At 65.3% G+C, this 87840-nt stretch carries 73 protein-coding genes and 5 pseudogenes; 33 read left to right on the top strand and 45 right to left on the bottom strand.

What is annotated here, in order from left to right; genetic code table 11:
* From EYW47_RS41830 to EYW47_RS15355, 6 genes and pseudogenes are all read right to left on the bottom strand, one after another.
* Positions 1-186 (bottom strand): annotated as a pseudogene (locus EYW47_RS41830) (FAD-dependent oxidoreductase); the annotation flags it as partial.
* Complete coding sequence (locus EYW47_RS15340) at positions 183-1088, bottom strand: HpcH/HpaI aldolase/citrate lyase family protein (RefSeq protein ID WP_133195670.1); 906 nt, start codon at positions 1086-1088, stop codon at positions 183-185. The gene EYW47_RS15340 and the pseudogene EYW47_RS41830, both read right to left, overlap by 4 nt.
* Positions 1078-1371 (bottom strand): annotated as a pseudogene (locus EYW47_RS40900) (electron transfer flavoprotein subunit alpha/FixB family protein); the annotation flags it as partial. The pseudogene EYW47_RS40900 and the gene EYW47_RS15340, both read right to left, overlap by 11 nt.
* Before the next feature lie 21 nt (positions 1372-1392).
* Positions 1393-1542: pseudogene (locus EYW47_RS42670) on the bottom strand (electron transfer flavoprotein subunit beta/FixA family protein); the annotation flags it as partial.
* Positions 1543-1839: 297 nt separating this feature from the next.
* The gene (locus tag EYW47_RS15350; RefSeq protein ID WP_205710076.1) at positions 1840-2430 is read right to left on the bottom strand and encodes a class I SAM-dependent methyltransferase; all 591 of its coding nucleotides are present in this window, start codon (positions 2428-2430) and stop codon (positions 1840-1842) included.
* 70 nt (positions 2431-2500) lie between these two features.
* Positions 2501-2875, bottom strand: a complete 375-nt coding sequence (locus tag EYW47_RS15355; RefSeq protein ID WP_133195672.1) for a VOC family protein — start codon at positions 2873-2875, stop codon at positions 2501-2503.
* A 233-nt stretch (positions 2876-3108) separates the two neighbouring features.
* On the opposite strand from EYW47_RS15355, the gene EYW47_RS15360 reads away from it, so the two are divergent.
* Positions 3109-3768, top strand: coding sequence for an FMN-dependent NADH-azoreductase (locus EYW47_RS15360; protein WP_133195673.1), 660 nt, complete (start codon positions 3109-3111; stop codon positions 3766-3768).
* 71 nt (positions 3769-3839) lie between these two features.
* Here EYW47_RS15360 and EYW47_RS15365 read toward each other — a convergent pair whose 3' ends face one another.
* The 8 genes from EYW47_RS15365 to EYW47_RS15400 form a co-directional block, all read right to left on the bottom strand.
* On the bottom strand, positions 3840-5561 hold the full coding sequence (locus EYW47_RS15365; RefSeq protein ID WP_133195674.1) for a class I adenylate-forming enzyme family protein: 1722 nt from the start codon (positions 5559-5561) through the stop codon (positions 3840-3842).
* A gap of 235 nt (positions 5562-5796) precedes the next feature.
* A complete protein-coding gene (locus EYW47_RS15370) occupies positions 5797-7146 on the bottom strand; it encodes a serine hydrolase domain-containing protein (protein ID WP_240763707.1) in 1350 nt (449 codons plus the stop codon).
* Positions 7147-7184: 38 nt separating this feature from the next.
* The gene (locus EYW47_RS15375) at positions 7185-7499 is read right to left on the bottom strand and encodes a BON domain-containing protein (protein WP_240763723.1); all 315 of its coding nucleotides are present in this window, start codon (positions 7497-7499) and stop codon (positions 7185-7187) included.
* Between the two features lie 86 nt (positions 7500-7585).
* Positions 7586-8647, bottom strand: a complete 1062-nt coding sequence (locus EYW47_RS15380; protein ID WP_133195676.1) for a porin — start codon at positions 8645-8647, stop codon at positions 7586-7588.
* An 84-nt stretch (positions 8648-8731) separates the two neighbouring features.
* Positions 8732-10048 (bottom strand): MFS transporter, encoded by a 1317-nt coding sequence (locus EYW47_RS15385; protein ID WP_240763708.1) that lies wholly within the window; start codon positions 10046-10048, stop codon positions 8732-8734.
* Between the two features lie 36 nt (positions 10049-10084).
* Entirely contained in the window at positions 10085-11191 is a 1107-nt protein-coding gene (locus EYW47_RS15390) for a CaiB/BaiF CoA transferase family protein (protein WP_133195677.1), read from the bottom strand.
* Positions 11192-11223: 32 nt separating this feature from the next.
* Complete coding sequence (locus tag EYW47_RS15395) at positions 11224-12405, bottom strand: acyl-CoA dehydrogenase family protein (protein WP_133195678.1); 1182 nt, start codon at positions 12403-12405, stop codon at positions 11224-11226.
* A 16-nt stretch (positions 12406-12421) separates the two neighbouring features.
* Positions 12422-13975 (bottom strand): AMP-binding protein, encoded by a 1554-nt coding sequence (locus tag EYW47_RS15400; protein WP_133195679.1) that lies wholly within the window; start codon positions 13973-13975, stop codon positions 12422-12424.
* Positions 13976-14076: 101 nt separating this feature from the next.
* On the opposite strand from EYW47_RS15400, the gene EYW47_RS15405 reads away from it, so the two are divergent.
* A complete protein-coding gene (locus EYW47_RS15405; protein ID WP_133195806.1) occupies positions 14077-14967 on the top strand; it encodes a LysR family transcriptional regulator in 891 nt (296 codons plus the stop codon).
* 43 nt (positions 14968-15010) lie between these two features.
* On the opposite strand, the gene EYW47_RS15410 is transcribed toward EYW47_RS15405, so the two are convergent.
* Together EYW47_RS15410 and EYW47_RS15415 are read right to left on the bottom strand one after the other, a co-directional pair.
* Positions 15011-15499 carry an NUDIX domain-containing protein gene (locus EYW47_RS15410; RefSeq protein WP_133195680.1) on the bottom strand — a complete coding sequence of 163 codons (489 nt, stop codon included), beginning with the start codon at positions 15497-15499 and terminating at the stop codon, positions 15011-15013.
* A gap of 72 nt (positions 15500-15571) precedes the next feature.
* On the bottom strand, positions 15572-16570 hold the full coding sequence (locus EYW47_RS15415; protein ID WP_133195681.1) for a LysR family transcriptional regulator: 999 nt from the start codon (positions 16568-16570) through the stop codon (positions 15572-15574).
* Positions 16571-16841: 271 nt separating this feature from the next.
* Here EYW47_RS15415 and EYW47_RS15420 point away from each other — a divergent pair, with 271 nt between their 5' ends.
* The 3 genes from EYW47_RS15420 to EYW47_RS15430 are packed head-to-tail and all read left to right on the top strand — an operon-like array spanning position 16842 to position 22783.
* Positions 16842-18611 (top strand): AMP-binding protein, encoded by a 1770-nt coding sequence (locus tag EYW47_RS15420; RefSeq protein ID WP_133195682.1) that lies wholly within the window; start codon positions 16842-16844, stop codon positions 18609-18611.
* The gene (locus EYW47_RS15425; protein WP_240763709.1) at positions 18608-21913 is read left to right on the top strand and encodes an acetyl-CoA carboxylase family protein; all 3306 of its coding nucleotides are present in this window, start codon (positions 18608-18610) and stop codon (positions 21911-21913) included. The genes EYW47_RS15420 and EYW47_RS15425 overlap by 4 nt, the downstream gene beginning before the upstream one ends.
* A 36-nt stretch (positions 21914-21949) precedes the next feature.
* On the top strand, positions 21950-22783 hold the full coding sequence (locus EYW47_RS15430) for a crotonase/enoyl-CoA hydratase family protein (RefSeq protein ID WP_240763710.1): 834 nt from the start codon (positions 21950-21952) through the stop codon (positions 22781-22783).
* Between the two features lie 69 nt (positions 22784-22852).
* On the opposite strand, the gene EYW47_RS15435 is transcribed toward EYW47_RS15430, so the two are convergent.
* The 5 genes from EYW47_RS15435 to EYW47_RS15455 form a co-directional block, all read right to left on the bottom strand.
* Positions 22853-24097, bottom strand: a complete 1245-nt coding sequence (locus tag EYW47_RS15435; protein WP_133195683.1) for a DUF3734 domain-containing protein — start codon at positions 24095-24097, stop codon at positions 22853-22855.
* 18 nt (positions 24098-24115) lie between these two features.
* Positions 24116-24898 carry a 3-hydroxybutyrate dehydrogenase gene (locus EYW47_RS15440; RefSeq protein ID WP_133195684.1) on the bottom strand — a complete coding sequence of 261 codons (783 nt, stop codon included), beginning with the start codon at positions 24896-24898 and terminating at the stop codon, positions 24116-24118.
* Positions 24899-24926: 28 nt separating this feature from the next.
* Positions 24927-25715, bottom strand: coding sequence for an acetoacetate decarboxylase (locus tag EYW47_RS15445; RefSeq protein ID WP_133195685.1), 789 nt, complete (start codon positions 25713-25715; stop codon positions 24927-24929).
* 557 nt (positions 25716-26272) lie between these two features.
* Complete coding sequence (locus EYW47_RS15450) at positions 26273-26794, bottom strand: pyridoxamine 5'-phosphate oxidase family protein (protein WP_133195686.1); 522 nt, start codon at positions 26792-26794, stop codon at positions 26273-26275.
* 32 nt (positions 26795-26826) lie between these two features.
* Entirely contained in the window at positions 26827-27666 is an 840-nt protein-coding gene (locus EYW47_RS15455; protein ID WP_133195687.1) for an intradiol ring-cleavage dioxygenase, read from the bottom strand.
* A gap of 268 nt (positions 27667-27934) precedes the next feature.
* Between EYW47_RS15455 and EYW47_RS15460 the strand changes: the two genes are divergently transcribed.
* On the top strand, positions 27935-28399 hold the full coding sequence (locus EYW47_RS15460) for an SET domain-containing protein (RefSeq protein ID WP_133195688.1): 465 nt from the start codon (positions 27935-27937) through the stop codon (positions 28397-28399).
* Between the two features lie 219 nt (positions 28400-28618).
* On the opposite strand, the gene EYW47_RS15465 is transcribed toward EYW47_RS15460, so the two are convergent.
* A complete protein-coding gene (locus tag EYW47_RS15465; protein ID WP_133195689.1) occupies positions 28619-29998 on the bottom strand; it encodes a replication initiation protein in 1380 nt (459 codons plus the stop codon).
* A gap of 1343 nt (positions 29999-31341) precedes the next feature.
* Between EYW47_RS15465 and EYW47_RS15470 the strand changes: the two genes are divergently transcribed.
* Together EYW47_RS15470 and EYW47_RS15475 are read left to right on the top strand one after the other, a co-directional pair.
* Positions 31342-32550 (top strand): AAA family ATPase, encoded by a 1209-nt coding sequence (locus EYW47_RS15470; RefSeq protein ID WP_133195690.1) that lies wholly within the window; start codon positions 31342-31344, stop codon positions 32548-32550.
* Positions 32547-33548 (top strand): ParB/RepB/Spo0J family partition protein, encoded by a 1002-nt coding sequence (locus EYW47_RS15475; RefSeq protein WP_133195691.1) that lies wholly within the window; start codon positions 32547-32549, stop codon positions 33546-33548. The genes EYW47_RS15470 and EYW47_RS15475 overlap by 4 nt, the downstream gene beginning before the upstream one ends.
* Positions 33549-36912: 3364 nt before the next feature.
* Here EYW47_RS15475 and EYW47_RS15480 read toward each other — a convergent pair.
* The 3 genes from EYW47_RS15480 to EYW47_RS15490 form a co-directional block, all read right to left on the bottom strand.
* A complete protein-coding gene (locus tag EYW47_RS15480) occupies positions 36913-37503 on the bottom strand; it encodes a flavin reductase family protein (protein WP_133195692.1) in 591 nt (196 codons plus the stop codon).
* 99 nt (positions 37504-37602) lie between these two features.
* Complete coding sequence (gene zapE, locus EYW47_RS15485; protein WP_133195693.1) at positions 37603-38691, bottom strand: cell division protein ZapE; 1089 nt, start codon at positions 38689-38691, stop codon at positions 37603-37605.
* Positions 38692-38873: 182 nt separating this feature from the next.
* A complete protein-coding gene (locus tag EYW47_RS15490) occupies positions 38874-39806 on the bottom strand; it encodes a LysR family transcriptional regulator (RefSeq protein ID WP_133195694.1) in 933 nt (310 codons plus the stop codon).
* Positions 39807-40045: 239 nt separating this feature from the next.
* Here EYW47_RS15490 and EYW47_RS15495 point away from each other — a divergent pair, with 239 nt between their 5' ends.
* From EYW47_RS15495 to EYW47_RS15520, 6 genes are all read left to right on the top strand, one after another.
* Positions 40046-40819: a putative hydro-lyase gene (locus EYW47_RS15495; RefSeq protein WP_133195695.1), complete on the top strand. Its 774-nt coding sequence runs from the start codon at positions 40046-40048 to the stop codon at positions 40817-40819.
* A gap of 51 nt (positions 40820-40870) precedes the next feature.
* Complete coding sequence (locus EYW47_RS15500; protein WP_133195696.1) at positions 40871-42196, top strand: MFS transporter; 1326 nt, start codon at positions 40871-40873, stop codon at positions 42194-42196.
* 97 nt (positions 42197-42293) lie between these two features.
* Positions 42294-45926 (top strand): hydantoinase B/oxoprolinase family protein, encoded by a 3633-nt coding sequence (locus EYW47_RS15505; protein ID WP_133195697.1) that lies wholly within the window; start codon positions 42294-42296, stop codon positions 45924-45926.
* 173 nt (positions 45927-46099) lie between these two features.
* Positions 46100-46447 carry a hypothetical protein gene (locus tag EYW47_RS15510; protein WP_133195698.1) on the top strand — a complete coding sequence of 116 codons (348 nt, stop codon included), beginning with the start codon at positions 46100-46102 and terminating at the stop codon, positions 46445-46447.
* Between the two features lie 182 nt (positions 46448-46629).
* Positions 46630-47079: a hypothetical protein gene (locus EYW47_RS15515; protein ID WP_133195699.1), complete on the top strand. Its 450-nt coding sequence runs from the start codon at positions 46630-46632 to the stop codon at positions 47077-47079.
* 93 nt (positions 47080-47172) lie between these two features.
* Positions 47173-49284 (top strand): phosphocholine-specific phospholipase C, encoded by a 2112-nt coding sequence (locus tag EYW47_RS15520; RefSeq protein ID WP_133195700.1) that lies wholly within the window; start codon positions 47173-47175, stop codon positions 49282-49284.
* Between the two features lie 52 nt (positions 49285-49336).
* Here the strand turns inward: EYW47_RS15520 and yiiM are convergent, their stop codons facing one another.
* A complete protein-coding gene (yiiM, locus tag EYW47_RS15525) occupies positions 49337-50038 on the bottom strand; it encodes a 6-hydroxyaminopurine reductase (RefSeq protein WP_205710077.1) in 702 nt (233 codons plus the stop codon).
* 106 nt (positions 50039-50144) lie between these two features.
* Positions 50145-51020, bottom strand: a complete 876-nt coding sequence (locus EYW47_RS15530; protein ID WP_133195702.1) for a LysR family transcriptional regulator — start codon at positions 51018-51020, stop codon at positions 50145-50147.
* A 129-nt stretch (positions 51021-51149) separates the two neighbouring features.
* Here EYW47_RS15530 and EYW47_RS15535 point away from each other — a divergent pair, with 129 nt between their 5' ends.
* Positions 51150-51575, top strand: coding sequence for a VOC family protein (locus EYW47_RS15535; protein WP_028219857.1), 426 nt, complete (start codon positions 51150-51152; stop codon positions 51573-51575).
* A 39-nt stretch (positions 51576-51614) separates the two neighbouring features.
* Here EYW47_RS15535 and EYW47_RS15540 read toward each other — a convergent pair whose 3' ends face one another.
* The gene (locus EYW47_RS15540) at positions 51615-52469 is read right to left on the bottom strand and encodes an alpha/beta fold hydrolase (protein WP_133195703.1); all 855 of its coding nucleotides are present in this window, start codon (positions 52467-52469) and stop codon (positions 51615-51617) included.
* Between the two features lie 847 nt (positions 52470-53316).
* Here EYW47_RS15540 and EYW47_RS15550 point away from each other — a divergent pair.
* Genes EYW47_RS15550 through EYW47_RS15565 form a run of 4 tightly spaced genes read left to right on the top strand, consistent with a single transcriptional unit; the run spans position 53317 to position 54887 of the window.
* Positions 53317-53664 (top strand): hypothetical protein, encoded by a 348-nt coding sequence (locus tag EYW47_RS15550; RefSeq protein ID WP_205710084.1) that lies wholly within the window; start codon positions 53317-53319, stop codon positions 53662-53664.
* Positions 53665-53668: 4 nt separating this feature from the next.
* Entirely contained in the window at positions 53669-54004 is a 336-nt protein-coding gene (locus tag EYW47_RS15555; protein ID WP_133195706.1) for a hypothetical protein, read from the top strand.
* Between the two features lie 35 nt (positions 54005-54039).
* Positions 54040-54516 carry a lytic transglycosylase domain-containing protein gene (locus EYW47_RS15560; protein WP_165976576.1) on the top strand — a complete coding sequence of 159 codons (477 nt, stop codon included), beginning with the start codon at positions 54040-54042 and terminating at the stop codon, positions 54514-54516.
* Complete coding sequence (locus tag EYW47_RS15565) at positions 54513-54887, top strand: AMP-binding enzyme (RefSeq protein WP_133195708.1); 375 nt, start codon at positions 54513-54515, stop codon at positions 54885-54887. The genes EYW47_RS15560 and EYW47_RS15565 overlap by 4 nt, the downstream gene beginning before the upstream one ends.
* Positions 54888-54990: 103 nt before the next feature.
* Here EYW47_RS15565 and EYW47_RS15570 read toward each other — a convergent pair whose 3' ends face one another.
* From EYW47_RS15570 to EYW47_RS15590, 5 genes and pseudogenes are all read right to left on the bottom strand, one after another.
* The gene (locus tag EYW47_RS15570) at positions 54991-55302 is read right to left on the bottom strand and encodes a high-potential iron-sulfur protein (protein ID WP_133195709.1); all 312 of its coding nucleotides are present in this window, start codon (positions 55300-55302) and stop codon (positions 54991-54993) included.
* A gap of 373 nt (positions 55303-55675) precedes the next feature.
* Positions 55676-56389 (bottom strand): annotated as a pseudogene (locus EYW47_RS15575) (GNAT family N-acetyltransferase); the annotation flags it as partial.
* Between the two features lie 224 nt (positions 56390-56613).
* A complete protein-coding gene (locus EYW47_RS15580) occupies positions 56614-56874 on the bottom strand; it encodes a pentapeptide MXKDX repeat protein (protein ID WP_133195711.1) in 261 nt (86 codons plus the stop codon).
* Between the two features lie 63 nt (positions 56875-56937).
* A complete protein-coding gene (locus tag EYW47_RS15585; RefSeq protein ID WP_133195712.1) occupies positions 56938-57723 on the bottom strand; it encodes a molybdopterin-dependent oxidoreductase in 786 nt (261 codons plus the stop codon).
* Positions 57724-57754: 31 nt separating this feature from the next.
* Positions 57755-58393, bottom strand: coding sequence for a cytochrome b/b6 domain-containing protein (locus tag EYW47_RS15590; RefSeq protein WP_133195713.1), 639 nt, complete (start codon positions 58391-58393; stop codon positions 57755-57757).
* 480 nt (positions 58394-58873) lie between these two features.
* On the opposite strand from EYW47_RS15590, the gene EYW47_RS15595 reads away from it, so the two are divergent.
* The 3 genes from EYW47_RS15595 to EYW47_RS15605 all read left to right on the top strand — a co-directional run bounded on the left by EYW47_RS15595 (position 58874) and on the right by EYW47_RS15605 (position 61159).
* Positions 58874-59419 (top strand): sigma-70 family RNA polymerase sigma factor, encoded by a 546-nt coding sequence (locus tag EYW47_RS15595; RefSeq protein WP_133195808.1) that lies wholly within the window; start codon positions 58874-58876, stop codon positions 59417-59419.
* Positions 59416-60057, top strand: a complete 642-nt coding sequence (locus EYW47_RS15600; RefSeq protein WP_133195714.1) for a DUF1109 domain-containing protein — start codon at positions 59416-59418, stop codon at positions 60055-60057. The genes EYW47_RS15595 and EYW47_RS15600 overlap by 4 nt, the downstream gene beginning before the upstream one ends.
* Positions 60058-60475: 418 nt before the next feature.
* Positions 60476-61159 (top strand): response regulator transcription factor, encoded by a 684-nt coding sequence (locus EYW47_RS15605; protein WP_133195715.1) that lies wholly within the window; start codon positions 60476-60478, stop codon positions 61157-61159.
* Between the two features lie 60 nt (positions 61160-61219).
* Here the strand turns inward: EYW47_RS15605 and EYW47_RS15610 are convergent, their stop codons facing one another.
* The 5 genes from EYW47_RS15610 to EYW47_RS15630 form a co-directional block, all read right to left on the bottom strand.
* The gene (locus EYW47_RS15610) at positions 61220-61987 is read right to left on the bottom strand and encodes a response regulator transcription factor (protein ID WP_133195716.1); all 768 of its coding nucleotides are present in this window, start codon (positions 61985-61987) and stop codon (positions 61220-61222) included.
* Positions 61941-62831 carry a DUF2971 domain-containing protein gene (locus tag EYW47_RS15615; RefSeq protein ID WP_133195717.1) on the bottom strand — a complete coding sequence of 297 codons (891 nt, stop codon included), beginning with the start codon at positions 62829-62831 and terminating at the stop codon, positions 61941-61943. Before EYW47_RS15615 ends, EYW47_RS15610 begins: the two co-directional genes overlap by 47 nt.
* Positions 62832-63310: 479 nt before the next feature.
* Positions 63311-64489 (bottom strand): CaiB/BaiF CoA transferase family protein, encoded by a 1179-nt coding sequence (locus tag EYW47_RS15620; RefSeq protein WP_133195718.1) that lies wholly within the window; start codon positions 64487-64489, stop codon positions 63311-63313.
* A 19-nt stretch (positions 64490-64508) separates the two neighbouring features.
* Positions 64509-65669, bottom strand: a complete 1161-nt coding sequence (locus EYW47_RS15625; protein WP_133195719.1) for an acyl-CoA dehydrogenase family protein — start codon at positions 65667-65669, stop codon at positions 64509-64511.
* Between the two features lie 66 nt (positions 65670-65735).
* On the bottom strand, positions 65736-66581 hold the full coding sequence (locus tag EYW47_RS15630; protein ID WP_133195720.1) for an HTD2 family dehydratase: 846 nt from the start codon (positions 66579-66581) through the stop codon (positions 65736-65738).
* A gap of 154 nt (positions 66582-66735) precedes the next feature.
* On the opposite strand from EYW47_RS15630, the gene EYW47_RS15635 reads away from it, so the two are divergent.
* Complete coding sequence (locus tag EYW47_RS15635) at positions 66736-67680, top strand: LysR substrate-binding domain-containing protein (RefSeq protein WP_133195721.1); 945 nt, start codon at positions 66736-66738, stop codon at positions 67678-67680.
* A gap of 85 nt (positions 67681-67765) precedes the next feature.
* On the opposite strand, the gene EYW47_RS15640 is transcribed toward EYW47_RS15635, so the two are convergent.
* Positions 67766-68203 (bottom strand): PRC-barrel domain-containing protein, encoded by a 438-nt coding sequence (locus EYW47_RS15640; protein ID WP_133195722.1) that lies wholly within the window; start codon positions 68201-68203, stop codon positions 67766-67768.
* A gap of 154 nt (positions 68204-68357) precedes the next feature.
* Here EYW47_RS15640 and EYW47_RS15645 point away from each other — a divergent pair, with 154 nt between their 5' ends.
* A complete protein-coding gene (locus EYW47_RS15645; protein ID WP_240763712.1) occupies positions 68358-68651 on the top strand; it encodes a putative quinol monooxygenase in 294 nt (97 codons plus the stop codon).
* Between the two features lie 93 nt (positions 68652-68744).
* Here the strand turns inward: EYW47_RS15645 and EYW47_RS15650 are convergent, their stop codons facing one another.
* Positions 68745-69809 carry a glycosyltransferase family 2 protein gene (locus tag EYW47_RS15650; protein ID WP_133195724.1) on the bottom strand — a complete coding sequence of 355 codons (1065 nt, stop codon included), beginning with the start codon at positions 69807-69809 and terminating at the stop codon, positions 68745-68747.
* A gap of 623 nt (positions 69810-70432) precedes the next feature.
* On the opposite strand from EYW47_RS15650, the pseudogene EYW47_RS15655 reads away from it, so the two are divergent.
* Together EYW47_RS15655 and EYW47_RS15660 are read left to right on the top strand one after the other, a co-directional pair.
* Positions 70433-71584 (top strand): annotated as a pseudogene (locus tag EYW47_RS15655) (cysteine desulfurase family protein); the annotation flags it as partial.
* 29 nt (positions 71585-71613) lie between these two features.
* Complete coding sequence (locus tag EYW47_RS15660; protein WP_133195726.1) at positions 71614-72348, top strand: copper homeostasis protein CutC; 735 nt, start codon at positions 71614-71616, stop codon at positions 72346-72348.
* A 20-nt stretch (positions 72349-72368) separates the two neighbouring features.
* Here the strand turns inward: EYW47_RS15660 and EYW47_RS15665 are convergent, their stop codons facing one another.
* The gene (locus EYW47_RS15665; RefSeq protein ID WP_133195727.1) at positions 72369-73034 is read right to left on the bottom strand and encodes a DUF2278 family protein; all 666 of its coding nucleotides are present in this window, start codon (positions 73032-73034) and stop codon (positions 72369-72371) included.
* Positions 73035-73155: 121 nt separating this feature from the next.
* Positions 73156-73686, bottom strand: coding sequence for a DUF1697 domain-containing protein (locus EYW47_RS15670; RefSeq protein WP_133195728.1), 531 nt, complete (start codon positions 73684-73686; stop codon positions 73156-73158).
* A gap of 274 nt (positions 73687-73960) precedes the next feature.
* Between EYW47_RS15670 and EYW47_RS15675 the strand changes: the two genes are divergently transcribed.
* Positions 73961-74452 carry a flavodoxin family protein gene (locus EYW47_RS15675; protein ID WP_133195729.1) on the top strand — a complete coding sequence of 164 codons (492 nt, stop codon included), beginning with the start codon at positions 73961-73963 and terminating at the stop codon, positions 74450-74452.
* A gap of 109 nt (positions 74453-74561) precedes the next feature.
* Positions 74562-75302, top strand: coding sequence for a peptidoglycan DD-metalloendopeptidase family protein (locus EYW47_RS15680; RefSeq protein WP_240763713.1), 741 nt, complete (start codon positions 74562-74564; stop codon positions 75300-75302).
* 171 nt (positions 75303-75473) lie between these two features.
* Here EYW47_RS15680 and EYW47_RS15685 read toward each other — a convergent pair whose 3' ends face one another.
* Together EYW47_RS15685 and EYW47_RS15690 are read right to left on the bottom strand one after the other, a co-directional pair.
* Positions 75474-77141 (bottom strand): alkaline phosphatase family protein, encoded by a 1668-nt coding sequence (locus tag EYW47_RS15685; protein WP_133195731.1) that lies wholly within the window; start codon positions 77139-77141, stop codon positions 75474-75476.
* A gap of 213 nt (positions 77142-77354) precedes the next feature.
* On the bottom strand, positions 77355-78767 hold the full coding sequence (locus EYW47_RS15690; protein WP_133195732.1) for a sensor domain-containing diguanylate cyclase: 1413 nt from the start codon (positions 78765-78767) through the stop codon (positions 77355-77357).
* 337 nt (positions 78768-79104) lie between these two features.
* Between EYW47_RS15690 and EYW47_RS15695 the strand changes: the two genes are divergently transcribed.
* The 4 genes from EYW47_RS15695 to EYW47_RS15710 all read left to right on the top strand — a co-directional run bounded on the left by EYW47_RS15695 (position 79105) and on the right by EYW47_RS15710 (position 85442).
* Positions 79105-81087 (top strand): protease modulator HflK, encoded by a 1983-nt coding sequence (locus EYW47_RS15695; RefSeq protein ID WP_133195733.1) that lies wholly within the window; start codon positions 79105-79107, stop codon positions 81085-81087.
* Between the two features lie 97 nt (positions 81088-81184).
* Complete coding sequence (hflC, locus tag EYW47_RS15700; protein WP_133195734.1) at positions 81185-82234, top strand: protease modulator HflC; 1050 nt, start codon at positions 81185-81187, stop codon at positions 82232-82234.
* Positions 82231-83265, top strand: coding sequence for an SPFH domain-containing protein (locus tag EYW47_RS15705; protein WP_133195735.1), 1035 nt, complete (start codon positions 82231-82233; stop codon positions 83263-83265). The genes hflC and EYW47_RS15705 overlap by 4 nt, the downstream gene beginning before the upstream one ends.
* On the top strand, positions 83262-85442 hold the full coding sequence (locus EYW47_RS15710) for a heavy metal translocating P-type ATPase (protein ID WP_133195736.1): 2181 nt from the start codon (positions 83262-83264) through the stop codon (positions 85440-85442). Before EYW47_RS15705 ends, EYW47_RS15710 begins: the two co-directional genes overlap by 4 nt.
* Before the next feature lie 74 nt (positions 85443-85516).
* Here the strand turns inward: EYW47_RS15710 and EYW47_RS15715 are convergent, their stop codons facing one another.
* Positions 85517-86293 carry a hypothetical protein gene (locus EYW47_RS15715; protein ID WP_133195737.1) on the bottom strand — a complete coding sequence of 259 codons (777 nt, stop codon included), beginning with the start codon at positions 86291-86293 and terminating at the stop codon, positions 85517-85519.
* 139 nt (positions 86294-86432) lie between these two features.
* On the opposite strand from EYW47_RS15715, the gene gcvA reads away from it, so the two are divergent.
* Positions 86433-87389, top strand: a complete 957-nt coding sequence (gene gcvA / locus EYW47_RS15720) for a transcriptional regulator GcvA (protein ID WP_133195738.1) — start codon at positions 86433-86435, stop codon at positions 87387-87389.
* Positions 87390-87840: the final 451 nt, after the last annotated feature.

Here is an 87840-nt window from a genome sequence, read left to right on the forward strand (position 1 = left end):
AATGTGCGCTCAAATCTCCGAGCCTTTCTCCAGCACGCAAACGCCGATCTCGACGCCTTTCTCTACTGCCAGCTGCTTCAGGCGGGTCGCCGCGGACAGGCCCGCCGGGCCGCCGCCTACGATCACCACGTCGTATTCCATCGACTCGCGTGGGCCGTATTGCTCCAAAAGACCTGCAGGGGTCATCCGGCCACCACCCCGGGAATTTCAGCGTGTTGTTTGAGCGTCGCCGCCAGCGCGATAATCCGTTGCGCACGCAATATCACAGGGCGGTCGACCATCTTGCCGTCGACTGTGATCGCGCCCACGCCGGCCTTGCTTGCCGCATCGGCCACGCGCGCCGCCCAGGCGAGCTCCTGCTCGCTCGGCCGATAGCAGCGGTGCACGGCCTCGATCTGCTTCGGATGGATGCAGAGCTTCGCGCCAAAGCCAAGCCGCTTGCCGTTCAGCGCGTCGCCCTCGATGCGCGCGAGATCGTGGATATCGGGTGTGACGCCGTCGACGGGTGTCTCGATGCCGGCCACGCGCGAGATGAGCGCGAGTTGGGTGCGATAGGGATTGAGCGGCTCGCCGTCGACGGGCATGTCCATTTCGGCGATGAAATCGAGCGTGCCGAACATCAGGCGCTTCACGAAAGGCGCCCTGGCGATGGCCATCGCGTTCCACATGCCCTGTGCGCTCTCGATCAGCGGATAGACCGGCACGCGCCGCCGCGCGATGGCGACGACCGACGTGACATCCTCGGCGCACTCGGCCTTTGGCAGCACGATGCCCGCTACGCCATCGAGCGCGCCGAGCCTCGCGTCCTGCTCGAACCACGGCGTGGCGCGCCCATTGATGCGCACCAGCACAGGGTGGCAGCGCGACACCCAGCTCGCGATGGCCTCGCGCGCGGCTTCCTTCGCCGAGGCCTCGACAGCATCTTCGAGATCGACGATGACCGCGTCCGCGCCGCTGGACAGCGCCCGTTCGAAACGCTCGGGACGGCTGCCCGGCACGAACAGGTACGACTGCGGCGAGAACGCCGCCTGCGCGGCGTTCTCGCACAAGGGCGCAAAGCTCTGCACGACGCGCAAGTCAGAGGCCATGCTCGAGCTCCGGCACGACCGTGAACAGATCGCCCACGAGGCCGTAATCGGCCACGCTGAAGATCGGCGCTTCTTCATCCTTGTTGATCGCCACGATCACCTTCGAGTCCTTCATGCCCGCGAGGTGCTGGATCGCGCCCGAGATGCCCACCGCGATATACAACTGCGGCGCGACGATCTTGCCGGTCTGGCCGACCTGGTAATCGTTGGGCACATAGCCCGCGTCCACTGCCGCGCGCGAGGCGCCCAGTGCGGCGTTGAGCTTGTCGGCGAGCGGCTGCAGGTCTTCATTCGATTCGATCAGCACGGCGCGATCCGCGCCGATCGCCAGCGCCGTACGCAGCGTTTCCTGCGCTTGCGCCACACCGGCGGACACGGCAATGACTTCCGTCGCCACGCCCGCTTCTTTCAATCGCACGGCTTCTTCCACGGCGAGTTCATCGAACGGTTTCATCGAGAACTTCACGTTGGCGATATCCACGCCCGTGCCATCCGACTTCACGCGAACTTTCACGTTGTAATCGACCACACGCTTAACCGGCACCACGATCTTCACTTTCGTCCCCTCAACTGTTTCATGCGAGCTACTTGAGAACGCATTACACGTGGGATCGCGGCGAACGACAACTATCGATTAACTCTGCCCGTCATAGTCCACGCCTATTGGTCGGTGAATGAGTGCCTGGGCCGCGGCGGCGCGGGCGGCCTGCGAGAGTGCAATTGCACACTGCGCAGGTGTCGATTTACGCCGCTAATTGCGCCGCGCGACTATCCGGTGAACACGCTTGCCGGACGACGCATTGATCGCCTCGCGGTCGAACACGATGGTGGCGCCGTTCAAGCCGTCCCGCACGATGTCGGCGTCGAACGACGCATAGAGTCGTCCCGCACCATCGCGCAGACTTTCGCCATCCGAAACGCGCCACGATAGATAGAGCACGCCGCCCGGCTTGAGAATATCGACGAGACGCGCGCACGCAACGCTTATCTGCGGCACGGGCAGATGCATGATGACCGTCTCGCACAGCGCGTTGTCGAATGCGCCGCGCGACACGCCATCGAGTTCGGGTAGCGCAGCCGCCATGAACCGGAGATGCGGGTAATGCGCCGCTGCCTGTGCCAGCAATCCCGCAGACGCGTCGTAGCCCACCGCAGGGTAGCCGTTGGCATCGAGCCATGCCACGTCGCGGCCCGCGCCGCAGCCGATGTCGACCGTCACGCCGCCGTGCACGAAGTACCGCCCGAGCAGTGCATACATGTCGTCGGGCGCGGGCTGCGCGCGCCATTCTTCGGCGTAGCGGCTCGCCGCGTCCGTATAGGTGTCGACGGTGGGTTTATCCACGTGTGTCTCCGTAAATCGCCGCGCCCGCATGCGGGCAACGCCCGCTTATGGACGTCGCTCGATGGAATGCTCAGGCAGCGGGTTCGTGGCAAACCACTTCGATATTGTGTCCGTCCGGACCCGTCACGAAAGCCGCATAGTAGTTCGCGTGGTAGTGCGGGCGCAGACCCGGCGCACCATTGTCCTTGCCACCCGCTTCCAGAGCCGCGCGATAGAAAGCTTCGACCTGCTGACGATTTTCAGCTGTGAATGCCAGGTGAAGATGCGCGGGTTTCTCATGCGTCTGGTACAGGCACAGTGAAGCCTTACCTTTTGGGCTAAGCTCGACACCGTACGTCGGAGGCCCCTCCGAGACAATAGCTACGCCGAGCGGCTCCAATGCCTTGAGGAAGAATGCTTTGCTCGCTGCATAGTCGCTGACTCCGAATTTGACGTGGTCAAACATATGTTCTCCCAAAGTGTGTGTGGCTTGCCCGGAGCGCGAGCGTGGACTGGGGCTTGAGCCCGCACGCCAGACCATTGCTCAGACGAAAGCGAAGCAATGCACCATTTTTTAGCATCGCCGATTGTTCTATCGCAGCAACGATTCGTTGTCGACATATGGCTTTTTCGGGCGGTCACAAGAAAACACAATGCCTCCACTTGCGCAACATTGCGCGCACCAGACCCGGAGCTGCCATGACCTCGATTCTGCAATTCTTGCGCGACATTGTGCGCCCAAGTCCCCAAAAAGCCGCCGTCACCACGATTCTGCAAATCAATTCCGCCGCCCGCTCGCAAGGCGCGCAGTCGACGCTGCTCGTCAACGAATTGACGGACAAGCTGCGAAACTCGAAGCCCGGCGCAAAGGTTCTAAAGCGCAACCTGCAAGCCGATCCGCTTCCGCACCTCGACGACGCCGTGCTCGGCGCGTTCTTCACGCCGGCCGAGCAGCGCACGCCGGAGCAGCAGGCCATCGCCGCACGCAGCGAAGCGCTGATCGCCGAACTGCAGGTTGCGGACATTATCGTGATCGGCGCGCCGATGTATAACTTCGGCATCTCGTCGCAGCTCAAGACGTACTTTGACTGGATCGCACGCGCGGGCATCACCTTCCAGTACACGGCGAACGGTCCCGAAGGCCTCGTGAAGGGCAAGAAGGTGTTCGTGGTTTCGGCGCGCGGCGGCGTGTATCAAGGCACGCCTAACGACAGCCAGACGCCGTACCTGACGTCGTTCCTCGGCTTCCTCGGCATGACCGATGTGAACTTCATCTACGCCGAAGGCCTGAATATGGGTCCGGAAGCAGCCAGCGCAGCGCTCGCGAGCGCACGCGAGACAATTGCCGCCGCCGCGTAAGTCCACTTCGGCGCGCCGCGCCGGCCTCATCTGCTGCACGCGCGGATTTCTGAGTAGCGCGCTCCCCCGCGCTACTCACGCAACGCGCGCCGCAAAATCTTGCCCGTCACGGTCTTCGGCAATTCGTCGATGATCGCGACGATGCGCGGATACTTGTACGCCGCCATGCGCTGCTTGCAATACGCGACAAGTTCCTCAGGCGTGGCGCTCGTCTGCGGCTTGAGGCTCACTACGGCCTTCACCGTTTCACCGCGATAGCTGTCCGGCACGCCCACCACTGCGGCCTCGCGCACGGCGGGATGCGTGTACAGCACGTCTTCCACTTCGCGCGGCCAGACCTTGTAGCCACCCGCGTTGATCATGTCCTTCTTGCGATCGACGAGGTAGAACCAGCCGCTCGCGTCCATGAAGCCCACGTCGCCGGTGCGAAAGTGATCGTCGACGATCGCCTTCGCGCTCTCCTGCGGCTTGTTCCAGTAGCCCGGCACGACCATCGGCCCGCGCGAAATGATCTCGCCCACCGCGCCCGGTGGCAGCGGCCGCCCTTCGTCGTCACCGATATACGACTCCACGTTGAACACCGGCACGCCGATCGACAGCGTGCCCGACGCGGAGTCGACGCTCGCCTCGCGGCCAGGCGGCACCATGTGGGTGGGCGAACTCGTTTCCGTGAGACCGTAGCCGTTGTGGATGTAGTGGCCAAAGCGCGTGCGAAACGCCTCGATCACGTTGGGGGGAATGGGTGCGCCGCCCGAATAGATGCGCCGCAGCGAGGCGAAGTACGCGCGCGTGGCCTGCGGATGATTCATCAGCGCGATGAAGGCCGTGATGGCGCCGATCGTGAATTCGGGCTTGTGCTCCGCGATGGCGTCGAGCATCACGCCCGGCTCGAAGCGGAACGCGAGCACGAGCGGCGCCGCACAGATGAACGCGGCGGCGATATGGCCCACGAGACCCGTGATGTGAAAGAGCGGCGCGAGGCCGAGAATGGGCGCACCCTCGCGCAAGCCGATCCAGTCGCGGTACACCTGTGCATTGAACGCGACGTTGCCGTGCGTGTTCATCGCGCCCTTGGGCACGCCCGTGGTGCCCGAGGTGTAGACGAGCATGGCGACGTCGTCGCTGCGCAATTCGACGGCGGGTGGCTTGCGCGAGCGACAGGCGGCGATTACGGTGCTGAGGTCTTCGGCGTCGGGTTGGTTCGCCGTTGCCGCCATGGCCGCCGTCGCGTTCGAACGCGTCATGCCCGCGAAAAGCCGTTCGTCGTCGCGGCTCTGATAGTCGAGCGCCGAGGTGGTCATCACGATCGGCTTGACGCTCAGCTCGCCACTTGCGGCGCGTTCGGTCGCGAGGCGTGCCTCTTCGGCGAGCAAAGGCCGCACCACCTCCTCATGCAGCGATGCATGGCAGACCAGCGCACGCGCGCCGGAATCCGCCAGCAGCACGCGCAACTCGCGCGCGCGGTTCATCGGATTGATGGGCACCGCAATCGCCCCGATCTTCCACGCCGCCACGAGCGCAATGACGAACTGCGGCGCGTTCTGCAGATAGATAGCGATGCGATCGCCGCGCGCGCAGCCGCGTTCGAGCCATGCGCAGGCCAGCGCGTCGGATTGGGCATCGAGCTCGGCATAGGTGAGCACGCCGTCGAAATAGAGCAGCGCTGCGCGCTGCGGCGCTCGCTCGACCGCGGCGCGAAACAGGCTCAGCGCGTCGGCGTAGTGCTGCGAGATGGTTGCTGTATGGCCGGGCGCATAGTGCGCCAGCCATGGTTTGCTTTCATAGGGCGTCATGTGCGTTCCGGCAGTCACGCCCCCCGTGCGCTCGCGATGCAATGTGTGGATGAACAGAGCGCACACCCGGGCGAGAGAATAAATTGCACGAGCGTGCGCAAAAAAGCAACCGGAAAATCTGGCGAATGAGGGGCGATGATTCGCGGTGCATATGCACGCCGTCACCCGGGCGCACCGTCCCGGTCGGGACGAGCGGCACATATCGACACCGACGATATGCCCCGCCGTCGCGTCATCACGGCTTTCGGGCTTCGAGCGTCTGCGCGATTGCCAGCATGGCCCCGTGCAATGCATCCGCGGTTTCCAGCGGCGTGTGCGTGACCGCACCGCCCGAGGCGCTCGTCGGGCGCTGCGCCTGGTCAGGCTCGGACGAGAACTTGACGATCGTGAGGCGTGCGCGTGGATCGACGAGAATGGCCTGACCGAAGCGGCCACCGGCAGCGACCGATCCATCGCCGTCGTTGAGCTGGTACCAGTAGTCGTGGTAGCTGTAGCCGGGGCGGCCGGGCGCAAGATTGCCACGCGCGAATGCCGCCGCGTTCTGCGTCGGTTTCAACGCAAGGCGAGTCGCTGCCGCTGGAAACGGTGCGATGTCACCCGCCTCACTCCTGCGCACCATCTCGCCGAAGCGTGCCGCGTCGCGCAGCGTGGTGTTCAAGCCGCCGCTGGCCATCTCCGTGCCCGTGCGATCCACGACGACGTCGCCGTCATCGCTAGCGATCTTTTGCCAGATCATGCGTGCAACCCGCTTGCTCCACGATTCGCCGGTGACGCGCCTTATCGCCCAGGCCACGGCCTCCGGCGAGCCATTCTGGTAGTACCACACGCGCCCGTTGTCCGCTTCGGGGGCTTTCTGAGCCACCTTGAGGAAGCCATAGATGCTGTCGGGGGTGCCACCTGGCCGCGGCACGATGCCGATGGCGCCAAAGAGACCCAGATCGGGCGGCAGGGCCGCGGGGTAGCGAATGGCCACCTCCATGTCGAGATTCTGCTGCAGTGTCGCGTCGCCGAACGGCGTCCCCGCCAGCTCCGGCACGTAGGTCGAGAGCGGCGCGTCCGGGTCGAGCTTTCCCTCGGCGATCAACTGCGCTGCGACCAGTCCCGTCACCGATTTCGTCATCGACGCCCACGCATGCGTCTGATGTGGACCATAGCCATCGAAATAGCGCTCCATCACAATGCGCCCGTCGCGAACGACGATGAAGCCATCGGTGCGCGTGCGGCGCAGATAGTCCGCGAGCGTGAGCGTGGTGCCGTCTACCGTGAATTGCACCGCGTCGGGATCGAGCTTCGGACCATCGGGCAAGGGCAACGGGTCGCGCGCACGGTCTACATTGGCAGTGGGGATCAGCATGCGCGTGTTGCGCAACGACCAGCGAAGGTAGGGATAGCGCAGCGAATTTGCGCGGTTGGTGAGCGCGCCGTCGGGCGGCGGAAAGCCCTGCATGACGCTCGCTTCGGCGTCGGCGAGCGTGCCGGCGGTTTGCGCGCGCACTGCTATGGGCAGTGCCAGGCTCGCGCACATCAATGCGGTGACAAGAAACGCGTGGGTCGATCGGGTTACAGGATCGTTGCGTCGATTCATGACAGTGTGTTCCTCGAAATCGGTGTGGCCCGCGTCGTCTACAGCGACGCCCCGGAGACACGAATGCGGTTCTCTACGTGAATGACGCCGTCCACCTGCCTCGCTGCGTCGCCGGCAAGCGGAATCTGCTCGCTGTCGGATACGGATCCGGAGAGCGTAATCTGGCCGTCGCGCGCCTTCACGAGAATGCGCGCGGCATTCAGCCCACGAGTGCGCGCCAGCCTGCTGGCAACGCGATGCGCGAGCTTCCGGTCGGTGGCTTTTGCCGACGACGGTGCGCTCGCGGCCGCCACGCTGCCCGTTGCCGCGCCCTGAGTTTGTGCGAAGGCGTGAGTCGTGAGCGTAAGGAGCATGGCCACGACAACCGTTCGCGTAATTCGATATGAGGCGTTCATGATGTTCAATGAGTCCATCAAAAGGGAAAAGAGAGAGGCGGGGCCTAGAAACGCGTCATGACGCCAAGCGACACGCCGGTCGTCGATCGCGTACCGGCTGCCGTGCCGAGCGCGGCGATATTCGACGGATCGAAGCGGTACGCACCCGAAAAGCCGTTGTAGTCGGCTTCGGCATAGAGTTCGGTGCGCTTCGACAGAAGGTATTCGGCGATCGCGTAGGTGGTGATCTTGTGGCCGCTCGCGGACTGCGCATTGCGGAGGTGGCTGGCGATGTCGTCGTAGAACGCCGCCGTGAACTGCAGCGACGCTGCCGGAACCAATACGACACCGCCACCCGGAATATGGTCGCGCCGGTTCGGCGCGGCGGCATTCGCCGCCGTCACCTCGAGGTCCGCGTAGCTCAGATAGAGGCGCGCGGGCCCGACCTGCAAGGAGCCGCCGGTCTGAAATGTCTGCGCCCACTGCGTTGCGGTGGCGTTCCAGGTCTTCTGGTACGAAGCGCCGCCGAACGCCGGCCCCCACTGATACATCGCCGCACCAGAATAGTTGGTGCCTGCCCGGGTGTTGCCTGCAACGCCGCCTGGCGAGTAGCTCGCACCGAAGCGAAAGCCGCCGGCCTGGCCGAGATATTTGATGGTGTTGTTGAACCGCGAATCGAGCGTGAAGTAGTTCGCGTCGAACACCACACCAGGCTCGATCGCGAGCGACTGACCCTGGCCGCCGGCCGGATCGATCAGAATCGAGAAGTCTTCGTTGGCGTTGAGCTGCCGGCCGAACGTGAGCCGGCCGAAATCGCCTTTGAGCCCTACGAACGCCGCTTGCGAGAATAGCGTCCCTGCATTCTTCAACGCACCGGTGCCGCTATTGAAAGCGCCTTCGAGCTTGAAGATCGCCTGAAGGTCGCCGCCCAGATCCTCCTTGCCGAAGAAGCCGAACTGGTTGCCGGCGACGATGTTGTTGTTGAAGCCAACGGTAGCGCCACCCTTTTGCCCATTCGTCCAGCGCATGCCGCCTCCAATGTCACCATACAGCGTGACAGTCGATTGCGCGTAAGACGTGAGCGGAAGCACGCCGCCGATCAGGGTGGCCATCAAAATCCTTTTCATGTGTCTCCTTGATAGTTCTATATTTTATTTGCATTGCTAATTATTTATGGAGCGACACCTCACGAAGCGATACATCGATCGCGGCTAACCGGGATCGGCGAGCGTCTGATTCACCCCCGTGTCCGACGTCGAGCCCGCGAGCCTGATGGACGATCGCTGCGGGTCCAGACAGAACGCGCAGAGCGCGCCGCAGCCGAGTAATACGAAGCCGCACACGGAGCATGCGGTTTCAAATCCCTGCGCCGTCGAGCCTCCGGCCTGGTCGATGAGCATGCCCGTGACGACCGGCGCCGCGAGACCCGCGAGCGACGAGAATCCGTTGCTCAGCGCGAGGATGCCGCCTCGTTGCGAATCGGGTGTCACCTCGCCGAGCATCGCGGGTCCGACCGAGTACGTCACGAGCGTCATGCCGCTGCCGAGCGTGAGCAGCACGAACTTCGCGAGCGGCGGCAGGCCGGGCAGTGCGAGCGCCGAGATCAGCATCCCAGCGACGGCGAGCGTTGCCGCAACGAAAGCCCCTCGACCGAGCCTTGACGGCACGCCACGCGCCAGCAGCCGCTGCGAGAGCGCCGCAAGCCCGAGGCTCAGCGGTGCCGTGATCGCGACGAACAAGGCGAACATGCGTCCGGCGGCATGCGCCTCGTAGCCCATGCCGAGCTGCAGCCACGTCGGAATCCAGGTCAGCGTCATGGCGAGAATCCAGTTCGCAGCAAAGTGCCCGGCAAAGGTGCCGAGCACGGTCCGGTCGGTCAGCAACAGGGCATACGGGACGCGTGCCCGGCGCGCAGCAGGCGCACGCGTGGTCAGGGCGCCTTCCGCACCGAAGGCAAGCCAGGCAACACACCAGAGCGCGCCAAGCGCGGCCAGCACGAGGAAGTTCGCGCGCCAGCCCCAGTGCGCGCTGACGACCGGTATGCCGAGTCCCGCCACGAGCAGCCCGAGCGCGCTTCCCTGGTGGAGCACGGCAACCGGCAGATTGCGCTTCGCATCGGGAAACCACTTGTAGAGCGCATGCACCGCGACTGGCGAGGCGGGCCCTTCGCTCGCGCCAAGCAGCACGCGGCAGGCGAGGATGCTCCAGATCGATCCGGCAAGCAGCATCGGCAATTGCAGTGCGGTCCACGCCGCGGCCATTGCGAGCAGCAGCCATTTCGTCGATGCCCGGTTTGCCATCAGACCGCCGAGCACCGCTGAAATCGAGAACAGCCAGTTCAGGCTGCCGCCGATCACGCCGAACTGCGTCGACGTGAGATGAAGCTCCCGCATCATCGGTACCGAGACGAGTCCCAGTACCACCTTGTCCAGGAAATTCACGAGCATCATCAGGGCGAGCATGGCCGCGATGGACCATGCGCGAACCGGGCTGTACGAGGGGTCGTCGATTTTCGCCGTATCTGTCACCGTATCTGTCTCCGTGGTTGTCGTTCTGGTCGTACCTTATCTTTCGTGCTCGCCGAGCATCGGGACGTTGTCGTCGCCGTCGGGCAGCCCGAGTGAGAACTTCACCGGAAAGCGGCATGCGACCGTCTGGTCGGCGGCGATCTCGCGCACCATCCCGCGCGCCTGCACATGAGGGTCCTCGAACAGTTCGTGTGCGTCGAGCACGGGCGACACGGGCAGGTCGAAACGCTGCAGCGTCGCGATCCATTGCGCGAGCGGACGCGTCGCAAAGATGCGAGCGAGCAGCGTGTTGACCTCCTGCTTGTGCCGCTGCCGCCCGGCGCGCGTTGCGAAGCGTTCGTCCATCAGCGCGGGAAAGTCGGCGCCGATCGCCTCGCACAGATTCAGCCAGAACTTGTTCTCGAGAATGCCGAGCGCGAGATGCCGGCCATCGCGTGTCTCGAAGAGATCGTTCTCCGGCATCACGCCCGGGGAGTCCAGCGGATGGTCGACGTACTCGCGCGACGCCCACGCGGCGGGTGTGGTCCATGCCATCACGCAGTCGTGGATCGAGACGTCCAGATGCTGGCCGCGCCCGCTCGCTCGGGCGCTCAGAATGGCCGCGGTGAGCGCGAGCGCGGCATGGCTCGACGCCGCATAGTCGGCGATCCGGATGCGCGGCCGCGTCACGCGGTCGTTGACCTGAACCGGAACCGACCAGAAGCCGCCCAGCGCCAGGTAGTTCAGGTCGTGGCCCGGCGCGTGCGCATAGGGGCCGGTCTGCCCGAAGCCCGAGATTGAGCACATGACGAGGCGCGGGTTCACCGCGGCGAGCGCCGCATAGTCGAGCCCGAGCCGCGCCATGACGCCGGGCCGGAAGCCCTCGACCAGCGCATCGGCTTCGCGAATCAGTTCGATGAACGCTTGCTTGCCGGCCGGTGTTTTCAGGTCGAGCGCCACCGAGCGCTTGCCGCGATTGAGCTGCGCGAACAGTACGGGGCTGAGCGTGCGTGTGGGGTCGCCGGCACCCGGGGGTTCGACCTTGACGACGTCGGCGCCGAGTTGCTTGAGCAGCGACGTCGCGTGGGGTCCCGGCAGTAGCTGGCTCACGTCGACAATCGTGACGTCTTTCAGGCAGGACCACTGCGGTTTCGTTTGCGCCATGGCTTGAGTCTCCTTATGCAGGTGTTGCCGGTTCAGCTCGTTGCCTGGGCGGGCTCGAGGATGGCGCGGGCGATCGTGTTGCGCTGGATTTCGCTCGTGCCGGTGAAGATGCGGAACATGCGCAGCTTGCGGAACGTCTGCTCGATCGGGTGGTGGCGCGTGACACCCACGTTGCCGTGGATCTGCACAGCCTTGTCGGCCACTTCGAAACAACGCTCCGAGACGAACAGCTTGCAGGCCGCCGCCTTGGCGCGCAGATCGGCGCCGGCATCGGCCAGCATCGCGGTCTGGGCAATCATGCTCTCGCAGGCCCAGAGCGCGGCGGCCATGTCGGCGAGCATGTGCTGGATCGCCTGGAAGCGCGCGATCGGGCCGCCGAACTGGCGGCGCGCGCGGGCGTAGTCCAGCGAGGCCTCGTAGGCCGACGTCGCGAGCCCGAGCATCGTCGGGCAATGCAGCAGGCGGTTCACGTTGATGCGCGACATGCCGAGCCGGAAGCCGTTGCCCTTGCCGCCGAATACGTTCGCAAGCGGCACGCGCACGCTGTCGAAGCGAATATCCGCGTCGATGTGCTGGCCCGACATCGGCACGTAGCGCTGCTCGACCGTCACACCGGGCAGGTCGAGGTCGACGAGCACGGCGGTGATCTCGGGCGGGCTCGTGCTTGTGTCGGTCACGCACATCAGAATCGCAAAGTCGGCGAACGGCGCGCCGCTGATGTAATGCTTCACGCCATTGATCACGAGTGCGTCGCCATCCAGGACGGCCGTGGTCGAGATGCTCTGCGCATCGGAGCCCGAATGCGGTTCGGTCAACGCGAAGCAGGTCGACTTCTCGCCGCGAATGACCGGCTTGAAATACCGCTCGAGCTGTTCGGGCGTCGCGTATTTCAGCATGTTGCCCACGCGCGGCGGGCCGCCCAGGTCGCCCAGCACATGCGGGGCGAGCGCCGATCCTGAAGCGGCGAGGTCCGCCTTGAGCGCGCATTGCTCGAGGATCGAGAGCCCCTTGCCGCCAAGCGCAACCGGCAGGCAGGCCGCGTAGTAGCCGAGTTCGGCCGAGCGCCGCCACACCCGCTGCAGCGTCTCTTTCGGCCAGACGTCCTCGCTGCCGAGACCGAGCTCGCGTTCCATCGGCAGCAGTTCGTCGGCGACGAAGCGGCGGATGCCTTCGCGCGTTTCCATCAACGCGGGCCCGTTCAGGTGGTCGAACATAAGTTCTCCTGTGAATTCAGTTGACGCGCCGCGCGGCGCCTTGCCAGTACTGCTCGCGCACGAGCTTGCGGGCAATCTTGCCGCTCGCGTTCTTGGGCAGGCCAGCGACGAAGGCGACCGAGCGTGGCAGCTTGTAGTCGGCGAGCTGCGTGCGGCAGTGCGCGGCGAGCACCTCGGCCGTCGCCTCGCGCCCCGGCTTGAGCACGACCACGGCCTTGACGGCTTCGCCCCACTTGTCGTCGGGCACGCCGATCACGCAGGCTTCGAGCACGTCCGGGTGACGGTAGAGCGTCGCTTCGACCTCGGTCGGATAGACGTTGAAGCCGCCCGAAATGATCATGTCCTTGCGGCGATCGACCAGATAGATGAAGCCCTCTTCGTCGACGCGCGCGAGGTCGCCGGTGCGCAGCCAGCCATCGACGAGCGCCTCGGCCGTCAGCTCGGGCGCGCCCCAGTAGCCGTGGAAGACGTCGTCGCCGCGAATCACGATTTCACCGATCGTCTCGCCGCTCACCTCGCGACCCTGTTCGTCGACGACACAGACCTCGGTTTCGCCGAGAGGCCGTCCGCACGAAGCGAGCCGCGCGAGACGATTCGCGAGCGCGTCGGCGTGATCGGCAATGGACAGGCGCGTCACGCCCGAAGTCGATTCGCTCGCGCCATAGCCTTGCGAGAGCACCGGGCCAATGCGCGCCCACGCTTCTTCGATGCGCGCTGGCGCCATCGGGGCCGCGCCGTAGCCGAGCATCTTCAGGCTGCGCAGGTCGGCGTGGTCGAGCGCGGATTCGCCAAGCAGCATGTTGATCATGGCCGGCACCATGAAGGCATGCGTGATGGACAGGCGCGAGATATCGGCGATAAAGCGGGCCGGCTCGAACGTATCGAAGAGCACGAGCGTCGCGCCGTTGAACAGATAGGGCTGCATGAGCATGCCCGAGGCGTGCGTGACCGGGCCGATCAGCGCGAGGCGGTCGCCCGGGCGCGCCGGGCGGTCCATGCCGAGGACGATCTTGCGCAGCGACGCGAGGCGGTTGCCGTAGGTCTGCATGGCCGCCTTGATGCGTCCGGTCGACCCCGACGAAAAGTGCAGCACGGCCAGGTCGTCCGCGTGCGGGCGATAGTCGGGCGCGTGCGGACTCGCGCGTTCGATCAGCGTCTCGTAGCTGGCATACCCGGGGGCGTCGCCCATGATCGAGATGAACGTCTCGATCGAGGCGAAACCGGCGGTTTCCCGCGCGTAGGCGGTATACCCCGGGCCCGCGATCAGGACGCGCGGCGTGCAGTTCTCGACGACATCGGCGGCCTCATGCGCGGTGAAGCGCGGGTTCAGCGCAGCCTTGACGAGCCCGGCCTTGTACAGTGCGCATTCGATTTCGACCAGCTCCGTGCAGTTGCGTGATTGCACGGCGACGCGGTCGCCTTTTGCGAGGCCCAGTCCCAGCAGCGCGTTGGCGAGGCGCGTCGAGCGCTCGTCGAGTTGGCGAAAGCTCAGATGCCGGTCGTGGTGGATGACCGCCGTGCGGTCGCCCCAATAGCGCGCGGCGCGGCGCAGAAAGTAGGCAAAGCTCAATGCAGTGTCTCCTGGTTCATCGGTCTGACCGTAGTCTGTAAGATGTGAGGCATCACCTCAATGCCGTACCTGGCATAGGTGCATAACCAATGGGAATGACCTTGGAAACACGCGACCTCGACTATCTACTGGCCGTGCAGGAGCACGGTGGCATCGGCAAGGCAGCGGAGGCGCTCGGCATGAGCCAGCCGGCGCTCACGAAGGCGCTGCGGCGCGTGGAAGAGCAGGCCGGCTTGCCGCTCTTCGAACGCACCGTGAATGGCGTCACGCCGACGCCCGCCGGCACGCTCTTTCTTGCACGCGCGCGGCGTATCGCGCTTGAATACGACGACGCGCTAAAGGAGATGGAAGCGCTGCGCAGCGGCGAGCAGGGCTTGCTGCGGATCGGCTATTCGCCGACCGTGCCGGGCTCGCTCGTGCTCGGCGCGTGCCAGCAGCTGATGACCGAGCGGCCCGCGGCGAAGCTGCGGTTGCGCCGGCGGCTCGCGCGTGATCTCGGCGCACTGCTGTTCGCGGGCGAGCTGGACCTGATCGTCGCGCCACAGCTTGACAGCGCCGATGGCACCTGCGAGTTCGTCGAGCTCTTTCACGACAGCCTCGTCGTGCTGGCCGACGAGGGTCATCGGCTGCATCGCAAGCGTGGCCTCACGCTGGCCGACCTCGCCGACGAGCAGTGGCTGCTGCCCGCGCCGCACATACGGATTCGTCAGCAGGTCGACGAGGCGTTCCGGCAGCGCGGCCTCGCGGGGCCGAAGCTGCGCGTCGAGACGGACTTCGGGAGCAACTCGCTGCTTCACCTGCTGCGCGGCACGACGATGCTCTGCGTGGCCGGAACCGAGTCGCTGGGGGCGCTGCGGGGCTTGCGCGCATTGCGGCTGGGCACCGAGCAACTCGACCTGCGCCGGCAAGTGGGCATGACGTACCGGGCTGGCGCCTGGCTATCACCGCTTGCTCAGCGCCTGATCGCGGTGTTGCGGGAGCGGATGACATGAGGGTGGTGGAACGTCGGGACGCAGCGAAAGAAAGGTAGCGTTGCTAACCGCCGCGATCTCCACCGAGATACGCAGCAACCGCGTCCGTGACCGCGAGGCCGCCCAACTCCTCCGGCGATGCCAGACGCGCGGCAACAATCTCGCGATTATCAAGCCGCAGCTCAGGCAGGCAATCGAGGTGCAGCTCAAAGAAATGCACGCGGTCCCTGCGCCCGTCCCAGATCCCAAAGGTGCTGCCCGCGGCGACCAATGTGTACGACGAGAGACCAATCTCCTCATCCATTTCGCGCCGCGCCGCCGCATCCGGCGCCTCACCGGGCCGGACACTCCCACCGGGAAAATTCCACTCGGCCCGGTACGACGACTTCAACAGCAACAGCGCCTGCCCGACGTAGATTGCGACTAGCGCACCCTCATGGCGAGGCCGTCGAAGTCGCCACCAGACGCGAGCAAGCGGGAATGCAAGACGAAGCGCCACGCGCCAGACAGCGTTGATAAGCATGGCCAGCCGCGTTCGCTCAAGACTCGGCATGAGCTCTCCCCTTTCGTTTCGTGATCAAAGTATCTTCCGGCTCATACGCGTTCATGTGACAAACCACGTTGTTCAATCCGCGGCACCGCGCGCCGCGGACTCCCCATCGCCCGCCCCGGTCCGATCGACATCCGGACTCCGAACCAACGCACTGCCGCCCCGCGCACACGCTTGCCTCACCCGCTCGCGCAGCCACCGGTTGCCGGGCTCGTTGCCGGTACGCTCGTGCCAATAGAGATTCAGGCTCACGGGCGGCAGATCGAGCGGCATCGGCAGGACGCGGTTGCCGAGCGGCGCATTGATGAGCCGCGCATAGCGTTCCACCATCGTCAGCAGCAGATCGCTCTGCGCGGCCACGAGGCTTGCCGCCAGGTAGTGCTGGCAGCGGTGCACCACGTTGCGCGAAAGCCCCACGCGCTCGAGCGCGAGATCCTCCACCGAGATGCCGCGCCGCCGCGACGTGACCGCGATGTGCTGCGCGTCGAGGTAGCGCTGCGCCGTGAGCTCGCCGCGGAACTGCGGCCCCACCACCACGCACAGGGGCTCGCTCAGGAGCTGGCATTGGTTCAGCTCCGCGTCGGCGGGCCGGGCGATCTCGATGGCCAGATCGATCTGCCCCGCCGCCATTTCGAGCTTGAGCTCGGCCCAGCGCACGCCGCCGCTGCGCACCCGTGCCAGCGGCGCACGCGCGCGCAGATCGGCGACGATGGCGGGCAGCAGCATCGGCTCCAGTTGCTCGGGCATGCTCAGCGTGAAGCAGCGGGCGTCGCGGTCGGGATCGAATTCGCGCAGGCGCCCCACGCTGTCCTGCAGCAGGCCGAGCGCTTCGGTAATCGCGGGGGCGAGCCGCCGCGCCTCGGGCGTGGGCGCCACGCCGCGGCCCTCGCGCACGAACAGCGGGTCGCCGATCTGCTCGCGCAGGCGCGCGAGCGCATGGCTGATCGCCGACTGGCTCAGGTGCAGGATGGCCGCCGCGCGCGTGAGATTGCGTTCGCGGTAAACCGCCTCGAATACCCGGAAGAGGTTCAGATCGATGCGGTCCGCAGCGGGCCATTCATGCTGTCTGTTCATGTCGCCTGCCCTGGTCCTGGTCGTAGCTGGTCGTGTCTCGTGGGGCCGCCGGTGTCCTCGCGCTTTGCCTCGTTGCGTAAAGGCTCGCAGGCACGGCATCGCACCGGCGGGCGGGGCAAACGCGGGGAAAAGCCGGCCCAATCGGCGCGCCACCCCAATCATGCACATTATTCATGGTTTGCAATGAAAAACCATCAGTTCCAGCCCGCGTGCGCGCCCCTTTAAGATGCCCGGGCAGCCTTTGAACGCCGGTGAAACCGCGAGACATCCGATGAGCGAACGCGAGTATCTGGACAACCTGCAGCGCCTCTGGGCGCAGGCGTGGCCCGCGCACGCGCCGCGCGAGCCGCAGTATCCGCTCGGGCAGCGGCCCTTGACGGCGTATCTGCGCGAATGGGCGCGCCGCGCGCCCGAGCGCCCCGCCCTGCACTTCTACGGCCGCACGCTGAGCTACGGCGAGCTCGACGCCTTGAGCGAGCGCTGCGCCGCGCTGCTCGCGGCGCTCGGCGTCAAGCCCGGCGACCGCGTGGCCGTCTTCATGCCGAACTGCCCGCAAATGCACGTGGCGTTCTATGGGATTCTCAAGCTCGGCGCCGTGCATGCGCCCGTGAGTCCGCTCTCGAAGGCGCTGGAGCTTGGCTATCAGCTCAAGGACAGCGGCGCGCAAGTCGTGATCTGCGCCGATCTACTGTTGCCCATCGTCGAGCAGGTCCGCAGCGAATGCGCGTTGCGCGAGGTGATCGCCACGAGCGTGGGCGAGATGTGCGGCGACAAACGTGGTCACAACTATGGTGACAAACGTGATCACAACCGTGGCGAGATACGTGGCGACCCGTCGCCGGATGCCGCCCCCCTGCCCGTGCCGCTCCCCGATGTCGTGCTCGCACCGAAAGTGGCGAGCGCAAACGCCATCGACTTTCTGCCCGCGCTCGTTGCCACGCGCGGCGCCGCGCCCGCGCATGAGCCGCAACTGGGCGACATCGCCGCGCTCAACTACACGGGCGGCACGACCGGCTTGCCCAAGGGCTGCATCCACACCCACGGCGACATGCTTTACACCTGCGCGAGCTTCATGCCGGTGGCGCTGCAAGCGGGCGAGGACGCGGTGTTCCTCAACTTCCTGCCCGAATTCTGGATCGCCGGCGAGAACGCCGGGCTGCTCTTTCCCGTGTTCGCGGGCGCCGCGCTCGTGCTGCTCGCGCGCTGGGACCCGCTAGCGTGGATGAGCGCGGTGCAGCACTACCGCGTGAGCCATTGCGGCATGCTCGTCGACAGCATCGCCGAGGTGCTGGACCATGCGCGCGTGCGCGACTTCGACTACACGTCGCTGCGCCAGGTGGGCGCGATCTCGTTCATCAAGAAGCTCACGCGCGAATACCGGCTCCGCTGGCGCGCGCTCACGGGCTGCACGCTCTATGAATTCAGCTACGGCATGACCGAGACGCACACGTGCGACACCTTCACGCTCGGCCTGCAGGACGACGACCGCGATCTGCGCGCGCAGCCCACCTTCGTGGGCCTGCCGGTGCCGGGCACCGAGCTCAAGATCTGCGACTTCGCGAGCGGCGCGCTGCTGCCGCCCGGCACGGAGGGCGAGCTGTGCGTGCGCTCGCCTTCGCTTTTCAAGGGCTACTGGCAGCGCGCGCAGGCGAGCGCCGAGGCGCTGCGTGACGGCTGGCTCCATACGGGCGACCTCGCCGTGATCACCGAAGAAGGCTTCATCCGCTATCTGGGCCGGCGCAAGGAGATGCTCAAGGTGAACGGCATGAGCGTCTTTCCGAGCGAGCTCGAGGCGCTGCTCGGCCAGCATCCCGCGATTCTCGGCAGCGCCGTGGTCGGGCGGCCCGATGCGGCGCGCGGCCAGCAGCCGGTGGCCTTCGTCGTGCTCAAGCCAGGCAGCGGCACGCAAGCGGACGAGCTCGCCGACTGGTGCCGCGAGTCGATGGCGGTCTACAAGGTGCCGGAAATCCGCGTGATCGACGCATTGCCGATGACCGCGACCGGCAAGGTCAGAAAACAGGAACTGGACAAGCTGCTGTGACGACATCCACCGTGAATCCGATCGGGACGCTCCTGATCGCCAACCGTGGCGAGATCGCCATCCGCATCGCCCGCGCCGCCGCCGAGGCGGGCATGCGCAGCGTGGCCGTCTACGCCGAAGACGATGCCCACGCGCTGCACGTGCGCCGCGCCGACCTTGCCGTGCCGCTCACCGGACGCGGCGTGGCGGCCTACCTCGACATGGACGCGTTGATCGCCGCGGCCCGCGCGCACGGCTGCGACGCGGTGCATCCCGGCTACGGCTTCCTGAGCGAGCGCGCCGACTTCGCCCAGCGTTGCGAAGACGCGGGCCTGCGCTTCGTCGGCCCTGCGCCCGACGTCCTGCGCATCTTCGGCGACAAGGCCCGCGCGCGCGAGCTGGCCGCGCGCTGCGGCGTGCCACTCGCGGCGGGCACGAACCACGCGACCACGCTTGACGAAGCGCGCGCGTTTCTGGCCGATCACGGCGCCATCATGGTCAAGGCACTCGCGGGCGGCGGCGGACGCGGCATGCGCGCGGTACGCGACGCGGCCAGTCTCGAAGCAGCCTTCGCGCGCTGCGAGTCCGAGGCGCGCGCCGCATTCGGCAATGGGGCGCTGTATGTGGAGCGTCTGATCGAGCACGCGCGCCACGTGGAGGTGCAGATACTCGGCGACGGCGCGCAGGTCGCCCATCTCTGGGAGCGCGATTGCAGCCTGCAGCGGCGCCACCAGAAGGTGATCGAAATCGCGCCCGCGCCGGGCCTCGCCACCGCGCTGCGCCGCGCGATCATCGAGGCCGCGCTCACGCTCGCGCGCGCCGTGAACTATCGCGGCATCGGCACGTTCGAGTTTCTGGTCGATACCGTGCGCGGCGACTTCGTGTTCATGGAGGCGAACCCGCGCGTGCAGGTCGAGCACTGCGTGACCGAGGCGGTCACGGGCGTCGATCTGGTGCGCACGCAACTGGCTCTCGCGCAAGGCGCGACGCTCGCCGGGCTCAGGCTTCAGGAGCCGCCGCACCCGCGCGGATACGCCGTACAGGCACGCGTCAATCTGGAGACGATGCAGGCCGACGGCAGCGCGCGCGCGGCGGGCGGCATTCTGAGCGCCTGGGAGCCCCCGAGCGGCGCGGGCCTGCGCGTGGACGGCTATGGCTACGCAGGTTACGCCACGAGCCCGAGCTACGACTCGCTGATCGCCAAGCTCATCGCGCACGCGGACGACTTCGCCGGCGCGCTGCGGCGGGCTTCACGCGGGCTGTGCGAGTTCCGTCTCGAAGGCGTGGCGAGCAATATCGGCTTTCTGCTGAACCTGTTGCAGCGCCCCGAGCTGCCGGGCTACGAAGTCGATACGCGCTTCATCGAGCGTCATATCGGCGAGCTGCTCGAGTCGCGGAACGACGCGCATCGACAACTGTTCTTCACCGCGGATGCCGCACCGCCCACTCCGGCGCACACGGCAGGCACGCCGCACCATGACGCCCCGCCTGGCTGCGTGCCGCTCACGGCACCCAGCCAGGGCGTGCTCGTGAGCCTCGACGTGCAGTTGGGCGACGCGCTCGCCATCGGCCAGCCGATCGCCGTGCTCGAAGCCATGAAGATGGAGTTCGTGGTGCAGGCCGCGCAAAGCGGCATCGTGCGCGCGCTCGCCAGCGAGCCGGGCGGCACCGTCTACGAAGGCGCACCGCTCGTCTTCATCGAGCCCGCCGAAGTCGCGGCGGCGCAGATCGAGACGGAAGCGAGCCGCGATCTCGCGCATATTCGCGCCGATCTCGCTGAAGTCCTGGAGCGCCACGCAATCACCCGCGACGAGCGCCGCCCGCACGCGGTGGAGCGGCGCCGCAAGACGGGCCAGCGCACGGCGCGCGAGAACCTCGACGATCTGCTCGATGCAGAGAGCTTCGTCGAATACGGTGCGCTCGCGCTCGCGGCGCAACGCGGGCGGCGCCCGCTCGACGATCTCATCGCACAGAGCCCCGCCGACGGCCTGATCGCGGGCCTCGGCACCGTGAACGCGGCGCACTTTGGCGCGCAGGCCGCGCGCTGCATGGCCATCGCCTACGACTACACCGTGTTCGCGGGCACGCAGGGCATGATGAGCCACAAGAAGACCGACCGCATGCTGCAGCTCGCCGAGCAGTGGCGCCTGCCGCTCGTGCTGTTCGCGGAAGGCGGCGGCGGCCGCCCCGGCGACACCGACCACGTGGGCGTGGCCGGCCTCGACTGCCGCACCTTCGCGAGCATGGCGCGGCTCTCGGGCCAGGTGCCGCTGGTGGGCGTGGTCTCGGGCCGCTGCTTCGCGGGCAACGCGGCGCTGCTCGGCTGCTGCGACGTCATCATCGCCACGCGCAACGCGAGCATCGGTATGGCGGGACCGGCGATGATCGAAGGCGGCGGCCTCGGCAAGTTCACGCCCGAGGAAGTGGGCCCGGCGAGCGTGCAGGCGCCCAATGGCGTGATCGACGTGCTCGTGGACGACGAAGCGCACGCCGTGCGCGTGGCGAAGCAATATCTCGCGTATTTTCAGGGGCCGCTCGAGAACTGGACCTGCGCCGACCAGCGCCTCCTGCGCGAAGCGATCCCTGAGAATCGCCTGCGCGTGTACGACATTCGCCGCGTAATCGAGGCGCTGGCCGACAGCGGCTCGGTGCTCGAACTGCGCCGCGCGTTCGCGCCCGGCCTCATCACCGCGTTCGTGCGCATCGAGGGAAAACCGTTCGGCTTGCTTGCCAATAACCCGATGCACCTGGGCGGCGCGATCGACGCCCAGGCCGGCGACAAGGCCGCGCGCTTCATGCAGCTATGCGATACGTTCGGCATTCCGCTCGTTTCGCTGTGCGACACCCCGGGCTTCATGGTGGGCCCCGACTCGGAAAAGCAGGCCACGGTGCGCCACGTTTCGCGCATGTTCGTCGCGGGCGCGAGCCTGCGCGTGCCGTTCTTCACGGTCGTGCTGCGCAAGGGCTATGGCCTCGGCGCGCAGGCGATGGCGGCAGGCAGTTTTCACGCGCCGCTCTTCACGATCGCCTGGCCGAGCGGCGAGTTCGGCGCGATGGGCCTCGAAGGCGCGGTGCGCCTTGGCTATGCGAAGGAACTGGCCGCCATCGAGGACCCGGCTGAGCGCGAGGCGCTGTTCGAGCGCATGGTCGCGGACGCGTATCGCAACGGCAAGGCCATCAACATGGCAAGCTTCCTCGAAATCGACGGCGTGATCGACCCGGCTGAAACGCGCCGCTGGCTCATACGCGGGCTCAATGCGAGCCATGGCCACGCGCCGCAAGAAGGCGCGCGCGCGCGGCGGCGTTTCGTCGATACGTGGTGACACGCCCAGTTAAACCAGATTGAATCAGGAGCAGACGTGAATACAGGAATTGCCGAAAGTGGCGCACTGGTGGAAATCGCCATCGCGGACGGCGTCGCCGACGTGCGCCTGAACCGCGCGGACAAGATGAACGCGCTGAGCCCCGCCATGTTCGACGCGCTGATCGCGGCGGGCGAACGGCTCGCCAACGAGGCCGATCTGCGCGCGGTCGTGCTGTCGGGCAACGGCAAGGCGTTCTGCGCGGGCCTCGATCTGGAGAGCATGGGCGCCCTCGCGCAAACGGCCCGCGAGAAGCCGCTGGCGCAGCGCACGCATGGCATCAGCAACGATTTCCAGTTCATCTGCACGCTATGGCGCGAGCTGCCGGTGCCCGTGATCGCGGCGCTGCACGGCGTGGCCTTCGGCGCCGGGCTGCAGCTCGCGCTGGGCGCCGACCTGCGCTACGCGGCGCCCGATGCTCGCCTTTCGGTGATGGAAATGAAATGGGGTCTCGTGCCCGACATGGGCGGCATGGTGCTCACGCGCGACCTCGTGCGCGATGACCGCTTGCGCGAATTGATCTACACCGCGCGCATCGTATCGGCCGCGGAAGCCGTCGAGCGCGGCCTCGCGACGCGCGTGGCCGACGATCCGCTCGCACTCGCGCTCGCCACCGCGCGTGAAATCGCGCAGAAGAGCCCCGACGCGATTCGCGCCGCGAAGCGTCTGCTCCAGGTCGCCGCGCGCGGCGACGCGGCGGCCACGTTGATCGCCGAAGCCGTGGAGCAGGACGCGCTGATCGGCGGCGCGAACCAGCGCGAAGCCGTCGCGGCGAATCTGGAGAAGCGCGCGCCACGCTTCGTGCCGGCATCGCCGCGCCAGAAGCGCTAATGCCGTCGCGCGCGTCGCAAAGGCCTGCGCGAGCGCAACGCCCTCACTGCCGTTCGAATACGCGGGCCCTTACGCGGCCTGCGCCTCTTCGCTCGTGGGCACGACACTGCGGTCCGACTCCGGCAATACGTTCACGGGCCGGTGGATATCGTGCGTGACGAATCCCTGCTCCCGGCTCGGCACCGCGAACCACTCCGGATGCGCAAACGACGCGCGGATGTCTTCGAGCCCGCTCGCCCAGTGCTCCTCCATCGTGTCGACGCTGAACTCATAGTCCTTGTAGTGGCCTTCATACGGCTTGTTCTTGTAGATCAGATGCACCACGTTGATCGCAGAGCCGTCGGCCACGCGCTCGGCCAGCTTGAAGAGCGGATCGCTGCGGCGCGCCTCGGCCGGCACGTGCTCGAGCAGCTCCTTGATGAAGCGCGCATGCTTTTGCCGGTCGGCCAGCATGTTGGTGATGGCGCGCGTGCGGCTCGAATACTGAATGTCCTTGGCGCGCTCGGCCACGTCGAGGAAGTCGGCGGGCGCGTTGCCGCTGGCGCTCCATAGATCGACCTGGAACACCAGCGTGTCCTTGTGATCCGCATCGCGCAGCACTTCCGTGAGCGGCGTGTTCGAAACGAGGCCGCCGTCCCAGTAGTACTCGCCGTCGATCTCCACCGCCGGAAAGCCCGGCGGCAACGCGCCCGACGCCATGAAGTGCTCGGGCTCGAGACGCATCTTCGTGTTGTCGAAGTAGACGAGATTGCCGCTGCTCACGTTCACGGCGCCCACCGAGACGCGGATCGGGCCGTCGTTGATGCGCTCGAAATCGGCGAAACGCTGCAACGTCGCTTTCAAGGCGGCCGTGTCGTAGTAGCTCACCGCGCTGGGCGGCGTCTTGTGCCAGCCCGCCACCGGCAGCGGCATGCGCGGCGCGAAAAAGCCGGGCTGCCCCTCGGTGAGCGCGCGGCCCGCGGCCCACATGCTGGCCCAGCGGCGCGCGAAGTCGTGCTGGCCGATAAGCGGCAAGGCAAGCGAACCGAGATTGCCGAACCAGTCGAGCGGATGGCAGATCGACTCCCAGAAACCGCGCAGCGCCGCTACGCGATGCTCCGGCGCGTTGCCCGCGATGATCGCCGTATTGAGCGCGCCAATCGACACGCCCGCGATCCGGTGCGGCTCGACGCCGGCCTGCGCGAGTCCCTCGAACACGCCGGACTGGTAAGACCCGAGCGCGCCGCCGCCCTGCAGGACCAGCGCGATTTCGTCGTAGCGCGGCAGCTCGAACGGCTTGTGCGCATGGCGGGCGGTTGTATTGCTGCTGCGCATACGTGCTCCCTCAGTGGCTTAGTGCATCGACCAGCCGTGCGTGACCAGCACGGACTGGCCCGTCAAGGCGTTGGACTCGAAGCCCGCCAGGAAGGCGACGGTGTTGGCGACGTCGTCGAGCGACGTGAACTCACCGTCGACCGTGTCCTTGAGCATCACGTTCTTCACGACGTCCGCTTCCGAGATGCCCAGCGCCTTCGCCTGCTCGGGAATCTGCTTGTCGACGAGCGGCGTGCGCACGAAGCCCGGGCACACGACGTTCGCGCGCACGCCGCGCGGCCCGCCCTCCTTCGCCACCACGCGCGCGAGGCCCAGCAGGCCGTGCTTCGCGGTCACATAGGCGGCCTTGAGCTTCGAGGCCTCGTGCGAGTGCACCGAGCCCATATAGACGATCGAGCCGCCCTTGCCACTGCCGTACATATGCTTGAGCACGGCCTTGGTGGTCAGAAACGCGCCGTCCAGATGGATCGCGAGCATCTTCCTCCAGTCGGAGAACGCGAACTCGTCGACGGGGCTGATGATCTGGATGCCCGCGTTCGACACCAGCACGTCGATGCCGCCAAACACCTTCGCGGCTTCCTCGATGCCCGCGTTCACGGCTTCCTCGTTGGTGACGTCCATGGCCACGGCCAGCGCCTTGCCGCCCGCCGCCACGATGCTGTCGGCCACCTTGCCGGCATTCGCGAGGTTCAGGTCGGCAATCACGACCGCCGCGCCCTGGCTCGCAAACGACCGAGCGCAATGCTCGCCAATCCCGCTCGCTGCGCCAGTAATCACAGCCACCTTGTTCTTCAAAGACATAAGTAATCCTTAGTTGCTAAATCAAAAATCAGACGAGCTCTGCTTCGGTTTCGCTCTGGCGAGCCGGGGTTTCGGCGAGATAGTCGTAGGCGACTTCGCCGATATCGAGCGTGAGGTCGGCGATCACATGACGCGCGCCCACCACCCGGCGCACCGGCAGATCCGCCACGGGCGCGAGTGCATGCGGATGCAGCTCGAGCGCGGCCGGGCCGCTCCACGCGCCATGCACCGTCACGTCGCGCAAGTAGAAGCGCACCAGCTCGCAAACGCGCGCCGTGCCGTCCACGTGCGGCAGCACCTTGAGCAGATAGTTGGGCGTGTCGGCGAGCTTGCGGCGCTCGTCTTCGCTATTGAGCACGAGGTGCTTGTAGCCCATCGTGCCCGTGGCCACGCGCTGCGTGCCGTAGTCGAGCGTGCCGAGCAGCGTGTCGTTGCCGTCCACGGCAAGCACCGGGCGCGCGAGCTTCTTCGGAAAGCCCCAGATCTCGCGGCCACCCGCAATGGGGCCTTCGTCGTCGAGATACATGGCATGCGTGTAGTTCGCGAGCCGGCCTTGCGGGTCGCGCACCGTCACCACCTGGCCGCTCTCCGTGTAGTCGCCAAAGCCCGACGAGTCCGGCATGCGGATGAACTCGTAGTGGACCAGATTGTTCTCCGGCTTCAGCGGCTCCGGCACGATGGCGCGCAGCGCGTCCGGGTCGGTCTCATAGGAGATGATGAAATATTCGCGCTTGACGAAGCGAAACGGCGGCCGCGGATACGCGGGATTGTGAACGGGCATCGCGAACGCTTCGCGGCGGATTCTTTCCAGGTCCATACTGTCCTCATGACTGAGCTGCGGTAATACGTCGCGACTAATCATAGAGGCGATTGAATCGTTGGGTGGTATTCGATACGAATAAACACCGTTGCGATTTTGTTAAATAAGAGGCTGTTTGAAAGTATTTGCGGGATTATTATTAATATTTACAAAAAATCACAAATTTGCATTGTTGCGTTATTCGGTTTTATTTATTGCCTGTTTTATCGCGTTGAGTGCCTGAAGGCCGGAAGCGCGTGCCCGCCGCATCGATCTGGTGCGCGCCAAATAGCACGCCTGCGCCGACCCTATCTGCGAACGGAAACGGCGAAGAGAATGGATGGAGATTGCAGCACAGCGTTTGCCTTTGAACAGGCGAACGCCGAATCGAATTTCGGCGGATTATAAATTCAGCGACAGATTCGTAGCCGTTGCACCAGCGCAATGCTTTATTTCCGGAAAGAGGAAAATCCGGGTATCGAAGATCACAACAATCTGTTGCAAGCGAGGCGTGTAATCAGGGCAATAAACCCTGCTTGCTAAAGCAGAGGACGATTCGCGCTCCAATCGACGCACTAAAGATGCGTGCGCAACATCGCAATCTGCTCGCGCCAGCGCGCGAGCACCTTCTCGCGCTCGTGCAAGCGGAACGTCACGCCGCTCAGCACCTCCGCATACTTCGCTCGATGCACGTCCACGCGCTCGATACGCAGGCGGAACACACTGAGGTCGAGCGCCGTCTGATGCTCGGCGACCAGGCTCGCGCGCGCGCGTATCTCCAGCACCGCGCCATCGTGAACCAGCGTCAGCGTGAGGCGCGCGTCGCGCAGCATGTTCTGCGCGGTGTGCGAGCGAGGCCACATCGCGACGAGCAGGTTCTGCGCGTCGACCGCCAGGACTTCGCCCACGCTCAATTGCGCGCCATGCGGCCAGCCATCGGCGCTCACGGTCGAGAGACGCATGGCCTCGTCGGCATGCGCCTCGAGGTGCTCGCCGTCCAGCGCGCTCACGAGTGCGGGTGGCAACGCGCAAGCGTCGTCTTGCTCGCCTGAGTGCTTGCCCTCTTGCGCGGGGTTGCGAGTATCGCTTCGATGCATCGGGTTCTCCTTGGGCACGTGCCGTCACGCCATCATTGCGGCGTCAGCACGAAATCGAACTGCGAGCGCCATTGGGTCTCGCCCCCTTCTACGCGCTCATAGCGCGCAATGAGGCGCTCCTTCACGCCGAACACCGCGTCCGAGCCGAGCCACGCATCGTCGCCGACGAACGTATGCGTGACCACCTTCTGAAAACCCGGCGCGGTGATGAGAAAGTGCATATGCGCCGGGCGCCAGGGATGCCGGCCGAGTTGCTCGAGCATCTGGCCGACCGGCCCGTCGTGAGGAATCGGATACGAGACCGGCTTGACGCCGGCAAAGCGGTAGCGGCCATCGGCGCCCGTCGTGAAGATGCCGCGATTGTTCCAGCGCGGTTGTTCGGCGGGCTGCTGCACGTCGTAGTAGCCATCGGCGTTGTCGCACCAGACATCGATACGCGCCCCCGCCACCGGATTGCCCTCGAGATCCTTCACGCTGCCTTCGAACAGACAACTCTCGCCCTTGCCATCGAGCGAAATGCAGTCGCCCATTGCGCGCTCCGGCGCGCCTTGCACATGAAACGGGCCGAACACGGTGTTTTCCGTGGCGCTTTGCGGACGGCGATTGTTGATGGCGTCGACGAGCATCGAGAAGCCCAGCGTATCGCTCAGCAGGATGAACTCCTGGCGCTCGCGCGAGCACAGTTGACCGGTGCGCGTGAGGAAGTCGATGGCAAATTCCCATTCGCGCTGCGTCAGTTGCACCTCTTTCGCGAACGCATGCAAATGGCGCACGAGCGCGGCCATGACCTCCCGCAGACGCGGATCGCTCTGCTCGCCCATGCGTGCATTGACCGCCTCGGCGGAAGCGGCTTCAGTGAAAAAGGTGCTCATGTTCCGGCCCTCCCTAGCGCGATTGAAGTGACGCGCGCAAGCGCCACGTCAATCTACCGCAACGCGCGCGACGAGGGAATCGCGCGACGGCGCCTGTAAAAGGACGCTGGGATAGCGCTGCAACGAAGCACGCGCGAGCGGCTTGCCGCAAAGACGCAAGCGGGTGGCAACGCGCGTCGGGTCGAGCGCTCACGACGCGGTATTCGCCGACATTTTTCAGGCTTATACTCGGCGTCTTCCCGTCCCCCACTGCGCCATTTCAACGACTATGAAACGTGTGACAGTCCGGCAATCGCCGGTGCATGGCAAAGGCGTATTCGCGCTGCTTCCGTTGCGCGCCGGGGAACGCATCTTCGAGTACAAGGGGATGGTGACCACGTGGCGCGAGGCGGCGCGCTGGAATGCGCGGCGCAACGACTCGGGCCATACGTTTTTGTTCGGCCTCTCCGACGGGCGCGTGATCGATGGCGGGCGCGGCGGCAACGGCGCACGCTGGCTCAATCATGCGTGTGCCGCGAACTGCGAGGCGATCGAGGACGGTACGCGCGTGTTCATCGAGGCGATCCGCGATATCGCGCCCGGCGAGGAGCTCTTCATCGACTACGCGCTCGAGATCGATGAGCAAGCGCAAAGCGACGCGCAGCGCGACTATGCCTGCCGCTGCGGCGCCCCACTCTGCCGCGGCACCATGCTGGGCAAACTGGCCGCGGATGCGCTCGTGCTCGCGGTGTGACGCGCGCGCCGGGCGCGCGATTTGATCAGGATTCCGATTGAGTTGTGCGGCTGCAGGGTTGCGGCCCCGGCATTGGAAACCGTGCCCGGATCAGCCGGGCGGGTTATCCACAGTTTTCGTGGACAAGCTTGTGGATACTCCCTGGGACGAAGCGCCTAAGTCATTGATCCGGCGTCAACATTTCCGCCTGCACGGGTCCGAAAGACGTCCAGGCATAAGTCACGCGGCGCTTTGCTTGAGCTTGCCGTACACGAACTGCCCGAAATACCACGACAGATCGGAGTGGCTGAGGATATTGGCGTCCGACAACGCGCCGGCTTCCAGCTTCAGGCGGCGCAGCATGAGCTTGCCGGCCTGCGAGGCAATGTACAGGCGCACGAGCTCCTTGCGGGTCTTCTCGTCGGCGGATTGGAAGTGCTCGCGTCCGCGCAGGACTTCGTCGTTGCGGCGCGTGCGCGCCTCTTCGTCGCGCGCGGCGATGCTCTGCTTCACGGCCGTGCCGGCCTCGGCCTTCGCCGTTTCCTCGGCGCTCGCGGCGACGGCCCGCTCGGTCTGGATCGCGACCATCTTGCGCTCGGCCTCCGACACCTGCCAGTTGTGGCTCAACGCCTTCATGAGATAGCCGGCCGGGCTCCTGGTGACCTTGCCCTGGTCAAGGCGAAAGCGCGTGTACTCGATGGCCTGCTGGATCCGTTCGTCGGTCCAGCTCATGCGATGCTCGGCAATGACGTCGAACTGCTTGTTGCTCAGGCCGAACTCTTCCTTGAGCGTGAGCAGCAGGTCGTGAGCGTCGGGCTGCCGGCTGAGCATGGCGGCAACCGTATCCTTGCGCTTCAGCCGAAAGCGGATCTTGTTGATCTTGCGCGAGGTTTCGGAATCGGCACGCGTTTCGTAGCTCAAGTCGATGTCCGAGAGCTCGTTGATCTGACGCACGGCCGGGTCGAGATACTTCGGCCGGAAATGCTTGAACTCCGATGCGCTCGAACCGAGCTTGCCGGGCCAGCGGCGCATGACGTCGAGCTCGATCCACTCCGTGAAGCCGGTGTTCACGTACGGCAGCACGTAGTCGTAGATCGCGCGCGCGAAAGTCTGCGAGAAGGCGGCGGTGATGCACAGGTTGAGCCAGTGATGCTTGTCCGGGCCGGTGATGTGACGCAGCATCAGCGGCGGGATGCGAAACTGGATGCGCCCCTTGCCGATCTTGACGCTGCCCATCAGCTGCTCGGAAATCCACTGGTCCTCTTCGCTGGGCGCACGGTCGGGCGGCGTGTCCGTCACCTCGATGAGCACCCGCTGCGCCTCCTTGATCACGCTCTGCAGATGGCGCACGTTGCGGCTCTCGTAGCGCATGAGCCACTTGAAGTAATTCAGGTCGACGTCGTAGATCTCGCGCGGCAGCGGTTCCTGGGCGGCGATGAAGTAGGCGGCGTCGATAAAGCGCCGCGACGACAGGCCAAGGCCGTTGATCGCAACGAAAACGTTGTTGCGCTGAAAGCCGATCTCTCTCGTGCTCTCGCTGATGGGCTGGCCGGACATCTCCTCAAACAACCCGAGCGACATCTGCTGGGTGGTCGTCCTGCGTGCGCTGTCCTCCGACATTCGCGTGCTCTCCGTCGATATTGGCCGCGACTCTATCACTCCGCTAACACATGTCAACACAATAAACGTTACCTCGAAAGGCGCGCGTTGACGGGTCCGCACAAAAAACGTGCCGAATTGCACATAGACCTCTCCATTGCCAGCACAAAAATCGGCACCTCTTCGCACATAAACCGATGCCTCTTGCACATAGACCGGTGCTTTTCGAGTCCAAGTCCTTGAAGACAAAGGATTTGGAAGCGCACGTTAGTGGGTTTGTGGGTTTTTTATGTTTAAGTAAACAAACCAACCGCGTACAACAAAGACGCTTCGCGCGAAATTTCACGCCAATCGCCTACGGGAACGCAGGTGAATTTCTTGCGACGAAGTGGATGGATAGCCCTGCAGACGAGAGATTGACGTGCGAATAGCATGGGATCCGCGTTGCCGTCGGGCGCTTCGGCAGGCACGCATCCGTCGCCAAGGGCAACGTTTTATGTGCGAAGGGACGCCGCTACGGTAACGGTTTGTGTGTGGAGCATCGCATCAAGGCTCGGGAGGGCGAATTTCTCGCGCCCGACGCGCTGTCGGTAACGGTTTTTGTGCGTGCTTATGGCTTCGGGTTGGAGGTAGAGGTTTTTGTGCAGCGTGGCCGGGTTTTCCCTGGGGTAACGTTTTATGTGCGGGAGCGATCGAGGATGCGCCCGGACGTGCTGAGAGGCCCCGAAGCAGCGAACGGTAACGGTTTTTGTGCGCGGTTTTGACTGTTTTGCGTGCTGAACCTGCCCAAGGGCACAACTTTCACAGTTTTGCGGCGCCGCGCCAGTGGCGGCGGGTCTGGCAGAGCTCGACGATGGTCACGGTTTTTGTGCAATTCCGCGGTTTGGCAGCTCACCTCCCTCGACGGGCAGGATCAGGTAACGGTTTTTGTGCCGATTATTGGCCGTCGAGTCGTGGAAGCGCGCGTGGGTGCACAAATTCCGTTACCGTCGAATCTGATATCGATTACATCATTTCGTGGATTAGCGAAAGTGCACAAAAATCGTGACCTTCGCGGGTTCCACTCGCGTGCCCGGATTCGCGCGCGAGGTCGTGAAGGCTGAATGAATGGCAACGCGTGTGATCTGACGGGAGATACCGGGGTCAAATTGCCTAAAAAATGAGCAGATCGACGGAAATGGCCTTAATAGGCGCATAGGCGGCCTGGCGGGCGGATGAAGGCCTGAGGGTGGACCGAATGCTCCGAGGCCGTCATAGCGCAAATAAAAAGGTCGATTTTTTTAAAAATCGATCTCAATGAGTGTGTTTCGATACGCTTTTCCTGTATTCTACGCTTTGTCCAAATTCCGATAAAAAGCGTATTAATGGCAAAAACTATCGAATTTCCATCGATTGACCGGCGCGTGGACCTTTCAGCGGTCACGCAGTTTGCAGAGGAAGCCGGTCATCTGTCAGAAGAACTTCGGGAAATGATGCTGGCGCCCAAGCCGCGGAAGATGGCGCCCACCTTCACGTCCGCGCAAGTCGCCGAACTGTGCGGCATCGACCGAATCAAGCTCAACAATCTGCTCGCCACGCGCGAGGGCTTGCCGCAAGGCGAGGCGCAGGGATCGGGGCGCAGCCGGGTGTTTACCTTGCCTGAAGCGCGCACCTGGGTCCAGCAGGTTTCGGATGTTTATCAGACGCCGCTCCATACGGGTGTGCGCGACGCCGACGGCAAGGTGATTCTCGTCGCTAACTTCAAGGGCGGCTCGACCAAGACCACCACGACGATGTGCCTCGCGCAAGGTCTGACGCTGCGCGGCCGGCGCGTGCTGCTCATCGACCTCGACCCGCAGGCATCGCTCACCGAGCTTTGCGGTCTCTACGCGGAAAAGGAAGTGACCGAGGACAGCACGGTCCTGCCGTTCATTTACGATCCGCAAATGGAAGGCGGTCTGCTGAATTTCGTGCAGCCGACCTATTGGGACGGGCTCGACGTCATTCCGGCACACCCCACGCTGTTCTCGGCGGAATTTCATATTCCCGGCACGGTCATCAAGAATCCCGGCTTCAAGTTCTGGGACTTGCTGCGCCAGGGCATCCAGTCGCTGCGCCAGCACTACGACTACATCATTCTCGATACCGCGCCGTCGCTGTCGTACCTCACGATCAACGCCCTGATGGCCGCCGACGCGATGGTCATGCCGCTGGTTCCGGAGAGCCTCGACTTCATCAGCTCGGTTTCCTTCTGGAGTCTGTTCTCCGATCTCGCCCATACGATCATGGAGCGCGGCGACGAAAAGACCTACGACTTCGTCTCGGTGCTGCTGTCGAAGGTGGACTACGGCAAGACGTCATCGGCGCCAGTCGTTCGATCGTGGGTGCAACGCACCTACAAGGATTGGGTCAGCGCCGTGGAAGTGCCGGCAAGCTCCGCGATGAGCAACGGCGCGCTGGCGATGGCCACCGTGTTCGATATCAGCAAGGGCGACCTTGCCGACAAGACGGTGGCGCGCGTCCGACAGCCGCTGACAGATTACGTGCGCTGGATCGATGACCTTTATGTTGAGCAATGGAGGGCCGGGAAATGAGTTCATTTCGCGACAAGATGGCGGCCAAGACCGCCGAGCTCGGCTCGGCTTCCGAGCGCCAGACGACGGAGCGGACTGAACGGCCCGCGCCCGCAGTAGCGGAATCGCGCCGCAGCAGCGCGTTCAAGACCGGCCCGGGGATGCTGGGCGCGCTGGCCGTGGCCCAGCAGCGTATCCAGGAACTCGAAAACACGAGCGACAAGCTCATGCTTCCGGTAAGCGCGATTCAACCCAACCCCTGGCAGCCGCGCAAGATCTTCAGCGACGAAGGTCTGGCATCACTGGCCGAATCGATTCGTGAAGTGGGGCTGGTGGAGCCCGTCGTCGTGCGGCGTTCCGACAACGGCTACCAGTTGATCGCCGGCGAGCGGCGCCTGCGCGCGCACGTTCTCCTGCATGAGGAGGAGATTCGCGCATCGGTGATCGATTGCTCGGATCAGGATATGGCCGTGCTCGCGCTGGTCGAGAACGTGGGGCGCGAGGATCTGACCGACTATGAAATCGGCCAGTCGCTGCGCCGCGCGGAGCGGGAGTTTCCGACGCGCACGCGTATGGCGGAGGCGCTGGGCATGTCGCGCAAGGGGTTGTATCGCTTTCTCGCGTTCGAGAAGCTTCCCGACTTTATCCGTCGCGACCTCGATCTGAATCCCCGGCTGCTCGGCGGATCGGCGGCGGACGAGATCGTTTCGTCGATCAAGAAGCATGGTGCACACGGACTGAAGGCGGCGCGCGAGCTTTGGCCGGCAGTCGTGGCCGGGACGCTGGATCAAGGGAAACTGGCCGCGGCGATTGGCGCGCAGTCGGACCGCGGCGACAGCGAGCAGAGCGTTTCGGAGCGCAGTATCGAGAAGATTTTCTCGGGCAAGAGCCACGCGGGCAGCATCACGAAGGATACGAATAGCTTCACCGTGAAGCTGAAGACCGGCGTGCTTTCGGATGCGCAGGAGACGCAGATTCGTGAGCTCATCAGTCAGTTGTTCAATGTGAAGCCTGGCTGAGAATGAGTTCAGGTTGTCAGATGGTTGCCGAGAGCCCGCGTATGCGGGCTTTTTTTTCGTCACGAGATTTCGCGTGTGTCGAGTCGACACACTGGAGGGCGGGGTGGTTGAGGGGCTGGTGGAGTGGGGCGGTGGGCGATTGAGTGCTGTGTCGAGTCGACACATCGCGCCCTGGAGTTGCGTAGCCAGTCTGGTGTCCACGGGAGTGTGTGTCGAGTCGACACATAGATTGGGATGCGGCTCAGGCGCGGCAGTGCTTGGTGGCGGCGTGAGCGGGCGGAGGTGCGGCTGGTTTTCTCGGCACTGTGTGCTCGCGGTACGGTGCACGGTGTGGATGTGTCGAGTCGACACACAGGCTTCGTAGCGGTTCACGCAGCGCTGGGTCGGAAGTTGCGTACGGGCACGCTGTGCGGTTGGGTTCTCGCGGGACTGGTTGTGTCGACTCGACACAACTGCCAGGCAACAGTTAAAGCGCGAGCTTCAATCCTGTAGCGGATGATGCGTGTCGCGGAGTGAGGACAAACGATAGCTTGCCCCTTTGTGGTTCGAATCCCCTTGCGTTACTTGAGTGTCGAATGCTTCGCCGGGGGAAGGTATCTGGTGTGTCGACTCGACACACCAGGCTCGGTGGGTGGCCGTTGAGTGTGGCGTGAGCCGAGACGTGTGTCGAGTCGACACATTGATCATGAGGCGTTTCAGGCAAACGCTCTGCAGCACAATTGGCGAACCGGTGGAACTCGGCAACGAGGACAAGGGGTAAGGAGGGGGGAGATTCGAATCCGACACGCGACTCAAACGTCGGGTACCTGACGCGGGCAAAAAGCGGTGTGTCGAGTCGACACATCAGAGTCGAGTGGCGGGCGTGCAATCCGGCGTAGCCAAAGTCGAGAGGCGAGCGTTCAATCCCGCGTAGGCAGGAGCGTGTGTCGAGTCGACACACTGGTCATACGGAGTTCGGCGTAGGCGCTCTATCGTGCCGTCGGCGACGCGTGGAGCATAGTAACGACGGTAACGTGCTCCACGAGCGGAGATTCAAACCCGACGCGCTGCTCGAGCATCAGATACTCGGCCAGGAAAGCCAGCCGGTGTGTCGAGTCGACACACAAGATGCTGACGTCGGCCGTTCAATCTGACGCGGGCAAGGGTGTGTGTCGACTCGACACAGCAAGCAGTCAAGCCGCGACAACTTCCTCTTCTCGCGAAGACAGGCTCAACGAAGCGCGCTCGGATCTCCAACTCTCTCCATCTCGCGTGCCCGCACATCTACCAGGAGAATCGGCTACGTGGAACATGCAAGATCTGTGTCGACTCGACACACCGCCGCAAGACGATCAAGCAATCGGGCCTGCGCGCAAGCACATGCCTTCATTGTCCCGGTCAGCGATTGAGGTGTCATGCAGGGAAATTGGAACTTGGTTCGCGTGCAGTCCTGCTATCAGAATCTCCTTCACCGCGAGCGTGTGTCGACTCGACACACTGCGGGGCAGGAGCGGAGCGCACGCCCGATTGGGTCGCTCAATTGCTCCCACCGGGCAGTGCCTCCTCACAATGGCTTGGCTACGGGGGGAAGGCGGCGACGTGGATGTCCTTGGGATGTGGATGCCGGCGAGCCACTTCGACCGACACGCTCCGTAGTGTGTCGAGTCGACACACTACGGAGCGGTCATGAAGCACTCACCAGAACGGGGCGCTCAATTTCCCATAACGGCTAGTGCCGACGCTCTATGGCCAGTCTGCAGGACGACGACAGCAGGACGAACCTCCAGGGGATATGGATGCCGCCCGCGCCACTTCGACCGACACGACGCAGTGTGTCGACTCGACACACTGCGTCAAGCAGGAAGGCGATGACCTTCAGATCATACGATCCCGGATCGGTACGTGACCACGTTGGATGAAGGGGGAGGGCGGCGCGCTGCGGATGGGCAACGTCGCTGGACGACGCGCCACATAGGGTCACGCCGGCCGTCTAGTGATCGACCCTTGGCCATGGTCGCCGGACCCCGACGCATTGTCGCCAATCAGTCGCGGTGCGAGCCGGACCGGCGTGCAATACGTGTGGCCACCATGGAGTTCGCAGTCTTTGAGTTAGCTACAGGACTTTCGTTTAATCCAGACTGCGAGCCCGTTGCCGCGATTTACCGCGAACGTGTGAGTCGAATCTCGCGCCAACGCGAAAGAGAGTGGCGCTCGCAATGATCGGCAACTCTGTCAGCGCGCGTGTATGCAGGTCAGGTTAAGCAGATGCGGTCGGACCGTCCCTGGTTCTCACCATGCAATGAGCCGAGTGTCGCAGCTCAGGAGAATGGGAGCACATGAGCTTCCGGATACCGTGTCTCGACCGCGACTAACAGCAATACGACTGACACCCGGCTGAGATCTCGCACGTCGCGCACAGCGACATCCCATCGCTCGAACAGCCTCGATCCAAGGGAGCGTACTCTGCCCTACGCCTCCGACAATTGACCGCGGTGACTCAGTCGCGGCTAGGGCTACTTGACCCACATTGTCACGGGTGCCTGGTGTGATCCCCTCGGTGCGACCGCCTCAATCGCTCGCCGGCACATCGTGCCATCGGAGTCATGCGGACGTTCATCCATGGGCGCTGATTAGATGCCAGTCGCAGCATGGGTGCTATTCGCACGCGAAGGGCAGGGGCGTTGTATCAGGGCTAGAGTCCAATATCAGTCAGATGGAATCACGCGAACTGCGCCTCGCCAGCCGTATCTCGTCGGCGTAGAGGAAATCAAATAACGCAACTAACTGTCAAATCAAGCAAGAGAGCTCGAAGCGGCTCGAAAACACATTCCCCATAGTGCGAGCGGCATGCGCTAGCCGCCGAAGTCGGAGTGGGTAGCTCACGGAGCATGAATAGACGCGAGCCCTCAGCCGCCAACGCATCGACGAACGGAAACAAAAGCGCATCACCTCAGGCTAGCGAACTGCAACCCGCCACTGCCGAGGGAAAATGAATGGCCGCGGCCGCGGCCGTGACCGTAACCGTGGCCGTAACCGAAGCCGTCCGAGCAACGATTCCACAGCGCAGACGCCGAAGCATTCCCGCTCCGGCGCACTCAAAATCCGGGGTTCCGTGAAACATTCGGTGAAAATCGAAGAAATCGTCGGAACCCTTGTGCCACCGGCCTTTGCGCGCATCGAAATCGCTCCGGAACCCCAATGTTCCACGGGCAAATGCGTTTTCGGACCCTAAAACTGCCACCAACGCCGCATTCACCCACCAAACAGGCGAAATTTCCCTTGGACGTATTTATCGATACGTATTCTGTAATCTATAGAACGCCCAGCCACGCACAACCCGCAGACACGCTCCTTCCGCCGAGCGCGCATGGCAACGGCGCGCGTCCTATTCAGCAAGCTCCCGCGCCTTCACCGCATCGCTGGCCAAAGCAAAATTCCCCGCGCCGAGATGATGGATCGTATGCAGGTCGCGGTTGCTGTCATCGAAGACCCAGTGCCCTCGATCGAACACGCGCGGATCCGCCGCCGCCGAGACCACTTCGCAGAAACACGTGTCATAGGCGTCTTCGGTGTGCCGCTCGGGAATGAGCCGGCATTCCATCCAGGCGGCGCAGCCCGCTTCGAGCAGCGGCACGCCGAGCACCGGACCTTTGATGGCATCGATACCGAAGCGCTCGAACTTGTCCGCGTCGCGTCCGCTGATGCTGCCGACCGCATAGGTCAGATCCATCGCCGCGGCACCCGGCACGCAGATGCCGAAAGTCCCGCTCGCATGAATGAGCTCGCGCGTGAAGGTCTTCTTGTCGATGACGATTGCGATGCGCGGCGGCGTGAATTCCACCGGCATCGACCACGCGGCGGCCATCACGTTGTGACGCGCGCCGTCCGAACTCGTGACGAGCACCGTCGGACCGTGATTGACGAGGCGGCTCGCATGTTCGAGCGCAACGGGTTTGAAGCGGGAGAGGGTTTCCATCGTGCGGTCTGTCCGTATCGTGTCGAAGTTCGACGGACTGTACAACAGATGGAAAGAATCTGCGGATAGCGTCAGCCGTCCGCTTGTGCGCGCGTAGCGCTAGCCAGGCGCCTCATCCGGGGGCGCGGCCAGATGCTTGCGCACGAGGCCGATCGCATAGCCGTGCGACTGCATCTCGGCAAGCCGGCTCGTGGTGCGCGAGACATCGTGCGCGCCATCGAGGCCGACGAGCGCCGCGCGAATCGGCTGATCGGAGGCGATGAACAGCGCATGCTTGCGGTCGTAAAGAATATCGACCAGCCACACGAAGCGCTGCAGCACATCGCGGCGCTTGAGCATCTCCGTTTCGAGGCGGTCGACGATCACGCCGCGCCAGCGTTCGGCGAGCGCGAGGTAGTCGAGGTGCGAGCGCGCCGCGCCGCACAGCGCGTCGAAGTCGACCCAAACCAGTTGCGTGCCCGCTGCCGTGACGGGCAGCGATCGTCCGGCCACTTCCGCCGTTGCCGGGTGCACGTCCGCATGCGCCTCGTATGCGCCAAAGAGCGCCCGCAGCGGTTCGCGCGTGCCATCGAGCGGCGCGAAAAAACGCGGCTCGGCCGCTGTCGTATCTGCGGCATGGTTGTGTTCGCGGTAATCGCGCTCACCATCGAAAGCGACAATTTCGAAATGCTGCTCGATGCGTTCGATCGTCGGCTCGAAGCGTTCGTGAAACTCGGGGTCGGGCAGCAGATTGCGCGGACCGTAATTCGAAGTGAGCACGATGCGCGTGCCGCATGCGAGCGCCGTCTCCAGGAAGCGGCCCATCAGAAACGCATCGGCGATGTCGTGCACATGGAATTCGTCGAAGTAGAGCAGATCGACGTCCTTCAGCCACGCGCGCGCAACGTCGCCGAGGCGATCGTCGCTTTTGGGCGCCTGCACGAGCAGGCGGTTCACGTCGCGAATGAACTGATGAAAATGGATGCGTCGCTTCGCGCACGTGGCGAGCGCATAGACCGTATCGACGATCAGGCTCTTGCCGCGCCCGGGCAGGCCGTGGCAGTACACGCCTCGCCAGGCGCGCTGTCTCGTGCTCGTGTGTTCACTGTCGAGCAACAAGCACAGCGCGTCGATCGCCCGCTGCTGGCTCTCGTCCGCGACGATACCTTGTGTGGCGAGTGCGCGGGCGACAGAGGACGGGTCGATCATGCGGCAACGAATGATTGGGAGTACGACGGGAAGGGCAAGCGGTGCACGGGACAGCATGCATCATGACGCAAGTTTAACAGGGCGCTTACTTGCGCCGCCGGCACGCGTTCATGCCCCAATGGCTACGCCAGCCCCTGCGCGCCACGACTCGCAGACGTAGCCACGCTTTCACCACGCGATCCTCACAGCCGTTCGATCAGCCGCGCATCGCCGTGATCGCAATACGCGTGGCATGCGGCGCGCGCGGCGTTTGCCGCGCCATGCACGAACAGCGGTGCATCGCTGCGTCGCGACATGGAGACCACGATGGACGGCGGCGAAGGCTGCAGCGGCAGCTCGACCAATTCACCGCGCGCGACGAAGTCATCGACGAAAAGGCGCGGGATCGCAGCCACTCCGAAGCCGTCGCGCACGAGCTGCACGATGACCGAAATCGACGGCGACCCGGTAATGCGCGTCTCGGAGAGCGGCACGCCGTTGGCGAGCGCCAGCTTGCTGACGATGTCCTCCATCGCGCGGTGCGGCGCGGTTCCGCGCCCGAAGGTGAGAATCGGCTGCCGCAGCACGCGCTTGGCCAGTCCGCTGCGCGAAAGCGGCAGCAGACCCGCGCGCGCGATCCAGTGCACGGGATAGTTGGCGAGCGCGTCACATACTACGGATTCCTCATCACTGCCTTCCACGCGCACGATCAGGTCGAGTTCGCCCGCCATCAAGCGCCGTTGCAGCACGACGCTCACGTCCACGGCGAGTTCCACTTCGAGCTGCGGATAGTCGCTCGCGAGCCGCCGCATGTAGTCGGCGAGCCAACTGTGCACCACGGTCTCGATCACGCCCAGGCGCAGCTTGCCGCGCATCGCGCCTTCGTTGGACGCGGCGGCCTGCAGCTGGCGTGTTGCCTCGACTACCGCCTTCGCGTAGCCGAGCAGATATTCGCCGTTCGGCGTGAGCCGGAACTCGCGGCTTTCGCGCTCGACGAGCACCGTCTGCAATTCGTCTTCGAGTGCCTTCAGGCGCTGCGAAATGGCCGCGGGTGTGGCGTGCAGCGCGGTGGCCGTCGTGCGGAAGCTGCGCAGTCTGGCGAGCGTGACGAAGGTTTCAAGAAAGCGTGTGTTCATGGCGCGAGGCGTGTGAAGGGGCGCTTGAATAAAGACCACGTGACCCGGGAAAACCCGCGTTTTCGTTAAGAAATTCTATTCATCGAAGCCAAAAAAAACTAGTTGGCGTCAAATTTTCTTTTTTTCTATGCTTCGCTCTAACGGTGCACGACTTGCAACGCACCCCAGGCAACACCCCATGCCGACGCGGTTTTCGACCCGACGCCCATTCACGCCACACACCCAAAACGCCTGAAATCATGACCCCGTTCGAATTCCGCCAGGCCGTCCGTCACCACGATTTTCGTGGCCCGACCGCTGGCCATTGCGGCGAGTACGCCCAAGCCAATCTCGCGATTCTGCCCGCCGCGTATGCGCACGATTTCCTGCGCTTTTGCCAGGCAAATCCCAAGCCGTGTCCGCTGCTCGGCGTGGGCGAGCCGGGCGATTTCCGCGTGCCGATGCTGGGCCGCGACATCGATATCCGCACCGACGTGCCCGCCTATAACGTCTACCGCGACGGCGCACTCAGCGAGTGCCGGGAATCGATCGAGGCCTTGTGGCAAGACGATTTCGTGGTGTTTGCCATTGGCTGTTCGTTCTCGTTCGAGCACATGCTCACGCTCGAGGGCATCGGCTTGCGCCACGTGGAAGAAGGCCGCAATGTGCCGATGTACCGCACGAACATCGCGAACCGCCGCGCCGGCGTGTTCGGCGGCGAACTGGTCGTCTCGATGCGCCCGATGCGCGGCGCCGACGCGATCCGCGCCGTGCAGATCACGAGCCGCTTTCCGGGCGTGCATGGCGCGCCCGTGCATATCGGCGATGCTGCGGAGCTCGGCATCGCCGACCTCGCGCGCCCCGAGTTCGGCGACGCGGTGACGATCCGACCCGGCGAGCTGCCCGTCTACTGGGCGTGCGGCGTGACGCCCCAAACCGCGCTGATGGCCGCGAAGCTGCCGGTCGCCATCGCACACGCGCCGGGCCACATGCTGATGACCGATATCACGAATGCATCGCTCGCGGTGTTCTGAACCGGGCGGCGCCCCATTTTTTCATTCCGCGTCTATCCAAAGGAGCAGCAGATGGACAGCAAGACACTCACGGCGAGCGCCGGCGAGGCCGGTCACACCGGCGATATCGGAGACATCGGCGAGGCGGCCGGCACCGGGCAGCTTTCCTGGTATGCCGAAGCCGGCCCGCGCGCGCGTCGCGCGTTCTGGAGCTGCAAGGTGGGCTACATGCTCGACGGCATGGACACGCAGATGCTTTCGTTCGTGATCCCGACGCTTGTTGCCACCTGGGGCATCTCGCTTGGCGACGCCGGCTTTATCGGCACCATGACGCTGCTTTCGTCGGCGCTCGGCGGCTGGATCGCGGGCATTCTCTCGGACCGCATTGGCCGCGTGCGCACGCTGCAGCTCACCGTGCTGTGGTTCGCGGTCTTCACGGGCCTGTGCGGGCTCGCGCAGAACTACGGCCAGCTGCTTGCCGCGCGTTCGCTGATGGGCTTCGGCTTTGGCGGCGAATGGACCGCGGGCGCCGTGCTGATTGGCGAAGTGATTCGCGCGCGCGACCGCGGCAAGGCCGTGGGGCTCGTGCAGTCGGGCTGGGCGATCGGCTGGGGCTTGGCCGCGCTGCTTTACGCTGTGCTGTTCTCGGTGATGGCGCCCGAAATCGCGTGGCGCGCGCTGTTCCTCATTGGCCTCGTGCCCGCGCTGCTCGTGCTGGTGATTCGCCGATATGTCAAGGAACCCGAAATATTTGAGCACGCGAAGGCAGCACAGAAGGACGCACAGGATACCCCGCGTTTTACCGAGATTTTCTCGCCGAAGCTGCTTTCCACGACGCTGCGCGCTGCGATGCTGACCACGGGTGCGCAAGGCGGCTATTACGCGATCACCACCTGGCTGCCGACGTTTCTGAAGACCGAACGCCACCTCACAGTGATGGGCACCGGCGGCTATCTCGCGATGATCATCGTGGGTTCTTACGTGGGCTACCTGTCGAGCGCGTGGCTCACCGACCGTCTCGGCCGCAAGCCCAACTTCATCCTGTTCGCGGTAGGCTCGATGGCGATTGCCTTTGCTTACACGTCGCTGCCGCTCACGAACGGCTCGATGTTGTGGCTCGGCTTTCCGCTCGGATTTTTCGCCTCGGGCATCTTTTCGGGCATGGGCGCGTTTCTCACCGAGCTCTTTCCCACCCGCGTGCGCGGTTCCGGCCAGGGCTTTTGCTACAACGTGGGCCGTGCGATCGGGGCGCTTTTCCCGGTGCTGATCGGCGCGCTCTCGAAGCAATTCGGCCTTGGCCCGAGTATCGGCATGTTCGCCGTGGCGGCCTATGGCGTGCTGATCGTCGCCGCGCTCACGCTGCCCGAGACGCGCGGCCGCGAGCTGGAATCGGCCTGAGTTTGCCCTGAATCTGGCTTGAATCGCGGGCCTGCATCGAATACTTCCGCATTCGATCCGCCATACATCGTTCTACTAATCGACTACGCATCGCACCATGACTCACGATCACGCTTCCGACGCTTGCACCCCGTCCCGCTGGCAATTCTGGATCGACCGCGGCGGCACGTTCACCGACATCGTCGCGCGCCGTCCCGACGGCACGCTCACCACGCACAAGCTGCTCTCCGAGAATCCCGAACAATACCGCGATGCGGCGGTGGCGGGCATCCGCCATCTGCTCGGGCTGCGCGCCGATCAGCCGATCACGCCGCGCGAGGTCGAGATGGTCAAGATGGGCACCACGGTCGCCACGAACGCGCTGCTCGAACGCAAGGGCGAGCCGGTTGCGCTCGTGACCACGCGCGGCTTTCGCGACGTGCTGCGCATCGCGTATCAGAACCGTCCGCGCCTGTTCGATCTCGACATCGCGCTGCCCGAAGCGCTGTATGAGCGCGTAGTCGAAATCGACGAACGCGTGAGCGCGCAAGGCGAGCTGGTCGCGCCGCTCGATCTGGACCGTGCCGAAGCCGCGTTGCGCGAGGTCTACGCCATGGGCATTCGCGCGCTCGCGATCGTGCTGATTCACGGCTACCGCCACACCGCGCACGAGCGCGAAATCGCCGATCTGGCGCGGCGCATCGGCTTCACGCAGGTTTCGGCCTCGCACGAAGTCTCGCCGCTCATGAAGATGGTCTCGCGCGGCGACACCACCGTGGTCGACGCCTATCTCTCGCCCATCCTGCGCCGCTATGTCGATCAGGTCGCGAGCGAGATGCCGGGCGTGAATCTGCAATTCATGCAGAGCAGCGGCGGCCTCACGCGCGCCGACCGCTTCCAGGGCAAGGACGCGATTCTTTCGGGCCCGGCCGGTGGCATCGTCGGCATGGTGCGCGCCGCGCAGGCGGCGGGCTTCGAGCGCGTGATCGGCTTCGACATGGGCGGCACTTCTACCGACGTCTCGCATTTCAACGGCGAATTCGAGCGCGTGTTCGAGACCCAGGTGGCCGGCGTGCGCATGCGCGCGCCGATGATGAGCATTCACACCGTGGCGGCGGGCGGCGGCTCGGTGCTGGGCTTCGACGGCGCGCGGCTGCGCGTCGGGCCCGATTCAGCGGGTGCCAATCCCGGGCCCTGCGCCTACCGGCGCGGCGGTCCGCTTACGGTGACCGACTGCAATGTCATGCTCGGCAAGATCCAGCCCGAGTACTTCCCGCACGTGTTCGGCCCGCACGCGAACGAGGCGCTCGATCGCGACGCCGTGGTCCAGCGCTTCAACGCGCTCGCCGACGAAATCTTCGCCGCCACGGCTCAGCGTCGCACGCCCGAGGAAATCGCCGAAGGCTATCTGGAGATCGCGATCGGCAGCATGGCGAACGCCATCAAGAAGATCTCGGTGCAGCGCGGCCACGACGTCTCCCAATACGTGCTCACGACCTTCGGCGGCGCGGGCGGCCAGCACGCTTGCGGCGTGGCGGATGCGCTCGGCATGAGCCGCGTGTTCGCGCATCCGCTCGCGGGCGTGCTCTCCGCGTTCGGCATGGGGCTCGCCGATCAGACCGCGATGCGCGAGCGCGCGCTCGAAATCGTGCTTGAAGACGCGTCGCTCGCGCGAATCGACGCTGCGCTCGACGCGCTCGCGCAGGACGCGAGCGGCGCGCTGCTCGAACAGGGCGTGGACGCCGCGCACATCTCCACGGCGCGGCGCGTGCATCTGCGCTATCAGGGCACCGATTCGGCGCTCGCGGTGAACGCCGGCAGCGTGGACGCGATGCGCGCGGCGTTCGAAGCGGCCTACCGGCAGCGCTACGCGTTCCTGATGCCGGACACGCCGCTCGTGGTGGAGCTCGCCTCGGTGGAAGCCATCGGCCACTCGGACGCGCAGCCCGTGACCGGCACGCTCGCGCCGCGCGAGATGGGCGGCGCGCCGTCGGCTCAGGCGCGCGTGCGCTCCTATTCGGGCGGCCGCTGGCACGACGCGTCGCTTTATCTGCGCGACACGCTCATGGCCGGCGACGTGCTCGACGGCCCTGCGATCATCGCCGAGAAGAACGGCACGACCGTGGTCGAGCCGGGCTGGCAGGCGGCGCTGACCGCGCAGGGCAATGTCGTGATGACGCGCGTGCTGCCGCTGCCCACACGCCGCTCGATCGGCACCGAGGCCGATCCCGTGCGGCTCGAGATCTTCAACAACCTCTTCATGTCGATCGCCGAGCAGATGGGTTTGCGCCTGCAAAACACCGCGTATTCGGTGAACATCAAGGAGCGGCTCGACTTTTCGTGCGCGATCTTCGACGCGGCGGGCAATCTGATCGCGAACGCGCCGCATATGCCCGTGCATCTCGGCTCGATGGGCGAAAGCATCAAAACCGTCATCGAGCGCAATCGCGACACGATGCGCGACGGCGACGTGTTCATGCTCAACGACCCGTATCACGGCGGCACACACCTGCCCGACGTCACGGTCATCACACCCGTGTTCGCCGAAGGCAGCGCGGAGCCGCTCTTCTACGTGGGCTCGCGCGGGCATCACGCGGACATCGGCGGCATCACGCCGGGCTCGATGCCGGCGGCTTCCCAGCATATCGAAGAGGAGGGCGTGCTCATCGATAACTGGCAGCTCGTCGAGGCCGGCACGCTGCGCGAGCGCGAAACGCGCGCATTGCTGGCCTCGGGCCGCTATCCGGCGCGCAATATCGATCAGAACATGGCCGATCTGCGCGCGCAGGTCGCCGCGAACCAGAAGGGCGTGGACGAATTGCGCCGCATGGTCGCGCAGTTCGGCCGCGACGTGGTGCTCGCATTCATGCAGCACGTGCAGGACAACGCGGAAGAAGCGGTGCGCCGCGTGATCGGCGCGCTCAAGGACGGCGCGTACCGCTATGAGCTCGACAACGGCGCGGTAATCGAGGTGGCGATTCGCGTGGATGCGCAAACGCGCAGCGCCGCCATCGACTTTACCGGCACTTCGGCGCAACTGCCGAACAACTTCAACGCGCCGAAGGCCGTGTGCATGGCGGCCGTGCTCTATGTCTTCCGCACGCTCGTGGGCGACGACATCCCGCTCAACGCGGGCTGCCTCAAGCCGCTCACGGTGACGGTGCCCGAGCGCTCGATGCTCAATCCGGTGTATCCGGCGGCGGTGGTGTCGGGCAACGTGGAGACCTCGTCGGCGATCACGAATGCGCTTTATGGCGCGCTCGGCATCGTGGCGTCGAGCCAGGGCACGATGAATAATTTCACCTTCGGCGACGCACGTTACCAGTACTACGAAACGATTGCGGGCGGCAGTGGCGCGGGTGAGGGCTTCAGCGGCGTCGATGCGGTGCAGACCCACATGACCAACTCGCGCCTGACCGATCCCGAGGTGCTCGAATGGCGCTATCCGGTGCGCCTCGAATCGCATTTGATTCGCGCGGAGTCGGGTGGCGGCGGACGCTGGCACGGCGGCAACGGGGCGGTCCGGCGCATCCGCTTCCTCGCGCCGATGACGGCGTCGATCCTCTCGAACAACCGCATCCACGCGCCGTTCGGCGCGGCGGGCGGGCGGCCGGGGCGCGCGGGAAGCAACCGCGTCGAGCGCGCGGACGGCGAGATCGTGGCGCTCGGCCATATCGCCAGCGTGGAGATGGGCGCGGGCGATGTGTTCGTGGTGGAGACGCCGGGAGGCGGCGGCTACGGGCACGCGTAGTGTGTTGCTCTGCCGCCTGCACGGGGCACCGCTCCGCATGAACGAATGTTCATCCGCTTGAGGCCGGCATGAGAGACGAAGGCGCCTAATCTGGGCTGTAGCCGATCCAGAACGACAATACAGGACGAAGATCCACGGCTCCTTCGAATCTCATGACATGGAGACAGACCATCATGAACGCGATCCTCAAGCGCGCCGTTCCGCTCATGCCACTCGTGCTGGTGGCGGCCAGTTCGCTGGCGTGCGCCGCCGGCCATCTGACGCCGCAGCAATGCAACAGCTATCCGTTCAAGCCGGCGCACGGCGCGCTGTCGAGCGACGACGTGGCGCGCGAGCTCAACGAGCTGGCGTCGGTGGGCTATCGGCCCGGCATCGATAACTATTCGCCCGATATCGCCGACGCCCGCGCGAAGCTCAACGCCGAATACGCGAAGGACTGCGCGTCGGGACCGTCCAGCGCGAGCCAGTCGGCAACCGGCCCGGCCACGAGCGCTGCGACTAGCGTGGCCACTAGCGGCTAAGCTCGTCTCGCGGCGCACGCCGCGTCCCATTCCCCTCGCTGTTTATTCGGCCGCCGTCACAAAACTTAAAAGCAGCTTCGTTATGCTTCGGCGTTGTCTTGCCGCTGCGTTCGCGCGCGGGAAGGCGATGCTCGGGCCGCTCCTCGAGCCGTTGTTGTGCCTCTATCTGGATGGAGACTTCGATGACGGTCGAATTCGTGCCGGCGCGTCCGCATTTTGGCGACGCGCCGAGCAAACGTTTGCGCTTGCCCGGCGACCTTGCGACACCGCCCACATATGCCACACTGCTGGCATGTGCAATAGTTGCGTGCGCAACTACAGCGTGCGGCGATCGCACCGGCGACGCACGCGTCGCGCTCACCACGAGCGCTGCACGCGAGCTCGGACAAACGCAGCCCGCAGCATCGACAAACCCTCAGCCAAACCCGGCGCAAGCCGATTCGCCGCTCGCAACGACATTTGCGGCCGGCGCGTCCACACCGAATTCCGCCGATGGCGCAAACAGCGCGGCTGCCCTTGCCGCGCGCGCGGTGCGCTCGCCCGCACGGCCCGGCGCCGCCGCGGGCGAGCACGCCGCGACAGATGCCGACAACGCACCGCTTGCCACTCCCGTGATTCACACCGCCGACTGACGCACCTGGCCGCGCGAAGCTGCGCCGCCTGTCGTTTTGTCAGGCGGCGCCGCGTCGCGCGGGCATTCTCAACCCGAAGACGGAAACCACAACATGACTTCGAGAAGCCGCCGTGACTTCCTCCGCACCGCCGCGATGAGCGCCGGTTCGGCCACTGCTCTGACGATGCTGCCGCTGGGCATCCGCAACGCGCTTGCGATTCCGGCCAACAATCGCACGGGCAGCATACGCGACGTCGAGCACATCGTGATCCTCATGCAGGAGAACCGCTCGTTCGATCATTACTTTGGCACGCTGCGCGGCGTGCGCGGCTTCGGCGACACGCGCGCGATCACGCTGCCCAACGGGCAGCCCGTGTGGAACCAGCCACTCGCGGCAGGCGCGGGTGAGGTGCTGCCGTTCCATCCCACGGCGGCCAACCTCGGGCTGCAGTTCATCCAGGATCTGCCGCACGACTGGACCACGACGCACGCCGCCTGGAATGGCGGCCGCTACGACCAGTGGGTGCCGGCCAAGGGCCCGACCACGATGGCCTACCTCACGCGCGACGACATTCCCTTCCACTACCAGCTCGCCGACGCCTTCACGATCTGCGACGCCTACCATTGCTCGACGATGACCTCGACCGATCCGAACCGCTATTACATGTGGACCGGCTGGGTGGGCAACGACGGCAGCGGCGGCGGCCCGGTGATCGACAACGCGGAAGCGGGCTACGGCTGGTCCACGTATCCTGAAGCGCTGCAAGGCGCGGGCATCTCGTGGAAGATCTATCAGGACGTGGGCGAAGGGCTCGACGCGAAGGGCTCGTGGGGCTGGACCGGCGACAACCCGTATATTGGCAATTACGGCGACAACTCGCTGCTGTATTTCCATCAATACCAGAACGCGCAGCCGGGCAACCCGCTCTACGACCGCGCGCGCACGGGCACGAACGTGCTCGCGGGCGGCGGCTACTTCGACGTGCTCAAGCAGGACGTGCAGAACAACGCACTACCGCAGGTTTCGTGGATCGTCGCACCCGAGGCCTATTCCGAGCATCCGAACTGGCCCGCGAACTATGGCGCGTGGTACGTCGACCAGGTGCTGCAGATCCTCACGTCGAACCCCGAGATCTGGAGCAAGACAGTACTGCTGATCAATTACGACGAGAACGACGGCTTCTTCGATCATCTCGCGCCGCCGTTCCCGGCCGCGTCGAGTGCCAACGGGCTTTCCACGGTGGACACCGTCAACGAGATTTTCCCGGGCAGCAGCAAATACGCGGCGGGCCCGTACGGCCTCGGGCAGCGCGTGCCGATGCTGGTTGTTTCGCCGTGGTCGCGCGGCGGCTGGGTGTGCTCGCAGACTTTCGATCACACCTCGGTGATCCGCTTCATCGCAAAGCGCTTCGGCGAGCAGCACGACCTGCGCGAGCCGAACATCACCGCGTGGCGCCGTGCCGTGTGCGGCGACCTCACTTCGGCGTTCGACTTTGCCACGCCCAATGCCACGCTGCCTGTGCTGCCTTCCACGAGCGGCTACGCGCCGCCCGATCGCAATCGCCACCCGAGCTATGTGCCGCAGCCGCCTGCTACCGGCAGCGTGCCGAAACAGGAGAGCGGCGTGCGCCTCGCACGGGCGCTGCCCTATGAGTTGTTCGTGCGTTTCGACGCGAACGGCGCTTCGGGCAAGGCGGGCATGCACTTCATCAATACGGGGCGTGCCGGCGCGGTGTTCCTCGTCTATACCGCGGGCAGCGCCGACGCGCCGCTCAGCTATACGGTGGAGGCGGGCAAGCGTCTCGAGGACAAGCTGACCCTTGGCACGACCGGCGCGTACGACTTCACCGTGCACGGACCGAACGGCTTTTTGCGCCGCTTCGCGGGCAAGCAGGTGCAGATGAGCTGGTTGGGCGGCGACACTGCGCGCCCTGAGGTGACCGAAGGCTACGACGTGGCGAACGGCAATCTGCAATTGCGCCTGCAAAACACGGGCAATGCGAAATGCCAGTTCACGATCGTCAACGCCTACGACCCGGGCACGCCCGTCGTGCACAGCGTGCGCGGCGGCGATGTCGAGCAGGTCTACCTCGATCTGCGCAACGCTTACGGCTGGTACGACCTGACCATCACCGTCGATAGCGACGCGAGCTTCGTGCGCCGCATTGCGGGGCACGTGGAAACGGGGCGTCCTGGCTATAGCGATCCGGCGCTTGGCGGCTGATGTGCATGGGGCGCTCGGGGGGAGAGCCCGAGCGCGGGGCACGCGCGATTTATCACGGTCGCGCGCTGCCCCAAAGACGGCGCGAAAAATCTTCGATCTCGCCGCTGAGGCGCCGTTTTTGCAGGGTGCGCGTCCAGCTTGTCGATAGCCCGGCTGCGCCAAGCAAGCGGCGATACTGTGCGTCGTCGAACGGCAGGTGCCAGGCGATGGCCGCCGCGTCGAGCACGGTAACGTCGCTTACACGCGAGGCGAGCTCGAGCGGTGCTTCGGGGCTGACGCGGCCGCCGGCGATCACGCGATAGAGCCAGCCTACGCGCGCTGCGTTTTGCATCTGCAGGGAGAGGTCTTCGATGGCGAAGTGAAAATTCACCTTGAAGCAGGGCGAGCGCGGCTGCGTCACTTGAATCAGCGCGTCGCCCCAGCAAAAGATATCGCCAATAAAGACGTTCTCTTCGGTCAGCCCAACGGTGGACAAGTTTTCACCAAACGACGCGGCAGCAAACCGGTTGGCCCGCGCGGGAAATTTACGCGCCCAGTGGGCATAGTGCTCGCGCGGATAGTGGCACAGCGCGCGATCGGGACCGCCGTGGATCCCCGGTTCTGCCTGTTCGTCTCCTTCAAGGCCGCGTTCGCTCAACACCAGCGCGCTATTGACAGCGCGCTTGGCGATTGCGCTCGGACGGCCAGCGGGGTATTCAAGAACGCGGCCGGTAAAGACGGCTAGGGGAAAGCTCATAGGCGACTCCATTTGCATGAGCACACATGCTCTGCGCTTTGGCCATGCCGTGCAATTCGAAATCGCGAAGCGCGGCCAATACGCGGCGTTCGGCCGCGTGAGGGGCGCAGAATGGCCGGAAGAGTCAGCCCTCTCGCCGCGACTCGGTTTCCAGCAGACCAAGCAAGACCCTTGCCGTCTCGCTCATCTGACTCGCGTCGCGATGCACGATGCCGACGTCGCGATGAAACGTATGGTGGCCGAGGTCGATCGCACGCACCTTGGCGGGCCAGCGCCGCCAGGTGGCGGTCTGCGGAACGAGTGCGACGCCCACGCCGTTCTCCACCAGCTTCACGATGGCCTCCAGCTCGTCGAGCTCGCACACGTCCTGCACGGGCAACTGCATGCGCCGCAAAAAGCGGTCGACCTGCCGGCCGCCGAACGACGCGCGGTCATAGCGGATATACGGCCGCGTGGCGATCAGCTCCATCCAGTCGCTGCCTTTCACGCCGCGCGGCACGATCAGCCGATAAGGTTCCTGCGCGAGCGGAGTCCAGCGCATATCGCTCTGGAGTGCGAAGGGAGGGCGGATGATGGCGGCCAGATCGATTTCGCCGGCGTCGACGAGATTGAGGAGTTCCATCGACACCCCCGGAATCACGCGCGTGCTCGCGCCGGGGCACTGCTGGCGCAGCGCCGCGAGCGCGTCGGGCAGCAACGCGCGCTGCACCGATGCAATCGCGCCGATATTGATCCGCACGGCCACCGCCGGGTCCACGGTGACGGTGCTCAGGTTGCCGTAAAGCCGGATCACCTCCTGCGCCTGCACGAGAATCTGTTGGCCGCGCGCGTTCAAGCGTGCGGTGCGCCCCTCGCGGTCGAACAGCGCGAAGCCGAGCTCGGCTTCGAGACGCTGCATCTGCGCGCTCACGGCGGCCTGCGTAAGGCCGATCCGCTTTCCGGCGGCGGCGAAGGTACCCTCGCGGGCGACGGCAATCAGCGTCTTCAGCTCGCGGATCATTCACAAATTCCGTTTGTGTATGGCGAAATTATATATTGATTTTATTTTTCAACCGTGCCGTCTATCATGGCCCGACAAAGCGCCGGCACGAACGGTAGAACGCATTGCATAGCGAGTATGGAGCGAACCATGAGCCTTTCCCCGTTTCACCTGGCCATCCCCGTCTACGATCTGCCGGCCGCGCGCGACTTCTATGGCCGTGTATTCGGTCTCGAAGAAGGCCGTTCGAGCGACCATTGGGTCGACTTCGACTTTTTCGGTCATCAACTGGTGATTCACGAGCACCCGAAAACCGCCTCGCAGGAAAGCGCGCATACGAACGCGGTGGACGGCCACGACGTGCCGGTGCCGCATTTCGGCGTGGTGCTGGAATGGAGTCAGTGGGAGGCGCTCGCGCAGCGGCTGCGCGAGTTCGGCACGCAATTCGTGATCGAGCCGTATATCCGCTTTCAGGGGCAGGTGGGCGAGCAGGCCACCATGTTCCTGTTCGATCCGTGCGGCAACGCGCTGGAATTCAAGGCGTTCAAGGACATCGGGCAGCTGTTCGCCAAATGAGGCTGCAAGCGTGCCCGAAAACGGCAGACGACGCGCGCGTCAGCTCTGCGTGACGAAGTTGCGTACGTGCGTATTGAAGAGATCGGCGTGTGTGGCGTTCATGCCATGCGTCGCGCCTTTCATCGTGATGCGCTGCGCGAAGTCGATCCACTCTTCGAGCGCCTCGACATTATTGCGGAACATCAGCGGGCTGCGCTGGCCGTCGATCAGCAGCGTGCGGCACTTGATGTCCGCCGCGGGGCGGCGCATGTAGGCGGGCAGCGGATCGAGCAGCTGCTTGGGCAGCGTCGTGGCGTTGGCGATGGCCATTTCGCGGAAGGCGTGCGGGCTCTTGCGCCAGGCGCCCGGCATGCTCACCGAATCCACGAACAGCTCCAGCCCGTCTTCCAGCTCGCCGCGCTCGATGAGATCGGCCGCGCGCGTGCGCAGCGCGTTGGTGGCGGGAGGCAGCACGTCTTCGTCGTCTTCGAGGCGGCGCAGCGGGCCGCCCGGATCGGCGAGCACGAGCGTGCGCACGAGGCGCGGATAGCGGCGCGCGAGGTGATACGCAATCGAGCCGCCGCGCGAATGACCCACCAGATGCACCGACTCGAGTCCCATCGCGACGATGAAGTCGGCCAGCTCATGCAGATGGCTTTCCCAGCCGAATTCGCCCTGGATGCAGGCGTCGGCGGCCGGCCAGTAATGGCTCAGGCTCGGGGCGATGCAGCGGAAATCGTCCGCGAGACCGTCCAGCTGCGGCGCCCAGTAGCGGTAGTCGCACAGCGAGCCGTGCACGAACAGCAGTGGCTCACCGGTGCCCCGTTCGAGGTACGGCAGAACGACGCCCGAGTCCAGCGTCGCGAACGACAGGTCGGGTGGGGCAAGTAGGGACGGGTCGATGCGTTGATTCACGGAGATCACTCCAGTCGCGGAGATGACACTTTGCCGCATGGCAACGCTTAAGGGAAACGCAATAAATTGAACGTTGCTATCAGGTTTTCTGATTGAAATAAGATTGAAAGCTTGCGGCGCTGATACATCGGCCAACCCTGAGCCCGTCGCGGTGAGACGCTGGTAGACTCCGGCCGGCATTCAGCCCCATCCCACCGGAGTTCACCCATGCGCCGAAACCTGCTTCGAATCTGTCTTGCCGCTGCCACGTGCGTGCTTGGCGCTTGCTCTACCGCGAATTCCACTGCCCCGTCCACGATGGTGGGTGCCGATCGCGACGCACATGGATGCATTGGCTCCGCGGGCTATTCGTGGTGTGAACACACGCAGCGCTGCGAACGCCCGTGGGAACTCGCGAAGCAGCAAGGCTTTGCTTCCTCCGAGGCGAACTTCGCGCAATACTGCGCGACCGGAACGGCTAACTGATCCACGCCTCGAATCGCGCAGAATGTATGCGCTTCAAACCGTGCCATCGCGCGCAATTCAATCAGGAATCCATATGATTTTGACGGGGCAATCCTTATTCGTCAGACATTTGGCAATGCAGCATGCATCGGACACGGCGTTGCCCCCACGCTAGCGAGTGCCGTATCGCCAGTCCCGCGACGAAGCATTTCTCTGCATGAATTCTGGCGCCTTTCGCACCGACGTTGCGCAAAGCCACGTGCCGCGAGCGAACTTTTCCTTTTTGGAAAACGTTTGCGGTAGGGGTATCAAGCCGCGTCCGATGCGAGCCGAAAACGCGCCTATAGGCATGAGGTTTCGAAAAGGGGCAAACGTGAAGCACATCGTGTTCTTGATCGCCGTGATGGCATTGGCGGGGTGCGCGCAACTGCATCCGGCCGATACGGCAAACACTGAAAAGCCGGCCGCGCCAACCGTGGTGATGCGGTTCGATATTCCCGCCGACGCGCTCGGCGCACGCGATCCACAACTAGCCACGGTGCTCGCGAAGGCGGGGGCGCTGGCCGCCGCGCAGAGGCAGCCGACTGTGATCCGCGTGACTGCGCTCGGCCAGGATCTGCGCTACCTCAACGAGGCGATCTGGAAGGGCGTGCCGCCACGGCAATCACTCAAGCCAGCGCTCGAGAATGTCACGGCCGGCGCGAACCAGACATACAGCGTGTCGATCGAACCACTGCAATCGGGGGACTGACGCGATGCGCCCGAATGTTCTCGCCGGGGCCGCGCCGTTACTGGTCCTGCTCGTTTCCTGCAGCGCGTGGGCGGGCCAGCCCGGCGCCGTCGCCGTCGCCCTGGCGTCGGATACCGACGTGTCACGCGTCTATCCGCCGTTGCCCACGCTCGCCATGCTGCCGCCATCGACCGGCGATGACGACGCGCTACCCGCCTCGCATTCCGTCTCGCGCAAAAGGAAGGCGCGCCAGCACGACTGCCATTGCGCCATGCCTTCTCCCAGGCTCGTGGTGTCCGACGCGTCGCGTGTCTACCTCAAGGACATCGAACGGCAGCTCGATGTTGCGTTGGCGCGCTAACTCGCGCATTGGAGGCCAGAACGATGGCTCAGCACATGTCTCTTGCACGCCGGTGTTCGAAATACCGGATCTTGTTTGCGTGGCTTGCCGCGGCCACACTCAGCTGTCCGATGGCGCATGCAGCGAACGGCGACGAGTGTTTCGAAAAGGCGGGCGCATACCAGGGCGTCAATCCGCTCGTGCTGCGTGCCGTGGCATGGCGCGAATCGAAGGGTGACGCGAGCGCTATCAACCACAACGCCAATGGCTCGATCGACGTGGGGCAACTGCAAATCAACTCCGTCCATTTTTCCGAACTCGCGCGTGAGGGTATCCCGCATCGCGCATTGACCGACCCGTGCGTGAACATCTTCGTGGCCGCGTGGCTGCTCAAACAGAAGATGGTGCGTTACGGCAACACGTGGCGGGCAATTGGCGCGTATCACTCGGAGTCGCCGCGAGAACGCGATGCGTACGCGCGGAGCATCCGGGCGATCCTCGTCAGCTGGGGGTTGTTGCGGCCCCAGCAATGACATCTCAGTGCTTCACTATTTCTTTATCGGCAATTCAATTAGGACACCGGTCCGAGCAAGGCAAACGTCTCGACTGGATCAAGCCGTACACGCAGGGCATCTATGCCTACGTGACGCTCAAGGTGGGCGTGGAGCCCACGGAGCCGTTGCGCCAGGCACTGGTGGCGCTGGTGCGCAAGGAGATCGGCCCAATTGCGAGCCCCGACTTCATCCAATGGGCGCCGGTTTTGCCGAAGACCCGTTCAGGTAAGATCATGCGCCGCATCTTGCGCAAGATTGCCGACGGCGACTACGACAATCTCGGCGATGTCTCCACGCTGGCCGATCCGCGCGTGGTGAAGGAACTGATCGGTCACCGGATCGCGCATTGAAGCGCAAGCACCAGCGCGAAGCCTTCTATATAACGGGTGGCGCGATGGACCTTCTTGCTGGTCCATCGCGCCGCCCGTTATTTTCCGGTCATCGACCGCAGCGTCAGGCCTTCTTGACGTAAGCGTTGCACCAGCCCTTCGCATACACCAGCTTGCCGCCGTAGGTTGCGCAGGGGCCCGTCGCCGCGCCGGGCTTGCCTGAATACAACTGGCAATTGGCGCAGGTCTGGCCGGCCTGGTAGCGGGCGAATTTCGACTTGTCGACTTTCGCGGCGTCTTCCGTGTATCCGAGCGCCTGTGCTGTGGGGTCGGTCACGGAGAGCAATGGGGCGTCCGCGCGTGACTCGGTGGACAGCACCGTCGTCGACGCGACAGAGGCGGCAAGGATCATGAAACGCCGGCGGGAAACTGGCATGATATGGACTCCTGTGTGTATTGGAGCCGGCGGAACGCAAGACGCATGGCATGCATCGCCCTGGGTACGCTTACGTTGAGTGCATCCCGTCGGTCCATGGAAGCTCGATCAGCATACGCCATACTCACCGGTCACCCGACCGGATTCGCTGGCGCCAGATATGCCGCGCAATCGGCCCGCAGGCGATTTCGTCGGCATCGACTTCGATAACACTGGTGCGGGAATCAATATATCACGGCGTGAAATGTGAATGCGCACAGCGCGCGCGGGCGCCGTGCTTGCCGTGTCCGGCGGGGCGGTTGACGGCGGCGCTTGACTTGCAGCTAACCGGCAGCGAATCGGCAACGACCCTGCAGACGGCGAATCAGCCGCGCGCCTGCGCGTCTCGCAGGCCGGCGAGCGACTCGCGCTGATTGCCCTCGGCGTCGAAGTTGCCGGCGTCGAGCCAGGTTTCGAACGCGCGTTTCACGCCCGGCCAGTCCTTGTCGACGATGGCGAACCACGCGGTATCGCGGCTGCGTCCCTTGTACACGATGGCCTGCCTGAAGATGCCTTCGAATTGAAAGCCGAGCCGCAGCGCGGCCTGCCGTGAGGGCGCGTTGAGGCTGTCGCATTTCCATTCATAGCGCCGGTAGCCGAGCGCGTCGAATGCGTAGCACATCAACAGATACTGCGCCTCGGTGGAGAGCGCCGTGCGCTTGAGCCGCGGGGAGAAGGTGACGTTGCCGACTTCGATCACGCCATTCGCCGGATCGATGCGCATCAGCGAGAACGTGCCCACGGCCTTGCCGCTCGCCCGGTCGATGACCGCGTAATGCAATGGGTCGGTGGAGGCGGCCGCGCCCGTGAGGTACGCGCGATACGCCGCGAGGTCCACGAACGGACCAATCGTCAGATAGGTCCAGTCGCTGCCGTCGGCGACCTGGCTATAGGCGTCGAAAAGGTCGGCGGCATGCCGGTCGACGTCGATGGGCTCGATGCGGCAGCGCGCGCCCTCGATGCTCACGCGCGCGGGCCGCTCGCGCGCCGTCCAGCCGGACAGGGCGTCGCCGATGGGTTGCGCGTATTCGTTCGTTCTGGCTGCCATTCTTCACATGCTCCATTCGCACGGCGGGCTCGCGCGTGCATGACACGTTACCTCAGGAATGACAGCTAAAGTAACCTTGCTCGTGGCACCTTGAAAAGGTCCACGGCGGCCAGAGACGTTGGAGCCACGCTTCGTGGCGCGGCAGGCTGCACGGCTCGCGGCGCAATTCGGCCTGTGATGCGGCGTGGATTGCGGCGGGGCGAATTGCGTCGCGAGCATCAGGTTCATTGCGACATGGAACCTGAAGCGGGATGGTCCGTGCCCATCGCGTCGTGCTTCTTCATGGTTGAATCCTTGCCCATCTTGTCGTGCGCCATCGCACCGTCCTTGCTCATCTTGTCGTGAGACATGGCGTCTTTGCCCATGGTGTCCTTCTGCATGGCGTCGTTGCCCATCGCGCCGCTCGCTTGCGCGAACGCGGTGCCGGTGCCTGCGCCCAGCGTGGCGGCGCTGACGACGATAGCGGCGAGAATGATCTTCTTCATGGCTGTGCTCCTTGGTGGGTGAAAACCTGGTGGGTGAAAAATAAGGTCCGGCAATTCAGGCCGTCACGAGCCGCCGAACCAGTTGTAGCCCTGGTCGACCCAATAGCCGCCGGGGTACGTGTTCGTGACGAAAATTTCGACGATGTGCTTCGGATTCTTGTAGCCGAGCTTGGTCGGCATGCGCAGCTTCATCGGGTAGCCGTATTTGGCAGGCAGGCGCTCGCCGTCGTAGTCGAATGCGAGCAGCGTTTGCGGATGCAGCGCGGTGGCCATGTCGATGCTCTCGTAGTAGTCGTCCGCGCAGCGAAAGCCCACGTACTTCGCGCTGGTGTCCGCGCCCACGCGGCGCAGGAAGCTGGCGAACGGCGTGCCGCCCCAGCGCCCGATGGCGCTCCAGCCTTCCACGCAGATATGCCGCGTGATCTGCTCGGCGTGCGGCAGCGCGTAGAGCTCGGGCAGCGTCCACACGCGCTGGCCGGTGACGAGTCCGCTCAGCTTGAGGCGGTAGCTGCCGCCGTCCACGACAGGCGCTTCGTCGACGCTGTAGAACGCGTTGAACGGGAATGGCCGTGTGATCTGCGCCTCGGTGTAGGTGGGCGCGAGCTGGTGAGGATCGAAGAGCCACGCCTGCACGCGGTCGTTCAGCCGCGAGACGGCGGTAAGAAACGTGTTGACGGAGGCCTCGTCGGTGATCGAGCAGCCGGTCAGCATCGAAAGGCCGCCGAGCGTGAGCAGGCGCTTGCCGAACAGCCGTCGCGAGGGCATCTCGAGCCTGGCCGTTTCGCGGCGCGCATCGGCGAGGATCGCCGCGCGGTCCAGCGTGACGATTTTGCGGTCGTTCGTGTTCATCTGGAATCCTTATCGATGAGCAAAGTCAAGCTCAATGGCCGCGCAGCATGGTGATGAGCGAGCGCGGCACGAGCGCCACCATCGTGACGTGCACGACTACGAACGCGGCCAGCAGCGACATCGCGCAGAAGTGCACGACGCGAGCGTTGTCATAGCCGCCCATGAGCTCGCGCAGCAGCGGGAACTGCACGGATTTCCAGATCGCGAGACCGGAAAGCACGAGCACGATGAGGTCGGCGATGGCGACCAGATAGGCGAGCTTTTGCACGGCGTTGTAGTGGCGCAGGTCGGCGTGCGACAGGTGGCCGGTGAGTGCTGCGCGCAGGTCGGCGAACACGGCGCGCGGGCTTAGCGGGAAGAACTTCGCGAACAGACGCCCGGTGGCGATATTGAGCGCGAGGTACACGAGCCCGTTGAAAACGAGCAGCCACATGGCCGCGAAATGCCATTGCAGCGCGCCGCCCAGCCAGCCGCCGAGCGTGATCGACGTCGGGATGACGAGGTGGGGGAAGACCGGCGAGGCGTCATAGATGCGCCAGCCCGAGCACATCATGATGAGCGCCGCTGCTGCATTGAGCCAGTGCGTCACGCGCAGCCATAGCGGATGAATCGGGCGCGCGCCGTGCACGAGCGGCTGGCTCGCAGGCGGCCGGGCGGTTGTGGTTTCCATCGCGGACTCCTCGTGACGTGCAGGTACTGGTGAATTCGTTGTGGGCCGAACTGTGGTTACAGCAACGCGCGAGAAATTTGCACGGCTTGCGCTCGCTGCCAGAAATTTCATGCGGTGTGTAACCGCGCGCGCGTTTCGGACGAATAGCCTCCAGGGAGCCTCGCGCCTTACGGCGCACGGCAAGCGCGGGCAAATTCAGGAATCGGGAGCGAAAGCGTGGGCTGGGCGAACACCGCGGCGGGTTGGATGCAGACGGGCGAGCGCGCCGCGCAGGGCGGCGGCGCGGCCGCTATTGCGGTGCGCGACGCCATGGGCTACGCTCACGCGATCGCGCCCGTATTTGGAGCCGGCGACGTCGCTGCACCCGGCGATGCCGCGCGCAAGCCTGTTGCAAGCTTCGGGGCGGGTGTGGAAGTCGGCGCGGGCGCGGGCACCGCTGCAGGCGCGCCATCCGATCGTCGCGACAACACAGGACGCCCTTTGCATCCCGCGGAAATCCGTCTCAAAGCGCTGTTCCTCGCCGGCCTGGAAGGCGACGCCGACGCGTACCGCCTGTTCCTTCAGGAACTGACGCGGCATTTGCGCGGCTATCTGCGCAGGCGCATTCCGCAATTGCACGACGACGTGGAAGACCTCGTGCAGGAGATCCTGCTCGCGGTGCACAACGCGCGTCACACGTGGCGCTCCGAAGAACCGCTGACCGCCTGGGTGCACGCCATCGCCCGCTACAAATTGATGGACTTCTTTCGCTCGCGCTCCCGCCGCGAATCGCTGAACGACCCGCTCGACGATCACACCGACCTGTTCGCCACCCCCGACGACGAGCCGGCCCAGGCCCGCCGCGACATCGGCAAGCTGCTCGACCAGTTGCCGGACAAGCAGCGCCTGCCCATTGTTCATGTGAAGCTCGAGGGACGCTCGGTGGTGGAGGCCGCGCAACTCACGGGGCTTTCGGAGTCGGCCGTGAAGGTGGGCATCCACCGTGGCCTGAAGGCGCTCGCGGCGCGCATTCGGGGGGCGCAATGAAAACCGACGACCTCATCAACCTGCTTTCCACCGGCGTCACGCGCGTGGACCGCAAGGCGGTCTTGCGCCGCTTCGCGCGTGCGCTGCCGCTCGGGCTCGCTGGGTCGCTCGTGATCGTGGCGCTGGTGTTCGGCGTGCGGCCCGATCTCATGAGCGTCGCGCAGACGCCGATCTTCTGGGCGAAGCTCGCCTTCCCGGTTGCGGTGGCGCTCACCGCCGCGCGGGTCGTGAGCCGGCTGGGGCGCCCGGGCGGGCGCGGCGGCTATGCGTGGGCGCTGGTTGCCTTGCCGTTCGTGGCCGTGTGGGTGGCAGGCTGGCTCACGCTGGGCGCCGCCGCGCCGGCCGAGCGCGTGCCGCTCATGCTCGGCGCGTCGTGGCGCACTTGCCCGTTCAATATCCTGCTGCTTTCGGTGCCCACGTTCGCGGCAGTGTTCTGGGCCGCGCGGGGCCTCGCGCCCACCCGCCCGCGTCTGGCGGGCGTAGCCTCGGGCCTCTTTGCGAGCTCGCTTGCCACCATCGCCTACTGCGTGCACTGCCCGGAGATGAGCCCGGCGTTCTGGAGCATCTGGTACGCGCTCGGCATGTTGTTGCCGGCCGCGATCGGCGCGTGGCTCGGGCCGCGGCTGCTGCGCTGGTAATGGCGCGGGCGGCTTGCGTCCACAACTTGCGTCGTGCCCGGCTATCGAGTTGCCTTGATGGAAGCATGGCAACTTCGATTGACGATTGAGCTCGTGAACTGGCCGCATTCTAAGAGCGGCCGCTACCTGCGTGTGACACGATTTAACAACCTTTACGCAGGTAGTTGCTCAATAATAGAGTGACTCATCTACAACCCACGTCGAGCTGCATGGCGTGGATGCACGGAGCCCGAGGCCGGTTGCGGTACATGGTGATCCCCCACCAATGACCAGCCTCTTTCGCCGGTCCCATTGCCCTCCATACAGGGCTGGCATTTTCTATATCGAATGGATTGCAGCGTGTTCTGCAAATGCGCGCTCGTGCGCCAAAATACTTTGCATCCATTTTGTAAGGCAATAAAAGAGGCAGCTTTATCGAATGCGAATTGCCATTCTCGATAGCGATCCAGAACAAGCGGAGTTCATTCGCGGCGTGTTGGCCCCCGAGGGCTATGTCTGCCGCCCCTTCACGCAGGGCAGGGCCTTGCTGCGTTCACTCAGGCGCGAGACATTCGACCTGCTCATACTCGATCATGCGTTGCCCGATATGGTGGGGTTCGATGTCCTGACGAAGATTCGGGAGATCGTCGCCATTCACGTGCCGGTCATTTTCGTGACCTCGTTCCAGGCCGATAGTGACGAGACCTCGGCATTGAACGCCGGGGCCGACGATTACCTGATCAAGCCCGTGGAGGCCGGCGTATTGCGCGCCCGCATCGGCTCGGTGTTGCGTCGCGCGCGAGCGGTTGCGCCCGGCAATGGTGAAGAAGCCGCCGACGCGTTCGAATTCGACCCAGTGGCATGCAGCGTTTCGCGCAATGGTGTGGCCGTTCATCTGACCGCGCGGCAATTCAAGCTTGCACTGCTGTTCTATCAGCATCTGGGAACGACGCTGTCGCGCGAGCATATTCTCGATCTGGTCTGGAATGGCGAAGACGGCGTCAGTTCGCGAACCATCGACACGCAGATTTGCCGCTTGCGCACGAAGCTCACGCTCGCGCCGGAGAGCGGCTATCGGCTTGCATCCGTCCACGGACGCGGCTACCGGCTCGATCGTCTCTAGCATCACGCATGCACCGCGCGGCACTGGCTTGCTGCGCTCACCCGCGCCTCGCCACCATGCCTATGCGTCTGCGAGCTTTTCGAGGCAATAGCCGTAACCGTAGACGGCAATAATGACGTATTCGTTTTCGGGGCGCAGCATGAGCTTCGTTCTTAGCCAGCTGACGTGCGTATCGACCGTGCGTGATGGCATGCCCGACGTTTGATGCCAGATCGATTCGAGGATCTGTGTGCGCGACAAAGGCAGGCCGGCCTGGCGAAATAGCAGGTAGGCGAGCGCGAATTCGCGATGCGTCAGCGCGATGGCGTTTCCGCGCAACGTGACGGTGCATTTCGCCGTATCGAATTCGTATGGGCCGAATCGTACCGGCACGCGGGCTTTTGGCCACTGTGCCCGTCTCAGCAGAGAGCTCACGCGGGCACGCAAGACCTCCGGGGTGCGCGACTTGAGGACATAGTCGTCCGCGCCCGCGTCGAGCGCGGCCGTTTCATCGGTCGCCTTGTGCGGCTCGCCGATCAACAGAACAGGCAGGCCCGTTCCGCAATGCGCTCGCACCCACTTCAGCGCCGTCATGGCGTCGGAGTCGGAATCGAGCCCGATCAGTATCAGCAGATCGAATGGCTCGCTCTCCAACCCCGCCGTGAGCAGACCCAGCCGGCGAAAGCGGTGGCAGACGTAACCGTCGTCACGCAACGTTCTCGCGACAAAAGCGGCGTGTCGGGAAGTATCCTCGAAGATAGCGACGCTCGTTGCGCGGTCGACGAGCGCTTCTTCATTGTCGCTAAATCGAGAATCGCGACGAGGCTTCAATGATTTCAGCTTGGTCATAACCGTGAGATACCATCAGCAGTCTGAGCGCATGGTGTTCTTTCATTCCAAAGACGCTCCTCGGGTGCGCTCGCTCGCCATAGCTGGGGCCGATCCAGACTTCACGAACGGCTTCAGGCAGAAACCCGTACTTGAAATAGCTGGTCAATCCAAACCGCGTCACGCGCCAGCGCAGATGGGGTGTTGGGCCGTTGTGTCGTGCCTGTGCTGCGCTTCCGGTGTCGGCAGGCGCAGCGTAGACGAGGCGCCATTCCTGCTCGTGGCGGTACGAAGGATCCTTGGCGATGACGCCGAGCCACTCGCAGGCCTGCGCGGCGATACGGGCGCGGGCCGTCCGGTTTTGCATGTCGCCGTCGACGATCAGGATCTTCAGCGCTTCGATGTGCCGTGTGAGCGTCGAGTCGTCGCCGTAGAGGACGGGCGAGAGTACGTATCCGCGTTCGGAGTCGGCTAGCACGCTCTGTGGTTCTGCGGTGCGCGCGTCGCCCGGCGCATCCGCATATTCCATTTCCAGTTGCAGTACGCCCGTATCGAATCCGATCGCAAGACCTGTTCCGCGGTCCGCATAATTCAGCCATTGCGCGGTTGCGTCGCGGTTTCCCGAGAAGCAACAAGTGAACAACTCCCGGCGGCTGACGTTCAGGGCGAGCATGAGCTCGGTGGCTGCTCCATTCGGCGCCTGCGGGTGGCGCCGATCGCCGGCCAATGCATTGACGAGCATTGTGCCGATTCCATCGCCCACGCGAGGATCGAACATCTTTCGTGCATTGCTGAGCCAGAGCGCCTTGCTCTCGATGATCGAGAGAAAGGCATGCGGATCGCAGTAGTGGTAAATGATGGCCATACGATTATCAGGGGTGGCGAAGAGGCATTCGATCGAGATTCAGGGCGATCGAGCGTTGCATTCACGGATCGCAGGGCATTTCAGGTTAGGGATGCGGCAAGACCTTTCTTCCATGAAAGCGTTTAATGTGGATTCCTTAACAATTTGAAAATCATGAAATCGATGAGTCGCCATGCAATCTTGACGGTCGATCAAAACCGATTTTGAAACGTGCAGCGGAGTGTCAGCGAGAATTCATATCGATGTGGATGTTGAGGCGCGACAGTAACTGTTCAATATCCGTCAAACAATAGGTCAATTGTTAATAAGTTACAGTTCTCGCTGCATGCAAAGTGCGCCGCACAGGTGTATTGAAAGGGAATGGCGGCAAGGCGACTCGGAAATAAAAAAGCGCCGCTTGACCGAAGCGGCGCTTTTGCGTGCAGGGGCAAGAAGCGGGATGCGAATGCCTTGACGGGGCTTGCTGCCGCCGTAGGGCTTCAGACCGCGCCGCTCTCACGCAGCGCGCGAACGCGCGCTGCGTCATAGCCAAGCTCATGCAGGATCGCATCGGTGTGCTCGCCCAGCGCGGGCACGGGGTCCATGCGCGGGTTATCGGCGAGCGTCGCGCCCGGCGGCAGCAGCGCGGGAATCTCGCCTGCGGGCGTGCCCACGCGCGTCCAGCGCTCGCGTGCGGCGAGCTGCTCGTGTGCCCACACCGCCTGCATGTCGTTGATATGCGCGTTCGCGATCTTCGCGGTTTCGAGGCGCTCGATCACATCGCCTGCAGTGAGGCTGCCAAACGCTTCTTCGATGAGCTTGCCAAGCTCCGCGCGATGCGCCACGCGGCGGCTATTCGAGCAGAAGCGCTCGTCCCCGGCCAGCGCCGGTTGGCGCATGACGGTTTCGCAGAAGCTTTTCCATTCGCGCTCGTTCTGCAGGCCGAGCATGACGGATTTGCCGTCGCCGGCCTTGAACGGGCCGTAGGGATAGATCGTCGCGTGCGCCGCGCCGTTGCGCTGCGGTGGCGTCTGGCCGCCGATCGCGTAGTAGAGCGGGTAGCTCATCCACTCGACCATGCTTTCCAGCATCGAAACGTCGATGCGGCGTCCGCGCCCCGTCTTGCCGCGTTCGATGAGCGCCGCGAGGATGCTCGAATACGCGTACATGCCCGCCGAAATATCGGCGATCGAGCAGCCGGCCTTGGCCGGTTCGTCGGGTGAGCCGGTGATGCTGAGAAAGCCCGACTCGCTCTGGATCAGCAGGTCATAGGCCTTCTTGTCGCGATACGGGCCGTCGCTGCCGTAGCCGGAGATATCGCAGACGATCAGGCGCGGGTAGCGCTCGCGCAGCGTCTCGTAGTCGAGCCCGAGACGTTGCGTGGCGCCGGGCGCGAGATTCTGCACGAACACGTCGGCGTCGGCGAGCAGCGCGTGCACGATCTCCAGCGCTTCGGCGCGCTTCACGTCGAGCGTGATGCTCTCCTTCGAGCGGTTCGTCCAGACAAAATGCGAAGCGAGACCGTGCACGCGCTCGTCATAGCCGCGCGCGAAGTCGCCCGAGCCGGGGCGTTCGACCTTGATGACGCGCGCGCCCAGATCGGCGAGTTGGCGCGTGCAGAAGGGGGCCGCGATCGCATGTTCGAACGTGACGACCTTGATGCCTTCGAGAGGACGCATGGCAAGCTCCCTGGTGCAATCAGAATGAACGCGGCAGGCCGAGAATGTGCTCGGCGACGTACGAGAGAATCAGGTTCGTCGAGATCGGCGCGACCTGGTAGAGGCGCGTCTCGCGGAACTTGCGCTCCACATCGTACTCGCAGGCAAAGCCGAAGCCGCCGTGGAATTGCAGACAGGCGTTCGCGGCCTCCCACGAGGCGTCCGCCGCGAGCAGCTTGGCCATGTTCGCCTGCGCGCCGCACGGCTCGTGCGTTTCGAAGCGGCGCGCCGCCTCGAAACGCATCAGGTTGGCGGCTTCCACGTTGATGAACGCGCGCGCGATGGGGAACTGCACGCCCTGGTTCTGGCCGATCGGGCGGCCGAATACCTGGCGATCCTTCACATATTGCGAGACCTTGTCGACGAACCAGTAGCCGTCGCCGATGCATTCCGCGGCAATCAGCGTGCGCTCCGCATTCAGCCCGTCGAGGATGTACTTGAAGCCCTTGCCCTCCTCGCCGATCAGGTTTTCCGCGGGAATTTCGAGGTTGTCGAAGAAGAGCTCGTTGGTCTCGTGATTGACCATGTTCAGGATCGGCTGCACAGTCAGACCGTGGCCGATCGCTTCGTGCAGATCGACCATGAAGATCGACATGCCTTCGCTCTTCTTCTTCACGTCCGAGAGCGGCGTGGTGCGCGCGAGCAGGATCATGAGGTCGGAGTGCTGCACGCGCGAGATCCAGACCTTCTGGCCGTTGATCACGTAGCGGTCGCCTTTGCGCACGGCCGTGGTCTTGATCTTCGTGGTATCGGTGCCGGTGGTGGGCTCGGTCACGCCCATCGACTGCAGGCGCAGCTCCCCGCTCGCGATTTTCGGCAGATACTTGAGCTTCTGCTCGGCCGAGCCGTGGCGCAGCAGCGTACCCATGTTGTACATCTGGCCGTGGCAGGCGCCGGAATTGCCGCCGCTGCGGTTGATCTCTTCCATGATGACCGAGGCCTCGGTGAGGCCGAGACCCGAGCCGCCGTATTCCTGGGGAATCAGCGCCGCTAGCCAGCCCGCTTTCGTGAGCGCGTCGACGAAGGCTTCGGGGTAGCCGCGTTCTTCGTCGACCTTGCGGAAATACTCGGCCGGAAACTGGCTGCACAAGTCGCGCACGGCTTCGCGGATGTCCTGGTATTGATCGGTAGCGTCGTTCATTGCATGGTTCCCTGCATGTATCCTGGTTGATTCGTCCTGGCTGATTCGTCCAGATGGTCTGATGGTTCAGGCGAGCACCGCGCGGGCCGACATGGTCAGCCAGCCTTCGTGATCTTTTGCCCAGAGTTCGACGGCCTGGCCGTGCGCGGCGCGGCGGCCGCATACGGTGAAGGGGTGTCCGAGAAAGGTCGGGCGCACCGCCTTGAAGCTGTACTCGCGCACGACGGCTTCGGGCGCGAAGCGCGCCACCGTGTCGAGCAGCAGCGTGGCGATCAGCGGCCCATGCACGACGAGGTCTGGATAGCCTTCCGCCTGGCGCGCGTAGTCGCGGTCGTAATGAATGCGATGGCCGTTGAAAGTGAGCGCCGAATAGCGGAACAGCAGCGCCTCGCTGGACGCGATCTCGCGCTGCCAGTCGGCATCGGTCGGCGCCGCTGTGGGCTTGGGCTGCGGCTGGCCGGGCTGCGCAGGCTCGCGATAGACGATGTCCTGCTCTTCGCGGATCGCGGTGGCGCCGCCGACCTGAATATCGTGCTCGACGGTGACGAACGCGAGACGTCCGCTGCGTCCTTCCTTGTGCTCCACGGAGAGCACGCGCGAGACGCGCGTGGCATGCGCGCCAATCGTGAGCGGCGCGTTGAACGTCATGCGCCCGCCCGCCGCCATGCGCCGAGGCAGGCCGAGATCGGGAAGGAAGCCGCCCGTGCGCGGATGCCCGTCGCTGCCCAGTTCGGCTTGTGGCGCGGCAACGCAGAAATAGAGCCAGTGCCAGATCGGGGGAAGCGCGTCGCCCAGACCCGGCGCGCGGCTGCTGTCGAGCGTGGCGGCCAGCGCGGCAGCGGGTGCGGACGATATGAGGTCGGTGACCGTCTGGACCGGCTGTATGAGTGGTTCAGGCAGGGGAAGGTTCATCGCCGTGTCCAGCGTTGGTTCGGCCAACGCTTCACTAAAGGGGAATGAGGCGACTGTATGCGAATGTTCCGGGACGCGGAAATACGGATTGAATGTACCGGTCATAGGGGTATCCTATGACCCTCGCATTGGAAGGATCACAAGGGCCGCGCCCATGGACGTTCGTCAGCTTCGTTACTTCGTGAACATCGTCGATTACGGCAGTCTCGGCAAGGCCGCGGAAAAGCTCTACGTGGCGCAGCCGTCGCTCAGCCAGCAGATCGCGAAGCTGGAAGACGACCTGGGCGTGCCGCTGCTCGTGCGCAGCCCGCAGGGCGTGAAGCCCACCGCCGCGGGCCAGGCGTTGTACCGTCACGCGCGCCTCGTGCTGCATCAGATGGAGCAATTGCGCCAGGAGGTGCGCGAGGGCGTGGGCGCGGAATCGGGCACGGTTGCCATCGGCTTGCCCACGACGATGGCCTCGGTGCTCGCGATGCCGGTTTTCGAGCGCGTGCGCGAGCGCTATCCGGGCATCCGCCTGCAATTCTTCGAGAGCATGAGCGGCTACTTGAACGAACTGCTCGCGAACGGCCGGCTCGATCTCGCGATCCTGTTTCGTGACACGGCCACGCCCGGCATCTCGGCGCTGCCCGTGCTCGACGAAGAGTTATGCGTGCTCGGCGAGCCGGGGCTGCCGGCGCGTGCGCGCACCTGCCCGCTGGCCGCGCTCGCCGATGTGCCGCTGGTGGCGCCTGGCGTGGCCAATGGGCTGCGCCTGCTGCTCGAAAGAACCTTCGCGCGCGAGCAGGTGCCGTTGAATATCGTGGCGGACGTGGATTCGTTGCCCATGCTGCTCTCGGTTGCGCAGTCGGGCGCGGCATGCACGATCTTGCCCGCTTCGGCGCTGGCGCTGCGCGCACAGGCCGAGCGGCCCAGGATGCGGCGCATCGTCAATCCGGTGATCAGGCGTCCAGCGAGCATCTGTTGGCCCAATGCATTGCCGGTGAGTTCCGCTTCGCTTGCCGTGCGGCGCACGCTTTGCGAGCTGATCGAGGAGCTTTGCGCGAGTGGTGTCTGGACAGGAATTGAGCTGCGGGAGGCGGGGATAACGGCGGGTTGATGCGTGGCATCGAGCAAGACGCCACGCTTCGGTTTGTTGCTAGGCCAGTTCCCAATATCACGAATGGGGCTGGCCTTGTGCGCGCTTAGTGCTTGATATCGGCTTGCTTGGGCTTGGGCGGCGATGCGACCTTCGCGTACTGGAATGCCGGCGTGGCCTTGAGCGCTTCCTTGGTTGCGCCCGGCAGATACAGATTGCCGTTACGCACGTCGAGCGAGGCGATAGGCACGGCCACGTCGTGCGCGGCGACGCCGAGGAAGCCGCCCGCGGAGACGATGGCGGCCGACACCGTGCCGTCCGGCGCGATGATCAGGTCGCGCACCGTGCCCACCTTGGCGTTGTCGTCGTTATAGACGGCCTTGCCGAGCACGCTCTTCTTCACGCTCCAGCCTTCGAGCAGCGCCTGCGATTGCTCGATCGTCACGCTCAGCGGCTGGGCGCCTGCGACCTGGGCTTGCGCGCCTGCGCTTACCACGCTTGCGGCCAGAACGGCGGCCGTCAACATCGTCATGCGGAAAGACATTTACTGTGCTCCTGATTCAAGGGTCTGCTTCAAGGATTTGCTTCAAGATTAATCGGCGGCAGGGACCGCGCGAAATACTCGAATTGCAATAGTAGCGGGATTGAGCAATGGCTGCGCGTAAGTTGCATGCGGGGTTGACGCGCTGAAGCGTTATTTGCAGGTGATCGCGCATTACTACGCGAAGGCGGGCAATGGAGACACGGTGGCGGCACGGCTCGCCGAGCTGGCGGCAGCCACGCGCACAGAGCCGAAGAACCGCTATTACGGGTACTTCCGCTCAGTGGAGGAGCCGGAGCACTTCGTGATTCTCGAGCAGTACAGCGATGCCGACGGGCTCGCCGAGCATCGCGAGATGCCGCATTTCCAGCGCATTGGCGTGGGGACGATCGTTCCGCTGCTGGAGCGGCGCGAGGTGAGCAGCTATATGGTGGAGGAAGGTGAAGCCTGATGCCGCGATGGCCATCAGGTTTTCACCATGCGGCGCTCGAGGCGCTGAGCGCGCCCGCCGCCGCACGAGGGCGGCAAGGTCGTGGAGCCGCGATCAGGGAGCGTGTGTGCGCGCGACGTCGACCATCGGTGTGACATCGCGCATCGGCGTGACATCGACGATCGGCGCCACCTCCACGCCCGCTTCGTCCGCATCGAATGCGAGCGCTGGCGGCTGCCTTTTCGCGCGCCGCGCGCTCTTCCAGATCATCAGCAGGTGATAGTAGAGCCGCGGGCTCAAGCCGAACCGGTACGCGTGCAGATTCCCGAGCGCGAGGTGCAAGCCGGCGCGCGCCTTGTCGTTGCGTGCATAGAGCGACACCACGATCGGCACGAAACGGCGCATTGCGAGCTTGCGCGCGGGTTCGAGGGCGGGCGGCAGCGTCAGCCCCTGAAGGAAGCTCCAGGCGGCGAGCGACGACGCGCTGGTCGTATTGCGTGTCGACTGGGAAACCGAGACATCGGTTTTCCGGTAGTAGGAGACGTGTTCGTCGATGTAGCACACCCCACGGGCCGCCAGGCACAGCCGCACGCCGAAGACGTAATCGCAGCACACGGCATGCTGCTCGTCGTAGCTGATCTGCTTGACGAGCGCGGCATCGGCGAGCCAGCCGTTGTTCGGGAACATCTGCACGATGCCGGTGCGTCCCGGCAAGGCCTGCAGTCCCGCCGCCGCGGGTGTGCGGTGATAGGCGTGATTCATGCGCTGGCTCGACGCGTAGTCCACGCTGCCGTCGTGGTCGACTTCGTATTGATTGCCGAACGCCGCCTGAATCTCCGGATGCCGCTCCCATTGCGCGAGCAACCGCTCGACGCATTGCTCGGCGAGGTAGTCGTCGTCGTGGATCAGCAGAATCTTGTCGCCGGTTGCGCGCGCAAAGAGGCTATCGACATTGCGCGCCTGACCGAGCGCGGGCGTATTGCGCCGATAGGCGATGCGCTCGTCGTTGCCGTACCGCGCGGCGATCAAACGTTCGGTCTGCTCGTCCGGCGAATCGTCGCCGATGACGATTTCGATGTTCGTGTGCGTTTGCGCGAGACACGATTCGATGCAGCCGATCAACAGATCCGGGCGCTTGTACGTGGGCAGACAAATCGAAACTTTGGTTTTTATCGTCATGGGCCTACCCCTTGATCCTTAGGGACGGTGAAGAGGTTCGCATTGCGAACGCCAATCAACTGGCATGACGGTAAGGGATCAAAACTCGAAAGAAATTGAAAATAAATCGCAAGCTGGGGTAATGCGGGAAAACGCGGATCTGGCGGGAATTACGCGCGTATCGTGAGAAAATTCGAAAAGAAAATCGGGGTTACGCCAGCAAGCGCCGTGCCTTGCGGCTTGCCGACGGGGCGAGTGCCCGGAAAGCGGTGTCCAGTGGGCTTCTCGCCCTAAATTCGAGTGGCTCGGCGCGGTGCCGCGAGGCGGCCGGAAACCGCGCGGAAGAGCTCGCATCTCGCCGGGCCGCATGGCTTTGCGGTGGCGCCCGATTATTTTCTGAATGGCGCCGCCATATATTGCGCTTTGCTCTTTCTGAAATGGCGATATACACCCCATTCACGCCCGGCTGGTTTTGTCGAGGCCCGTCTCGGCCAGTGGCCGCGTCGCGACGATTGCTTCGGCCGATGAGCGCGAAGAGAAAATAATTCTTCGACCGCGGAGCGCGGGCCGCGATTATGGAACCACTTTCTACGGACCGCCGCGTAGCATGGTGCCCCATTCATTCAGCAACAGAACGACGGACAATGGGCGACAAACTCCACTATTTCGATTACGCGGCCACGACGCCGGCCGACCCGCGCGTGATCGCGTCGATGTGCGAATGCCTCGGCATCGAGGGCGCATTCGGCAATCCCGCTTCCAGCTCGCACGCGGCGGGCACGAAGGCACGCAGCCTCGTGGAGCAGGCGCGCGCGCAGGTCGCGGCGCTGATCGGCGCCGAGGCCGATGAAATCGTCTGGACCTCGGGCGCCACCGAATCGAACAACCTCGCCCTGAAGGGCTACGCCGACGCGGCCACGGGCAAGCGCCATCTGGTCACGAGCTGCCTCGAGCACAAGGCCATTCTCGACACCATGGCGAGCCTCGAAGCGCGCGGCATGACGGTCACTTACGTGCGTCCGTCACCCGATGGCAGCATCGGCGTGGAGGCCGTCAAGGCGGCCTTGCGCAGCGACACCGGCCTCGTCTCGCTCATGCTCGTGAACAACGAGATCGGCACGCTCACGGACATCGCCGCGATCGCGCCGCTCGTGCGCGCCGCGGGTGCGCTGCTGCACGTGGATGCGGCACAGGCGCTCGGCAAGACGCCTATCGACGTGAAGGCGATGGGCATCGACTTGCTGTCGATGTCGGCGCACAAGGTCTATGGCCCCAAGGGGATTGGCGCGCTCTATGTGCGCCGCGAGGTGGCCGCGCGCATCGCGCCGCAGATGCATGGCGGCGGCCACGAGCGGGGGCTGCGCTCGGGCACGCTCGCCACACATCAGATCGTGGGCATGGGCACCGCCTGCGCACTGGCCGCGTCCGGGATGGAGGCCGACACGCAGCACATCGCGCGTCTCGCCGAACGTCTGCTCGATGGCGTGCGCGATCTCGAAGGCGTGACCCAGAACGCGCGCGCGGCGCGCAGGATCGTGCACACGCTGAGCCTCACGATCGGCTTGCCCGGCTTCTTTCCGTTCATGCTGGCGGCGGATCTGGCCGTATCGTCCACCTCGGCGTGCAATTCGGCCTCGGGTGCGCCTTCGCACGTGCTGAGCGCGCTCGGGCTCGACGCCGAGGCAGCCAGCCGCACGCTGCGCTTCAGCATCGGCCGCTATACGACGCCGGAAGACGTCGATCGCGCGATCGAGTGCATACGCACGGTCGTCGCGCAATGCGCACCCGTTGCAGCCTGCGCACGCGAAGCGTGAGCGGCACAGGTATGCCAGTCTCTCTCGAAGTGTGCGTCGACAGCGTGGATGGGCTTGATGCCGCTGTCGCTGGCGGCGCGGATCGCATCGAACTGTGCTCCGCGCTCGAGCTCGGCGGGCTCACGCCCACGCCGGGGCTGATCGCGGCGGCGGCGCGCGCGCCCATTCCGGTCTACGCGATGATCCGGCCGCATGCGCGTTCGTTCGAATGGTCGAGCGCCGACGCGGCGGCGATGCTCGCAGAAATCGACGCGGTGCGCGCGGCGGGCCTGGCGGGCGTGGTGCTCGGCGCGGCGCTGCCTGACGGCAATCTCGACGTCGCGTTGCTGCGCACGTTGTGCGAGCGTGCGCGCGAAAGCCACGGACTCGGCACCACGCTGCATCGCGTGTTCGATCTCGTGCCGGACCCGGCACGCGCACTCGAAGAAGCGATCGCGCTCGAGTTCGAGCGTATTCTCACTTCGGGCGGCGCGGCGCGTGCGGTGGACGGACTGGCTGTGCTCGCCGATCTCGCGCGACGCGCAGTGGGGCGCATCGCCATCATGCCGGGCAGTGGCGTGAGCGCCGATAACGTCGCGCGCATCGTCGAGGCGACCGGCGCCACACAAGTGCACGCATCGTGCCGCGAAGCACTCGCGCAGCGCGATGGCAAGGGCGTCGAGCTCGGCTTCTTTCCGGCGCGCCCGGGCCGCACTTCGCAACGGCTCGTGCAAGCGTTCAAACAAGCGCTTGCTTCAATGGGCTGAAGTCAAACGGCTGAACGCAGTTACGAAATCGGCTTCGAATCTGGCGTGGGATTGCCCAGATCGTCGGTCGGCAGCCGCTGCTGATCGAACGCGGCCACATAGAGCGCCCACTGCGGCGTACCCAGATCGACGAGCAGCGCACCGTCCTGCCAGATGTCGTTGTGGTCGTTGCTGTCGTCGCCGGGACGGTGAATGAACTCGCCCGTCGACCCCTGGTTCATGTGCACATCGTGGATGCCGTTGCCTTCGCTATAGAAACGGCCGAACACGTAGACGTCGAAGCCCGATTGCATCGCGCGAACCAGCAGGCGCTGCAGCGTGGCGACAGGCTCGACGGCGTCCGAGCCGTCCATGACGTCGCTATCGCGCCAGGCACCGGTGTTGGCGAGGAAGTCGCTGCGCTGGAAGTCGAGCGCGGGCAGCGCGGCTTGCCCGCTCAGGTCGTGGGAGCCTGGCGCCGCGCTCTGGAGCGTCGCGAGCACGGGATGGCTAAAGTCGAACGGCAGCCTGTACTTGAGCAAGTCGTCGGCATCGGTGGTGCCGACGTTCACCGCAATGTCCCATTGCGCACCCGCGACCGAGAGGCCGAAATGCAGGTGATACTGCACTTCATGGGGCCGTTGCGTGGGCTTGAGTTGCGGCGTCGTCACGATCTTGCCTTTCGCGTAGCCGTAGGGAAGCGTCATCTCGGGCATCTCCTGGAATCGCCTGTCGCTTGCAGCGGGGCCGCCCATCATAGGACGACTGCGTGACAGTTGTGCTGCGCGGCGTCGCGCGCCGCCAGGGGCGCGGGCCGCGTACCCAGCGTTATGCGGCCCCTTGCGTGGCCCCTTGTGCGGCCCATTCAACGAGCGTGGCCACGGTGTTCATGTTGCGCGCCGTGCCGTCCTTCGCCGCGGGAATCTTGAGCTTCGAACGGCCGATGCCGTCCTTGTAGTACACGTAGATTTCGCGCGCGCCGAGCGCGATGGCCTCCAAGCCCTGGCCGCTGACTGTCGTGAGTGCGTCGGCGTTCGGGGCGGTGTTGAGAAAGAGCGCGAGCGTGCGCTCGGGCGGCGCGCTTGCGAACGGATTCGCCGAGAGCACGGCGGCCATTTCATCTGCGCTGCGCAACAGCACGCCGACGGGTTTGCCCGCGTATTCCTCAAGGCTGCGTTCGAGCCGCGTCTTGACGCTCGCCGCCGCGAGCCGGCTCTGGAAGACCACGTTGCCGCTCGCGATATACGTGCGCACGGCGGTAAAGCCGAGCGCTTCGCACATCGCACGCAGTTCGGCCATGGGAAGTTTGCCGGTGCCGCCGACGTTCACGGCACGCAGGAGAGCGATGTAGGTAGGCATGGGCGCATGATACTGCGCATCGCGCATCGGGCATCAGGCATCGCGCGTCGGGCATCGGGCATCGGGCATCGGGCACCGGGCACCGGGCATCGGGCATCAGGCATCAGGCATCAGGCATCAGGCATCAGGCATCAGGCATCAGGCATCGCGCGTCGGGCATCGCGCGTCGGGAGAAACGCTGGGCGCGTCCGGCGCCGCTGCGACGCCCGGCGGTATCATCGAAGCGATGGGACGCGCCATTCCGGCGCGCCAGCGGACCGAAGAGCGAATACGCATGAAGACGCTGCTGATCGTCTATCACACGATGACCGGTGGAACGCAGCAAATGGCCGAGGCCGCCGCCGCTGCCGCCCGCGAGCAATCCGGCGTGGCGGTGAAGCTGCAGCGCGCGGACGCCACGCAGCCCGAAGACGTGCTGGCCGCCGACGGCTATCTGTTCGCGACGCCGGAGAATCTGGCGGCCATGTCCGGGCTGATGAAAGACTTCTTCGACCGCAGCTATTACGCGGCGCTCGACCGCCTGAACGGCCGCCCCTACGCGGTCATGATCTGCGCGGGCAGCGACGGGCAGAACGCCTTGCGCCAGATCGACCGTATCGCCACGGGCTGGCGGCTGAAGGCGGTGGCGCAGGGCGTGATCGTCTGCACGCATGCGCAGACGCCCGAGCGCATTCTCGCGCCCAAGACGATTGGCGCCGACGATCTCGAACGCTGCGCAGAACTGGGCGCGGGACTCGCGGCGGGACTCGCGCTCGGGGTCTTTTGAGGCGCACATGCCATTGCGCCTGGAAAACTGAGATGAGGTACCGCGCCTGCCTTTCATAATGCTCGGCTCACGCATTAAACGCAGGATGACGAATTTAATGAGATTGAGCTTGAGATTGCGATGGCATGGCGCGATATGGGGCGCGTTATTGGGCGTCGGCGGGCTATTGTCGGGTTGCACGCTCGTCGGGCACCCGGCCACGTCTGCCTTCACGACGCATTGCCGGACAGTGAGCGCGGGGTACTACTGCGTGCGCCCGGGCGATACGCTCGATAGCGTCGCGCTGGGGTTTGGACAGAAGCCGCAAGACGTCGCGCGCTGGAACGATGTCGCGCCCGGCACGCCGCTGTTCGTGGGCCAGATGCTGCGCATGGCGCCGCCCGGCGCCTCGTCGCGCCACGAAAACGAGCCGCACGCGGCCGCTCCCCATGCTGCCGACGCGCCGGGCGCCATGCACGCCGCTGCGTCGGCGCAATTCGTCTGGCCGGTCAGCGGCGTGGTCATCCGCGAGTTCGGCGAGGACGGCGCGCGCGGCATCGAGATCGCCGGGCGCGCGGGCACGCCCATCAAGGCCGCCGCCGCGGGCCGCGTCGTCTACGCGGGCGACAGAATCAAAACCTATGGCCTCATGGTCATCATCAAGCATGAAGACGGCTTCGTGACGGCTTACGGCAACAACCGCCGGCTGCTCGTTCGTGAGGGCGATGTGGTGAAGCGCGGTGCCGCCATCGCCGAAATGGGCACGCAAAGTGACGGCGAGACGCTGCTTCAGTTCGAAATGCGCGAGGGCAGCCAGGCCGTGGATCCACTGGCGCATTTGCCGGCGGACTCCGGGCCGGTCGTGGAGTAAGCCGCAGCAGCGCTGCGGGGATACGGATGTCACGTCGAAGCATGGCTTTGGCATGTGAAAATTACATGGGAATCCGTAATAAAAGCGCGTAATAAAGGCACGATATAAAAGCGCCATATAAAAACGCGATTCAAATACGCGGCCTGAGCGCGCAATCCCGGTGCGTGGCGCTCAGCGATGGCCGGGGCGTCGCTTGTGCGCCTGCGCCAGCTTGGCGACATAGCTCACGTAATCCGTCACCGCCTGCGTGTCGGGGCCGTGCGCGGCGCTTCCTGCCGGCGCAGCGGCACCCGCATGAACCGCCGCGGCGTGCACGCTCGCACCGGGTGCTGCGGGCGCTTCGGGCGCTGCGGGTGTTGCGGGCGCACCGTGCGCTGCGGGCGCGGGCTGCGTTCGCAGGCGTGCGCCGAACAATGCCTGATCCTGAATGGCCGGCACGCTGCCCAGGTCCTGCGCCATCTGCAGATCCAGCGCGTGCGCGATCGCGGCAAACCCGTTGACCTGCGTGGCACCCGGAGCGATTGCGGCGAACGTCTGCGGCGCGCCCGCATGAGCCGCGGTGGCTGCAGCGTTGCCAGCAGCGCTCGCTGCGCCGGCCGCTGACGTGGCGGCCGAGGCGGCGGCACCCGCGGCAGCGAGCGCGGGTGTGAGCGGCGCGCCCAGGGTCCGCGGCCCGTCGTTGCCGCTCGGGCGGCACGTGTCGAGCAGCGCCGCCGTCCATGCGGGCGATGTCGCGTCGCGCTGCGTGAGCGGCTTGCCGATGCCGAAAAGCTCCCGCACCGAGCGTACGATCGACGCGTGGTCGAACGCCGTATCCTGCGCCGCATCGGCGGCGCGCGGGAACAGTTGGCTGCCGGTTTTTCCGCGCGGCGCCCACGGAGAAATCAGCAGCGCGGGCACGCGCACGCCCAGCCGGTCGAACGCGAAGTTGCACGGTTTGGCGGCGCGCGCGCCGTTGGTGTTGGCGTCGCCTGGCGGCACGGCGGCGGGCGGCACGCGGTGATCGAAGAAGCCGCCGTGCTCGTCCCACGTGAGCAGCAGCGCGCAGCGCGGCCAGACCGGCGCATTGCGGATCGTCTCGTAGACGTACTGGATGAATTGCTCGCCCGCCGACATCGAGCCGACCGGATGCTGCGAATTGCCGTCTGCGAAATTGCCGCTCAGCAGGCCGTAATTCGGCTCGATGAAGGTGTAATCGACATCGTAGTTGTCGTGCAGGTCGTGCGCGAAAGTGTCGTCGGCGTCCTTCGGCGAGATCGTGCGGAACGTGTCGCCATTGAAGAAGGTGCCCACGAGGCCGCGGATCGCCAGCACCTGGGGGAAGGCGTCGGCGTGATAGACGCGCCATTTCTTGCCCGCTGCGGCGAGGCTGTCGAACAGCGTGCCGTTCTCGAATGAGAACCCGAGGCTGTGGACCGTTTCCGAGGCCGCGCTCGTCAAGCTGCCCGGACTGTTGTCGAGCCCGCCCGAGGAGGCCGCGTGCGCGAAGAAACGGTTCGGCCAGGTGGGCCCGGGCATCGACGAGTACCAGTTGTCGAACAGCACGAATTCCTGGGCGAGCTGGGCAATCACCGGCAGCGTGCCCGGTCCGAAGCCGCGCATCGCGAGCGCCGCGGCGGCACCCGTGCCAAAGCCGCTCATGGGCGGCGTGCCGCCGAGCTGCGCGGCGACATCGTCGAATTCGTGGGGCGGGTCGCTCGGGAGCCGGTCGGCGGCGCCCGCCGGGAAGTTCCACGAGGCGGGCGGCGGCGTCACGCCGTCGAGGCCGGCGAGGCCGAGCAGATGATCGAAGGAACGGTTCTCCATCATCAGGACGAACACGTGCGCGATGTCGGCCATGGCTCTCTCCAGACGTACGGGGCGCTCGGGCAGGCGGCAGCTGGCGGACAAGGGCTTGCGACTTGCGTGAGTGAGCCGCCGCTGACGCCAGGCTGCGCGAGTTCGGCGGCTAGACTAGCACCGTGTGGAGCAAGCTGGTGCGAACCTGATCGCAGATCCGGGATGTTAGCGAACGCGTGTCGGGCAACGCCCGATGCGCGAGCGGCCCAGACCTTACGCCACGCTCTCGCCGGCGCGCGCGACGCGGTTGCGGCCGGCGTGCTTGGCCGCGTAGAGCGCCGCGTCGGCGGCGGCAATCAGCGCATGGGGCGCGGCGCTCGCGCCCGCAGCGCCTGGACTGCCCGGGCCGCTCGTGGCGCAGCCGGCGCTCACGGTGACCCGGCCCGCCGCCGCGGGCGCGGGAAGGGCGAGCTGCGCGACCGCCGCGCGGGCGCGCTCCGCGACGGCGCAAGCTTCGTCGGCGTGGGCGCCGGGCAGGACCAGCGCGAACTCTTCGCCGCCGTAGCGCGCGACGAAGTCGCCGGGGCGCAGCGTGAGCGCGAGCGCCTCGGCCACCGCGGCGAGACACGCATCGCCGTGCAGATGGCCGTAGGCGTCGTTGTAGAGCTTGAAGTGATCGACGTCGATCATCACGAGCGAAAGCGGCTGCGCACCGCGCGCCGCGCGCTCGAAGGCACGCTGGAACTGCTCGTCGAAATAGCTGCGGTTGTAGACGCGCGTGAGCGCATCGTGCGCCGAAGTCTGGATCAACGAAGCATGCGCTTCCGACAACTGCCGGTAGAGCGCCGTGACCTCCCAGACCAGCACGCACACCAGCACGCCAGGCGCGAACATGCTGAACAGACGCGCGACGTACCAGCCCAGCGTGAAGCGCTCGACGCTCAGCGTATTGAGCGCGGCATCGACGAGCGACGCGAGCAGGGCCACCGCGATCCACCAGTCGAGCACGAGCCGCAGCCGCCCCTTGAGCAGGACGACGGCAATCGCCACGGCGTTGAGCGCGCAGACGACGAGTCCCGTTGCGTTGGCGGCTATGCCTGCCGGCGGCATGGGGGCAGCGTCCGTCCCGGTCGCGTGCCATGGCGCGACGAGATCGACACGAACGACGAGCACACCCAGTGCCGCGGCGAGCAGGGCGGGGCCGGCGAGCAGGAGCCAGGCGCGTGCACTCAGGCCCGCAAGGCCTGGCTCTGCGGGCGGGTCGTCCGGCGCGCGGCTGCGCACCAGCTCGGCCACGATCACGAGCGCGGGGAAGCCCATATGCCAGAAGACCCACATCCATGCGGCGCTGTGCGGGCCTGCGCCGAGCAAGCCCGCGCGCGTGAACACGCCAGGAAACATCAGTAACTGCAGCGCGACGGCGATCGCGGTGAACGCGTAGGCGCCTCCGAGCGCGCCGAGCATGGGCAGGCGCGTGGCCGCGAAGCGCGCGCCAAGCATGAATGCCGCGATGCACGACGTGGTGAAAACGGTGAGCGCGCACATCGGCATGAATGGCCCGATGGCGGGCAGGGCATCGCGTGCGCGCGGCGCGGCGAGCGCGAGCGTCAGCAGGATTGCGAGCGCGCAGAGGCCGGCGAAGATCGCCTGCCTGCGTGTTGCCGGTCCTATCAGCAAGCCGTACATGGGGTCCCGTTGTGCGTTGGTCGCTGTGCGTTTATTGATTATGGATGCCGGCAGCGCATCGATAGCCCTGGGTCTTGGACAGGGTGCGTGCAGGCGGTGAGTTCGCCACTGAGAGGAGAAACGTCTGCGCGTCCGGTTGCAAAGCTATTTTGCGCCGATTCGTCTGCCGATGGGGGAGCGAATGAACGGAAAGAAGCGCGTGTGATGCGCGGCGCGCACCCGCGTTGCGGTTGAGTTTCCTTATCGAGCGCGCTACATTGGGCGCGCGCGTTTCGGCCCCCCTGACAAGCGTTGCGACGCTTGTCCGCCTTTCGTAATTATTATGTAAGGATACCTGATGGTGCATCGCGCAGCTCGCGACAACCACGAAGCCTATGGGTGGTTCGCCGGCCGTGCGGGCGAGCGCCGGCTCGGCGCGTTTGCGCTGGGGCTCGGTGTTGCGCTCGGCTTGCTCGCATGCGTGCCGGGTCTGCCGTTCGATGCGCGCGCTTGCGCGGCCATGGCGAGCGCGTGCCTCAATATCGGTATCGCCGTGACTGGCACGCGGCTCATCGTTGGGCGCGAGGCCGCTGCACCGGCCGCTCGCGTGCCCTTGTGGAAGACGCTGCTGGGCCTCGCGCGGCTGGCGTTCAGGCGTGACGCTGCGCATGCCGCTCAGGATAGCGACACCAACGAGGCCAGCAAGATCGACGAGGTCCAAAGCCACGACCGGCCCGACCTGCGTGGTCTGTTGCGTGCCTTGCCCTGGCAGCCCTGGGCCGTGCCGTTCATCGCGCTCGTATCGCTCGGGCTCGCCGCGCTCGCGTGGGCAAGGCCTGAGCCGGCGCCAGCCGGCACGCAGGCTGCGTTGCTCGTGTTCGTCGCGCTCACGCTCGTGCTCGCGTTCGGCGCGCTCGTCGCGGAACGCTTTTACGCACAACGTAGCGCGGATTCGCGTGCATGCGCTGCGCTCGTGGGGCTGCTGCGCGTGCTGATCGTCGCGGCGCTGGGCGCGGCAGCAGCGGGGGCGTGGTCCGTGCATGGGGAGCAGGCGCCGGACTGGCTGCCGCGCGCGATTGCCGTGCTGAGCGGCGCGGTCGCGATCGAACTGGCGATGCGTTCGGCATGGGCATGGCTGGCGGCGCCCGCGGCGCTCGTGTCGGGTTCCGCGGCAGCAGACGATGCGTGGTTCCTGCGTAGTGCCGTCGCTGCCGCGTTGCGAGCGCAAGCGCATCCGCTCGCCGCGCTCGATGAGCGATTGCGCGCGCGCTACGGCATCGACTTGCGGCAGAACTGGGCACTGCAAAGTTTCGTGCGCCTCTTGCCGGGCACGCTCGCGGCCATGGTGCTCGCGGGCTGGCTGCTGGGCGGCGTGACGATCCTCGGTCCCGATCAGCGCGCCGTCTATGAGCGCTTCGGCGCGCCGGTCGCCGTGTGGCAGCCGGGTCTGCATGTGGGGCTGCCCTGGCCCTTCGGCCGCGCGCGCCCGATCGACAATGGCGCGGTCCATCAGCTGATCGTCTCGGGCAGCGCGAACGACACCAGCCAGGCCGCGCCGCCCGTTGCCGCCGACGCCGCCCCGCCCGGCCAGCTCAACCGGCTCTGGGACGTCGCGCATCCGTGGGAGACGACGCAGGTGATCGCGGGCACGAGCGGCGACCAGCAGGCCTTTCAGATCGTGAGCGCCGACGTGCGCCTCGACTATCGCATCGGCCTCTCTGACGCGGCGGCGCGCGCCGCGCTCTATCGCACCGTCGATCTGGACGCGACCGTGCGCTCGATCGCGAACCGCGAAGTCGTGCGCTATCTCGCATCGCGCACGCTGCAGTCGCTGCTCGACACTCCGCAGACGGCGATGGCCGCAACGCTGCGCGCCGCCGTGCAGCGCCAGCTCGACCGGCTCGTGAGCGGCATCGAGGTCGTGGCGGTCGTGATCGAGAGCGTGCATCCACCCGCGGGCGCGGCGGCTGCGTATCACGGCGTGCAGGCGGCGCAGATCCGCGCGCAGGCGAGCGTGGTGCAGGCACGCGGCTTTGCTGCGCAGACGATCGGCGGCGCGCAGCAGCAGGCGATCGAAGCCGTTGCGCAAGGCAGCGCGAACGCGGCGGACACGCTGGCCGCCGCGCGCGTGCAGCAGGCGGGCTTCGACGCCGACGTGATCGCACAAGGCCTGGGCGGCCCCGCGTTCGCCTTCGAGTATTACCTGCACAGCCTGCAAAAAGGGCTGCAAAGCGCGAACGTGACCGTGATCGACGACCGCCTCGCGAGCGGCAGCCGCGCGACCCTCGATTTGCGCACGCTCACGCCTGCCACGGCGGCGGGCGTGAGGCAGGCATGGTGACGCGCGCGCAGGGCCGTGCGGACGCATTCAGTGCGCACGCGCTGGCATCGACTTTGGCATCGAATCTGGCATCGACATTGAACAAGGTGATTTGAACGTGGGCCTCTTTCACACGCACGGCGATGCGCACTCTCATCATCATGGACATGGCGGCGAGCCACACGGGGGCGCCCCCGCGAGCCGGCCGCGCTTCGCGCTGCGCGCGGCGCTGGCGCTCGCGTGCGTGATCGTCGCGCTCGTGGTCGCAAGCTTCGTGCAGGTGCGCGAGGGCGAGGCGGACGTGATCACGCGCTTCGGCGACCCGGTGCGCGTGGTGCTCTCGCCGGGCCTCGCGTGGCGCTTGCCCGCGCCCATCGAAGCGGCGCTGCCGGTGGACCTGCGCCTGCACACGACCTCGAGCGGCCTGCAGGACGTGGGCACGCGCGATGGCCTGCGCATCATCGTGCAGGCCTATGTGGCGTGGCGCGTGCCCGCCAATGCCGGCGACATCGGCCGCTTCGTGCGCGCGGTGCGCAACGAACCCGACGAAGCCGCGCGGCAGATCCGCTCGCTCGTGGGCTCCGCGCTGCAGACCACCTCGGCGGGCTTCGATCTCGCCTCACTCGTCAACACCGATCCATCGCAAGTGCGCATTGCCGAATTCGAAGAGGCGTTGCGCCGCCAGGTCGACGCGCAGGCGTACGCCGCGTATGGCGTGCACGTCGTGCAGGTGGGGCTCGAACGGCTCACGCTACCCGCCGTAACGCTCTCGGCCACGGTCGATCGCATGCGCGCCGAGCGCGAGACCGTGGCCGCGCAGCGCACGGCCGAGGGCTTGCGCGAAGCGGCGCAGATCCGCTCGGACGCCGACCGCGACGCGCGCGTGCTGATCGCCGACGCGAACGTGAAAGCGGCCGAAATCGAGGCGCAGTCGCGCAAGGACGCGGCTGCCATCTACGGCAAGAGCTACGCGGCCGATCCGCAGCTCTACACGATGCTGCGCTCGCTCGATACGCTGGGCTCGGTCGTCAACCAGAACACGAACCTGATCCTGCGCACCGACGCGGCGCCGTTCCGCGCGCTCGTGCAGGGGCCGCCGGGGATGAGCGGTAGTGCGGGTGCCGGCGCGGCCGTCCCGGCCGCACGCACCCACGGGCCAGCCAGATGAGCACGCGCGAGAACTTTCCCGCGCTCGGCCCCGGTGCGCAGGCCGTCCGCCTGTCGTTCCGCTTCGTCGCGGCGCTGGCGGTGCTGGCCGCGCTCGCATGGGCCACTTCGAACGTGCGCCGCATTCCCGCCGACAGCAGCGCCGTGGTGACGCGCTTTGGCGCTTATGTGAAAAGCCAGGGCGCGGGCTTGCTGGTGGCCTGGCCGCGTCCGTTCGAAGCGGTGCGGCTCGTGCCGGGCCGCGAGCGCGTGCTCGAACGCCGCATCGTTTCCCTCATGCGCGATCCGCGCGCGGGCGCGCAGCTGAGCATGGACTCCGACGCGCTCGCCGGGTCCGGCTACGTGCTCACCGGGGACAACGGCGTCGTGCAGGTGAGCGCGACGTTGTTCTACCGCGTGGCCGATCCCTATGCCTACGCCTTGCAGCTCGATCATCTCGACGCGGCGCTCGAGCGCATCGTCTCGGCTTCGGTTGCGCAGACGCTGGCACAGCGCGATCTCGACGCGATTCTCGTGGCGCGCCCGGAGATGGTGGCCGCCGACCAGCAAATGGCCGCGCGCCGCGAAGCGCTGCGCGGCGACCTCGCGCGCGCGGTCCAGCGCGATCTCGACGCGCTTGCCGCCGCGCATGCGGGGCTCGGCATCGAGGTCGCGCGGGTGGACGTGCAGGCGTCGTTTCCCGCTTCGGCCACCGACGCGTTCAACGCCGTGCTGAGCTCGATGCAGAACGCGGAGCGCGACATCGCCCAGGCGCGCACCATCGCCGAGAAGACGCGCCAGGGCGCGCAGCAGAACGCCGACCGCATCGTGCAGGATGCCCAGGCAAACGCCGCCGAGCGCGTCGCCAAGGCGCAGTCGGAGACTTCCACGATCGCGCAGCTCGAAGCGGCGCTCGCGCAGAACCACGATCCGGGGCTCGTTGCGCGCGCCTATCGCGACCGCGTTCAGGCCGTGCTCGCGAAGGCCAAACATGTGACGACGATCGACCCGAACGATGCGTCGAGCCTCGTCTTGCCGGGGCACGCGCCATGACGACACCGTATGAACCGGCGGGGCCGCACGCCAGCGCTCGCGCGGTGCATGCCGTGCACGCCGGGCAACGAGGGCACGAGGGCCAGCACGGCCACGATGGGCGCGACGGCCATGAAGTCCACGCGCTCGCGATGTCCGCCGCCGAGCGGCGCGCCATCACGCGCCATACCTTGCTCGCGCTCGTCGCGGGCGGCCTGCTTCTGCTTTCGCTTGCGTGGTCGTGGCTCGGGCCCACCAGCACACGCGGTGGCGCAACGCTCGCGCAACTGCTCGCGGCGGCGGCCTCGCTGGTGGTCGCGCCGCCGGTGTTCGCGGGTGCATGGCACAGCCTCAAGTCGCCGAGCCTGCACGGCGTGACCGATCGCCTGATCGCGCTCGCGATGCTGGGCGCGTGGGCCATGGGCGACATGACGACGGCCGCGCTGCTGCCCATCGTGATGACCTTCGGCCACGCGCTCGAGGAGCGCAGCGTGCTCGGCTCGCAAGAGGCCATTCGCGCGCTCGGGCGTCTGACATCCGGCAACGTACGGCGCGTAAATGGCGAGGGGGCGATCGAAGAGGTGCCGTACGACGCGCTTTGCGCGGGCGACCTCGTCGACGTGCTGCCGGGCGCGCGCATTCCCGCCGACGGCGTCGTGCGTCACGGCCGCTCGAGTATCGACAACGGACCGATCACGGGCGAATCGCTGCCACAGGACGCGGGCGAGGGCGCGAGCGTCTACGGCGGCTCGATCAACCTCGACGGAGCGTTGCGCGTGGAGATCACGCAGGTGGGCGAGGACTCGACGCTCGGCAAGGTCGTCGAACTCATGCAGCGCGCGGAAGCCGCCAAGCCGCCCATCACCCAGGCGCTCGAACGCTACATGGATGCCTACCTCGCGCTCGTGCTGCTGATCGCGGCCATCGTCTGGTTCGTGAGCGCGAACGCCTCGGCGATGCTTGCCGTGATCGTCGCGTCGTGCCCTTGCGCGCTCGTGCTCGCGGCGCCCTCGACCGCCATCGCGGGCATTGCGGCGGGTGCGCGGCGCGGCATCTTGTTCAGGAATGCTGCGTTTCTCGACAAGATCGCCGAGATCGATACGCTCGTGATCGACAAGACAGGCACGCTCACGCACGGCGAGCTGCGCGTCACGCGCGTGGCGTTGCAGCCGGGCGTGGACGAGGCGCAGGCGCGTGCGCTGGCGATGCGGCTGGCGTTGAGCAGCGCGCATCCGGTATGCCGCGCGCTGGTGCGCGAGGGCGAGCAGGCGGCGGTTGCGTGCGTCGACACGGCGCCCGCGATTTCAGACGTAACCGGGGGCGCCGTGCATACGGGTGCAGTGCATACGGGAGTCGTGCATATGGGCGCCGCGCCAGCGGACGCCGCGCATACGGATGCCTCGCGCGCGGGCGTGCCGTTTGCCGATGCACGCGAATTGCGCGGTCTCGGTGTACGTGCACAGACCGACGCGGGCGAAGCCGTGCTCGGCCGCCACGATTTGCTCGTGCAACACGTGCATGAACTGCCGCAAGCGCCCGCGGACTTCGACGGCACCTGCGCGGGACTCGCGCTCAACGGCCGCCTGCTCGCGTGGTTTGCCTTCGCGGACACGCTGCGCCCTGAAGCGCGCGAAGCGCTCGACGATCTGCGTGCGCTCGGCATTGCACGCGAGGCGCTGGTGACGGGCGACCGCGAGATCGTTGCGCAACGGCTCGCGCGTGAGGTGGGCATCGAGACGGTAATCGCGCAGGCGCTGCCGCACGACAAGCTCGACTATGTGCTGAGCGAGATCGCCGCGGGCCATCATCCGCTCGTGGTCGGCGATGGCCTGAACGACGTCCTCGCGATCAAGGCGGGCTCGACGAGCGTTGCGATGGGCGAGCGCGGCATCGACATCGCGGTGGCCTCGGCGGACGTCGTGCTGCTCGCCGACGACCTGCGCCGCCTGCCCGACTGCATTCGCCTCGGCAGGCATTGCCGGAACGTTGCCACTGCCAATGCTGCTATCGGCCTCGCATGGACCGTGGCCGTGATCGCGCTCGCGGCGCTCGGCGTGATCGGCGCGGTGGCGAGCGCGATCCTGCATAACGTGGGCGCGCTCATCGTGATCGCCAACGCGGGGCGCTTGTTGCGCCGCGACGCGGATGCAGCGGCTTCCTCAACGAGTGCGGCCGGTGCCGGGTGCGCGCAGGGCTAACCCGGGGTGCGAATGCGCGCGATTGCAGTTGAGGGAGTGCGTGCGCACCCTTCGACTTCGCTATAGCGCTCGACTCACTCCGCAGGCAGCGCAGCCGGCATGCGCATCCGGTACAGCGACACGGCCTGGATCGCGAGCGTGCAGAATATTGCGCTGCTGTAAGCGGCAACCAGGCTCGTGCGCGTCAACACCAGGCTCAGCACGAAGAAGAACGTGGCAAACCCCAGCAGACTTGCCGTCATGCCGCGCATCACCTGCTGCGGCGCTTCATGGCCGACGATGCGATGCGCGAACACCGCGATAATGATGGCCATGAACGGGAACGACGCGAGCACGCCGCTTGCCTCAGGCCCGACGTAAGGCGCGATCATCGTCACCCCGACCACGAGTCCGGCAATGAGCGCCATGCGCGCGGGCAAGTCCCACCACGGCGGATCGACTCTTGCGCTTTTGGCTGCGGTGTTGGGCATGAGGTTGAGCGCGAACGTGATGGCCACGATGGCGAGGAGGAACAAGCCCGTTTGCTGCAGCCCGCTCCATTGCAGCAGCGCGGCCACGACCGCAAACGTCACGCTGGCGCCCGAGAGCGCCATGCGCCATCCGAGGCTCGCGAGCCTGCAATAGACCAGGCAAAAAGCCACTTGCGCCACCGTCGCGACGAGCGAGCCCGCCGTGGCCTGGGCCGCGAAGGCGGGCCCGTGCTCGAGCGAGAGGAACACCGAGATCGGCCCCGAGGTGAGCGGCAGCCCCACCATGAATCCGCCGATCGCCTCGCCCCAGCGGCGAACGGCAAGACTTGCGGCCAACAGCAACAGCGGCGTGACGACGAGCTTGAAAACGAGAAGATCCATGATGAGCGCTACGAAACGGAGTGAGTCGGCAGAGAGAGTCAGCCTTGAACGATGCTGTCGATATTGAAGGGCGCTCTCCTGCCTGACAAACCATTTGTCGTCATATAATGCGTGAGTAAAACTCACGCATGGCTCCGTTATGTTCGACCGGCTCCCTCCTTTGCAAACCCTGCGCGCCTTTGAAGCTACCGGGCGGCTGTTGAGCATGACATTGGCGGCCGAGGAGCTGCATGTCACGCATGGCGCGGTGAGCCGGCATATCAAGACGCTCGAGAACCACCTTGGCGTCGCCCTGTTCCAGCGCTTGACCCGGCGCATCGTGCTGACCGAAGCGGGCGCCGAGTTCCTGCTGGCCGTGACCCGCGTGCTGGGGGAGCTGACCAAGGAAGCGGAGCGCCTGCGTGCTCACGACAGCGTTGCGCGACTGAAGATCAACTCCAGCGTGTCCTTCGCGAACAAGTGGCTCGCGCCCCGGCTGCACCGGCTGAAGGGCCGCCACCCGGAACTCGATGTCCACCTCGAAGTGACCGACAAATATGTCGATCTGAATGAGGGGGAGGCCGATGTGGCCATCCGTTACGGGAGCGGGCGTTATCCGCGCGTGCTTGCCGAGCGGATTCTGGAGGAGACCGTGACACCGGTTTGCACTCCTGCATATTGGGAGGCTAAAGGGGAGGCCAGGGCGGGCCGGCCGTCAGTCGAGAGTCTCAAGCGTTGTACCTTGCTGCACGAAGACGGCATGCTGGCGAACTGGGAGCAATGGCTCGCGCTGGCGGGAATCAAGGGCATACGCAGCGACCGCGGTTCTGCCTACAGTCATGGGAGCATGGCTATTGAAGCGGCGATTCGAGGTGAGGGTGTGGCGCTCGGGCGTAGTGTGATCGTGGCCGACGATATCGCGGCCGGGCGTCTGGTGGCGCCGTTCCCGGATATTTGCTTGAAGTCGGAGCGCGGGCATGATCTTGTGTATCGAATCGGTAGTCGCGATGATCCCAAGGTGTGCGCCTTGCGGGATTGGCTTGCTGATGAGATTCGGATTTTTTTGGGGGTGCCGGCATGTGAGTTGCCGGCGCTTTTGTGTGTGGAGCGTGGTTGAGAGTTGATTTGTTGTGGTGGTGTTGTTGTTGTTGGCCTTTCCTTGTTTTCATGTCGGTATATGAGTGTTGCCCCTGTGCGGGGCGGCACCTACTTTTCTTTGCAGCGGCAAAGAAAAGTAGGCAAAAGAAAGCCGCTCAAACCGCCAGTGTGACGCCGTCCCCCACTGCCCTGTCAATCGGAGCGGCTCCGGGGCGTCTGTCACCACGCGTCGTCTGCCGGAGTGACAAAGGGCTCATCCATCCGGCGGCGCTGCGCGCGCCGTGGGACATAACTCAAACCAGTGGGATGCAGGTGTATACGCGGGAGTCACTGCTATTGGTGGGATGTACAAAATCCGTAGGACTCCAATGTATTCAGCGGAAGAACTCCCGCGCATTCGCTGACAGTAAGCCCGGTTTTCCTTGCAGACCCTTCCGCCCGCGCGTAGCGCGTGGCGGGAAGGATGAGCC

This window comes from Paraburkholderia silviterrae, assembly GCF_004353915.1.
GTDB lineage: Bacteria > Pseudomonadota > Gammaproteobacteria > Burkholderiales > Burkholderiaceae > Paraburkholderia > Paraburkholderia silviterrae.

Bases quoted from the DNA above. Each gene is read 5' to 3' on its own strand.
- EYW47_RS15340 (WP_133195670.1), bottom strand. From the start codon at position 1,088: ATGGCCTCTGACTTGCGCGTCGTGCAGAGCTTTGCGCCCTTGTGCGAG.
- EYW47_RS15355 (WP_133195672.1), bottom strand. From the start codon at position 2,875: ATGTTTGACCACGTCAAATTCGGAGTCAGCGACTATGCAGCGAGCAAA.
- EYW47_RS15360 (WP_133195673.1), top strand. From the start codon at position 3,109: ATGACCTCGATTCTGCAATTCTTGCGCGACATTGTGCGCCCAAGTCCC.
- EYW47_RS15365 (WP_133195674.1), bottom strand. From the start codon at position 5,561: ATGACGCCCTATGAAAGCAAACCATGGCTGGCGCACTATGCGCCCGGC.
- EYW47_RS15370 (WP_240763707.1), bottom strand. From the start codon at position 7,146: ATGAATCGACGCAACGATCCTGTAACCCGATCGACCCACGCGTTTCTT.
- EYW47_RS15375 (WP_240763723.1), bottom strand. From the start codon at position 7,499: ATGCTCCTTACGCTCACGACTCACGCCTTCGCACAAACTCAGGGCGCG.
- EYW47_RS15380 (WP_133195676.1), bottom strand. From the start codon at position 8,647: ATGAAAAGGATTTTGATGGCCACCCTGATCGGCGGCGTGCTTCCGCTC.
- EYW47_RS15390 (WP_133195677.1), bottom strand. From the start codon at position 11,191: ATGGCGCAAACGAAACCGCAGTGGTCCTGCCTGAAAGACGTCACGATT.
- EYW47_RS15395 (WP_133195678.1), bottom strand. From the start codon at position 12,405: ATGTTCGACCACCTGAACGGGCCCGCGTTGATGGAAACGCGCGAAGGC.
- EYW47_RS15410 (WP_133195680.1), bottom strand. From the start codon at position 15,499: ATGCCGAGTCTTGAGCGAACGCGGCTGGCCATGCTTATCAACGCTGTC.
- EYW47_RS15415 (WP_133195681.1), bottom strand. From the start codon at position 16,570: ATGAACAGACAGCATGAATGGCCCGCTGCGGACCGCATCGATCTGAAC.
- EYW47_RS15420 (WP_133195682.1), top strand. From the start codon at position 16,842: ATGAGCGAACGCGAGTATCTGGACAACCTGCAGCGCCTCTGGGCGCAG.
- EYW47_RS15435 (WP_133195683.1), bottom strand. From the start codon at position 24,097: ATGCGCAGCAGCAATACAACCGCCCGCCATGCGCACAAGCCGTTCGAG.
- EYW47_RS15440 (WP_133195684.1), bottom strand. From the start codon at position 24,898: ATGTCTTTGAAGAACAAGGTGGCTGTGATTACTGGCGCAGCGAGCGGG.
- EYW47_RS15445 (WP_133195685.1), bottom strand. From the start codon at position 25,715: ATGGACCTGGAAAGAATCCGCCGCGAAGCGTTCGCGATGCCCGTTCAC.
- EYW47_RS15450 (WP_133195686.1), bottom strand. From the start codon at position 26,794: ATGCATCGAAGCGATACTCGCAACCCCGCGCAAGAGGGCAAGCACTCA.
- EYW47_RS15455 (WP_133195687.1), bottom strand. From the start codon at position 27,666: ATGAGCACCTTTTTCACTGAAGCCGCTTCCGCCGAGGCGGTCAATGCA.
- EYW47_RS15460 (WP_133195688.1), top strand. From the start codon at position 27,935: ATGAAACGTGTGACAGTCCGGCAATCGCCGGTGCATGGCAAAGGCGTA.
- EYW47_RS15465 (WP_133195689.1), bottom strand. From the start codon at position 29,998: ATGTCGGAGGACAGCGCACGCAGGACGACCACCCAGCAGATGTCGCTC.
- EYW47_RS15470 (WP_133195690.1), top strand. From the start codon at position 31,342: ATGGCAAAAACTATCGAATTTCCATCGATTGACCGGCGCGTGGACCTT.
- EYW47_RS15475 (WP_133195691.1), top strand. From the start codon at position 32,547: ATGAGTTCATTTCGCGACAAGATGGCGGCCAAGACCGCCGAGCTCGGC.
- EYW47_RS15480 (WP_133195692.1), bottom strand. From the start codon at position 37,503: ATGGAAACCCTCTCCCGCTTCAAACCCGTTGCGCTCGAACATGCGAGC.
- zapE (WP_133195693.1), bottom strand. From the start codon at position 38,691: ATGATCGACCCGTCCTCTGTCGCCCGCGCACTCGCCACACAAGGTATC.
- EYW47_RS15490 (WP_133195694.1), bottom strand. From the start codon at position 39,806: ATGAACACACGCTTTCTTGAAACCTTCGTCACGCTCGCCAGACTGCGC.
- EYW47_RS15495 (WP_133195695.1), top strand. From the start codon at position 40,046: ATGACCCCGTTCGAATTCCGCCAGGCCGTCCGTCACCACGATTTTCGT.
- EYW47_RS15500 (WP_133195696.1), top strand. From the start codon at position 40,871: ATGGACAGCAAGACACTCACGGCGAGCGCCGGCGAGGCCGGTCACACC.
- EYW47_RS15505 (WP_133195697.1), top strand. From the start codon at position 42,294: ATGACTCACGATCACGCTTCCGACGCTTGCACCCCGTCCCGCTGGCAA.
- EYW47_RS15510 (WP_133195698.1), top strand. From the start codon at position 46,100: ATGAACGCGATCCTCAAGCGCGCCGTTCCGCTCATGCCACTCGTGCTG.
- EYW47_RS15515 (WP_133195699.1), top strand. From the start codon at position 46,630: ATGACGGTCGAATTCGTGCCGGCGCGTCCGCATTTTGGCGACGCGCCG.
- EYW47_RS15520 (WP_133195700.1), top strand. From the start codon at position 47,173: ATGACTTCGAGAAGCCGCCGTGACTTCCTCCGCACCGCCGCGATGAGC.
- yiiM (WP_205710077.1), bottom strand. From the start codon at position 50,038: ATGCAAATGGAGTCGCCTATGAGCTTTCCCCTAGCCGTCTTTACCGGC.
- EYW47_RS15530 (WP_133195702.1), bottom strand. From the start codon at position 51,020: ATGATCCGCGAGCTGAAGACGCTGATTGCCGTCGCCCGCGAGGGTACC.
- EYW47_RS15535 (WP_028219857.1), top strand. From the start codon at position 51,150: ATGAGCCTTTCCCCGTTTCACCTGGCCATCCCCGTCTACGATCTGCCG.
- EYW47_RS15550 (WP_205710084.1), top strand. From the start codon at position 53,317: ATGGCATTGGCGGGGTGCGCGCAACTGCATCCGGCCGATACGGCAAAC.
- EYW47_RS15555 (WP_133195706.1), top strand. From the start codon at position 53,669: ATGCGCCCGAATGTTCTCGCCGGGGCCGCGCCGTTACTGGTCCTGCTC.
- EYW47_RS15560 (WP_165976576.1), top strand. From the start codon at position 54,040: ATGTCTCTTGCACGCCGGTGTTCGAAATACCGGATCTTGTTTGCGTGG.
- EYW47_RS15565 (WP_133195708.1), top strand. From the start codon at position 54,513: ATGACATCTCAGTGCTTCACTATTTCTTTATCGGCAATTCAATTAGGA.
- EYW47_RS15570 (WP_133195709.1), bottom strand. From the start codon at position 55,302: ATGCCAGTTTCCCGCCGGCGTTTCATGATCCTTGCCGCCTCTGTCGCG.
- EYW47_RS15580 (WP_133195711.1), bottom strand. From the start codon at position 56,874: ATGAAGAAGATCATTCTCGCCGCTATCGTCGTCAGCGCCGCCACGCTG.
- EYW47_RS15585 (WP_133195712.1), bottom strand. From the start codon at position 57,723: ATGAACACGAACGACCGCAAAATCGTCACGCTGGACCGCGCGGCGATC.
- EYW47_RS15590 (WP_133195713.1), bottom strand. From the start codon at position 58,393: ATGGAAACCACAACCGCCCGGCCGCCTGCGAGCCAGCCGCTCGTGCAC.
- EYW47_RS15600 (WP_133195714.1), top strand. From the start codon at position 59,416: ATGAAAACCGACGACCTCATCAACCTGCTTTCCACCGGCGTCACGCGC.
- EYW47_RS15605 (WP_133195715.1), top strand. From the start codon at position 60,476: ATGCGAATTGCCATTCTCGATAGCGATCCAGAACAAGCGGAGTTCATT.
- EYW47_RS15610 (WP_133195716.1), bottom strand. From the start codon at position 61,987: ATGACCAAGCTGAAATCATTGAAGCCTCGTCGCGATTCTCGATTTAGC.
- EYW47_RS15615 (WP_133195717.1), bottom strand. From the start codon at position 62,831: ATGGCCATCATTTACCACTACTGCGATCCGCATGCCTTTCTCTCGATC.
- EYW47_RS15620 (WP_133195718.1), bottom strand. From the start codon at position 64,489: ATGCGTCCTCTCGAAGGCATCAAGGTCGTCACGTTCGAACATGCGATC.
- EYW47_RS15625 (WP_133195719.1), bottom strand. From the start codon at position 65,669: ATGAACGACGCTACCGATCAATACCAGGACATCCGCGAAGCCGTGCGC.
- EYW47_RS15630 (WP_133195720.1), bottom strand. From the start codon at position 66,581: ATGAACCTTCCCCTGCCTGAACCACTCATACAGCCGGTCCAGACGGTC.
- EYW47_RS15635 (WP_133195721.1), top strand. From the start codon at position 66,736: ATGGACGTTCGTCAGCTTCGTTACTTCGTGAACATCGTCGATTACGGC.
- EYW47_RS15640 (WP_133195722.1), bottom strand. From the start codon at position 68,203: ATGTCTTTCCGCATGACGATGTTGACGGCCGCCGTTCTGGCCGCAAGC.
- EYW47_RS15650 (WP_133195724.1), bottom strand. From the start codon at position 69,809: ATGACGATAAAAACCAAAGTTTCGATTTGTCTGCCCACGTACAAGCGC.
- EYW47_RS15660 (WP_133195726.1), top strand. From the start codon at position 71,614: ATGCCAGTCTCTCTCGAAGTGTGCGTCGACAGCGTGGATGGGCTTGAT.
- EYW47_RS15665 (WP_133195727.1), bottom strand. From the start codon at position 73,034: ATGACGCTTCCCTACGGCTACGCGAAAGGCAAGATCGTGACGACGCCG.
- EYW47_RS15670 (WP_133195728.1), bottom strand. From the start codon at position 73,686: ATGCCTACCTACATCGCTCTCCTGCGTGCCGTGAACGTCGGCGGCACC.
- EYW47_RS15675 (WP_133195729.1), top strand. From the start codon at position 73,961: ATGAAGACGCTGCTGATCGTCTATCACACGATGACCGGTGGAACGCAG.
- EYW47_RS15685 (WP_133195731.1), bottom strand. From the start codon at position 77,141: ATGGCCGACATCGCGCACGTGTTCGTCCTGATGATGGAGAACCGTTCC.
- EYW47_RS15690 (WP_133195732.1), bottom strand. From the start codon at position 78,767: ATGTACGGCTTGCTGATAGGACCGGCAACACGCAGGCAGGCGATCTTC.
- EYW47_RS15695 (WP_133195733.1), top strand. From the start codon at position 79,105: ATGGTGCATCGCGCAGCTCGCGACAACCACGAAGCCTATGGGTGGTTC.
- EYW47_RS15705 (WP_133195735.1), top strand. From the start codon at position 82,231: ATGAGCACGCGCGAGAACTTTCCCGCGCTCGGCCCCGGTGCGCAGGCC.
- EYW47_RS15710 (WP_133195736.1), top strand. From the start codon at position 83,262: ATGACGACACCGTATGAACCGGCGGGGCCGCACGCCAGCGCTCGCGCG.
- EYW47_RS15715 (WP_133195737.1), bottom strand. From the start codon at position 86,293: ATGGATCTTCTCGTTTTCAAGCTCGTCGTCACGCCGCTGTTGCTGTTG.
- gcvA (WP_133195738.1), top strand. From the start codon at position 86,433: ATGTTCGACCGGCTCCCTCCTTTGCAAACCCTGCGCGCCTTTGAAGCT.